General features: G+C 43.2%; 90 protein-coding genes and 8 pseudogenes (2 of these 98 only partly in view). 48 read left to right on the top strand and 50 right to left on the bottom strand.

The annotated features are described in order from the left end of the window. Window positions 1–2243, bottom strand: the 5' portion of a protein-coding gene (locus LEPTO7376_RS21190; protein WP_015136068.1) for an MASE1 domain-containing protein. The gene continues 115 nt to the left of window position 1, outside the view; the window shows 2243 of its 2358 coding nt (coding positions 1–2243); it begins with the start codon at window positions 2241–2243; its stop codon lies beyond the left edge, outside the window. 540 nt (window positions 2244–2783) lie between these two features. On the opposite strand from LEPTO7376_RS21190, the gene LEPTO7376_RS21185 reads away from it, so the two are divergent. From LEPTO7376_RS21185 to LEPTO7376_RS21175, 3 genes are all read left to right on the top strand, one after another. Next, on the top strand, window positions 2784–4547 hold the full coding sequence (locus LEPTO7376_RS21185) for a bifunctional diguanylate cyclase/phosphodiesterase (RefSeq protein ID WP_015136067.1): 1764 nt from the start codon (window positions 2784–2786) through the stop codon (window positions 4545–4547). A gap of 186 nt (window positions 4548–4733) precedes the next feature. After that, window positions 4734–7322 (top strand): PhnD/SsuA/transferrin family substrate-binding protein, encoded by a 2589-nt coding sequence (locus tag LEPTO7376_RS24020; protein ID WP_160148542.1) that lies wholly within the window; start codon window positions 4734–4736, stop codon window positions 7320–7322. Continuing rightward, entirely contained in the window at window positions 7319–8629 is a 1311-nt protein-coding gene (locus LEPTO7376_RS21175; protein WP_015136065.1) for a response regulator, read from the top strand. Before LEPTO7376_RS24020 ends, LEPTO7376_RS21175 begins: the two co-directional genes overlap by 4 nt. A 62-nt stretch (window positions 8630–8691) precedes the next feature. Here the strand turns inward: LEPTO7376_RS21175 and LEPTO7376_RS21170 are convergent, their stop codons facing one another. Continuing rightward, window positions 8692–9897, bottom strand: coding sequence for a diguanylate cyclase domain-containing protein (locus tag LEPTO7376_RS21170; RefSeq protein ID WP_015136064.1), 1206 nt, complete (start codon window positions 9895–9897; stop codon window positions 8692–8694). A gap of 172 nt (window positions 9898–10069) precedes the next feature. After that, window positions 10070–11380, bottom strand: coding sequence for a four-carbon acid sugar kinase family protein (locus LEPTO7376_RS21165; RefSeq protein WP_015136063.1), 1311 nt, complete (start codon window positions 11378–11380; stop codon window positions 10070–10072). 23 nt (window positions 11381–11403) lie between these two features. On the opposite strand from LEPTO7376_RS21165, the gene LEPTO7376_RS21160 reads away from it, so the two are divergent. Next, window positions 11404–14064, top strand: coding sequence for a filamentous hemagglutinin N-terminal domain-containing protein (locus LEPTO7376_RS21160; protein WP_160148541.1), 2661 nt, complete (start codon window positions 11404–11406; stop codon window positions 14062–14064). Here LEPTO7376_RS21160 and dusA read toward each other — a convergent pair. After that, the gene (dusA, locus tag LEPTO7376_RS21155; protein ID WP_015136061.1) at window positions 14061–15035 is read right to left on the bottom strand and encodes a tRNA dihydrouridine(20/20a) synthase DusA; all 975 of its coding nucleotides are present in this window, start codon (window positions 15033–15035) and stop codon (window positions 14061–14063) included. The genes LEPTO7376_RS21160 and dusA overlap by 4 nt on opposite strands. Before the next feature lie 249 nt (window positions 15036–15284). Between dusA and ebsA the strand changes: the two genes are divergently transcribed. The 3 genes from ebsA (at window position 15285) to ispG (ending at window position 18134) form a co-directional block, all read left to right on the top strand. Further along, window positions 15285–15665, top strand: a complete 381-nt coding sequence (gene ebsA / locus LEPTO7376_RS21150) for a type IV pilus biogenesis protein EbsA (RefSeq protein ID WP_015136060.1) — start codon at window positions 15285–15287, stop codon at window positions 15663–15665. Window positions 15666–15742: 77 nt separating this feature from the next. Further along, window positions 15743–16825 (top strand): phosphotransacetylase family protein, encoded by a 1083-nt coding sequence (locus LEPTO7376_RS21145; RefSeq protein ID WP_015136059.1) that lies wholly within the window; start codon window positions 15743–15745, stop codon window positions 16823–16825. An 85-nt stretch (window positions 16826–16910) separates the two neighbouring features. After that, a complete protein-coding gene (gene ispG / locus LEPTO7376_RS21140) occupies window positions 16911–18134 on the top strand; it encodes a (E)-4-hydroxy-3-methylbut-2-enyl-diphosphate synthase (protein WP_015136058.1) in 1224 nt (407 codons plus the stop codon). A gap of 120 nt (window positions 18135–18254) precedes the next feature. Here ispG and LEPTO7376_RS25325 read toward each other — a convergent pair. The 4 genes and pseudogenes from LEPTO7376_RS25325 to cysC all read right to left on the bottom strand — a co-directional run bounded on the left by LEPTO7376_RS25325 (window position 18255) and on the right by cysC (window position 22069). After that, window positions 18255–18846, bottom strand: a pseudogene (locus LEPTO7376_RS25325) (transposase). Between the two features lie 75 nt (window positions 18847–18921). Beyond that, window positions 18922–19802, bottom strand: a pseudogene (locus tag LEPTO7376_RS26070) (IS630 family transposase). 352 nt (window positions 19803–20154) lie between these two features. Continuing rightward, window positions 20155–21255, bottom strand: coding sequence for a TIGR03032 family protein (locus LEPTO7376_RS21115; RefSeq protein ID WP_160148540.1), 1101 nt, complete (start codon window positions 21253–21255; stop codon window positions 20155–20157). A 280-nt stretch (window positions 21256–21535) separates the two neighbouring features. After that, window positions 21536–22069 carry an adenylyl-sulfate kinase gene (gene cysC, locus LEPTO7376_RS21110; RefSeq protein WP_015136056.1) on the bottom strand — a complete coding sequence of 178 codons (534 nt, stop codon included), beginning with the start codon at window positions 22067–22069 and terminating at the stop codon, window positions 21536–21538. Window positions 22070–22426: 357 nt separating this feature from the next. Here cysC and LEPTO7376_RS24015 point away from each other — a divergent pair, with 357 nt between their 5' ends. Beyond that, a complete protein-coding gene (locus LEPTO7376_RS24015; protein WP_015136055.1) occupies window positions 22427–23440 on the top strand; it encodes a hypothetical protein in 1014 nt (337 codons plus the stop codon). A gap of 45 nt (window positions 23441–23485) precedes the next feature. Here LEPTO7376_RS24015 and LEPTO7376_RS21100 read toward each other — a convergent pair whose 3' ends face one another. From LEPTO7376_RS21100 to LEPTO7376_RS21090, 3 genes are read right to left on the bottom strand one after another with little or no spacing between them, the layout of a single operon-like run. Next, on the bottom strand, window positions 23486–24376 hold the full coding sequence (locus LEPTO7376_RS21100) for a tRNA (5-methylaminomethyl-2-thiouridine)(34)-methyltransferase MnmD (protein ID WP_015136054.1): 891 nt from the start codon (window positions 24374–24376) through the stop codon (window positions 23486–23488). 58 nt (window positions 24377–24434) lie between these two features. Further along, complete coding sequence (locus tag LEPTO7376_RS21095; protein WP_015136053.1) at window positions 24435–25214, bottom strand: HAD family hydrolase; 780 nt, start codon at window positions 25212–25214, stop codon at window positions 24435–24437. Next, window positions 25214–25531: a DUF1825 family protein gene (locus LEPTO7376_RS21090; RefSeq protein ID WP_015136052.1), complete on the bottom strand. Its 318-nt coding sequence runs from the start codon at window positions 25529–25531 to the stop codon at window positions 25214–25216. The genes LEPTO7376_RS21095 and LEPTO7376_RS21090 overlap by 1 nt, the downstream gene beginning before the upstream one ends. A gap of 144 nt (window positions 25532–25675) precedes the next feature. Between LEPTO7376_RS21090 and LEPTO7376_RS21085 the strand changes: the two genes are divergently transcribed. Then, the gene (locus LEPTO7376_RS21085) at window positions 25676–26065 is read left to right on the top strand and encodes an NINE protein (RefSeq protein ID WP_015136051.1); all 390 of its coding nucleotides are present in this window, start codon (window positions 25676–25678) and stop codon (window positions 26063–26065) included. Window positions 26066–26109: 44 nt separating this feature from the next. Here the strand turns inward: LEPTO7376_RS21085 and LEPTO7376_RS21080 are convergent, their stop codons facing one another. The 6 genes from LEPTO7376_RS21080 to LEPTO7376_RS21055 all read right to left on the bottom strand — a co-directional run bounded on the left by LEPTO7376_RS21080 (window position 26110) and on the right by LEPTO7376_RS21055 (window position 33611). Further along, the gene (locus tag LEPTO7376_RS21080) at window positions 26110–26571 is read right to left on the bottom strand and encodes an anti-sigma regulatory factor (protein ID WP_015136050.1); all 462 of its coding nucleotides are present in this window, start codon (window positions 26569–26571) and stop codon (window positions 26110–26112) included. Between the two features lie 183 nt (window positions 26572–26754). Then, window positions 26755–28104: a 23S rRNA (uracil(1939)-C(5))-methyltransferase RlmD gene (gene rlmD, locus LEPTO7376_RS21075; RefSeq protein ID WP_015136049.1), complete on the bottom strand. Its 1350-nt coding sequence runs from the start codon at window positions 28102–28104 to the stop codon at window positions 26755–26757. A 70-nt stretch (window positions 28105–28174) separates the two neighbouring features. Further along, window positions 28175–29467: a SpoIIE family protein phosphatase gene (locus LEPTO7376_RS21070; RefSeq protein WP_015136048.1), complete on the bottom strand. Its 1293-nt coding sequence runs from the start codon at window positions 29465–29467 to the stop codon at window positions 28175–28177. 194 nt (window positions 29468–29661) lie between these two features. Then, window positions 29662–30249, bottom strand: a complete 588-nt coding sequence (locus LEPTO7376_RS21065; RefSeq protein ID WP_015136047.1) for a peroxiredoxin — start codon at window positions 30247–30249, stop codon at window positions 29662–29664. 92 nt (window positions 30250–30341) lie between these two features. Next, the gene (locus LEPTO7376_RS21060; protein ID WP_015136046.1) at window positions 30342–32825 is read right to left on the bottom strand and encodes a phospholipid carrier-dependent glycosyltransferase; all 2484 of its coding nucleotides are present in this window, start codon (window positions 32823–32825) and stop codon (window positions 30342–30344) included. 105 nt (window positions 32826–32930) lie between these two features. After that, entirely contained in the window at window positions 32931–33611 is a 681-nt protein-coding gene (locus tag LEPTO7376_RS21055) for a PTPA-CTERM sorting domain-containing protein (protein WP_041764286.1), read from the bottom strand. A 251-nt stretch (window positions 33612–33862) separates the two neighbouring features. On the opposite strand from LEPTO7376_RS21055, the gene LEPTO7376_RS21050 reads away from it, so the two are divergent. Then, on the top strand, window positions 33863–34054 hold the full coding sequence (locus LEPTO7376_RS21050) for a hypothetical protein (RefSeq protein ID WP_041766223.1): 192 nt from the start codon (window positions 33863–33865) through the stop codon (window positions 34052–34054). Between the two features lie 17 nt (window positions 34055–34071). Here LEPTO7376_RS21050 and LEPTO7376_RS25320 read toward each other — a convergent pair. Further along, window positions 34072–34781, bottom strand: a protein-coding gene (locus LEPTO7376_RS25320; RefSeq protein ID WP_225901104.1) for an IS1 family transposase whose coding sequence is annotated in 2 segments (ribosomal slippage) — window positions 34072–34502 and window positions 34502–34781 — 711 coding nt in all. Because the reading frame shifts where the segments join, the coding sequence is not laid out codon by codon here. A 63-nt stretch (window positions 34782–34844) separates the two neighbouring features. On the opposite strand from LEPTO7376_RS25320, the pseudogene LEPTO7376_RS29330 reads away from it, so the two are divergent. Continuing rightward, window positions 34845–34967, top strand: a pseudogene (locus LEPTO7376_RS29330) (IS5/IS1182 family transposase); the annotation flags it as partial. A gap of 23 nt (window positions 34968–34990) precedes the next feature. Here LEPTO7376_RS29330 and LEPTO7376_RS25315 read toward each other — a convergent pair. Beyond that, window positions 34991–35700 (bottom strand): IS1 family transposase gene (locus tag LEPTO7376_RS25315; protein ID WP_225901104.1). Its coding sequence is split into 2 segments (ribosomal slippage): window positions 34991–35421 and window positions 35421–35700, totalling 711 coding nucleotides; the frame shifts between segments, so codons are not numbered across the junction. A gap of 43 nt (window positions 35701–35743) precedes the next feature. On the opposite strand from LEPTO7376_RS25315, the gene LEPTO7376_RS29325 reads away from it, so the two are divergent. From LEPTO7376_RS29325 to LEPTO7376_RS21020, 4 genes and pseudogenes are all read left to right on the top strand, one after another. Next, on the top strand, window positions 35744–35866 hold the full coding sequence (locus LEPTO7376_RS29325) for a transposase family protein (RefSeq protein ID WP_083891232.1): 123 nt from the start codon (window positions 35744–35746) through the stop codon (window positions 35864–35866). 48 nt (window positions 35867–35914) lie between these two features. Beyond that, a pseudogene (locus LEPTO7376_RS26065) lies at window positions 35915–36637 on the top strand (IS1 family transposase). A gap of 54 nt (window positions 36638–36691) precedes the next feature. After that, window positions 36692–36823: a hypothetical protein gene (locus LEPTO7376_RS28525; protein WP_264308929.1), complete on the top strand. Its 132-nt coding sequence runs from the start codon at window positions 36692–36694 to the stop codon at window positions 36821–36823. After that, window positions 36762–37184, top strand: coding sequence for a transposase family protein (locus LEPTO7376_RS21020; protein WP_225901143.1), 423 nt, complete (start codon window positions 36762–36764; stop codon window positions 37182–37184). The genes LEPTO7376_RS28525 and LEPTO7376_RS21020 overlap by 62 nt, the downstream gene beginning before the upstream one ends. Here LEPTO7376_RS21020 and LEPTO7376_RS21015 read toward each other — a convergent pair. After that, window positions 37176–37969 (bottom strand): IS5 family transposase gene (locus LEPTO7376_RS21015; protein ID WP_225901125.1). Its coding sequence is split into 2 segments (ribosomal slippage): window positions 37176–37664 and window positions 37667–37969, totalling 792 coding nucleotides; the frame shifts between segments, so codons are not numbered across the junction. The two genes, LEPTO7376_RS21020 and LEPTO7376_RS21015, sit on opposite strands and share 9 nt — an antisense overlap. 150 nt (window positions 37970–38119) lie before the next feature. On the opposite strand from LEPTO7376_RS21015, the gene LEPTO7376_RS21010 reads away from it, so the two are divergent. The 9 genes from LEPTO7376_RS21010 (at window position 38120) to murQ (ending at window position 49742) form a co-directional block, all read left to right on the top strand. Further along, a complete protein-coding gene (locus tag LEPTO7376_RS21010; protein WP_015136044.1) occupies window positions 38120–38611 on the top strand; it encodes an LOG family protein in 492 nt (163 codons plus the stop codon). Window positions 38612–38717: 106 nt separating this feature from the next. Further along, entirely contained in the window at window positions 38718–39356 is a 639-nt protein-coding gene (locus LEPTO7376_RS21005; RefSeq protein WP_015136043.1) for a microcompartments protein, read from the top strand. A gap of 37 nt (window positions 39357–39393) precedes the next feature. After that, window positions 39394–40311: a pentapeptide repeat-containing protein gene (locus LEPTO7376_RS21000; protein ID WP_015136042.1), complete on the top strand. Its 918-nt coding sequence runs from the start codon at window positions 39394–39396 to the stop codon at window positions 40309–40311. Between the two features lie 177 nt (window positions 40312–40488). After that, on the top strand, window positions 40489–40872 hold the full coding sequence (locus tag LEPTO7376_RS20995; protein WP_015136041.1) for a hypothetical protein: 384 nt from the start codon (window positions 40489–40491) through the stop codon (window positions 40870–40872). Window positions 40873–40968: 96 nt separating this feature from the next. Then, the gene (locus LEPTO7376_RS20990) at window positions 40969–42444 is read left to right on the top strand and encodes an LCP family protein (protein ID WP_015136040.1); all 1476 of its coding nucleotides are present in this window, start codon (window positions 40969–40971) and stop codon (window positions 42442–42444) included. 156 nt (window positions 42445–42600) lie between these two features. Beyond that, entirely contained in the window at window positions 42601–45183 is a 2583-nt protein-coding gene (locus LEPTO7376_RS20985; RefSeq protein WP_015136039.1) for a CHAT domain-containing protein, read from the top strand. Between the two features lie 89 nt (window positions 45184–45272). Further along, entirely contained in the window at window positions 45273–46415 is a 1143-nt protein-coding gene (locus tag LEPTO7376_RS24010; protein ID WP_015136038.1) for a DUF928 domain-containing protein, read from the top strand. A gap of 194 nt (window positions 46416–46609) precedes the next feature. After that, window positions 46610–48790, top strand: coding sequence for a CHASE2 domain-containing protein (locus LEPTO7376_RS24005; protein ID WP_216700266.1), 2181 nt, complete (start codon window positions 46610–46612; stop codon window positions 48788–48790). Between the two features lie 46 nt (window positions 48791–48836). Beyond that, on the top strand, window positions 48837–49742 hold the full coding sequence (murQ, locus tag LEPTO7376_RS20970) for an N-acetylmuramic acid 6-phosphate etherase (protein WP_015136036.1): 906 nt from the start codon (window positions 48837–48839) through the stop codon (window positions 49740–49742). Here murQ and LEPTO7376_RS20965 read toward each other — a convergent pair. Then, complete coding sequence (locus LEPTO7376_RS20965) at window positions 49739–50701, bottom strand: hypothetical protein (protein ID WP_041764283.1); 963 nt, start codon at window positions 50699–50701, stop codon at window positions 49739–49741. The two genes, murQ and LEPTO7376_RS20965, sit on opposite strands and share 4 nt — an antisense overlap. Window positions 50702–50851: 150 nt before the next feature. Between LEPTO7376_RS20965 and aroC the strand changes: the two genes are divergently transcribed. Together aroC and LEPTO7376_RS20955 are read left to right on the top strand one after the other, a co-directional pair. Continuing rightward, window positions 50852–51949, top strand: coding sequence for a chorismate synthase (aroC, locus tag LEPTO7376_RS20960; protein ID WP_015136034.1), 1098 nt, complete (start codon window positions 50852–50854; stop codon window positions 51947–51949). A 6-nt stretch (window positions 51950–51955) separates the two neighbouring features. Further along, on the top strand, window positions 51956–52816 hold the full coding sequence (locus tag LEPTO7376_RS20955) for an MBL fold metallo-hydrolase (RefSeq protein WP_015136033.1): 861 nt from the start codon (window positions 51956–51958) through the stop codon (window positions 52814–52816). A gap of 49 nt (window positions 52817–52865) precedes the next feature. Here LEPTO7376_RS20955 and LEPTO7376_RS20950 read toward each other — a convergent pair whose 3' ends face one another. Next, window positions 52866–53696 carry a DUF3598 family protein gene (locus tag LEPTO7376_RS20950; RefSeq protein WP_015136032.1) on the bottom strand — a complete coding sequence of 277 codons (831 nt, stop codon included), beginning with the start codon at window positions 53694–53696 and terminating at the stop codon, window positions 52866–52868. Between the two features lie 453 nt (window positions 53697–54149). Here LEPTO7376_RS20950 and LEPTO7376_RS20945 point away from each other — a divergent pair, with 453 nt between their 5' ends. After that, window positions 54150–55028, top strand: coding sequence for a phosphatidate cytidylyltransferase (locus tag LEPTO7376_RS20945; RefSeq protein WP_015136031.1), 879 nt, complete (start codon window positions 54150–54152; stop codon window positions 55026–55028). Between the two features lie 144 nt (window positions 55029–55172). On the opposite strand, the gene LEPTO7376_RS20940 is transcribed toward LEPTO7376_RS20945, so the two are convergent. Further along, on the bottom strand, window positions 55173–55535 hold the full coding sequence (locus tag LEPTO7376_RS20940; protein WP_015136030.1) for a DUF1815 family protein: 363 nt from the start codon (window positions 55533–55535) through the stop codon (window positions 55173–55175). Between the two features lie 151 nt (window positions 55536–55686). On the opposite strand from LEPTO7376_RS20940, the gene LEPTO7376_RS20935 reads away from it, so the two are divergent. Beyond that, the gene (locus tag LEPTO7376_RS20935; RefSeq protein ID WP_015136029.1) at window positions 55687–56133 is read left to right on the top strand and encodes an ABA4-like family protein; all 447 of its coding nucleotides are present in this window, start codon (window positions 55687–55689) and stop codon (window positions 56131–56133) included. Between the two features lie 69 nt (window positions 56134–56202). On the opposite strand, the gene argH is transcribed toward LEPTO7376_RS20935, so the two are convergent. The 4 genes from argH to LEPTO7376_RS20910 all read right to left on the bottom strand — a co-directional run bounded on the left by argH (window position 56203) and on the right by LEPTO7376_RS20910 (window position 65342). Then, the gene (gene argH, locus LEPTO7376_RS20930; RefSeq protein WP_015136028.1) at window positions 56203–57591 is read right to left on the bottom strand and encodes an argininosuccinate lyase; all 1389 of its coding nucleotides are present in this window, start codon (window positions 57589–57591) and stop codon (window positions 56203–56205) included. Window positions 57592–57762: 171 nt separating this feature from the next. Then, complete coding sequence (locus LEPTO7376_RS20925) at window positions 57763–58950, bottom strand: ABC transporter substrate-binding protein (RefSeq protein ID WP_015136027.1); 1188 nt, start codon at window positions 58948–58950, stop codon at window positions 57763–57765. A 97-nt stretch (window positions 58951–59047) separates the two neighbouring features. After that, complete coding sequence (locus tag LEPTO7376_RS20915; RefSeq protein WP_015136026.1) at window positions 59048–60919, bottom strand: SLC13 family permease; 1872 nt, start codon at window positions 60917–60919, stop codon at window positions 59048–59050. 31 nt (window positions 60920–60950) lie between these two features. Next, complete coding sequence (locus LEPTO7376_RS20910; RefSeq protein ID WP_015136025.1) at window positions 60951–65342, bottom strand: TIR domain-containing protein; 4392 nt, start codon at window positions 65340–65342, stop codon at window positions 60951–60953. 433 nt (window positions 65343–65775) lie between these two features. Between LEPTO7376_RS20910 and carB the strand changes: the two genes are divergently transcribed. The 6 genes from carB to LEPTO7376_RS20875 all read left to right on the top strand — a co-directional run bounded on the left by carB (window position 65776) and on the right by LEPTO7376_RS20875 (window position 75939). Beyond that, a complete protein-coding gene (carB, locus tag LEPTO7376_RS20900) occupies window positions 65776–69021 on the top strand; it encodes a carbamoyl-phosphate synthase large subunit (protein ID WP_015136024.1) in 3246 nt (1081 codons plus the stop codon). A gap of 176 nt (window positions 69022–69197) precedes the next feature. Beyond that, entirely contained in the window at window positions 69198–69770 is a 573-nt protein-coding gene (locus tag LEPTO7376_RS20895) for a Uma2 family endonuclease (protein ID WP_015136023.1), read from the top strand. A 131-nt stretch (window positions 69771–69901) separates the two neighbouring features. Next, the gene (locus LEPTO7376_RS20890; RefSeq protein ID WP_015136022.1) at window positions 69902–71239 is read left to right on the top strand and encodes an ATP-binding protein; all 1338 of its coding nucleotides are present in this window, start codon (window positions 69902–69904) and stop codon (window positions 71237–71239) included. Window positions 71240–71255: 16 nt separating this feature from the next. Then, window positions 71256–73724: a glycosyltransferase gene (locus LEPTO7376_RS26060; RefSeq protein WP_015136021.1), complete on the top strand. Its 2469-nt coding sequence runs from the start codon at window positions 71256–71258 to the stop codon at window positions 73722–73724. Between the two features lie 291 nt (window positions 73725–74015). Continuing rightward, window positions 74016–74582 (top strand): zf-TFIIB domain-containing protein, encoded by a 567-nt coding sequence (locus LEPTO7376_RS20880; protein ID WP_015136020.1) that lies wholly within the window; start codon window positions 74016–74018, stop codon window positions 74580–74582. A 55-nt stretch (window positions 74583–74637) separates the two neighbouring features. Then, entirely contained in the window at window positions 74638–75939 is a 1302-nt protein-coding gene (locus tag LEPTO7376_RS20875) for an O-antigen ligase (protein ID WP_015136019.1), read from the top strand. Here the strand turns inward: LEPTO7376_RS20875 and pgsA are convergent. Next, entirely contained in the window at window positions 75832–76374 is a 543-nt protein-coding gene (pgsA, locus tag LEPTO7376_RS20870) for a CDP-diacylglycerol--glycerol-3-phosphate 3-phosphatidyltransferase (RefSeq protein ID WP_015136018.1), read from the bottom strand. The genes LEPTO7376_RS20875 and pgsA overlap by 108 nt on opposite strands. A 141-nt stretch (window positions 76375–76515) precedes the next feature. Between pgsA and LEPTO7376_RS20865 the strand changes: the two genes are divergently transcribed. Beyond that, window positions 76516–77094 carry a nicotinate-nucleotide adenylyltransferase gene (locus LEPTO7376_RS20865; protein ID WP_015136017.1) on the top strand — a complete coding sequence of 193 codons (579 nt, stop codon included), beginning with the start codon at window positions 76516–76518 and terminating at the stop codon, window positions 77092–77094. Here LEPTO7376_RS20865 and LEPTO7376_RS20860 read toward each other — a convergent pair. The 3 genes from LEPTO7376_RS20860 to dapB all read right to left on the bottom strand — a co-directional run bounded on the left by LEPTO7376_RS20860 (window position 77091) and on the right by dapB (window position 79786). Then, a complete protein-coding gene (locus LEPTO7376_RS20860; RefSeq protein ID WP_015136016.1) occupies window positions 77091–77807 on the bottom strand; it encodes a hypothetical protein in 717 nt (238 codons plus the stop codon). The genes LEPTO7376_RS20865 and LEPTO7376_RS20860 overlap by 4 nt on opposite strands. 116 nt (window positions 77808–77923) lie before the next feature. Continuing rightward, window positions 77924–78820 (bottom strand): FkbM family methyltransferase, encoded by an 897-nt coding sequence (locus tag LEPTO7376_RS20855; protein ID WP_015136015.1) that lies wholly within the window; start codon window positions 78818–78820, stop codon window positions 77924–77926. A gap of 138 nt (window positions 78821–78958) precedes the next feature. Further along, the gene (dapB, locus tag LEPTO7376_RS20850) at window positions 78959–79786 is read right to left on the bottom strand and encodes a 4-hydroxy-tetrahydrodipicolinate reductase (RefSeq protein ID WP_015136014.1); all 828 of its coding nucleotides are present in this window, start codon (window positions 79784–79786) and stop codon (window positions 78959–78961) included. A 115-nt stretch (window positions 79787–79901) separates the two neighbouring features. Between dapB and LEPTO7376_RS20845 the strand changes: the two genes are divergently transcribed. The 3 genes and pseudogenes from LEPTO7376_RS20845 to LEPTO7376_RS20835 all read left to right on the top strand — a co-directional run bounded on the left by LEPTO7376_RS20845 (window position 79902) and on the right by LEPTO7376_RS20835 (window position 82687). After that, the gene (locus LEPTO7376_RS20845; RefSeq protein WP_015136013.1) at window positions 79902–81233 is read left to right on the top strand and encodes an adenylosuccinate synthase; all 1332 of its coding nucleotides are present in this window, start codon (window positions 79902–79904) and stop codon (window positions 81231–81233) included. A gap of 59 nt (window positions 81234–81292) precedes the next feature. Further along, window positions 81293–81580: pseudogene (gene rplY, locus LEPTO7376_RS20840) on the top strand (50S ribosomal protein L25); the annotation flags it as partial. A 108-nt stretch (window positions 81581–81688) separates the two neighbouring features. Further along, a complete protein-coding gene (locus tag LEPTO7376_RS20835; protein WP_015136011.1) occupies window positions 81689–82687 on the top strand; it encodes an aspartate carbamoyltransferase catalytic subunit in 999 nt (332 codons plus the stop codon). A 15-nt stretch (window positions 82688–82702) separates the two neighbouring features. Here LEPTO7376_RS20835 and LEPTO7376_RS20830 read toward each other — a convergent pair whose 3' ends face one another. From LEPTO7376_RS20830 to LEPTO7376_RS29320, 7 genes and pseudogenes are all read right to left on the bottom strand, one after another. Continuing rightward, entirely contained in the window at window positions 82703–83131 is a 429-nt protein-coding gene (locus LEPTO7376_RS20830) for a hypothetical protein (protein WP_015136010.1), read from the bottom strand. A 32-nt stretch (window positions 83132–83163) separates the two neighbouring features. Continuing rightward, window positions 83164–83727, bottom strand: coding sequence for a hypothetical protein (locus LEPTO7376_RS20825; RefSeq protein ID WP_041764270.1), 564 nt, complete (start codon window positions 83725–83727; stop codon window positions 83164–83166). A gap of 74 nt (window positions 83728–83801) precedes the next feature. After that, a complete protein-coding gene (locus tag LEPTO7376_RS20820; RefSeq protein WP_015136008.1) occupies window positions 83802–84185 on the bottom strand; it encodes a DUF1818 family protein in 384 nt (127 codons plus the stop codon). Continuing rightward, window positions 84170–85708 (bottom strand): 4-alpha-glucanotransferase, encoded by a 1539-nt coding sequence (gene malQ / locus LEPTO7376_RS20815; RefSeq protein ID WP_015136007.1) that lies wholly within the window; start codon window positions 85706–85708, stop codon window positions 84170–84172. The genes LEPTO7376_RS20820 and malQ overlap by 16 nt, the downstream gene beginning before the upstream one ends. Before the next feature lie 121 nt (window positions 85709–85829). Then, window positions 85830–86176, bottom strand: a pseudogene (locus LEPTO7376_RS28785) (DUF86 domain-containing protein). Then, entirely contained in the window at window positions 86166–86471 is a 306-nt protein-coding gene (locus LEPTO7376_RS20805) for a nucleotidyltransferase family protein (RefSeq protein WP_015136006.1), read from the bottom strand. The pseudogene LEPTO7376_RS28785 and the gene LEPTO7376_RS20805 overlap by 11 nt, the downstream one beginning before the upstream one ends. 40 nt (window positions 86472–86511) lie before the next feature. Next, a pseudogene (locus LEPTO7376_RS29320) lies at window positions 86512–87213 on the bottom strand (IS5 family transposase). Between the two features lie 72 nt (window positions 87214–87285). Between LEPTO7376_RS29320 and LEPTO7376_RS28515 the strand changes: the two are divergent. The 7 genes and pseudogenes from LEPTO7376_RS28515 to LEPTO7376_RS20765 all read left to right on the top strand — a co-directional run bounded on the left by LEPTO7376_RS28515 (window position 87286) and on the right by LEPTO7376_RS20765 (window position 93929). Further along, the gene (locus LEPTO7376_RS28515) at window positions 87286–87411 is read left to right on the top strand and encodes a hypothetical protein (protein ID WP_264308926.1); all 126 of its coding nucleotides are present in this window, start codon (window positions 87286–87288) and stop codon (window positions 87409–87411) included. Further along, on the top strand, window positions 87383–87718 hold the full coding sequence (locus LEPTO7376_RS20790) for an IS5/IS1182 family transposase (RefSeq protein ID WP_051188837.1): 336 nt from the start codon (window positions 87383–87385) through the stop codon (window positions 87716–87718). The genes LEPTO7376_RS28515 and LEPTO7376_RS20790 overlap by 29 nt, the downstream gene beginning before the upstream one ends. A gap of 54 nt (window positions 87719–87772) precedes the next feature. Then, window positions 87773–88644 (top strand): annotated as a pseudogene (locus tag LEPTO7376_RS29315) (IS630 family transposase). A 395-nt stretch (window positions 88645–89039) separates the two neighbouring features. Beyond that, entirely contained in the window at window positions 89040–89162 is a 123-nt protein-coding gene (locus LEPTO7376_RS28510) for a hypothetical protein (RefSeq protein WP_264308925.1), read from the top strand. Between the two features lie 75 nt (window positions 89163–89237). Continuing rightward, window positions 89238–91340 (top strand): glycosyltransferase family 2 protein, encoded by a 2103-nt coding sequence (locus LEPTO7376_RS20775; RefSeq protein WP_015136005.1) that lies wholly within the window; start codon window positions 89238–89240, stop codon window positions 91338–91340. Between the two features lie 135 nt (window positions 91341–91475). Next, window positions 91476–92327, top strand: coding sequence for a DUF547 domain-containing protein (locus LEPTO7376_RS20770; RefSeq protein ID WP_015136004.1), 852 nt, complete (start codon window positions 91476–91478; stop codon window positions 92325–92327). A gap of 123 nt (window positions 92328–92450) precedes the next feature. After that, the gene (locus LEPTO7376_RS20765; RefSeq protein ID WP_015136003.1) at window positions 92451–93929 is read left to right on the top strand and encodes a glycosyltransferase; all 1479 of its coding nucleotides are present in this window, start codon (window positions 92451–92453) and stop codon (window positions 93927–93929) included. A 360-nt stretch (window positions 93930–94289) separates the two neighbouring features. On the opposite strand, the gene LEPTO7376_RS20760 is transcribed toward LEPTO7376_RS20765, so the two are convergent. The 12 genes from LEPTO7376_RS20760 to LEPTO7376_RS20705 all read right to left on the bottom strand — a co-directional run bounded on the left by LEPTO7376_RS20760 (window position 94290) and on the right by LEPTO7376_RS20705 (window position 110155). Next, window positions 94290–95501 (bottom strand): beta-ketoacyl synthase, encoded by a 1212-nt coding sequence (locus LEPTO7376_RS20760; protein WP_015136002.1) that lies wholly within the window; start codon window positions 95499–95501, stop codon window positions 94290–94292. Between the two features lie 105 nt (window positions 95502–95606). Then, on the bottom strand, window positions 95607–96821 hold the full coding sequence (locus LEPTO7376_RS20755; protein WP_015136001.1) for a beta-ketoacyl synthase: 1215 nt from the start codon (window positions 96819–96821) through the stop codon (window positions 95607–95609). Further along, window positions 96821–97087 (bottom strand): acyl carrier protein, encoded by a 267-nt coding sequence (locus LEPTO7376_RS20750; RefSeq protein WP_015136000.1) that lies wholly within the window; start codon window positions 97085–97087, stop codon window positions 96821–96823. The genes LEPTO7376_RS20755 and LEPTO7376_RS20750 overlap by 1 nt, the downstream gene beginning before the upstream one ends. 97 nt (window positions 97088–97184) lie before the next feature. Further along, the gene (locus LEPTO7376_RS20745; RefSeq protein ID WP_015135999.1) at window positions 97185–98537 is read right to left on the bottom strand and encodes a glycosyltransferase; all 1353 of its coding nucleotides are present in this window, start codon (window positions 98535–98537) and stop codon (window positions 97185–97187) included. 44 nt (window positions 98538–98581) lie between these two features. Further along, window positions 98582–99586: an alpha/beta hydrolase gene (locus LEPTO7376_RS20740; protein ID WP_015135998.1), complete on the bottom strand. Its 1005-nt coding sequence runs from the start codon at window positions 99584–99586 to the stop codon at window positions 98582–98584. A gap of 116 nt (window positions 99587–99702) precedes the next feature. Further along, window positions 99703–102123, bottom strand: coding sequence for a GNAT family N-acetyltransferase (locus LEPTO7376_RS20735; protein WP_015135997.1), 2421 nt, complete (start codon window positions 102121–102123; stop codon window positions 99703–99705). A 62-nt stretch (window positions 102124–102185) separates the two neighbouring features. Beyond that, a complete protein-coding gene (locus tag LEPTO7376_RS20730) occupies window positions 102186–103403 on the bottom strand; it encodes an MFS transporter (RefSeq protein ID WP_015135996.1) in 1218 nt (405 codons plus the stop codon). Beyond that, the gene (locus LEPTO7376_RS20725; RefSeq protein ID WP_015135995.1) at window positions 103400–104707 is read right to left on the bottom strand and encodes a lysine N(6)-hydroxylase/L-ornithine N(5)-oxygenase family protein; all 1308 of its coding nucleotides are present in this window, start codon (window positions 104705–104707) and stop codon (window positions 103400–103402) included. The genes LEPTO7376_RS20730 and LEPTO7376_RS20725 overlap by 4 nt, the downstream gene beginning before the upstream one ends. Before the next feature lie 50 nt (window positions 104708–104757). Beyond that, on the bottom strand, window positions 104758–105357 hold the full coding sequence (locus LEPTO7376_RS20720; protein WP_015135994.1) for a GNAT family N-acetyltransferase: 600 nt from the start codon (window positions 105355–105357) through the stop codon (window positions 104758–104760). After that, the gene (locus LEPTO7376_RS20715; protein ID WP_015135993.1) at window positions 105350–107194 is read right to left on the bottom strand and encodes an IucA/IucC family siderophore biosynthesis protein; all 1845 of its coding nucleotides are present in this window, start codon (window positions 107192–107194) and stop codon (window positions 105350–105352) included. The genes LEPTO7376_RS20720 and LEPTO7376_RS20715 overlap by 8 nt, the downstream gene beginning before the upstream one ends. Beyond that, window positions 107191–108699, bottom strand: coding sequence for an aspartate aminotransferase family protein (locus LEPTO7376_RS20710; RefSeq protein WP_015135992.1), 1509 nt, complete (start codon window positions 108697–108699; stop codon window positions 107191–107193). Before LEPTO7376_RS20710 ends, LEPTO7376_RS20715 begins: the two co-directional genes overlap by 4 nt. Before the next feature lie 55 nt (window positions 108700–108754). Continuing rightward, entirely contained in the window at window positions 108755–110155 is a 1401-nt protein-coding gene (locus LEPTO7376_RS20705) for an aspartate aminotransferase family protein (RefSeq protein ID WP_015135991.1), read from the bottom strand. Window positions 110156–110995: 840 nt separating this feature from the next. Here LEPTO7376_RS20705 and LEPTO7376_RS20700 point away from each other — a divergent pair. The 3 genes from LEPTO7376_RS20700 to LEPTO7376_RS20690 form a co-directional block, all read left to right on the top strand. Beyond that, window positions 110996–113413: a TonB-dependent receptor gene (locus LEPTO7376_RS20700; protein WP_160148537.1), complete on the top strand. Its 2418-nt coding sequence runs from the start codon at window positions 110996–110998 to the stop codon at window positions 113411–113413. Between the two features lie 231 nt (window positions 113414–113644). Beyond that, window positions 113645–114640 carry an ABC transporter substrate-binding protein gene (locus LEPTO7376_RS20695; RefSeq protein WP_015135989.1) on the top strand — a complete coding sequence of 332 codons (996 nt, stop codon included), beginning with the start codon at window positions 113645–113647 and terminating at the stop codon, window positions 114638–114640. A 267-nt stretch (window positions 114641–114907) separates the two neighbouring features. Continuing rightward, window positions 114908–115343, top strand: the 5' portion of a protein-coding gene (locus LEPTO7376_RS20690) for a sucrase ferredoxin (protein WP_015135988.1). Its footprint extends 692 nt past the window's final position; the window shows 436 of its 1128 coding nt (coding positions 1–436); its start codon is at window positions 114908–114910; its stop codon lies beyond the right edge, outside the window.

The following is a 115343-nucleotide window of genomic DNA, read 5'->3' as shown; positions in this document are numbered from 1 at the left end:
CAAACAAGGCGATCGCTACTCATCGCATTAGCCGTTAGCGCAATAATATAAGGACGATATTCCGAATCTAAAAGATGTTTTGTTGCTTCAATACCATCCATTTCAGGCATTTGAATATCCATTAAAACGACATCGTACATCTGCTTACGAGTTATCTCTAAAACTTCTAAACCATTATTTACAATATCAATGCGATAACCCAATCTCTCTAATACCCTAGAAGCGACCTTTTGATTGACCATATTATCTTCAGCTAAAAGAATATTTAGCGGCAATTTTTTTGCTAAGCTCTGATCATTGACAGAACTAAGATTAGGCGATGTCATCTCTCGTTGAGATGCAATTTTTGTCGGTAAAACCTCTAGATTAACTGTGAATAAAAAACGGCTACCAACACCAATTTGACTATCCACTGTGATTTTACCGCCTATCATTTTGATGATTTTTTGACTAATTGCTAGTCCTAAACCTGTGCCTTTTACCTTGAATTTTGTCTCTCCAGTTTGTTCAAATGGCAAGAAAATGGATTCTAATTTTTCTGGACGAATGCCGACACCAGAATCTTCTATCTCAAAACGAATTGAGGCAAAAGAATTGCTTTTTTCTGTTCCGGTTTCTATGCGGTCTGTGTAAACCCGAAATATGACATGACCTTTTTTCGTGAATTTGACAGCATTGTTGAGTAGATTGATCAGAACTTGTTTTAATCTTTTTCTATCTGCACGTATATTCTTAGGCAAATCTTCTGAAAACTCACAGATAAGATCAAGCTTTTTATTGTTTGCTTGAACCTGAATTATCGCAATTATTTTTTTCAGGAATGTTTCTAGATGAATTTCTTGGAATTGAAGCTCCATTTTTCCCGATTCGATTTTAGAGATATCAAGAATATCTTCGATCAGATAAAGTAAATGTATGCCTGAATCATGGACAGTTTGAAGATCTGATCGTTCTAATGCATTGAGATTATTAGAACTTTTTAAAAGCTGAACTAAACCGAGAACTGCATTTAAAGGAGTCCTCAACTCGTGACTCATATTAGAAAGAAATTCTGTTTTCGCATTATTAGCCTGGTCAGCAATTTCTTTTGCTTCGAAAAGGTCGATATTTTGCTGTTCTAAAACTGAGGCAGCGGCATTAAGTTTAGCTTGGCTATGCTCAAGCTGGTTTGTTCTTTCGGTCAAGCTTATTTCTGACTGTTTTAACTTTCTAAATGCCTGTCGCTTTTCCGATAGTATGGCGAGTAAGCTTAAAGTTGTCACAACAATTACAACAATGAAAGATTGTAATTGGACTAATGAATTATTGAGGTTTTGACTAGCAAATGACCCAAGACCTCTTACTGTTCCTAGTGTCGCAATAGTTGTAATAATTACGATTAAATTGGTTGCACCAAATTGACCAAACCTGAGTACAGCCCACACTAGGCAAGGAATTAATATATATTCTAAATGCTGTTGTTGATAAAAAGAAACATAACCAATAAAAAGAACAATACTGAGTAGGCTACTGACTTCAAGTAATCTTTGTTTAAATGGTGCCAGTTTATTCCTAATGTTTGGAATGATATTGGAAAATGTGTTGAAGGTAAATAAAGAGGCGATTTCTTGGCGATATAGTTGATGAAAACTTAGTAATGCAGGCGTAAAGATACAGATACCTGAAACGTTTGAAATCCACCAAACAAACCAAACATCACTAAATGCTGTCCAAGGAACTTGACCGCCTAGGCATAAACTTGTGACTCCAGATGTTGCATTGATCATCGGTGCCACTGCGCTTGTGCAAATCAAAAATATATAGACGCCATCTAATCTTGTGAAAGGGTTGTCACTGCGGATAAATCGACGCAATAAGTAATTCCCAATTCCTGTTCCGACTGTTGTCCCTATTGCAATGCCTAAAACTTGTAAGACAGAGGCGATCGCCGTATACGGATTATCACCATTAAAAAAAGCCCAAATATTTGCGAGAAATGAGCCAATTAAAACCCCTGGTAAAACCTGATACCCAAAAATTAGAGTGGCGGCAGAGGCAAATCCATCGGGAGGCCAAACAGGAGTCACGTCTTGTGGTGTCGCTGCAATATGACGAGAGATTTCTGCGATGCCATAGTAAACCAATGCCAATATGACAATCGCACCAAAGCGTGGAAATAGCTTGAGTCGTTTCTGAGGAAAATAAGATATCCTTTCTATCTCTGACTTTTGATCACCATATTGTCCGAGATTTTTGGGTTGCATCGAGTCTACTGGATTGCGAATTGGAGACTGTAATAACCTAGTATTTTGTATAGGAATTTACCTTTAACGGATCGATGATACTCTTCATTTCCACACTATGGGTGTGATCCACATCCTATCGATGAAAATCGGGTAGCTCAACTTTACCCGCCCTGTATTAATTCGAGCCGCACATATTTTGATACTACGCAGGAAACAAAGCTTCAATCAAGCTTTTCTATGCAACAAAAGACAACAAACTATTCAACTGTTAATATTCCCTAAAAATAATTCTCTACTTTCTGCAAAAAGTGAACTAATTCATAGAAAATATACTGAGACGCTATACGAGAACTTTATATATTTCAGCTATTGCATGACAAATTTTCTTGTTAAAGAAAATGCACGGCATTGAAAATTGCAACTACTTATAGTAAGAGTTTTAATGCTTACAACGACAATTATGCAAAGTCATCTTAAATTTATTAATATTAGGACGATATTTTTTCTTGAAAATTTATACTTATTAAAAGCAGGCTTCATTGGGAACAGGGAATAGAGGTGGATCAAAAATTGCAAAGAGCTAGAATCCTAGTGGTGGATGATGAAGTTGACCTCAAACATTTGATCGCTCAGCGTTTCAGAGCTCAAATTAGAGCGAATGAACTTGAATTTTTGTATGCCCATAATGGTGAAGAGGCCTTAGAAATTTTAGAGGGCGATGCAGATATTGATCTTGTTCTGACGGATTTAAATATGCCGAAAATGGACGGTTTGACTTTGCTGAAGTATCTATCGAAGCGAGATGAAACCTTAAAATCCATTGTGATTTCTGCATATGGCGATATGCCAAATATCAGAACTGCAATGAATGAAGGAGCCTTTGACTTTATTACCAAACCTATCGATTTTCAGGATCTTGCCATTACGATCGATAAAACGATTGAATCCGTACAACGTTTGCGTGAACAAAAAGATCAACTCCAAGAAGCACTAAAAAAACTAGAAATCCAGGCTTTTTATGATGAATTAACTGGACTGCCTAATCAAAATCATTTGATCGGTAGAATTCGTCAATGTATGGAGTGGTGGAAACAGCGCCAAAGTCCTTTTGCCATTGTATATATTCATCTTGACGCTTTTAAATTAGTGAAATATGGTTTAGGACATCATTTTAGTGATCAGCTAGCTAAAGAAGTGACCAATCTTTTGCGAAATCTTGTAGGAGATAGTGATACGATCGCCCGAATTAATTTTGATGAATTTGCTATTCTACTGCATGATTTCGAAGAATTAGAAAAGGTCGAGCAAAAATCAATTGAAATCTACGATACTTTAAGCCAACCTATAATCATTAATGATTCTCAAATCAGCTCTAAAGTATATATAGGTGTTGTTAGTAACTCGACTTGTACTGGACAACCCACAGACTTTCTTCGCGCAGCTGATACAGCAATGCATGAAGCTAAAAGAGCAGATGATTTAATTGGCAATAAAGCAATCCAATTTTTCCACACAAGTATGCAAGCAGGGGTTACCCATCGCTTGGAGTTAGAAACAGAGCTACGTAAAGCTTTAGGCACAGAACAATTACAGCTGAATTATCAACCAATTGTTAATCTCACCACAGGAAAAGTATCAGGCTTTGAAGCACTAGTACGCTGGCAACATCCTGTAAAAGGCTGGATCTCGCCGATTGATTTTATCCCAATGTCAGAGGAGACGAAGCTGATTATTCCCCTTGGTAAATGGGTTCTTCAAGAAGCTTGTTGCCAATTTGCTCAATGGCAAAAAAGTTATACTGAGCTTGAGTTTATCAGTGTGAATCTTTCAGGCGTGCAGTTATGGAATGACGATATCACGAACTTGATCAAACAGACGTTAGCGCAAACTAAATTAGCACCAGGCGCCCTCAAACTAGAGATTACGGAAACCGTATTAATCCAAAGAGGGGCAAAAACTGGAGCTGAATATTTAGAGCAACTCAGAAATTTAGGGGTCTTGTTATCTATTGATGATTTCGGTATGGGTTACTCTTCTCTTGCTTACCTCAAGGCATTTCCCATCAACACTTTAAAAATAGATAAGTCTTTTGTGGATGAAATTGAAAAGCAAGATAAGGACTTTGAAATTGCTCAAACAATTGTTGCCCTTGCCCATGCTTTGAATTTAGATGTGATTGCTGAAGGTGTGGAATATGATGAGCAAGCACGCATTTTAAAGGCGTTAAATTGTGCTTATGCCCAAGGCTATTTATTTGCAAAACCATTAACTACTGAAGAAGTCAATCTATTACTTGAGAAGTCGCTGAGGCAATCTGAATAAAAGAATAGGTTTTGATTTTTACATTATTCTTGTAGTTGAAAAATAGAGATTAATAGGATTTTTGAGAATTAGTTTTAGGGATTATTGATGAATCCAAAGGTGATTATAAGTCGACTTTTTTTTATTTCCACTACTGTTGCTTGTAGTGCATATATCGGCATATTTGGCGTAGGCTGTATCGCCATAATGGCAGAGACAGAAAATGCTACAGAGCGACAGTCTGAAGCGCTAGTTCAGCAAGAATTAAAGTCGGTGAATGTTGGAGTGATGGCCATACGAGGAGTTGCGCAAACTCAAGCAAAATGGCAGCCAACTCTAGATTATTTGAATGAAGAAATTCCAGGTTATCAGTTTAGTTTGATTCCTTTGGCCTTTGATTCGATGGAAGAAACGGTGGCAACTGGGCAGGTCGATTTTGTTTTGCCCAATCCAGGGATGTATGTGGAATTGGAGTGGGTGTATGGTGCTCGTCGTATTGCGACTCTCAAAAATCTTAGGTTAGGTAAGCCTTATACCGAATTTGGTGCTGTAATTTTCCGGCGTCGCGATCGCCCAGATTTGCAGACTCTTGAAGACCTCAAAGGCAAACAATTTATCGCGGTCAGTGAGATTGCCTTTGGCGGCTGGCAGATGGCATGGTCAACTTTTAAAGAGGCACAGATAGATCCCTACACTCAGTTGAAGAGTTTAGAGTTTGCGGGCAGCCATGATGATGTAGTGTATGCGGTGCGAGATGGGAAAGTTGATGCTGGCACCGTACGCACAGATACCCTTGAGCGGATGACTGCTGAAGGCAAAATTGATCTGGATGATTTTGTGGTGCTCAATCAGCAAACGCAATATGCAGAGACCTTCCCGTTTGCCCTGAGTACTCAACTGTATCCGGAATGGCCGATGGCGGTGATGCCTGGTACTCCTGATGGTTTGGCCGAATTAGTGGCGATCGCCCTGATGAAAATTCCAGCCAACCATCCTGCGGCGATCGCCGGAAAATATGAAGGGTGGACTATCCCAGAAAATTATCAGTCTGTCCATGACACCTTGCGGGAATTAAGGGTACGTCCCTATGAAGATTGGGGCAAAGTGAGTCTTGCCCAAATCCTCTATAAATATCGGTACTGGCTCCTTCTCCTCAGCTTGATTTTTATCAGCATGGGCTGCGGAGCTGTGTATTTAGTTGGACGAAAGCGCGTTGAAAAAGCCCTCAGAATAGCCAATGAAGATTTAGAAGAACGAGTTGTTCAGCGGACCCAAGAATTAAGTTTAGCCAGAGATGCTGCGGAAGCGGCTAACCGTGCGAAAAGCGAATTTTTAGCCCATATGAGCCATGAGTTGCGTACCCCATTAAACGGCATCTTAGGATATGCCCAAATTCTGCAACGAGACATAACAACAAGCCCTAATCAACAGCATGGTATTAATATCATTCATCAATGTGGGACACATCTTTTAACGCTAATTAATGACATTTTAGATCTATCAAAAATCGAAGCTCAAAAATTAACGCTCTGTGTAGATGACTTTTTGTTGGCTCCTTTTTTACATGAAATTATTGAAGTTTTTCGAATTAAGGCAGAACAGAAAGAAATCTCTTTTAATTACATTGCCTCCTCAAATTTACCTCCTTCGATTCAAGCTGATGAAAAACGATTAAGACAAATATTACTCAATATTATTGGTAATGCTGTCAAATTCACTGATGCCGGTGGGGTAACGTTCCGCGTTGAAACATTGAGTGCCCCTCAACCTTTAGAGATAGAAATGGTAGAGGATGATCAATTCTCTGATGAAGTCTGTCGGAATTGGAAATGGACGCTGAAATTCACTATTGAAGACACTGGTATTGGTATTACCGAAGATGAAATCGATCAGATTTGTTTGCCTTTTGAACAGGCTGGGGATTATTCCAGAAATTTTGAAGGCACGGGTTTAGGGCTAGCCATTACAGTCAAAATTCTTAAGATGATGGGTTCTGAATTGAAAGTCCAAAGTACTTTCGGAAAAGGGAGTAGTTTTTCCTTTGAAGCTGAGTTTCTAGAGGCTCAGAGCTGGATTGGACAAGATATTCTACCGTCTAAGACCTCCCATATTGTGGGTTATGAAGGTAAAGTTCGTCATGTTCTGGTGGTAGATGATCGGTGGGAAAATCGTTCAGTTGTTCGTCATTTGTTAGAGCCTGTAGGTTTTGTCATTCATGAAGCGGAGAATGGAGCGATCGCCCTTGAGGAAATTAGTGAAAACGAGCCAGATATTATCATTACCGATTTAGTAATGCCTGTATTAGATGGATTTGAAATGACCCGGCAGATTCGTCAACATCAAGAGTGGCAACATTTGATGATTCTTGCTTCTTCTGCGAGCGTTTTTAGTATGGATCAAGAAGCAAGCCAAAAAGCTGGGTGTAATGATTTCTTGCCGAAGCCTATTAATGCCTCTTCATTATTCGACAAATTACAGCAGCTTCTCGATCTAAAGTGGCAGTATGGTGAGAATAACTCTGATAATGAAATGGTTCATCACCCTCTAGAAGCTAATAGTCAGCCATTACTATCCACAGCAATTAAACCGCCCCCTGAGTTTTTAGAGCAAATTATTGATTTAGTAAATAAGGGTGACTTAAATGGTGTCCGGGCGATCGCCGAGACCTTTGGCTCAGAACATCCCCAATACCTTCCCCTAACCCAGCTACTGATACAAAAAGCTGAAGAATTTGAAGACGAGAAGATTTTGAGCATTATTCAGCAATATCAAGCCCAATCTACTAGAGAGCTATGAGTAATTTAGACGCAGTGCCAGAGCAAGATTCTTCCTTGGATGACTCATCGACCACACAAGAAGTCATTTTTGTGGTCGATGACAATACCGTCAACCTCAGCATGATGTCGAAATTTCTCACCCGGGTTGGCTATAGCGTCCGAGTTGCGAAAGATGGTCAAAGTGCCCTGAAGAAAATTGCCTATGAACAGCCCGAATTAATCTTGCTCGATATTATGATGCCTGGCATGGACGGCTTTGAAACTTGCCAAGCTCTCAAAGCATTACCAGAAACAAAAGACATTCCCATCATTTTTATGACAGCTCTTGCTGAGACTGTAGATAAAGTTAAAGGATTATCCGTTGGTGCTGTGGACTACATCACAAAGCCTTTTCAACAAGATGAAGTTCTGGCCCGTCTCCGCATCCAGCTCAAATTACGCGCTCTCAATAAACAAATTGAATCCCAGAATGCCGTTTTACATAAAACAGTAGAGCAGCTACAACGTACCCAGACCCAAATGATTGCTCAAGAAAAATTAGCATCATTGGGAAATCTCACTGCTGGCATTGCCCATGAATTACGTAATCCATTGAACTTTGTGATCAACTTCGCCGAAAGTTCTCAAGAATTAATGGATGAGCTAAAAACAGAAATCAATAATAATGTTGACCAGCTTCCGGCTGATAGTGCCGCTAATATTAGCGAATTGATTGGATTTTTAAATGACAATGCAGCCGCAACATTAAAACATGGACAGCGGGCGTCTCAAATCATTTCGAGTATGATGCAACATGCCCGTTCTGATAATGGTATTGTTGAAGACGTTTTAATTAATGAACTGATTGCTGAAGCTATTGATTTTGCATACCATAGCCGTCGAGCAAAACATCATTTGTTTAATGCCAAAATTCATCAGAATTATGATTCTCAAATTCAAAAAGTTCAGGTTCTACCTGCTGCATTGAGTCGAGTAATTATTAATCTTCTTGAGAATGCCTTTGATGCGGTGCATAGGCACCATGAATTGCAGAATCAAGAATCTGAGAACTCGAACTATTCACCGCAAGTCTGGATTTCGACTAATGTTCTTGAAGGCAATAAATTAGAAATTCGTATTCGGGATAATGGTGTTGGTATTCCGCAAGAATTAAAAGAGAAAATTTTTGACCCTTTCGTAACAACAAAAACGCCGGGAGAAGGAACAGGTCTTGGCTTATCAATCAGTCATGATATTGTTGTGGGTCAGCATGGTGGGACATTGAAGCTCAATCTTGATTTAGAAGAAGGAACCGAATTTATTATTGTCTTACCTAAACATCAATAGAAGACGAGATTTATCAATCAGATTGTTTGAGATGAATTTCCTTAGAAAGAAAATACTTTGAGCTACAAATTGACTTGTTTTCTGGCGTGCTCAGATAAGTTTACTGGGTGAGGAGATTTGGGAGAAGAATTGATTTTTGTTGGTACAGGATGGGACGTTAAAGTTTTTGGGGCAGCTGTGAGGAGAGATTCGAAACGACTTTTGTGCCAATGATGTCGCGATCGCCCATTATTTTTTGCTTTGTATAAGGCATCATCCGCCTGTTTAATGAGCATTGCGATATTACAAGTCTGATTCGGTAATAGTGTCACACCACCAAAGCTCAATGTAATTCGATCTGCCACTTCTGAAGCATTATGTTGGAGATGTTTTTTATCAAGGATGCGTTGGATACATTCCACCACGGCGATCGCCGCCTCTTGATCAGTGTCCGGCAAAATTAATGCAAACTCTTCCCCACCATAACGGGCTACTAAATCATTCGGCAGGTTCGCCACGCTCGCTAAAATCTGGGCGACGGCATGTAAGCAGTCATCCCCCTGTTGATGGCCATAGTGGTCGTTATAGAACTTGAAATAATCGATATCGCACAGCACCAATGACAGAGGATGATGTTCACGCATACAGTGCTTAAATTCTCGCGATAAATATCTATCAAAATATCTTCGATTCGCGACATGGGTAAGGGGGTCCGTATTCGCTTGGCGTTTGAGACGAATATTTCGGAGACGGAGCAGTTCCCCCATATCTTTTTGCTGTTGGATCTCTTTGCGGAGCTTTGTCGTTTGCTGTAACAACAACGCCTCCATGCGACGATGCTGTTTAATCTTGACTTCAAGGATTTTATTTTTTGTGAGTAACTTTTTTCGTTGACGGGATAGATTTAAATGAAGCTCAACACGGGCGAGAATTTCAATGCTTTGATTAGGAGCTGTAATAAAATCTGATGCCCCCACTGAAAACGCTTTAAGTTTATCGACGCTTTGGGCTGTACCACCTAGGAAAATGATGGGAATATGTTTTGTTCTGATACGAGATTTTAGGATAGTGCAGAGTTGATAGGCACTTGAGCCCAACATGCTGAGTTCTAGCAGGATCAGATCAATCGAATTTTTTTCTAAATATTTCAGCGCATCAATTGCCTTTTTTACCACTGTCATAGCGTAATTGTGCTGAGCCAAAATCGCCGCGAGCAACTTAAGATTCGTGATGCTGTCATCAACGATTAGAATCTTGGCCTTTTCCTCACGGGCTGCAGGTGCGTTCATGGGTCTGGAGATGCGGTGCTTAGGGGGGAGGAGAGGGTCGGACCTAAGATGAATGATCTCTTGATAGATAACGTAGATTGACCCTATTTATTTTTTATCTATGCTTAAAGATATATTAACTTCTCATGGTGCCTTACTGAGTTTTTTTAAGCTGTCTCAGTCATATACTTCGTTAAAGTTTATGTAAACGTTTATAGGTTGTTATGAGCCCCTGGCGATCGCCCACATTCCCGGGGAAAAGCACAATAGGTAAATTGCTGAATTTTGGGTGGGAATCGGATGTTTTTACGAGACAACAACCAGGCAAAATTTGCCCTAGGAGCTGAACAGTTTTAAGGGCTAAGCCACGGCTCAAAAGTTGATTAGTGGTGTTACCACCTTTACTAATAATGAAGCCAAGATCTGGAGGTAATAGTAATAAAATCTCCTGAAAACATTGATTGATATTTTGACCAAAGATCATTTGTTCTGATGCGGTCTTTTGAGTTTGAAATGTTCGCTGGGTGAATAAAACTGGAGTGATATTTTTTGCAAAGAGAGTTTCTAGTTGTGTGGTGATCGCCGTGACTAGTTTTTTGCGCTGATCTGCATTCTGGCAAGCATAGATATCAATTTCAATCCCTCGTACATCATCTAGCTGCAAAAGTTCAGTGAGTTGATCTGTTGTCTTTTGAACATAGGAACCAACGAAAATGATTCCATTTTTTTTTGATTGACGATAAGTAGCCATCTTCTCTGCTGGAACAGGTTGCTTGCCAACATTTGCAAGGGAAGTGAGTAAGCTGGCCGCACTACGGAAGAGAAATTTCTTGCCTTTGTTTGTTGCTGCCTGTAAAGGGTTAACTAATTGATCAAAATCTTGCTGGGTCGTGGCTGACAAAACGACTTGTTTGTTGTTGGATAGTCCTAATAGATAATCGTCTACATTTTTTGAGGATTGTTGAGGTTCGAGAATATCAACATCTTTGGCGGCGATCGCCCCGTTTGTTTTCTCTGCTATGTAGTTGGGCAAAAAGCTATCTTTAAAACCAAATACCCGATCTTTCGCGAATTCTGTTTCGTGTACTGGCGTTAAACTGTCGGCGGTGGCGATGTAGTGGGTTCCGTCGCGAGTGATGCGTCCTCCTTCAAAAAAAGCTGGCGCATGGAAACAGGCATCAAACTCGCCAAAAATACTGGCGATCGCCTCTGTTTCTGCTGGAAAATGTCCCCGTAATGTCGAATCAGAACGACTGACCAGCCAATAATCCGTGATATTTTCTGCGGCAAGAGCAGCCTTTAGATTTCGGCAAATCTCTTTTGTTGTGGCGATCGCCTCACTTTCATTCATCGCGCGAGTATTTGCCAAAATGAAGAAAATAGGTGCGGGATCTTGCAATGCCTCCCTGAGTATTGCCACATCCCAACGTAAGAGTAATGAACAGCTATGAACTGTTTGAGAACCAGTGGGGTCATCGTCCAGCACTATAATCTTTGGGCGCATCGGCATTAGCTCAATTATTTGAGATGAAATTCGTTAAATACCATACAGCTCTTTTCAGTTTGGCGATCGCCTGCGACCTGATGACATGCCCAAAAATAAGTTTTGCTCAAAGCATTATCTCGACAGCTGAAGTCCAAGGGCAAACTGTGCGCATTATTCAAGGAGGATTGCAGCTAGAACGTACAATCCTGCATCAATTTCCAGAATTTAATATCGATCAAGACGAAGCTATTTATTTTTCGCCATCGCCATTAATCGAACAAATCATCACGCAAATTACTGGTAATCAAAGCTCGGCGATCGCCGGAAAACTTGGAGTAATTGGCAATGCTAATTTGTGGTTGATCAACCCAAATGGAGTAGTTTTTACTGAATCTGCACAGCTCGATATTGCAGGGTCATTCATCGTTACGACTAATCCTGAAGCTTTGCTCACATCTCAACGCCTATTCCTTGAGAAAACAGGCTATGCAGACTTGCTAAGTATTCAGCCGAATGCTTATTTTTCTCCGAAAATCGTCAATCAAGGCAATTTAACTATTGGCCAAGATTTGTTTTTTGTTGCAGCCAATATTGAATTACTCAATTCCTTGGCAACTGGTGGAGATATTCAATTAATTGCAAGTAACTCCTTAAACATTCTAGATACTTTAGACAAACCGCTGCAGCTCATTTCACAGAGGAATATAATATTTGAATCACCACAAATTCAGATTTCAACATTAAATCATTCAGATAGCTATTTTTTTGCAAAAGAAAATATTGAATTAATCTCAGAAAATCCAATTATTGCAGATACAAAATTTTATGCTGAGGGAAGTCTTTTTGCCGATAGTTTATTGAGTCCCAACGATCCGATATTAACCGTCCAAGGAAATGTCTCTTTCGACCAATATACTGGAGCCTCATTACATATTTTGGCTGGTGGTTCGATTACTGCCAATTCAATTATTGTGAATGGTGCTGACGGCATTGCTGGTATTGATCAAGATGTGATGTTATCCGATGGTCGTCCTCTCCAAATTCGTGGAAAATCTTCTCCTACAATTGATTTACGAGCAGGTACAACAGATTTTAGCTTTAGCCCAGAGCTTGGAGGTTCGTTCCCTACTTTGTCGGAAACTTCAGGCGATCGCGCTGATATTAATGTCAAAAATATAGAAGTCACTGCCAATGATGGTTTGATTTATCTCTCGAATCAATATCAATCTAATAATCTAATTGGCGATATTAATGTACAAAAAATCATCTCAAATCCAGTTATAGGAAATAGCGCCAGAATCATTTTAGATAGCCGCAATAACATTGATGTAAATCAAGGTCAAATTTCAACGATTGTGCAGAGTGGGCAGTCTGGAGATATTGATCTTATTGCGAATGGAGATATTGCAATTACTTCATCATTAGTTGATAGTAAAACTGCTAAAAATACAATGAATGTTACGGCTGGAAATATCAATATTTTTGCGGCTCAAAATATTCAGGTTGTTAGCAGTCAAATCGAAAGTGAGGTTGAAAATAATACGGTTAATAGTGCTGCTGGAGATATTCGTTTAGTGGGATTGGGAACTGTTGATATTCGTGGGAGCCAAGTTAAAAGTGACGTGGATCCATCCTCTTCTGGTCAAACGGGAAATATTTCGATTGAAGCAGACACTTTAATGGTTCAGCAAGGTAGCGAGATCTCGGCAAGTACTTTTGGGGTAGGGGATTCCGGCTTAATCAATATCTTGGCAACAGACGAGATCGTCATTGATGGTGCGAGAACATTAGTCGCGAGTCGTGTTGGTACAAATGCGACCGGAAAGTCCCTTGGTTTACGTATACAAGCACCGAATGTGACGGTTCAAAGTCAGGCTGAAGTGACGACAAGGACGGATGGGTTTGGGAAGGCTGGTGGGTTGAGGATTGACACACAAAATTTAGACATTGCTGGTAATGCTCGCATTACTTCGAGTAGTTCTTCCGATCAGCCTGCTGGCAATATTCTGCTGAATACTGAGACCACTAGAATTCAAGACGGTGGTGCAATCTCAGTGAGCGCGACAGGTCAGGCTAATGCTGGGACTTTCTCGCTGACGGGGCGAAGTCTTGAGATTCGGGATGGGGCGATCGCCGCGACGAGCACATCTGGGGAAGGCGGTAATCTTAGGTTTGATTTGAGTGAATATTTATTGTTGGGTGGCAACAGCGAAATTTCTACAACGGCGGGACAGCAAGGCACAGCAGGAAATGGCGGAAATATTCAACTACGCACACCTTTTCTCCTCGCTTTACCTAAAGGTTCTAATCGCATTACGGCCAATGCTTTTACTGGGAATGGCGGCAATGTTGAGATTGTCACCAAGGGCATTTTTAACCCCGATTTCGTCACAATTTCTGCATCTTCTCAATTTGGGCTGAGCGGCACTGTCAATATTAGTGATTTGGAAGTTGACGAAGTGCAGAGCCTTGAAGCATTACAAAGTGAGCTGCTGGATGCTTCTGATCAAATCTCAACAGCTTGCGATACACTTGACAAAAATAGATTTATTGCTGCTGGACGAGGTGGATTACCACCAACGCCATTTCATGGTGCGATAGATGATTCTGTTTGGAGCGATTGGCGCAAAGAACCTCTTCCCCAAGCGACAGAATGGCGGCGATCGCCCAGCGGAGAAATCACATTAACAGCTTGCCGTTAGAAATATTGGGGAACGAGAGCTAGGGCTTGTTCAATTACCTCACGACTCACTTCAAAGCCACGCCCTTCTTCCGTGATGTAGCGTTTCCAAGCCTTAGTGCCGGGTTTACCAAGAAATATCGACAACATATGGCGACTAATACTGTGCAGTTTCACCCCATTAGCATGGCTACGCTCGATATAAGGCAACATTGACTCCACAATTTCATGACGAGTTTTTGGCTCTGTCGCTTCACCATAAATATCGCGATCTACCGTGGCAAATAGATAAGGATTATCATAGGCAGCCCGTCCAATCATCACCGCATTAACCTGTTCGAGATGGTTTTTAATCTGCGCTAATTCAGTAATGCCACCATTAATTTCAATCCATAGATTTGGAAATTCTTGCTTTAGACGATAAACATCCTCGTAGCGCAAAGGAGGAACAGTGCGATTTTCTTTCGGGCTCAATCCTTGTAGCCAAGCCTTTCGCGCATGTACTGAAAAGCGATCACAACCCGTTTGGGACACAATCTCTACAAAGCGACAGAGATCCTCATAACTATCCTGCTCATCAACGCCAATACGATGTTTGACCGTCACAGGAATATTCACCGCATTTTGCATCGCTGCGATACAGTTAGCCACAACCTCAGGCTGAGTCATTAAGCAAGCGCCAAAATTTCCTTGCTGCACCCTGGGACTGGGACAACCAACATTGAGATTGATTTCGTCATAACCCCAGTCTTCTCCCACTTTTGCACAGGTCGCCAAATCAGCAGGATTATCTCCTCCTAATTGGAGCGAAATAGGATGTTCTTCTGGGTCAAAATCTAAAAGCTTTGGGCGATCGCCATGAATAATTGCACCAGTGGTCACCATTTCAGTGTGCAGTAAAGTCCGTCGCGTAATTTGGCGCATGAGATACCGGAAATGACGATCGGTGCGATCCATCATTGGGGCAACACTGAGCAGATGAGAGCATTCCATAGCGAGTCAAAGGAAACAGCATTACAAGCTGATTTAGGCGTATTTTAGGCAAATTCATGAACAAACATGAACTAAATATTTTTCGGCGATCGCCTAAAGGAATCGCCAAAAGTTGAACCATGACAGTCACAGGGGAACCTTAGAAGATATCGAGTCGTGCTTAAAGATATCCTCATAAAAATATCAGAGAGAACTCTGGAGTTTGAAGATACAATGCGACTGATAGGCAATTTCATTCCACTGTAGATTATGTCTGCCCTAGAAAGCATTAAACCAGCCAGCAAAGGTGAAGTAATGATTTACTTCCCTTACTACCCCAAAAGCAAGCAAAAATCCTTGCCCCATGCCATCGGTCTATACCAAATGGGTTCCATCGAAGGGGAGCGCACAATCGAGGGTGGCGATAGTATTCCTTTCGTTGCCAGTTGGTATGTGTCGAAGTTGCCCTCTGAGATGACAAATTGCCGACTCCAGTTCGATTCTCAAGCAGAGCTGAGCTATAGCGTTACTCTGCCGAACAACGAATTTGTAGACTACCTTATTGATCTCCTCGCGAATTTCCGGCGGACACGGAGCATCGATTTTCCGAAAGGCTTTTATCGTCAACTTCTGGGATTAGCAAAAGAATAATCTGAAGCTTTGATCCTCGTCAGAATTCCGTTATTGTTGATGAGTTGATAAATAAAATTTAAGCTTCTAGAGGAGTAATGGGTGTGACCCAACAAACCCAGAAAGTCATTGTTGCTTCTACCGAACCTTACAGCGGTAAATCGGCCGTCCTTCTCGGTCTGGTGCAACGACTTAAGCAGCAAAATCTTTCGGTTGCCTACAGCAAGCCTATCGGAACGGTTTGGCATGATGAACAGGGTGGTTCTTTTGCCAGAATCGAGGATGATCTGCGGTTTTTTGTGGAGTCTCTCAATCTCACTGAAGCGGAAGTGCGATCACCTGTTTTATTTCTCGATCCAGAGACATTAGCGAAGCGACTTAGTGGCGAAGATGATATTAATTACCCTCAGAAGCTGAAGGAAGATTTGCAGGATATTGAGAGCGATATCATGTTTGTCGAAGCGCCGAATAGCCTTTGGGAAGGCAGTATTTTCAACCTTTCGGCTGGCAAAATTGCAGATACGCTTGACGCTAAAATTTTACTTGTTATTCCCTTCCACGACAAACTCCTCGTTGATAGTTTGCTGACGATACAGCAGTTTTTAGGCGATCGCCTTATGGGTGTGGTTATTAATAAAATTCCACCTGATATGATTGGCACTGCCGAACAGCAAGTTAAACCTTTCCTCGAAAAACGAGGTATCGATGTTTTTGGAATGCTCCCTGCCGACCGGATTCTACGCAGCGTCAATGTGCGTGAGTTGGTGAGTCGATTGAATGCAGATGTCCTCTGCCGTGGTGATCGCCTTGATCTGATGGTGGAAAGCCTCACCATCGGTGCAATGAATGTGAACTCCGCACTCAAGTATTTCCGCCAACGTCAAAATATGGCAGTGGTAACGGGCGGCGATCGCACCGATCTACAATTGGCAGCCCTCGAAACATCGACCCAATGCCTGATTTTGACTGGACATGTTGCACCCCAAGAAATTATCCTTAACCGCGCCGAAGATTTAGAAATACCAATCCTTTCGGTTGATTACGATACCCTCACTACCGTTGAGATTATTGACCAAGCCTTTGACCATGTACGCTTGCAAGAACCCATCAAAGTAGAAGTGGCCCAGGAGTTATTCCAAAAGCATTTCGACTATGATCGCTTTATGCAACACTTATCGTAAATTGCGTGATAACCCGTATTTTTCGTCCTGAGAAATACTTTTTTTGTCTCATTTTTGAATTAGCGTTTTACCAACTTTTTTATCTATGCAAACCCTAGAACGTCAGAGCACAAATGCGGCAGATCTCGTGGATACAACGATCCACCGTCGAAAAACCCGCCCCGTTAAAATTGGGTCTGTGACCATTGGGAGTGATTTTCCCGTTGTTGTCCAGTCCATGATTAATGAAGACACTCTAGATATCGAAGGTTCCGTCGCAGGCATTCGTCGTCTCCACGAAATCGGGTGTGAAATTGTCCGCGTTACTGTGCCGAGTATGGCCCATGCGAAATCCCTCGCCAAAATCAAAGAAAAACTGGCAGCTACTTATCAAACAGTTCCCCTCGTTGCTGATGTTCACCACAACGGTATGAAAATTGCCCTTGAAGTGGCTAAGCATGTAGATAAAGTTCGCATTAATCCGGGTTTATATGTCTTTGAGAATTCGAGTGATGAGCGCATAGAATACTCTGATGATGAATTTAAGGCGATCGGCGAAAAAATCCGTGAAACCTTAGAGCCATTGGTGATTTCTCTGCGCGACCAAGGTAAAGCCATGCGTATCGGTGTAAACCATGGTTCCCTTGCGGAGCGGATGCTATTTACTTATGGTGACACTCCCGAAGGCATGGTGGAGTCCGCTCTAGAATTTATCCATATTTGCCAAGATCTCGATTTCCATAACCTGATCATTTCAATGAAAGCTTCCCGTGTTCCCGTCATGTTGGCAGCTTATCGTTTGATGGCTCGCCGCATGGACGAGTTGGGAATGGACTATCCCCTACACCTTGGCGTAACAGAAGCCGGTGATGGCGAATATGGTCGTATTAAATCTACCGCTGGTATCGGTACGCTTCTGGCAGAAGGCATTGGCGATACCATTCGTGTTTCTCTGACAGAAGCTCCTGAAAAGGAAATTCCAGTTTGCTATAGCATTTTGCAAGCGCTCGGCCTTCGTAAGACAATGGTGGAGTATGTAGCCTGTCCTTCCTGTGGCCGCACATTATTCAATCTTGAGGAAGTGCTTCACAAAGTTCGTGAGGCAACAAATCACCTAACTGGTTTAGATATTGCAGTGATGGGCTGTATCGTAAATGGCCCTGGTGAAATGGCAGATGCGGACTATGGTTATGTGGGTAAGACCCCAGGCTATATTTCTCTATATCGTGGACGCGAAGAGATTCGTAAGGTGCCTGAAGATCAAGGGGTGGAGGAACTCATTAACCTCATTAAATCTGATGATCGTTGGGTTGAGCCGCCGACTGAATAATTTATGAAATTTATCTGAATGAAAATCCTATCCAATCGGGCAGGATTTTTTATTGTTGGGCTGCTATAGCAGTGGCCAAAAGAGTTAAGAAACGTGAGTTCTGGATAAGGGATGATAGCTCTAATCAAGCTGTAAAGAAGGTTTTTTGGGTTGATGGCAGTAAGTAATCAGCCCACACAGCAAGTTCACACAAAAGTTTGTGGGACTGCGATGTCGGGAATGTTCAATCTGTGAGATGTTCTTCAGTTGGTCAATAACTGTCTCAATCAAAGCCCGCTTACGAGCAAAAAGTTTATCTTGATAAACCATCAAATGATGCTTCATATTTCGACGAGGTTTAGCCATTAGGGTCACCTCATGTTCCTCTTGAAGATGCTGGGCTAAAGATTGTGAGACATAGCCTTTATCGGCGCAGATATGTACAGAGAGGAATCAAGCTCGAAGGTATCCATGTCACAAAGCGTTGATAGCTCACAGCTAGAGGAAACTCTTATTGCCAATCGCATTTCACCTTGATGAGATAGAAATGCTTGAAATTTCGATAGTGAGATTGATGGAAAGCAATGAGAATAGTCATCACCTCACTCAGACTGAGGCTTCTCTGACGGCGACGGTATTTTTTGCCAGAGCTGAGTAACGCTTGATGCCATAAGGGTTCAAAGACTTGGCAGAAATCATCAACATGGCAAAACAGAGCCTCTAGACTGGACATGGGAGAAAGCCGTGGATTCGTTACAACTTCCACGATATGGGCTTTCTCCTTTTCTTTCCTTATCCAGAACTCACGTTAAGAAGTTGCTGTACACAGAGTCATATCCATGGCATCTCTGAGGGATGGACTATGTCTGAGTTGCTTCCAAATACGACTTTTTAGCCAAGATCAGCATTGTGCAATCTTGTTTAAGTCTTGGTGAATAGGGAGGCAGATACCACACCTCACATTTCGCCTTTGCCAGGATTTCTGCAACCCTTCCTCCCTTATGGAAAGTGGCATTATCCAAAATCAATATCTGATTGGGCTTTAATTCCGGTAGCAAACAGTTCTCTAACCACACCTCAAACACATGGGGGTTACAAGAGTCTTCCACAATAAAAGGTGCAAACAGTTTGCCTCGACTCCATGCGGCAATCCTTTTAACTCTTCCGCGACGGCTTCCTGACTTGAGGTCATAAACTCTTTCCTCTTCAGGGCCATAGCCATAGTCATACTGACCGTCTCTCTCATCCATTCCTGACTCATCACAGTAGATGATTTGTTCGGGTTTTAATCTTGCTAGTTCTTGCCTCAATGCTTCCCGCTTCTGTTCATCCCTTTCCTGATACCCATAGGCCTTTTTTGCGAGTAAAACCTATCTTCTTCAACATCCTCGATATAGTGCGACGACTCACATCATCCGACCACAACTCTGCCATTTCTGTCGGGGTTTTATCTGGATGCTGTTGCACAAAGCTTTTGAATGCTTCCCAGTCTGTGATTTTGTGACCATAGCCTTTCTGATACCCTGTTTTGGCTCTGTAAAACTTCCTGTTTGCTCTAGTCTGTTGTATCCAGAGATAAAGGCTATTAAGACCAATACTGAACATTTCACAGACATCTTTTTTCAGGATACCTAGTGCTATCGCAGCAAGAGCTTTCCGACGTAGGTCATCACTATCAGCAACTGGCATTTTTAATCTAGATATATACTTCTCTCCTTATTCCAAAGCTATCCATCCACTGCTATAGAAAGAACATTTGACTGGTTCTATTGGTGCAGGCGTTGGAGTCATGATTATGAGTGTTCAACAGAGAGTGCAGAAGCTTCGATTTACATTGCTTCTATACGTCTGCTATTGAGGCAATTAGCCTGAAACCAGACTTTTCAGAAATCCTCTTAAGCTAATGGACATGTCTCCATCACTCTACTCAATCTAAAACGTACTAAGATTTGAAAAATCCACTTCGGCGATCGTCCGACAGAAAATTCAAATCAGTCTTAGTGGAGTAAATTAATGACATATTTTCCTCACCCTACTGAATTTAAAATGTACTGAGTGTTGAAAAATCAACTTCGGCGATCGCCTCATCAGGCAAAATAAACGTCGAGCTGAGGAGCGTTTTATCCCAATTGATTAACTCTGGATAACGAACTCCTGACAAAATAGATACTGCAAAAATTTCTTGCACTGCATCCTCAAATCTCAAAAAGGCAATGATCTGTGCCGTTTCAATATTCACGACCCACACACCACAGTAACGAGAATCCATACTTTCAGTAATGGGTAAACCACTAAAAATAGCTGTTTCGCGGACTTGAGACAGCCCCACAAACGCCAATGGCCCCCAAAAACTCAAACCACGAGTAAAACCGGGTAACTGAACAATCGTTTCAAGTTTGCCGGTTTTGAAATTAAACGTGGAAAGACTGCCATAACCTGACTCTAAAACCCAGAGACGATCGCGATACCAGCGCGGTGAATGAGGCATTGATAATCCACGAGCCAAGGTTTCATTCGTTGTGATGTCCATTAAAATCCCGCCACTACGCTTATTACCACGCCAACCCTGAGGGGTATTTGTTTCACCGAGGGCTGTAATGTAACGAGGTTTTTGGTCACGTACACCCAAGCCATTCAAGTGGCAGCGATCGCCCAAATCATAGGCCGAAATAAATGGCGGTCGCCAACGGGGTACAAAACTATTTTTTCGGTCGAGTGTGCAGAGACAAGAAAACTGCGTATTCACAAACCACAACTCATCTTTGCAGTACGCCATCTCATGAATATCAATATCCCCAGTAATGTGGCGATCGCGAGGTAAATAACAAGCATCATGTTTCTGAGGTGGATCGAGTTTTTGCGCTACCGCAGGAACATTCCGTAATTCCCAAACCTCAAAAGCTGTACCGAGTGCCAACCTTTCATGATCCGCAGCAATCCCCATTGGCTGCTCAAACACTCGAAAATGCGTATTAAGTTCCTGCCGATCTGCTCGAACAACGACGACTTTGTCTGCTTGATAGGTCGAAATAACAAGAGAAATCCCACACTCAACTAAGATGTCGCGAAAATTTTGAGTATGGACACTCCGTAATGGCTCAGAAGCCTCAGAATCACCCACTTGTGTTTGACCTACATTCATAAAATTATCTGATACATCATTCCCAAAAAAAGAGAGGTTGTCCAAAATATACTGGCAACGCCAAACCATCAAAACTTTTCTAAATGGGCTTTTTATACACTTTCCCCAGTGTGGTTAGTCTTCAGTCATATCTCATATCCCTCATACATCGTCCCAGACTTCAAATCCAAACTTTTTTATAGATTGAAGTAAATTGCAACAAAAAATCCCCCAAACTTAGGAGGATTGTTGAATAGGCTACCAATTGAGCTTTTATTTGGGATTTTCGAGAAAAAGATAATTAAGCAGAAAGATAGCCTAACTCAGTGAGCTTAGCTAAAACTTTTTCAACACTTTCTTTTAGCTCTTCGAGGTCTGTACGACACTCAACTTCAGGACTTTCAGGAGCTTCATAAGGATCATCAATACCAGTAAAACCTTTAATTTCTCCTGCACGAGCACGCTTATATAAACCCTTAACATCACGCTTTTCGCATTCAGCCAAGGGAGCATTAGCAAATACTTCGACAAAATCGCCGACTCGCTCACGGACTTCCTGGCGAATTTCGCGATAGGGAGAGATCGCAGAAACAAGGACAATCACGCCATTACGGGTGAGAAGATGTGAAACAAAACCAATACGACGAATATTTTCATCTCGGTCTTCTTTGCTAAACCCTAAACCTTTAGTGAGATTTGTACGGACAATATCGCCATCTAAAACTTCAAGCTTACAGCCAGCTTTCTTAAGACGCTTGGCGATCTGCTGACTAATCGTTGTCTTGCCCGCACCGCTAAGACCTGTGAACCAAACTGTTACGCCACGATGCTCCATGGGACTATATTCCTTTAAAAACTTGATTTACAAAACATCAACAGTGTAAAGGGAGATGTGATTTTTTTAATAAAAACTATCCAAATCAATTGATTTTTGCTGTTCTCCATAGCGCCATTTCTTGAGAATTTCTAATATCTAAACGTCAACATCATGCAACCTAGTAACCAAAGTCGTCATAAAATCTCAAGTATTTAGGTTGCGTTCTGACAAAACAAGATTAGGATTGTAAAGAATGCCAGTAAACTCTTGGTATCGTGGCGATAAAGCATTAAAAATAATGTCTAATCCCCATTTCACAATTTGCTAATCTATAGCAAGTTAAAATGACAGCACTTTCAGATCTTTTTTGGTGATATGAACGAGTCCCGCGTCAGTTCCGTTAATCCTCCCACTGCTTCCTCATGGTCTGCCGAAGAAGATGCAGATCGCCTCATGGACGATGTCTTTTCTGACATTGATGATCTCCTGAGTGGGAAAAAGACAAGCGCGAAAATTCAAGCGGCTCCTCAAAGTGATTACACCTCTCTGCAATCCCTTGTTGTTCCCCAGATTGATTTAGAGGGGACTCCCTTTACAGAAGAGTCAGATGAGAATAAAGAATTCGTTATTAAACGGGGCTGGGGTTACTATTCCGAAAGACTTTTGTTTATGGGCTCTTGCGCATCTTTAATTGGTGTAGCCCTATGGATGGCTGTTAATGATCGGCTGCGCGTACCGCAATTTTTGATTCAGCCCACGCCCGTTGTTGAGGTTGCCACAGAAACAACCGCAGCGACAGCTACGGAGCCAATTTTTGCAGATTATGTAAGACGGGCTTTAGATAATATTGATCGCCAGCGATCACCCCAAGCAATTCCGGTAAATCCGGCACAACCTTCCCAAGGCGCAGTACCAAGCACCACGGATCAACAACCTTCCGCCCAAAGTCCCCAAGTGATTGAACGGATTTATGTTCCCGTTTATCCACCAGAGATTTCTGCTAATGCGCGGCAGCCTCTTCCCAACGCGACAGCACCAATCACTCCGGCACCTCAGGTGATCGCACCTCAAATTCAAGCGCCAGCACCTACGGCTCCTGAAGCGGTTCCCCCAGTTACTCCTGATATCCAAGCAGTTGTACCCACATTACCCGCACCACCTGCTGCTGCAAAAGAGGTTTACACTCTTGTTGGCGTTCTCGAATCCGGCGATCGCTCTGCAGCTTTATTCAACATCAATGGTGTAACCCAAAGATTTAGAGTTGGCGAAAATATTGGCGCGAGCAACTGGAAATTGTTATCCGTTCAAAACCAACAAATCCTGATGGGACAAGGCGGACAAAGCCGCTCTCTCTATGTTGGTCAAAACTTCGGGCTTGATCGCGAATAATTTTTTACCATCCCAAAAAGCTGATTAGAATTTTGACGACGTTTCCTAAGGGAGCGTCGTTTTTGTATCAGTCGCCAATTTTTTTAGCCAACGTTTTTTCCATTGACTCGTGGATTCAAGGTCAGTCTGATTTTGCTCTAAGATTCGTTGCTCTAAAATCGTTTGGCGATCGCCCATTAATGTTGGGTCGCGATAGGGAATAGCTGCCCGAGTTTGGAGATGCTCTGCTTCTTGCTGCGAGACAGGTTGCAGCTCTTTAGTGATAAAGCGCGCCAAAGTCCCTGGCGATCGCCGTCCAACACCAGGAGTCCCTCCAAATTTCAGGTTAGCGAGAGTCATAGCCTGTCGTATTGCCGCAGCACAGGAATAGGTCGCGACATAGCCTTGATCGTCTAAGCACTGAGCAATGAGCTGAAAAAATTCAATAGTCCAAAGTTGGGGACATTTCGGTGGAGAAAAAGGATCCAGAAAAATGGCATCTGCTTTAAATCCTTGGGCGATCGCCTGTTGTATTGTTTGGCGGGCATCCCCAATGAGTAATTGTGCTTTGAGCTGAGATGTTTGTAGCGAAAACGCTTGGCTGAGTTCTCCCAGAAGTTCTGCTACCACTGGAGACCAAGGACTCAGTAAATTATTTTGGCAAGCAGCAGAGGCGATCGCCGGGTCATTTTCTAAAGCAATTACTTCGACCTCACACTCTGGATTTACCCGCCAAATTTCCGTCAGAGAAGCTGCCGTATTATGTCCTAGTCCATAGCAAATATCGAGCAAACGTAATTTGGGTTTTGTTTGAGCCTGCACTGCAATCCGACAGGGAATCAGGAACTTCTCCTCAGCCTCCCGCTTTGCACCCGCAAACGAATGATAATGCTCCTGAAATTCCTCTGAAAAGTATGTGTAGGAGCCATCCTCTGTGATTTTTGGGTCGAAAGACATACCAGCCACAAATAAACCAGCTCAATAGTGCGTTAAATGTTACCCAGACTTTACCAGTTTAAGCTGCTAAAAATTGTGCAATTGCCATTGGCCAAGCCGCTAAATCTACCGCTGTAATATTTTTCGACACTAAATTCTCACAGTCAGTCGGTCGATTGTAGCCCCAAGTAGCGAGAAATAATTTCAAATATTTAAGCTCTGGATCTTGTTGTACTTTCTCCAAGGTTTTTAAACGATCTTCGATAAACCAAAAGGGAGATAAATCACCATTTGAAAGCTGTTTAAGAATTTGAGTTTTTGGCTGTTTTGTCTCTTTGCCAAAAATATTTCCCCTCGGAAAATGGATATCCTGGTGTCTCAATAATTGATGAGCAAAACGAGCTTCCTTCGTCGTAATGATATAAACCTTGGTCTTGTGGTCGGCAAGTAATTGGGCTATGCAAGCAGACATCCCATCATAAAAACGATGGAAGGATAACCAATTGTCTAGCTCCGTCGTAATTTGGCGATCGCGCACATCATCTAATGCCACCATGAATGCCTTCTTAGTGAGACCCCAATTGTTGAGAGCAGTCCTAAGAGTTTTCTGCCAATCTCGCCAAATAATCTGTGTTTCGCTACCTTCCAACAATATGCCAATAAGTGCAACCATTTCCCAACCTGTTTCGATAACTGGACGCAGCTCATAAAAGGCAGGACGGATTTGCTCTAATCTCTCTTGGGCTAAGCGAACTTGGAAAACCTCTTCACAGGCGATCGCCGACGAATGAAAATATTCCGCCAGACCATCACACAGCACGCCATCAAAATCAAAGGCAATGGTTTTAGTGACCACCATTAGTCAGGAATCTGAGCCTTCATGCGCTCAAGAGTCATATTCATTTGATCAAACATTTGTTGAGGCGTCATGCCAAACTGGCCAAGCTGAGTTTTCATCTGCTCCACAGCCATCTGCGCCATAAAATCATCAGAAAGTTCAAACCGCTTCATAAAAATCTTGTAGCGATCCATCACCCCTTCCATCTGCTGGATATACATCTTCTTCCCTTCGCGGTCAAACTTACCGAACTCGCTACCCAGCTGCACGAGGTTTTGATAATCCGTAAATAGACTTTGAGCTTCTTGTTGAACGATCTCTGAGTCAAAAAATCCCATTTTACTTATCTTTCCCTAAATTAAATAACGAGTGTGGTAGACACGAAGGAGAATTTAAAAAATCGTGATTTAAATACATTTGATACCATTAATTTTAATTCAGGTGTTTTACGCCGCAAAGTATGGTTTTCCACATCAAGACCCATGAAACAGGCGATCGCCAGACTCACATCCCAACCTAAAGACCGTAAAATTGCCGTTGGACTCGCCCTAGTCGGTTCAGTTACGCCTCTCGCTGGCGTCCACAAATTTTATGTTGGTCAACCTGTATGGGGCGTTGTTTACTTTCTGCTGTGGTCAACCCCCATCCCTCAAATTGCCTGTGCCATTGAAGCCGTTTGGTTCGTACTCCAAGATTTTGATACTTTTCAAGAAAAATTTGGCCTTGCCGCAGCTAAATCCAACAAAACCTTCGAAACAGCAAAACAAACTGAGGCGATCGCCTCAGCTCTCCGCGAACTCGAAAAACTCCGCACTGAAGGTTTGATCACCGAATACGAATTTGAGCAGAAGCGACGTGCCCTGCTCAAATAATGATTGATTAGATTAGATTTCTGGTGATGCTTAATGACTCAGCATTAAACGACTGTTTCCATTGAAACAGCCATTAAAGGTGTCTTGTGAAAATACTTGCTCAAACGCAATTGGTTCCCTTGATGGTTCCAGTGCACTTGGTCAAAAATATGAGATAGTAAGCAGACTCCGCGACCACATTCTTCCTCTTCAGGAGGAAGTAAATGATCGTCTAAATCGCAACAGCGTTCATGCTTATCAAAGCCAGCACCTTGATCAGAAATGATCCAAGAACACTGCTCTGCATTCATAAAGAAATGAACGACAACTTTCTTTGTGGGGTCAAGCTTATTGCCATGCTTCGCAGCATTCACTAAAGCTTCCTGTAGCCCCAGACGAATATCGTATTGCCATTCGTCAGGAATACGTTCAAGTAAGATTTCTAAAACCGGATAGAGATATAAGGTTGAGGCAAAACTTAGGGTGCTCCAATGGGACTTTGGGGGGGGCATAGAAATCGCGATCACAGTTAATGCTCCTTGCCAGACTAACGTTCTGAATATTTATGTCTTCCTGGTTCAGTTGTTATCCTGTTGAATTGCTTCTTCGTGATGCTAAGTGCATAGGTGCTCAGATAGCTCATTATTTGGCGTGAAGACCGTACGTTTAGTTACGGCTCTTACTGAACTATATTATACAAAAAAAAGGATTTACACCATTTTTAAGAGCACTGCGCATTCGACATGGGGTGTCTGAGGGAAAAAGTCTGCGGGCTGTATCCATTCAATGGTATAGGTTTCATCACTACACAGGATTTTTAGATCTCTAGCTAAGGTTGCGGGATTGCAGCTAATATACAGGATTTGTCTAGGTCGAGATTGCCGTAATGTTTCGATCACGCGGCGATCGCATCCCTTGCGTGGTGGATCAATCAAAATCAGATCTGCATCTTGATCCAATGTTGGCAAAACATCCTCGACCATCCCTGTCAAAAATTCAACGTTGGTGATGTCGTTAATGGTTGCATTAGCTTTTGCTTGTTTGATGGAGGTCGCTTGGGATTCGATACCGATGACCTGCTTTACATTTTTGGCAAGGGGCAGGGTAAAAGTTCCAACACCACAATAAGCATCAATAATTGTCTCATCGCCTTGGAGCTGTAGCTTTGCAAACATCCGTTGGTAAAGCTGTTCGGCAACGAGAGTATTCACCTGAAAGAATGTTTCGGGACGGAGTTGGAGATTCAGTCCAGCAAAAGTTTCATTGAGATAATCTCGCCCGGCGATCGCCACCGTTTTTTTACCCCAAATCAAATTCCCTTTACGGTCATTAATATTCAGACAAACACCAACCAGTTGAGGATATTCTTCTAGCCATGCAGCGGCTTGTTCTTCAAGATTTGGCAGATCTGCGGTTGTCGAAATTAGCGTCAATAATATTTCGCCTGTGTGGTGACCAATCCGAAAAGCAAGATGGCGCAATTTTCCCTGGTGTTTAGCCTCGTTATAAATAGACCAACTTTGAGCTGCGATATCTTCTTTCAGGTCTCGCAATAAAGGATTCAGCCGCTCATCTTGGATCGGACATTGATTGAGATTAACCAGCTGGTGGCTACCCTTGCGGTAATAGCCCGCCTGTAATTGACCTGTGCTAGATCGCCCAAATGGGTAGGTCGATTTATTGCGATACCCTAAACCTGCTTCACCATACAGAATTGGTTCGATTTCCAGTTCAGAGAAACCACCAATTCGCTGTAAAGCTTGGGCAACTTCTTTGGCTTTAATGTCATGCTGAAGAGCCTCGTTAACCTGCAACCATTGGCAGCCGCCACATTTGTCAGCAACAATACAGGGAGGGCGACGGCGATCGCCTGATGACTCAATAATGCGTTGGAGTTTACCGATGGCATACTGACGTTTGAGACGAGTAATCCGGACTTCGAGGCGATCGCCCGGCACAGTATTCGGCACAAACACAACCTGCTGGCCATGACGACCCACCCCAGCACCTTGAGTATTAAGGTCATGAATCGTCAGTTCAATCAAATCACCTTGTTGCATACCCAAAATCCCGCAAATCTACCCAGAACACTCTACCCTGTCTTTGCGCTCAGCAACACAACGGCTTCATCTAATCTCTTGTTGAAACTTCTGGCGGCTCCCCCTTATAGCGCAAGGTCATAATTGTGATGTCATCCGATTGCGGCATTTGCTCTGTAAAATTTTTCACTCGGTTGCCCAGAACACTGACGATATCAGTGGATGAAATAGTGGCGGGGAGCTGATCTAAGATACTTGTGACTCGCTCTTCCATAAAGAATTGCCCATCGCGATCACGCGCTTCTGTAACTCCATCGGTATACATCACAAGCAAATCACCTTTCCCCAACGTTAATTCCGCCAGTTTATATTCTGCCTCCGCAAAAATCCCCAACAACATTCCATCAGGAATCGGAATCATAGCAGAACCTTCGTTCACCCGTTTCAGAAAAGGACGATTATGGCCGCCATGCACATAAGTCAATTTGCCTGTGCGCACATCTAGAGTGCCGAGAAAAATTGTTACAAACAAACAATTCGGATTGCTCTCACATAATTGACGATTAACTGCCGAAAAAATAGAAGCGAGATTTTCATCTTGAATATTCAGCCGCGCAATACTTGCCCGCAAAATGGTGACCGCACGAATCATAAATAGAGCTGCCGGAATCCCTTTACCCGAGACATCACCAATTGCTAAGCCGACGGTATGTTCATCAATGGGAAAAGTATCGAAAAAGTCTCCACCAACTTCCCGTGCAGGTTCAATACTTGCTGCCACATCAACCTGATGATACTGAGCTAATAGGGGTTTTTCTTGGGGCAAAATATTGGATTGAATTTGCGCAGCAGCTTTGAGATCTCGTTCGATCTGCTCAAATCGCAGCCGCTCCTCAAGGGTTTTAATCGCCACTTTATCGAGACGGCGCATCCGACTAGACAAGCCTGTCAACATACTTTTGACCACCTCTGGCCAAGACATTAGTTCATCCCAAAATAAACTTTCGGGGATGCTTAACAAACGACATTCTGTTGCAGCAACAACATAGGCTGAAACAGGTTTATTTTCGATAATCGACATTTCGCCGATACATTCACCAACAGGAATTTGAAAGCCCATCTCTGGGTTTAAAACAGCATCTTCAGTCTCAGCGAGGTACACCATCAAATGGCCGCCAAGCAAAATATATAGGGTATGGTTCTCCTGTCCTGGCTCAGTGAGAGTGGATCCTGCGGGGAAAGATTGGATCGAACATCTCTGCAAGAGATCTTTCAGTAAGACGGGTTGGACACCTTGAAATAGTTCACAGCCAGCGATCGCCTCCCAGTCATCATGGGATTCGCCAAAACTGAGGACAGTATCATTAGGCAGGGAATCAGACATTAAGCAAAGAAATTGTTACCGGAAAAGACCTTTGGGCATTAGTGTAGATGATCTTGAGAACTTTTCCCGCTCAAAAAGCCTTAACGTCATGACGGCTATCCCAAATGCCTCACCATCTTGAGCCAATCAAATTCTCACCTCTATTTTGATGACAAGCTCACAACGAAAGCTAAGATCAAACACCAATAAATGGCTTAAAGTGTTGAGAAATAAGCTTTTGCAGCCTTGGGTTCAGGGATCATCGTTTGGTCGCCTTCCTGCCAATCGACGGGACAAACTTCATCACTATGAGTCTGAACATGCTGAATAGCCTTTAAAATTCGCAGGGTTTCATCGATACTCCGTCCAAATGAAAAATTGTTAACGGTGATATGTTGGACGACACCTTCGCTATCAATGATAAATAGACCTCTTAGGGCAATGCCTGCCTCTGTTTCGAGAACACCATACTCGGCACTAATAGTTTTGCTGAGATCGGACACTAGGGGAAAAGCTAAGTCGCCAACACCGCCATCTTTGCGAGGGGTTTGGATCCAAGCGAGGTGGGCAAATTCACTATCGACGGACACGCCTAAAATCTCTGCATTTAGGTCAGCAAATTCACTATGGCGATCGCTAAAGGCGGCAACTTCTGTAGGACAAACAAAGGTGAAATCAAGGGGATAGAAAAATATCACAACGTACTGGCCGCGATAGTCAGAGAGTTTAATTGTTTTAAATTCTTCCTCGAACACCGCTGTCGCAGTGAAATCAGGTGCGAGTTGTCCAACTTGTACCACCATGAATTTGTCCTTAAAAGACCAGAGTTTCATTCAAGTTATCACAATAGTCTGGGAGACATGCTTTTCTGAAGGCAGAAGCTGACTGTCTTCTTTTAAAGCAGAGGTTTTAGAATGGGCCATGCTTTAAAGAGATGACCTTGTAGTAAGGCTGAAATTCCGGCGATCGCCTGAAATTCAGGAATATCTGGCGATGCATTTAAAGCAGGTTGCACCGCGATTTCTGCTTGTTTCGGTTGAAACATATAAAGGTGAACAAAAGCAATATAGGCATGGATAAAAGGGTTATCAGGGTCTATATCTCGCAGTTGTTCGAGAGTGGCAAGGGTGCTGGGCGCATCCTCCTGAAGAGCATGGGCAAGGATTTTGGCGTAGTACCAATCTTTAATCTGGGGCGAATCTGTCACCTTTGCTTTGCTTAGCCGGAACTTTAAACTTTGCTCTACTTGGCGGAGATAGTCTTGTTCTGGATCGTATTGATTCAGGCGGGCAACATGGGCAAAAAGCGGATCTAAGCCTTCAATACCAACGCCTAGTTGAGGGGCGATCGCCCGCTCTTGAGAGAGCCAATCGAGCTCCACTAATTGCAATGGCGTGAGGGTTGTATCAGCAGGGGCAGCTTGGATCGTGACGGCTGTCGCTACCTGTCTCTGGTCGATGGGACGCGCTTGGCCAGTACTCGGATCGAGATAAAGCGCTTGCAATTGATAGGTTCCTGCCGGGAAATCTGCGGGTGCCAACATCGCTGTTGTTTCAATCACGCTAAAGCGATCATTGCGTTCTGCAGAAGCAAGTCGTCCATCGTAGAGCATCCCAAAACCAATGGCATGGTCATGGATCCAAAACTGTTGACCATCGCTCCAAGTCAAAAGCACAATGCCATTCTGTAGATCGCGCCAGTTCCCCGACCAACTATAGGTAATCGGAATCGGCTGTCCGGCGATCGCCTCCTCTGGCACCTGCACTCGATCCAATTGCAGCGGCTGGGTCACGCCATCAAAATGGGCGACATTCACAAGCGGTTGCTGCCGTTGGTAAAGTGTTAATTCTGTTTGGTCTGGTAAATCCCAACTATTCTGCACATAAAAATCTGGGTCTTGGGGCAGCTCTGCTGCTAAAGCCAATTGAGGTTCTTTTGCATTCGCATTGTCTCCCGTTTTCGTGAGGAGCCAATCAAAGCCAATTTTGTCCTGCGCCACATATTCCGGGCGATCGCCAAGCTCTCGACCATACACTTGAAACTTCCGTAAGGCACCAAAATGATTAATATTATTGTGATTCAACCAAAATGAACTCGGAATCACACCGATATTGCTGCGTAGATAGCGATTTTTCCGAATGACACTTTCAATCACCTCAGCATGGGGATAATTATTTGTATCCACTGCATATTGCGGCGGCATAACCTTGCCCAGTACTGGCAACGGAAATAGCCGACCCACTGCTAACACCACCGCCACGAGGAAGGTAAGCCATCGTATCGCATGCCAACGTCCTCGCCATTGAGTTAGACAATAGGCCAGAAAAATCGCAACAATCGGTAAATAGGGCATGATATAGCGCGGGTCTTTGTTGTAAAGCGCAGAAAACATCAGATAAGCGCCGCCAAAGTACACCCCAAGCCAGATAAAACTTTCCTTTTCCGGCAACTCATAAACATCTTTGCGCCGCGGAAAACGTTTGCCCCAATGCAGACATAACCCCACAATCGGCACAATCAGTAGCAACCAAGACACCGATCGCGGCAAATCCATCCAGTAATAAATCCACGCCTGAATCGTATTTAAAGCCGGGTCTCCTTCATTGGCGGCAGGGGTAAGGTTTGAAGCTTCGTAGGTGCCAAAGAGATAAATAAAATTGGTGCGATACCAGCCACCCCAAAATAAGAAAGAGATCAAGGCACTGGCAAGCAGTTGCAAAATACGTTCCCATTGCAACCGCCAAATGCTTGTGCCAGCTGACCATAACAGTGGCACAAATAAAAAGAACATGCAGGTTTGTTTCGTGAGGAGAGCCAGCCCGAGACAACACCCAAACCACACTATCCATAACCATTGTTCACGGCGCTTCTCTGAAAAGTACCAATGCGTGAGACAAGCAAAACACAACACTGTGATGCTGGTGAGGGCAATATCTAGGATGAAATGCAGGCGATAAAACACAAACCGAGGCATCAGTAGGGCGATCGCCGTAGCCCAGCGTCCCACCACAGGATTAAATAAACGTTTACCGATGCTATAGGTTGTCCAAATGATGACCGCGCTAAATAAGAAATTGACCATTAGTGCTTGGTCGCTTCCTTTACCGAAAATCAACTGAAACGGCACCGCAAGAAGATAGGTCAGTGGCGGAAATTTATTCGAAACCTGCCAGAAATTTTCCCAGCCCGAAAACTGAAAAATCTCTGCCAAATAATTTAAACTGCCCGTCAAATGGTTCGCTTGGTCCCATCCCGGCATCCCTTGATCTGCACTAAGCCAGAGGCGATCACCAAGATTGATGCCACACCACAGCAGAATCAGAAAAAAAGGCTCGAACCAAGTTGCTTGATTCTTCTTGGGATGTTCAGACTGTTGCAACTACCGTAGCTCCCACATGAAAACAGAACGCTAGATGCAATGTATCGGAAAAGATTCGCGATGGAAAGCGAGTTTTGGCGCAATACTTAGGTGAGAGATAGTTCGTTACGAGGATTGGGATTCTGTTTGGGAACGACGGCGACGAAGAACATTTAGGCCGATCAGCGACAAATTAGGGAGAAGCGCAGCAGGCGTTGGTACAGCCTGGGGGTCATCATCAGAAAAATCGACTTGGCCATAGCGGATATTATCGATGCTGCCGTATTGCAAAAAGCCGCCACCCTCAGTATCAGAGAATTGCACACTGTCAAAGCTTCCTTCAGTGGCAATGACCCCAAAAAAGCCCCCTTGTTTGGGTTGACCAAATTCAAATACTTGCCCATCAACAATCAGCTCTAAAACATCAACCGAATTGTCAGTATTTTTCCAGTCAAAACCCAAGGAATTGATGGTATTCGTAAAGTTTAGAGTTGCAGCGGTGTCAGGGTTACGGGATTGCAATCTGAAAAAAGCCGAGTCATCAATTGTTCCAGCAGTACTCCCTTCGACAATGCGGCTCCAAGTCATATTGGAACTAATCGAAAAATCTGAGAGGGTATGATTTTTGCTGTCACTCAATGTTGCGTCATTAAACGTTTCGAGGCTTAGTCCTGTGGCGATCGCCTCAAACTCAGCTTGGTCAGTGAATGTTGTCAACGTTAAGGCATGGGCAGGCATCAAGATGCCACAGCTAAGGGTGACTGCACCCAAACCGGAGAAGATAAGCTGTGTGCCGGAAAGTTTCATAAAACTCACAGATCGTGTCAAATATGTCCAGCTCATCGTACCGCGAAAAAAAGGGCAAAATTCCCCGATAGCGAATCTTCATCGAGACTTCATAAATCTGGCTGTCTGTAGAAAAACACAAAAATCTCGCTTATAAGCTTTTCACTAGAAGCAAAATATTAGGCGATAGCAACCCTCGAATCAATTGACCTCTTGCAAAAGGGGTGAGAGTAGGTAAAAAAGAGGAAAGTATCAGAGTCATAGCGATAAAAATGCCAACTTACGAACAGCTCCAACATTTATCTCCAGAACAATTCAGGAGAGCCTGTGGAGTTAAACTTCAGACCTTCAATCGTCTGGTAGAGGTCCTAGCAGAAGCTAAAGCAAAGCAAAAAACCGGTCGTCCCAGTGTTTTATCCCTGGAAAATCAGTTACTCCTCACCTTGGAATATCTGAGGGGGTAGTGATGCACAAGTAATGGTCATAACTGAAGAGAGAGATTATAGTGTCTGAGAAAATAGACCACTGCTCCAATGTGGTTTTCCCACTTCTTCGAGAAGGAAAGTGCCTGACGGACTAAGCGGGACGTTCTCTGACGTAGAGTGTTGTTGAATCTCTCAATATGATTTGTTTGTCCAGTCTCCTTGCCCACAACTCGATGACGTTTACTCGGTAAGACACAGCCATAGGCATCCCAATAATCGGTGTAGACCAGCGCACACTGACGATACACAGGAGGCAGAGAATCCCATAATTGTTTCGCAGTCTTTTGACTACGGTCTCCGATGGCATATCCCACCACCTCTCGGGTGTCTCGGTCAAGAGCCAGCCAAATCCATGCTTTCTCACCTTTACTACCGACAAAAGACCACAATTCATCCATTTCGATGGTCAGTTGCCCTCTTTTTTTTGAGTCACAGGTAACTCGTGAGGCACAGTCTCTAATTTGGCATTGACATAGTACTGTAGCCAGCGCAGAGAGACCCCTGTGGCACGAGTGATACCAGCGAGAGAGAGACGTTCTAATAGGAGACGGTCAATCAATTGACGAGTGTCAGTTGCAATGGGAGGGTGGGCAGGATGTTCCACAAACTGGCGACCACATTCATGGCAACGATAGCGCTGCTTTCCCGAATGGGTGTGACCATATTTAATGGTGCTGGGAGACTGACATTGAGGGCAAGTGAGCACGGTGAGACTTGACGTTTAATCTTGCCCCTATTCTTCCACAACCATTACTAGTGCACCACTACCAAACTTCAGACCTTCAATCGTCTGGTAGAGGTCCTAGCAGAAGCTAAAGCAAAGCAAAAAACCGGTCGTCCCAGTGTTTTATCCCTGGAAAATCAGTTACTCCTCACCTTGGAATATCTGAGGGGGTAGTGATGCACAAGTAATGGTCATAACTGAAGAGAGAGATTATAGTGTCTGAGAAAATAGACCACTGCTCCAATGTGGTTTTCCCACTTCTTCGAGAAGGAAAGTGCCTGACGGACTAAGCGGGACGTTCTCTGACGTAGAGTGTTGTTGAATCTCTCAATATGATTTGTTTGTCCAGTCTCCTTGCCCACAACTCGATGACGTTTACTCGGTAAGACACAGCCATAGGCATCCCAATAATCGGTGTAGACCAGCGCACACTGACGATACACAGGAGGCAGAGAATCCCATAATTGTTTCGCAGTCTTTTGACTACGGTCTCCGATGGCATATCCCACCACCTCTCGGGTGTCTCGGTCAAGAGCCAGCCAAATCCATGCTTTCTCACCTTTACTACCGACAAAAGACCACAATTCATCCATTTCGATGGTCAGTTGCCCTCTTTTTTTTGAGTCACAGGTAACTCGTGAGGCACAGTCTCTAATTTGGCATTGACATAGTACTGTAGCCAGCGCAGAGAGACCCCTGTGGCACGAGTGATACCAGCGAGAGAGAGACGTTCTAATAGGAGACGGTCAATCAATTGACGAGTGTCAGTTGCAATGGGAGGGTGGGCAGGATGTTCCACAAACTGGCGACCACATTCATGGCAACGATAGCGCTGCTTTCCCGAATGGGTGTGACCATATTTAATGGTGCTGGGAGACTGACATTGAGGGCAAGTGAGCACGGTGAGACTTGACGTTTAATCTTGCCCCTATTCTTCCACAACCATTACTAGTGCACCACTACCTCTGAGGGAATATCGCACTTATTTTCCTATCGCTCAATCATGGGGCATTCATGAATCAACAGTTTGTCGCATGGTGCAAAAAACAGAGGAGAGTTTCAAGTAAGTAATGCTATAGCAAAATGGAGTGAGTCGTTTCCTTGGAAGTCTCGCTATGACAATTCACTGTCCCCAATGTAATGCTCAAGACATCATCAAAAGTGGATTCGCTAAAATCGTCAACGATTTAAGTGTAATCAGTGCAATTATCAATTTACAAGCTTTTCTAAAGAGCGGGGCAAGCCTCTCTGGATGAAATTAGAAGCTGTATTGATGTATATGAGTGGTATGTCAATGAATGCGACAGCCAAGATTCTCGGTGTATCAGCTCAATCAGTGCTCAATTGGGTAAGAGATTCCGGTGAAGCCAATTATGAAAAGCCCACTCCTGAGTCTGCTGTCGTGGTGGAGCTAGATGAGCTATGGCATTTTATCCAAGAGAAAAAACAAACTTTGGGTCTGGAAAGCATATGACCGTAATACTGGGCGACTCATTGACTGGGAATTGGGAAGTCGTGATAGTCGAACTTTAGGTCATTTACTAGAGCGGTTCTCGCAATGGCAAATCACTGTCTATTGCACCGATAATTGGAAACCCTATCAACAGCTATTAGAGAATCACCCAGATGCTTTTCATGTCATTAGCAAGAAAGAGACAATAGCAATTGAGAGAAACAACTCAGACAATCGCCATTGGTTTGCTCGGTTTCATCGCAGGACGAAGGTCGTCTCTAAATCAAAACACATGGTGGACTTGAGCATGGCACTGTTTGCGAAATTTAGAGTGAATGGAAGTATTGAGCTACTGCGCAATTGGCGTTTAACATTACTCTCTTGAAACTCTCAAACAGAGAATAAACTCATCAAAGAAACCGATTGCCACTTACCCAGCATGAAACAGCTCCATGGTTCAGAAGAGTTATCTCTAACAGTAGTGGTGATGGATGCCACAGAACAGGCGATTGAAAAGCCCCAAAAAACAACGTCTTTACTACTCAGGGAAAAAGAAGCATCATTCCCTTAAAGCTCAAATAGTTATTGCTTGGCAGTGGGCACAGATTATCTGTTGTGACTGTGAGAAAGGTAGCACCCATGACTTCAAACTACTCAAAAAGAGTAGAGTGCATTTTCAGCAGGGACAACTCTGCCTTGCCGATGCCGGATATCAAGGTCTACACAAGCGGCATCAGCGGAGTCACACTCCTCACAAGAAGCCTAAAGGTGCGGAGCAGAAACAGGAGAATCAGCTCTTAGCAGCTCAAAGAATCATCATTGAGATGGTATTCAGAATGCTCAAAAGATTTCGTATATTATCCAGTCGATATCGTAACCGCCGTCGGAGATGGGGATTAAGAGGATGTTTGAAAAGTAGAAGTCTAGGCTAAACGTCGGAGAAGTAAGCGGATAGAAGCTATATAAATCCATGCCTCTGCACTCTCAGTGGAACATTCATAATCTCGACTCAAACGACGACACCAATAAAACCAGCTAAAGGTTCTCTCTACCACCCATCGTCTTGGTAAAGGAGTAAACCCTTTTTGTTCTTTAGAACGTAGGACTATCTCCAATATCCAACCAAAGCTATCCATGACCCATCGCACTAAATTAGAATCACGATAGCCGCCGTCAGCATAAAGCAGATAGAGACGCTCTAGATTTAAGTCCAAGTACTGCACTCGCTCCAATAGCAAACGTAATCCTTGGTTATCGGAAACATTGGCCGCTGTCACCACCGCAGCTATCGTAATACCTAGACTATCAACCATGACATGACGTTTACGACCTTTGACTCCTTTGTTGCCATCAATACCGACATCCTGATGCATCATTGTGGCGGTATCCACCGACTGAGAATCCACCACTCCATAGCTTGGGGATGAGGGCGGTCATGACCAGTAGTTCTCTCCCACTGATGTAATTTGTGATTAATCTGCTGCCATGTGCCATCATCACGCCATTGTCGAAAGTAGTGGTAGACCGTTTGCCATTTGGGAAAGTCATGGGGCAATAGTCTCCAAGCAATGCCACCCATAAGCACGTAAAGTATGGCATTGAGAACATCTCGTAGATTTGTAGAGCGAGGTCTTCCTCCAGACTTCGCCTCAGGCAATAGAGGTTCAATCAGATACCATTGGTCGTCACTCAGGTCTGTTAGATAGGATAGACACATCTTTTTGAGGTTAGAGATTCAGTACTTTTACAGACTAAATCTCTGACTTTTCTTCTGCGCCACCCTTTTCAGACATCCTCTAAGACTTAATCTCATTGCGGGTCTCTACAATTTTGAATTGCCATAACCTTTTGCAAGAGGTCAATCGAAATGTCACAGAAAAAAGTAGTTGGGGTAATGGGGGCGGGTGGTGGTGCGACACTAGAAAATCTGACTGATGCTTATGAACTGGGACAGGCGATCGCCACAAATGGCTGGGCGACATTAACCGGAGGGCGACCCGCAGGAGTAATGGAAGCAGCGAGTCGGGGTGCTAAAGGGGCAAATGGTTTAACGGTCGGAGTTTTGCCGGGAGGCGATCGCCGCCAAGCCTCAGAATTTGTCGATATCGTGATTTGTACCGATTTAGGCAATGCTCGAAATAATGTCAATGTGCTCAGTTCTAATGCTGTCGTTGCTGTGGGAATGGGCATGGGAACTGCCTCAGAGGTAGCCCTCGCTATTAAAAATTCTCGACCCGTTATTCTCCTCAAGCCTGATGCAGAGACCATTGCTTTTTTCTGTAAATTTGCCCCAGATCAAATCGAAATTGCGACCACAATTAAGCAGGCGATCGCCTTCCTTGAGCACCATTTGACATAAGCAAACCTAAGCAGTCTAGAAAGGGACGCTTATTAGCCCCAAGCATATTCCCAGAGCCGAATTGGGGTACACTTTTAACGCAGTAAAACCAGACCGGGAGAAAGCATTGGGCATAGAACTCCGTAGCTACGTCTACATCGACAGCCTGCAAGTCCAACACGCATCCTATATCGGAACCGTTGCCCTAGGTTTTTTACCCTTACCGGGAGATTCTTCACTCTGGATCGAGGTTTCCCCCGGCATCGAAATTAATCGCATCACCGACGTTGCCCTCAAATCAACTTCTGTTCGTCCAGGCGTTCAATTTGTTGAACGTTTATATGGCCTCCTCGAAATTCACTCACCTAGACAAGGGGAAACCAAAGCTGCTGGGCAAGCAATTCTAGCTGCCCTAGGTGTGACCCAGCGAGATTGTTTGAAGCCCAAAGTGGTATCGAGTCAGATTATTCGCAATATTGATGCTCACCAAGCACAGCTCGTTAACCGTAACCGCCGTGGACAAATGCTTCTGGCTGGACAGACCCTGTATGTCCTAGAAGTGCAACCTGCTGCCTATGCAGCGCTGGCGGCCAATGAAGCTGAAAAATATGCTCAAATCAATATTCTCCAAGTGACTGCCGTTGGTAGTTTTGGGCGTGTGTATCTTGGAGGAGAGGAACGTGATATTCTCGCAGGGTCGCGGGCGGCACTAGCGGCATTAGAGAATGTGCCAGGTCGTGTCGCTGTGAATTTGAAAAAAGAGTAATTAAAAGCGCAAGTAAGGAGAAGTGCAGATTAAAACAATGGGTCAAGATCATCGCGGCGCAGTACATATTCTCAAGCAAGGCACGCTCAAGTGGTGTCAATGGCGACGGGAAAATCCGGCGATCGCCCCTGACTTAAGTCATCAAGACTTGAGCTATATTAACCTGCGCGGAATTGATCTAACCCATTGCAATATGAGTCAATCCCGACTCAGCTATGCTCGTTTTATTGCCGGGAATCTCAAGGAAGCAAATCTGAGTATGATTCAGGGCGATCACTTGCAGCTTCAGGAGACAAACCTAAGACATATTAATCTCAGTAATGCGCTGCTGACTCAGAGCAATTTTAGTGGTGCAGATCTACAAGACGCCTATTGTATTGGCAGTGATTTGCGGCAATGTCTGCTTCGCAATGCCAATCTGCAAGAGGCAAACCTGATCGGCACAAATCTGCGTGAGAGTGATTTATTTGGCGCAAATCTGACGAAAGCTAATCTAAACCGCAGTAACCTCAGCGAAACTTGTTTGCTCGAAACGAGTTTAAATGAAGCAGATCTGAGCGGCGCGAATCTATTTGAAGCGGAGATGTCGAATGGATTTTTCTATAAAGCAAGTTTCGTTGGCGCAAATCTGACTCGCGCTCATCTCCACAAAGGCTATTTATTCGGCGCAAATTTACAGGCCGCAATTTTAAGACAGGCCGATCTTAGTTGGGTGATCGCCACCTATGGGAATTTTGCTGGAGCAGATTTAGCCGGCACTAATTTTCGGGGAGCTGATCTGCGCTATACCAATTTTGTCGGAGCAAATTTGCAGAGAGCGAATCTACGAGGTTGTCAGCTCAATTTTGCGAATTTAGAGCAATGTAATTTAATTGGTGCAAATCTCGACGAAACCCAGCTTGGTCAAGTGAATCTCCGTCGGGCCACGATGCCGAATGGTTTAGTACGTTGCTAGGGACTCTAGAGTATGGTTCAGAAATTTTGTAAGCAATTGAACCAAAATCATCCCCCTGGTATAACAAAAGTTGGTATTAAAGCAGTATTAACGCAGAAGACGATACCGCAATTTTCTCTTAAGATTGGAGTCATCCAGACCGACAAAACGTTTACCCAGTCCTAAACCGTCACCATTATGGCAACTCAACCGGATCCCTTCGGCAAAGACCGTATTAAACAGTTAAAGCTTTACCTTTATCTGTTGCCAGTCCTCGGTTTTTTCCCTGCCCTATGGCAGCTGTATCGTCGTCAAGGCGATCGCCGTGAACAACAGATTTGTCGCTTATCCGTTATGTTGATGCTCGGTTGGTTGTTGACCTATCTTGGGTTGGGCTGGGGCGCAGATCATCTCGCTGGAGCGACGGCTTTCCGGGTGATGTTTCTCAATGGTTTGTGGACATCCACCTACTTTTTAACTTGTTTATTTTTGATGGTACGTGTGTGGCAAAAAGCCGAAAAACCAACCATTGCTGGTATTGATCGCCTAGCCAATGATTTGGAACGCAAATACTTTTCCTAGCGTGAAATTTACCAAAAATGGAACCTCTGGTTTAGCATAACTATCAAAGTATTCAACTCTCCTAACTAATTTGGTCTTTCCGGTGTGAGGAAACCTGTGCCTGCAACAAACTCATCTCCCTCAAAACAAAAGAAGCGTAAACCGACGGCTATCAAAAATCAGCGCATTCAGCCAAAAGCGAGTCGCAAGGGTAAAAAGCGTAAGCCGAAGAAGAAGCCATTATTGCTTTGGCATTGGGTGCTGATTTGGTGTGGTTTGACGGGAGTTTCTATTGCTTCTGCAACGGCTGGTGCGCTGTTGGCAGTATCCCTTTCCTCTACACCTCTCCGCCAAACGCCGATTGCGCCAGAGGAATTAACGGTATTTTCCCAAGATGAGGCGATCGCCACCCAGAGTTTACGATTACCGGAACTCACTCGCCCCGTTAATATCATGTTGCTTGGGACAAAGGTTTTAACTTCTGATGTTGATGACACAGATTATCCTGATCTTGGTTACCATGCCCTCGTCAACTCCTTTGAAGGACTATCCGATACGATGTTGGTTTTGCGGTTTAACCCCGAAGATCAGCGGATGTCCGTCCTCTCCATCCCTCGGGATACCCAGGCCAATATTGAAGGCTATGGCGTCGGTAAAATTAACCATGCGAACTCCTATGGGGGAGCTGTCCTCGCCGCAAAAAGTATCAGTAATCTTCTCGGTGGTGTCGAGCTAGATCGCTATATTCGGGTGAATGTTCAAGGTATCGAAAAGCTGATTGATGCCCTTGGTGGCGTAACGGTTTATGTGCCGAAGGATATGAAGTATACCGACCATAGTCAGCACCTCTACATCGATCTCAAAGAAGGTGAGCAGGTTCTTGATGGTGAAAAAGCCATGCAGTTCCTACGATTCCGCTATGACGGCTATGGTGACATTGGCCGAGTTCAGCGCCAGCAAACCTTAATTCGAGCGGTTTTAGAACAAGCTTTAACCCCCGGCAATCTCGTTAAGTTGCCCAAAATTCTGTCCATTGTGCAATCTCACATCGATACCAACCTCAGTGTGCAGGAATTGATTGCTTTAGCTGGCTTTGCCTCTGGGGTAAATCGCAGCGACATGCAAATGGTGATGTTGCCCGGTGAATTTAGTGGCGATGGGAAAAATGGAAATACGAGTTTTTGGTTGCCGCACCACCGCCGTATTGGTGAAGTGATGGCGCAGCATTTTGAAATTGGTGAAATAAGTGATGATGCACTTACAACAGATCCAAATCGGGTCAGAATTGCGATTCAAGATAGTACTGGCGATGCAAATGCTGTCCGTTCGATGCTAGAATATCTCAACTCCATCGGCTATAACCGAGTCACAATCGCAGATGACTGGTCAGAGCCTTTGCAAAGTACGCGGATTATTGCTCAGGGCGGTGATGATTTAATTGCTGCAGAAATGCGCTCTACTCTGGGTTTTGGAGAAATACGCGTCGAAAGTACGGGTGTTCTTTCCACAGATATCACGATTCAGTTGGGTGAAGATTGGCTGATTATGTCGGATACCCTAGAGACCGTTCCGGACGAGACAAGTTTTAATTAAGGATTGATGACTACTTCCAGTGATTGCAGCGGGTACTAAGTCACGCTGTTAAATCGTATTGGGGTTTCAACTATTGTTGTCCTGAAAATAACGGTGTGCGCTGTAGAGTGATGGGTCGCCGATCATTGGCGTTGCAGTGTTGAGAACAATAGCGCGATGAGAAAAAAGCACTTTTATTTTTCTTTGTCAGCCTTGGCGATCGCCTTGAGTCTGAGCCTGAATTTTGCAACAGGAAGTATGGCTGCAGATCGTCAAACAGCCACAACCCAAACGCCACAACCAGAATCTATCCGCGCTCAAAATCTTAATCTTTTACAGCAGGGCACAACAGCTTATCAAAACGGCAATCTAAAACAGGCGATCGCCCTCTGGCAAGAAGCTCATCAATCAACTGACCCTTTACTAAAAATTCAAGCCGCCAATTATTTGGGTCTTGCTTATCCGGAGCAAGGACAATGGCAAGCTGCCCGAGATGTTTTGGAGCAAGGCATTACTGAGCTGACAAGCCTAAAACATTCCTCTAAACAATCTCTTACTGCCCAAAACCTCAATAATCAAGCGCGACTGGCCTTTCTTCAGGGACAAACAGAAACAGCCTTAGATCTGTGGCAACAGACAGCTAAAACTTACCGTGAGACAGATAATGCGGCGGGTTTAGTGGGCAGCAAAATGAACCAAGCCCAAGCACTCCAATCCCTCGGACAATATCGTCGCGCCAAAAATTTATTGGTAAGTTTGGTGGATGATCTCGACCAACAACCCGAAAGCCAGTTAACCGTGCAGGGATTGCGCAATCTCGGTAGTGCCTTTTACGTGATTGGCGATTTGGAGCAGGCAAAAGTTTTATTTGAAGCGAGTTGGGCTATGGGCGATCGCCTCGCATTGCCAGAAGAAACAGCCCTAACCTTGATACATATTGGTAATGTCGCGGAAACCCTTGATTTACCAGAAGTTGCCTTCGAATATTATCGTCAGTCCTATGCTGAAAGTCAGAACCCCACAACGCGTCTCAAGTCCCAACTGCAGCAGCTGCGTTTGCAGGTGGAATACGACGTTACCACTGATATTCAGCCTTTAATTGCTGATATCCAAACCAAAATTGCTGCGCTCCCTGGCGATCGCCACACAATCGATGCAGTGGTTCATTTTAGTGAGTCATTATTACTGGATGAAAAAGCTCAACAATTGATGCCGCCCCGCCAGTTGGCAACGCTTTTAGCAAAACATTTACAGACCGCGCGGACCTTACAAGATAGTCGTTCCGAAGCTTTTCTATTACAACAGCTCGGTAACCTATATCTCTCCCAATCACAATGGGCCAATGCTACCGCAGTAACCACCGACTCCCTCCGACTTGCTGAAGCGCTGAATGCTCCAGATCTGATTTCCCAGAGTGCCTGGCAACTCGGTCGTTTGCATAATCTTCAAGGCGATCGCCCTGCTGCCATTGCCGCTTACCAACAAGCTGTGGCGGCTCTTCAGAATTTGCGCAGTGACCTTGTGGCTATTAACACTGATGTGCAATTTAATTTCCGTGATCGCGTTGAACCTGTTTATCGAGAATTGGTTGGATTGTTATTGGCAGAAGACGAGCCGAGTCAAGCCAATTTAAAACTGGCTCGGGATGTCCTCGAAAATCTCCAACTCGCTGAACTCGATAACTTTTTCCGCAATGCTTGTCTCGATGCAACCCCAGTCAATGTGGATGAAATCGATACCCAAGCCGCTGTCCTCTACCCCATTATTTTGGAAGATACAGCCAATGGTTCTGGACAAGTTCAGTTGGACGTTATTTTGTCATTGCCAGACCAAAGTTTTCGTTATCTTTCTCACCGCTTAGATAAAAACACTCTCGACCAAACGCTCAAAAACTTTTATTCGTCACTCTATCCTGGCTACTCTGACCGTGAACGTTTAAAGCTTTCCCAAACCATTCATAACTGGCTAATTGGCCCTCTAAAAACAGAGCTAGATGCCCAAAAGATCGATACGCTTGTGTTTGTGCCCGATGGCTTTTTCCGGAATATTCCTCTCGCGGCTCTCTATGATGGCGATCGCTACCTAATAGAATCCTATAGCCTAGCCTTGAGTCCTGGTTTACAACTTTTTCCCCAGGGACTACGTCAAACAGAACTTGCCAGTTTAACCGTTGGTCTCACCGAGGCGCGCCAAAACTTTAACGAGTTACCTGGTGTAAAAACTGAGATCGATGAAATTGCCAAAGAAATCGATGCAACGGTATTGCTCGATAAAGATTTTACGAAAAATAGTTTTCAAGTTTCGATTGATAACCGCGATTTTCCAGTGGTTCACCTTGCAACCCACGGGCAATTTAGCTCCAATCCTGATGACACATTTTTGTTGACTTGGGATGGTCGGATTGGCATCGAAGATCTTGACCGATTATTTGAAAAACGTCGCCTAGGAAAACTGACTCCCATCGAGCTGCTTGTGCTAAGTGCCTGTCAAACTGCCGCTGGCGATGATCGCGCTACTTTGGGATTGGCCGGGCTGGCTCTTCGTTCAGGTGCCTTAAGTACATTGGCAAGTTTATGGTCTGTAAATGACGAATCGACGGCTGCTTTAATGGGCGAATTTTATCGAGCATTATCAAATACCGATGCCCAGTCTACTAAGGCTCAAGCCTTACGGGAAGCACAAATGACGCTGATCCAAAACCCAAAATATCAACATCCTTACTACTGGTCGGCGTTTGTGCTCGTGGGTAATTGGCTCTAACGATTTGTCAGTGGGACTCCGGATTTTTGCTGACAGTCTTGATCTAGTTATTAAGTGCGATTAATAATCACCGTTGGTTAGTCTCTGTTATGGTCCTCGTTCCTCTCCGTTTTTTCTCATTATCGATTGCGACAACGCTTATCGCCCTTGGTTTTAGTTCTGCTGCCCAAGCTCGCCAGCCCCAGGCGGACACAGACACAAAAACTGCGGCGATCGCCTCCAAGCAAATTAGCCTTTTATTTGTCACACCGACTGAGGATACATTGCCTGAGACCGTGGTGAGTAGTGGTGTACGGGGAAATTTGCAGTTTGTCCCAATTGTGAGTGATGCACCAGATAATCGTGTTGGTGGTGGATCTCGGGGATTGCTGGACTTTCAGACTAATGACCAGGATACTGCTCAGGAAACAGCTTCTGGTGGCTCACGAGGATTACTAGAATTTAGCCATCCAGATGGCGATCGCCCTGCTTCCTCTACTTCTTCTGGCGGTTCAAGAGGATTACTTGACTTTCATGAGCCTGATGATTCCGCCAGCCTCGACACAAGCGCTGGTGGCGTGCGGGGTTTACTTGACTTTGATAATCCCGATGAGACCTTACCTGATGACACTGCTTCTGGGGGCAGCAGCCGTGGTTTGTTAGATTTTTCCCAGCCTGATGATAACTCTTCCCTCGCAACTGCCGCAGGCGGTTCTAGAGGCAATGATTCTTTGCCATTAACCGCTGTTTTGCCTGCCCATCAAATTGGACGGACGATTGCTGCACGTCCTAACTTTTATATCTATGTCCCACCCACCGCGTCGACAAAAGCATTTTTTAGTGTGCGGACAGCTGGACAAGTTGAGCATTATCAAATGTCCGTCGATTTAGAAAAAACAGGGGGAGTCATGAAAATCACTCTGCCTGGTGATGCACCAGAACTCGTGAATGGCGAAGATTATCAATGGTTCTTTGCACTGATTGAGCCAGACGGTATTTTGCGACCCGATAATTACGGCGTCCACGGCTGGATTAAGCGAGTTGATACTTTAACAACAGTCAGCCATAACATTGAGCCTATTACCTTAGCCAGTGAATATGCCCAAGCGGGTATTTGGTACGACACTCTCGATATTATTGCAGCCAATTTTGAAGGGTCAATTAATCCAGAGACGAGTTGGCAAACGGAATGGCATGATTTATTAGAGCAGGTCGGTCTCGAAGCGATCGCCGCAGAACCATTATTGCGTTAGTGTGAATTTAGAATTTATTCCAAAATAAAACTTCAAAATAGGACTTTCGGCTGTCGTTCTGCTAAAACTGTTGGGCTAAGATAGCATTGTTCGTGATCGGACAGTGTCAGCATCAGTCTGGCTATTGTGTGCTGGTAGAAAATCAGCCAAGCAGAAATTTTTCGTTCGTTTATTGGGCTCAGCCCTGGTCGCTAGTGTTGTTCAAGCAAGTTTGGCAAAGTATTCGTGAGCAATGGCTAGGCACAATTTTTATTGTTCCGGGAGTGGCGATCGCCGTATCGACCTTGAGTGGGTTTGGCGTGTTGCAAGGGATGGAATGGCTGGCCATTGACCAAGTGATGCGGCTGCGCCCCCGTGAACCTGTTGATGAGCGCATTACGATTATTACGGTTGATGAGTCTGACATTCGATTTGCCCAGCAGTGGCCGATGTCTGACCAATTAATGGCGCAAATGATTTACAATCTCGCCGCCCACGAACCGCGCGTGATTGGCATTGATATTTACCGAGATATTTCGGTTGCGCCAGGCAGGGAAGCTTTAACCCGTGCATTTCGGGAAAACCCGAATGTCATTGGCATCGAGAAAGTGGCGGGAAATCCCATTCCACCAACCCCTGTGCTGGATGAGTTGGGACAGATTTCCGCGTCTGATATTTTGCTCGATCAGGATGGTAAGGTGCGTCGTGCATTTTTGATGATTAATGGTCACCAAGGGTTTGGGGCGCGTTTGGCGGATATATACCTCGAACAGGAAGAACCTGTCCCCGAAGTTGCTGTGTTGAATAAAGAACAGTCGATCTATCAGGTCGGTCGGGCAATTTTTCGTCCCTTGAAGAAAGGGCATCGTGGTTATATTGATGCCCGTACAGAATTTGGTGGCTATCAGATGTTGCTAAATTATCGAGGTGGGATGGAGTCGTTTAATAGCCTATCGTTTCAGGAAGTGATTGAAAACCAAATTCCTGCAGAGTTAGTACGCGATCGCATCATTATCGTGGGAGCAACGGCACCTAGTTTAAATGATGCTTTTGTTACGCCCTACAGTAGTCATTTTTTGCCTTCACTGATGCAGACACCAGGAGTGTCAATTCATAGCACTTTAGCGAGTCAAATTATTAGCGCAACATTGGATGGTCGTCCTCTCTTACGACCAGTCAATACCTGTGGCTTTTATCTTTTAATTGCAGCGTGGGCCAGTATCGGGGCGATCGCCACCAAACTTTTAGCGACAGTGATTCCCTCAGTATTTCGGTCATTACTCGTCACCTCATCCGGCACATTTTTATTGTTAGGCCTCAGTTTCGGAGGGAGCTTGCAAGGACTAGTCATCCCTGTATTTACCCCGTGGTTATCCCTGGTTGTCGCAACCGTTTTAACAACGAATTCTGAATCTCAAAAACAACTCAAAAATATTAACTGCAAACTGGCGATCGCCAACGAAAAATTGGCTGATTATTCCCGAAATCTGGAACAGGAAGTGGTTGATCGCACCCAAGAACTTTCAACAACTCTAAAAGATTTACAAACCACCCAAACGAGTCTTGTGCAAGCTGAAAAAATGGCAGCTCTTGGTCAAATGGTGGCGGGTATTGCCCACGAAATCAATAATCCCATCAACTATATTGCGGGCAATGTGAGACACGCGCGAGATTATGTCTATGAACTCCTCGGCATCATTGATTTATTTCGCACAACACATCCTGATCAAGAGATGGAAGTCTATCTCAAAGAGCTTGATTTAGAGTATCTGAGTAGCGATTTTTATAAGCTTTTAGACTCTATTGCGAAAGGCGCGGAAAGGGTTGAAGATATTGTCCAATCGTTGCGTACTTTTTCCCATTTGGATGAGGCTGAACTCAAACAAATTGATCTCACTAAAGATTTAGAAAGTGTTTTACTTGTTGTTGACCGTCGCATTAATAGCCGCCAAGACAAAATCAAAATTACTGTAGAACAAGACTTACAGGATTTACCGTTAGTTCAGTGTTATGCCGCAAAAATCAATCAAGTTCTCCTAAATTTATTTGATAATGCAATTGATGCGATTGAAGAAAAAATGCTTCTTGACCAGACATTAGAAGGCAAAATTTTGATCGAAACTCAGGCACTTAATGAACAAGAAATTGCGATTCGAATAATTGATAATGGGATTGGGATTTCTGAAGAATTAATCCCTAAAATCTTTGATCCTTTTTTCACCACCAAAACTGTTGGGAAAGGGACTGGTCTCGGTTTGGCGATCGCCCATAGCGTGATTGTAAAACAACACCACGGTTCCGTCAGTTGTCGGATGACAGACGATGGCAAAACTGAATTTTCGATTATTTTGCCAATCGTGCATCGGCTTTATCACGGACGGATGGTTTCGGTTTAGCAAATGTGAGACATTAGGCAATACGAAAAATATTGAGGCGCAAGCAGTGCAGACCAACCAAAGTCGTGGTCATTTGTTAACGGAACAGATTAACCCCAATAGCCAAAATCTTGATCAGCTGTCGGCTCTTGAGTTGGTCGATTTATTTAATGCGGAAGATAACAAAACAATCGAGGCGATCGCTGCAGCTCGGGAACCTATTGCTGAAGCGATTGAGATTACAAGCGCTGCCCTCGCAAATGGTGGAAAACTTTTTTATATTGGCGCGGGAACCAGTGGTCGTTTAGGAGTGCTTGACGCTGCGGAATGTCCGCCCACTTTTTGTACTCCTCCCGAATTAGTACAAGGAATTCTCGCGGGTGGAAAAGATGCCCTGGTAAAAAGTTCTGAGAGTTTAGAGGATCGTGCCGAAGACGGTGCCAAGGCGATCGCCGACTATGGCATTACTGCGAAAGATGTGTTGGTGGGCATTACCGCTGGCGGCACAACGCCCTATGTCCAGGGAGCCTTAGCCGAAGCAAATAATATTGGCGCTAAAACAGTATTTGTGAGTTGTGTCCCGGCTGATCAAGTTCCCTGTGATGTGGATGTGGATATTCGCTTATTAACTGGCCCTGAAATTTTGGCAGGTTCCACGCGTCTCAAAGCTGGTACTGTCACCAAAATGGTTTTAAATATTTTGTCTACCAGCGTGATGGTCAAACTCGGCAAAGTTTATGGCAACCGTATGATCGATGTGTCTGTCACCAACGATAAGCTCTATGATCGCGCCCTCCGCATTATTCAAGATTTGACTGATTTACCTCGCGAAGAAGCCAAAGTTTTACTCGATAAATCTCAGCGCAAAGTAAAAACGGCTTTGTTAATGCATTGGAATGATATTGACGCGACCCAAGCAGAAGATCTACTCACAAAAAATACAGGCGATCTACGTGCTTCTCTGAAGGTTTAAAGGGAACAATTATACGCCGCGAATTTTTCGTCAACTGTCTGTCGTAAATCGTCTGGCAAATCTGGCGGTAACTGAGGTTGGGCAGCGGCAGCAACAAGTTTAATGCCATTGTCTTCATTAAGTACAGGCAACAGCTCAACAGGATAAGTTTCAGACAAACCAAATTCGGTGTGGGCGATCGCCAATTCATCGGCTCGGAGTTCTGGACTACGCAATTGGGCAGAACCTACTTTTGCGAGAGAGACGGAGAAAATTTCGGCACTAATAACATCTTTGTAGCTATAATCCTGTGTCTCCTCATTCCAAAGCTCCAGGCTCCATTCTGGTTTGAATTCGACAACACAAACATGACTTGGGCGTGTAGAAGGAAAAATACTGATCTGATAACGATTAGTGCTGTAGTCACTATCATGCCAAAATCCCAAAAACGGAGCGATCGCCGGATCTTTCCTTTTCCAGCTCTGACGATAAGTCAACAGTTCTGCCGGAACTTCGGGGGGATGTTCAACCTTATTTAACCCCGCCAAACCAAACCAACTTTCTTTGCGTTCTTCTAAACCCACCACTAACTCAATGATTTCTGCATCGTTTAGAAAGGACGGATATGAATCCGTATTCATGTCATCCAGCGCTTTAGCTGCCGTGATTAACATAACCGCTTCGCTCAAACCACAATCAAGATCGCCATTACAAATTTCCGCGACAATATTGCCTGGTTCGTAGGTCAACTGCACCTTTTTCCCGACAATATCCTGCTCACAAATATCAAATCCTGCAAATTCGGTGGATGTTTCCCCTGTCTCATCTGTCACCGTTACATAACAAGCGCGATCGCCCACCGTGAGATCTTGCACAGTGCCAATCTGAGGAGACTCAGCTTTTGCTGATATCACCGCCATAAGAAATGAGCTAGAGATTAATGCCGAAAAACGATGTGGCCAAGGGGACAATACAGTCATAAAAATTGCAAAAAGCACTATTACAACGATTGTATTGCGTTTAAATTTGACCAAAGAAACAAGAATTAACGCTCAGGTGGGCGATCGCCATTTGCGCGCGTGTAAATTAGGCTACAATGCAAGACTGATTCGCTAACAGTAAACCGCATTATGGGCAACAGTTTCGGACATCTATTTCGCATTACAACCTATGGAGAATCCCATGGTGGCGGCGTTGGCGTCGTAATCGATGGCTGTCCCCCTCTCGTCGAAATTTCCGAAGAAGAAATTCAAGTTGAGTTAGACCGCCGTCGCCCCGGTCAAAGTAAAATCACAACCCCTCGTAACGAAGCTGATCGTTGTGAGATTATGTCAGGGGTTTTTGAAGGAAAAACCACTGGTACTCCCATCTCAATCTTGGTACGCAATAAAGACCAGCGTTCCAAAGACTATTCCGAGATGAAACAGAAATATCGTCCTTCCCATGCCGACTTTACCTACGACTCTAAATACGGCATCCGTAACTATGAAGGAGGTGGCCGTTCCTCTGCTCGCGAAACCATTGGTCGAGTTGCTGCCGGGGCGATCGCCAAAAAGATTTTGCAGCAATTTTCCGGTGTCGAAGTGATCGGCTATGTCAAACGCATCAAGGACTGTGAAGCCCCTAATATCGATCCCAGCACCGTCACCATCGAACAAGTAGAAAGCAATATTGTTCGTTGTCCTGATGCTGTCGCTGCTGAGCGTATGATTGATCTTATCGATGAAATTCGCCGTGATAAAAATTCCATTGGTGGTGTCGTCGAATGCGTCGCTCGAAATGTCCCGAAAGGCTTGGGAATGCCCGTTTTCGATAAACTAGAAGCGGACCTTGCAAAAGGCGCAATGTCACTTCCTGCTAGCAAAGGATTTGAAATTGGTTCCGGATTTGCCGGAACACTACTGACAGGCCATGAACATAATGATGAGTTCACTGTCGATAATCAGGGTGAAATTCGCACAAAAACAAATCGATCTGGTGGAATTCAAGGCGGAATTTCCAATGGAGAGAATATAATCCTAAGGGTAGCTTTTAAACCAACAGCTACTATTGGGAAAGAGCAACAAACTGCAACCCGTGAGGGTGAAGAAACCGTTCTTGCCGCAAAAGGTAGACACGACCCCTGTGTTTTGCCTCGTGCTGTACCAATGGTGGAAGCGATGGTTGCCCTTGTTCTATGCGATCATCTCCTGCGACATCAGGGACAATGTAAGACGCTCAGTATTTAGCACCGTATGACTAAACCTGCACTTGATGAATTCGTCGTCCAGTTTTGGGGCGTTCGAGGGAGTGTTCCCTCCCCCGGCTTTGAGACGATCCGCTATGGCGGTAATACCTCTTGCATTGAAATCCGCGCTGCTGGAAAACGGATTATTTTTGATGCCGGAACAGGTCTAAGGAATTTGGGTAAGGAGCTGGAAGGGCAAACGAACCTTGAGCTACACATGTGCTTTACTCATTACCACTGGGATCATATCCAAGGGTTGCCGTTTTTTGACCCGTTATTTCAGTCGGGTAACAGTTTGCATGTCTATGGGCAGGTACCAGAAGAAGTCCGTCCCATGACCCTTGAAGAGCATTTTTATCACCGGGTACTCCATAAAGACTCACCAATTCCTTTGGCGAATCTTGAGACGAATATCTTTTTCCATGAATTGACCTGTGGCGAAACCTTTAAGATTGGTGACGCAGAAATTGCGACCGCTCCCCTAAATCACCCGAATGGTGCAATGGGGTATCGTGTTTCTTGGCAAGATCGGGCGATCGTTTACTGTACAGATACAGAGCATTACCCAGATCATCTCGACGAAAATATCCTTAATCTTGCGAAAGACTCCGATATTTTGGTTTATGACGCGATGTATACGGATGAGGAATACCATGATCCCAAATCGCCAAAGGTTGGCTGGGGTCATTCGACCTGGCAGGAAGGCTTAAAACTTACGAAAGCAGCCAATATCCGTAAGTTGGCAGTGTTTCACCATGAGCCTAATCACACCGACGACATTCTAGACAGCATTGCGAAAGATTTAGCCGAGAAATCAGAGGAGTCTTTTCTCGCTAAAGAAAAGGCGATCGCCAGCGTTTTTGATTAACGCTTAATTTTCTAATTGAATTGTAATTAGCCGAATCTGCTAGCTTTGCCTAGCCGACGCGTTTTTCAGTAATAAAAACGGAACTTTCCCACTTGCCCTGCTCATCAAAGTTGCGCATAATCCGTTGCCGTATATTATCTGACACAAGCCAGCCGACCTCCACAAAAAAGGCTTTTTTTGAAGGGACTTGTAAGGGTACATTAATGGAGCCGCCATCCGGCAAGAGGGTGATTTGACGGGGCACATCTGAGTTGAATTTAAGCTGATTACCCTCGATTTGAGCTTGGATCGTAATGGTTCGATTGTCCAGCTCAATGGATTGGTGTAGAGTCTCACCTACAACATTTAATTTGAGACGACTTTGACTAATTTTTGGTGGTTCAAAATCTGGGCGATAGGTTTGGGATTCTGCTTCCCAAGTGCCCACGAGTTGATCCACTGTTAATTGCGGTCTTTCTTTCGCATTTGTCCCTTCGCGAAATTCTCGAATAAATACAAGCTTTTCAAAGTGATATTGTTCGTCGTAAATCTGCACCATCCGCAGACGGCGATCGCCTGCAATAAACCCAAACTCAGCAATAAAATCCATCATTGTCGAGAACCACATTACCCCCTTGGAAAATGATCCAGTTTCGGAAAAGATCATGTGTCGACCGAGAGAACGAAAATCTTGGGTCATATTACTCGACGCTTCACTGTCGTAGTCCCCAGATTCAAACCGTTGCAAATGAAGCCGCACACAATCGCGATCGCCGTCCACTAGCGCCAAAGTTAGGATCGAAGGAACATCACTAGAGATCTCGCCATTAAGTGACATTGTGCTGAATGAACCACGCCATGTTCCCAGATTTTTCAGGAAATTATCCCATTGACTGCTCATTAATAATCCATGAAATTTGAAGATCCATTATTCTATATTTTCGCAAAACTAAGCAGTCAAACGCAACGGCCTTATTTCCTATTCCTATTGTGATGCGGTGCAAATAGGACAGCTTTTCGGAGGATTTTTTACATCAAAACTTGCAATTTCCCCACCAAGGCTGGAAAAGATTTCTGTAACAAAGTACTGTACTTAAAGGTTCATTTAGCTAATAATTTGAGCCTTTAAGTTCAGCAAAATCTGAACACAAAAAATTATTCAGCACTCGATCGTTTGAGACTTATCGGTCTTCGTCACTAAGTTTTTCCCGCTATCAGGACGTGTTTTGGTGCATCCAGCTTTAAAGCTGGTGATCATCATAATTCTTGTTAACGTTTGATAAAATTTTCTTTAACAGTCTGATTAATTCGCTTTATCTTTTATCGGTGCTTTTAAAAACGAGCCGAAACTACTATGTCATTGTCGCGCATCATTAGTGGAGTAGTGGCGATCGCCATTGCCTTGAGCCTTATCATTTTGGGAGGCTGGTACTTTACTGCGGGTATGGCAATCCTTGTCTTCCTTGGACAACAAGAATACTTTCGGATGGTGCGTGCAAAAGGACTTGAGCCTGCCGCAAAGAGTACTCTCATTGTGTCGCAGCTACTGCTAATTATCTCCACCATCAACCCTAGTCTGACAGATGCACTCTTCCCACTAGCCGGAACCTTTATTTGCTTCTACCTACTGTTCCAGACAAAGATGGCAACTATTGCCGATATGTCCACCTCTATTTTGGGACTATTCTATGGTGGCTATATGCCGAGCTATTGGGTGAGGCTACGTATGGGTAGCATTGCCGAAACCGAAGCCGTTAGTAATCTTCCTCTCTATGGCTATCTCCCCGAATCCTGGACAGACTGGTTCCATCTCCCCTATGCTCTCAAACTGACTTTTATTGTGATGGTTTGTATTTGGGCCGCAGATATTGGTGCTTATGTTATGGGGAAATGGCTCGGTAAAACTAAGCTCTCTGCAATTAGCCCTAAAAAGACCGTGGAAGGTGCATTATTTGGTTCCATTGGTACGATTTCAGTGGCTGTGACTGGTGCATGGTATCTCGGTTGGGCTTGGTGGCCGATCACTGGGATGATTTTAGGCACTGTAATTAGCGTGACGACGCTTCTAGGCGATTTGACCGAATCGATCATGAAGCGTGATGCTGGCTTTAAAGATTCAGGACAACTCATTCCAGGGCATGGCGGCATCCTAGACCGTACTGATAGTTATGTTTTTACCGCACCGTTAGTTTATTTATTTGTCACAATTTGTTTGCCCATGTTTACCAACTAGTTCTTGGGCTAAGATAATCACCGATTTTAGCGAGGCCTCAGCTCCGAAAATATTTTCAGACAACAAGAAAACTCCCCAAAATAGATTGGGGAGTTTTCTTGTTTATATCTTTGTGAGCCTCAGCCTGAGTTCGTACTTTCTCGATTAAATCGCTGCGACGGAATCAGAAGCGGAACGCTTGTAGGAAAATTCCCTTGGCAACTCGCGCTGATATTTAATCATGTTGGCGAGCTCTTGGAGTTGGCTAATCGCTTCAGCGCCTTCCAATTTCATCAGTTCTCGTTCGTCGCGCATCTCTGTCCAAGAAATACCATAGTCAGAAACGAGGAAGCGAATAAGGTGGTTTTCACCAAGACTCACCATAAAGGAAGCACTGTTGAGCTCTGCACCACATGTATAGCAGGAAGCGAGATAACCTCTGTTCTCAAGGGCGATCGCCAGAGCCTGAAGACTCATAACGAGGTCTTGTACAAAATCACGATGTTGCTGGGCAAGTCGAATAAACACCTTACTGTCTCCTTAGTGACAAATCCATTCTAAACCTTTTAATACTTTTTTAATAATTAATTTTCACGCCCTATTTCTGGGGGATTGATATGTTGGCTTTATCATACCCAAAGGGCTTATATTGTCTGTCAAATTTAGGGATTTTGTCTTTATGACTTTAGAAAATGTATTCAATGTTGCAAATTATTTTGTATTACCTTTTTGGGCATTAATGATTGTGTTGCCCCGTTGGCAGTTCACTCAGAAAGTAATGGACTCAGTTCTACCTTTTGTAGCATTGGCATTAGTCTATGGCTGTCTTTTTGTCTTATCGATTGAACCAGATCAGGCTGAACTCTGGGGAAATCCAACGTTACCAAATCTTGCAGCGCTCTTTTCTATACCAAAAGTGATGGCAACAGGTTGGGTGCATTACCTTGTGATGGATCTGTTTGTCGGACGTTGGATTTATCAGCAGGGAGTCGAAAAGCAGCTGATCACAGCTCATTCTTTAGCACTTTGTTTATTTGCTGGCCCCCTTGGTCTTCTCTCCCATCTCTCAACAGTGGCGATCGCCGACTTTTGGCGACAAAAAAAAGCCGTAGCGGCAGAATCTTAACAAGATCCATCCAACGCGCTAACGGCAATAATTTGGCTAAAGCTTCTGATTTAGGATGACAAAAAGCGTCTAGGAATACATTAAATCTTTTGCTGTGGCGATCGCCTGACGGACTTGCTCGAAGCCTGTACCACCATAACTATTACGGGCGGCGACAACTTGCTTCGGGGCGATCACCTCATAGATATCTTCCTCAAATTTCGGGTGGAGCGCTTGCCATTCTTCCATTGTTAAATCTTTGAGCAGCTTGTCGGCAGCGATACTAGTTTTCACCACCTTACCCACGAGATTATAAGCCTCACGGAAAGGCACTCCTTTACCAGCAAGATAATCTGCTACATCCGTTGCATTGGAGAAATCTTCGTTTACCGCTTCTTCGAGACGTGATATCTGAAATTCAATCCCTTCCGAGAGCAAAATGGTCATTGCTTCTAAACAGCCTTGCACTGTGCGAACCGTATCGAAAAGCCCTTCCTTATCATCTTGTAAATCTTTGTTATAGGCCAAAGGTAATCCTTTCATCAGCACCAATAAGCCTTGCAAATGACCGAAAACACGCCCTGTTTTACCGCGTACCAACTCGGGAATATCAGGGTTTTTCTTTTGGGGCATAATACTAGACCCAGTAGCACAGCTATCTTTAAGCGTTATAAAGCTACATTCTTTTGATGCCCAGAAAATCATTTCCTCTGCCATGCGGCTTAAGTGAACCATCACCAGACTCGCTGCTGCTGAGAACTCAATGGCAAAGTCGCGATCGCTCACCCCATCAAGACTATTTTGATAGATGCGGTCGAATTCTAGTAAGTTTGCGCTGTAATGGCGATCAATTGGAAATGTTGTTCCTGCTAGTGCCCCGCAACCGAGAGGAGAAATATTGGTGCGTTTAAACACATCGTCAAGACGCTCCCAATCCCGTTGGGTCATCTGAAAATAGGCCATTAGATGATGTGCCAAGCTAATGGGTTGTGCCCGCTGAAGATGTGTATAGCCGGGAATTAAGGTTTCAACATGGGCTTCGGCATGGGTAAGGAGCGCTTGTTGGAAAGCTCGGATTTGGATTTGAATTGTGCGGATTTGCTCTCGGAGATATAACCGAATATCGGTACCAACTTGGTCATTCCGTGATCGCCCAGTGTGGAGTTTTTTACCAACGTCACCCACAATTTCGATTAAGCGTTTTTCTACCGCGAAGTGAACATCTTCATCTTCAACACCGGGGTGAAAATTATCTTCACGATATTCCTCGCGAATTTGCTCTAGCCCTTCTACTAAAGTGTCACCTTCTTCCGCCGAGATAATGCCTGTGTGGGCAAGCATTTGTGCATGGGCAACAGAACCAGTGAGATCGTATTCGATAAGCTCAATATCAAAACCAATGCTCGCATTAAACACGGCGATCGCCGGATGTAGAGACGTCTCAAAGCGATCGCTCCATGTCTTTTTTTCCTGGGTCATAATCTGCCACTCCTACACAAAATCTCAATCAGTTACTCTCGCTAAATCTTAGAGCATAACCGATCTGAAATTATCTATAGGCTCAGACAAAATTCTCTCAAGACATCACCAAAAAAAAGAACCAGGTAACTTTATTGTCCCCAGTCCTTACCCTGAAAAATATGACTCAAATCATTCGAAATAATGACTTGTTGCTCGGGCAAAAGCCTCATAAATTTTGGGCATCCTCAGATTGGGATTAAACTCCCGAAGCTTACTTTCCCGCATATAGACTAAATATTGATTACTCTCCTGGACGGGCATATCCTCAATTTTCTTAGTGCCATCCAATAGTGCCACAGCAATTTTTGCAGCTTCTTCACCCTGCTCATAAGGCGACGCACCCACGGCAATCATTCCGCCATCTTCAACATAGACACCTCTTGCACCAACTTTGAGAAGTGAAGAATTTTCTTCTGTCCACTCAAGCACTGTTTCGTAAGGAACAACTTTGCCGCCTTCGGTCTGGTCTTCAGTGCCTTGCAATGATTTATAGCCACCGATGAGTAGAATATCGGCAGAATTTTCCGCTCTGCTTACTGCTGATTTCCAATCATTGAATGTTTCATATTCCGACGCGCTGACCATTTCGTAGTCACCCCAATCGAAATTTTTCATGTTTTCCACAACGTATTTGGAGTGGGTGGTGCTGTGGGTCAGGAAATAGATTTTTCGGTAGTCAGAACCTAGGGATTGGTTAATTTGATCAAGGGTTTCTTTAATTGCTCCCGGTGGCACACCTTCAGTAATGCCTGTGACGTTATTGGCAGAAGTATAGCCATATTTTTTGAGATCGCCCTGCACACCCGTAAACACAATCTTGATGCGTGGATCATCTACAAAATGCTGTCCTGCCAAGATTTGGGCGTTATCGTCTGTGGCAATGATGACATTGGGTTTCCACTGTTTAATGATGGCACGCACTTCCCGTTCGGCGCGCTTCATGTAGTCTTTGTATGGTTTTTTCTTGGTGTCGAGAAAATGCTCGCGGATGATATAGGAATTTTTTCGTTCGAGAATTCGTTCAATGCCAACGATCTGCTCGGTTGTCCAGGTGTAGTCCGTCTCGTAGCTATGAAGTACGAGTAATCTTGGTTTATCGAGACTATGCATCACGATAAAAATGGATAAAATCACCAGAAACAAGGTGGCAAAAGTCCGCTCATGGCGAGCTATGCGTAGGAGCTTGTTGCCAATCTTCCTTGTGGGTGATGGGGCGATCGCCCCGACGAGAACGATGACAGGCAATATTGACAAGCTAGACAACATTGAGGATGGCGTAGATAGCACTTCAGATAAGGAGGGCAGGAAGTTAAGCATGGCTTGGTTTTCCGAATCCAGAACGAGAATTCACTAATTTAAAGAAATATTTGGTGAGTGAAAATCAGATGATTACCACTAGTTTGCCTCAAAAAACTTACAAAATCCCCAGCCATTTCCAGTAAGTAAAGGAGGCAAAGATTGCAAAAACCCTCACAATATTCATCAAAATATTACCTTGGGTTAGCAGGCGATCATTAAATAATCCTTGGGCATCCGTAATAGACGTGAAGAGGAGCTTCGGGGAGTATTGGTACGGGAAAAACCAACCGTCGCTGATGATCAAGATAATGAATGCGATGAGCCAAGGATTTACACCGCTGCCTTCTGCCAAGGGGATAAAGATGGTGCCAAATAACGGCACGATTAAAGCCATCGGCAATAGCAGCCTTGCTCCGAAAATAGCCGCAGAAAAGAGCAGTACAAACAGAGAAAAATTATTCCGCATTGATGAGCCCAACCAGCCGAGATACTCACTAATCCAATCATCGAAACCGATATAGGCAATGGAGCGAGATAAACCGATGAGGGAGGCTAGGAGAATGAGAAAAGGCCAGTCGATACTTTTGCGGATATCCTGTTTGAGTAGAACTTTCCCCAGCAACAAAAAACAAAAAACGAGTAATCCAACCCAAGGGATTGCAACGCCATGGATTGAGGCGGTTAAGACACCAGTGAGGAAGACCAAAATACTTCCCAGTGCCATCCACTCGGTGTTGTTCATTGGGCCAAGGATATTCAGTTGAGATTGAAGATTTTCTCGGGAGAGGGTTGTGGGTTCTTCGTTACGAAATAGGAGCGAAGAGACAATAATATAGCCAGCGATCGCCACCGCCCCCGCTGCTAACGCTGCCAATGTCCAATAGGGCAAACTAAACCTTTCCCGCACCTGAGAGGGCAATAAACCGACTAAAACAAAATTAATCGGTTTACTACTGAGGAAAAGAAAAGACATAAAGGTAGTGCCGCTAAAGGCCGCAAACCCTAAACGCGTTGCACCTTTGCCTGTTTTTTTGAGCTGGAGTGCATCCACCATATCGATCATTAAAGGCGTTACTAACTGTGTCCTACCATTCGCTGTCGGTAAAACAGGTGTTAACAATAACCCAATCATAAAAAGCGTCAAACTATAGGAAAACTGCGATTGCGGTACTGCCTTGAGAATGATTAAAACAAGGCGATAGGTCAGACCAGAATCCGACAGTACAGCTCCCAATGCAAAAATACTTAGGGCAAGGAAAAAGCTACTGGAAGAGAAACCTGACAGTACCAAACTAGATGGTGCGACATCTAAGACTAATAACGAAAAAATGATAATGATCGCTGGGATAAAAGCAGCCACCAGATCAAAAGTCCAGAGCACTAAAGCCGCCGAAAAAATTGTCAGAAATTGCTGGATACTGACAGAAATTTCAAAGCTAGGGTGAGACGTAATCAACGCCACAACAATTGGTAGGACGATCGCCATGACCCAACCTATTAATGCTCGCGTGGGAGCTTCCTCAGATACATTGCTAGTGCCAGCCGCATCTATTCCAGATTTTGTTTCATCTAGCAGCTCTTTATTAAAAATATAGTGACTCGCAAAGGATCGATATAAACCCCTTTCGAGGAAAGGATTGGTTGCTTTGATCTTATTAAGTGCGCTCTTTTCAATGGCAAGAACAACCGCATCTGTGGCAGCGGTACAGGTCAATGAATAGTTCTCCATATCTAAGGCTGCTTCTTCCCCGACAAACCCTGTCGAGACTTCATCGATGCACCGCTTGCCTGACAATAATTTGAAACTGCCATTGACAGGGACGAACAACATATCTGCTGTATCGTCTTCCTTAAATAAAATTTCGTTTTGTGTCAGCTGACGTTCCGCAATGAAAGGGATAAGACGAGATAAATCTTGTACTGAGCATTTGCGGAGGATTGGTGCATGTCGTAGATACTGAATGGTATCGATATTAGTCAGGGTCATAACTTAGAAGTGTTGCCGTAGATGCATGGTATTAAAAGTTGGTTTTGGATTTGTCTGGTAGGGTATGACCTCGACAGAGATCAGAAAAATTGCCAGCTCTGCTCGTTACGTCGTCACTGTACTGTAGATAGTCCTGTGACCAACTACACCCGTAATTAATGAGTGCATTTAGGTTGAGAGCGACTTCTAAATCCCACAGAATAATCGACTGATCCGCACTGGCAGAAATGAGCATCGTACCATCTGCATTAAAGTCAGCGGCATAGACTTCGGCACGATGGCCTTTCAGGATTGTGTTTTTTGGTTTTAGTTTTTTGCTGTCTATGTCATCTTTCTCATCTTTTTTTGCGCTGCCCCCCCAATACTCAAGGGATATATCGCTGTTATGGACTAAACGAGAGATATCTTCAGATGAGGGTAAATTTTCCCAAATAACAAGGGTGCTATCACGGCTGGCGGAAACGAGTTTTGTGTTGTCAGGGCTTAAGCTTAAGCCTTCAATTTCGCTCTCATGGCCCCGTAATGTGTAGAGGTGATGCCCATCTCGACCCCAGAATTTGACGGTGCTGTCTCGGCTCGCGGAAACGAGCATGCTGTTGTCATTCGTAATGGCGATCGCCTCGATATCATCTCGGTGGGCATTACAGTTTTGGTCGAGGATCTGACAACCACCAATCTTTTTACCGATACGGTAACTGCGACGTCCTCCCTGCTGTTTTTCGAGGGTTTGAATTGTATTGCCAATGGCCAGGGCAATTAATTCGCCATCATCACTGAACTGCAAATCATATACGCGACCTTCATTTAGATTGATAGTTTGGATGATATTGCCTTCGAGATCCCACAGTTTCATGGTTTGATCGGCGCTTAAGGAAGCTACTGTTTTGCCATTGGGGCTAAAGTCAACGCCATAGACTTCTTGAGTATGGTCTGTGAAGGTCGTAAGCAGCTCACCTTTGATTGTCCAAACTTTGACGGTGCCATCCCAACTCGCAGAAGCAAGGAGTTGACCATCAGGGCTAAACACAACTTTTTCGATTTCGGCAGTATGACCCGTTAAGGTACGTAATAGTTCACCTTCGCGACTCCAAAGTTTGATAGTGCGATCACGCCCTGCAGACGCCACCATTTGGTCATCAGGGCTAAAGGTGACAGCATAAACCCGACTGGTATGACCATAAAAAGGCGTCACAATGTCGTTATTGAGTCGCCACAGTTTGATACTTCTGTCTCGGCTACTGGTGGCGATCGCCGCCTCACCGGGTTTAAAGACCACATCATAAATTCGGCTACTATGCCCTGGAAACGTTTGGATTGCTGTTCCCTTGGTATTCCAAATACGAACGGTTTTATCGCGGCTGACAGAGGCAATCAGATTGAGCCCTTTCCCGTTGTCTATCGTATCGATTTCTACACTCTCAACTTCATCCGTATGGCCAATGAGAGTCTTTTCTAAAGTGCCATCTTTAACGCGCCAGATTTTGACTGTTTTATCATCGCTTGCTGTGACAAATTGCTCGCCATTTGGCGTAATGGCAACACCTTTGATTTCGTCTTGGTGCCCGTCGCAGATTTCAGTTTTACGGCAACCTTCAATGGTTTGGCGGAGCGTAAACTGATTACTGAGAAGATTTCGCTCCCAAAGTTTAATGCTGCGGTCATCACCCACAGAAATTAGGAGGCGACCATCAGCACTAAAGGCAATATCATTGACAGCTCGCTGATGTTGGTTATCTGGAGTTGATTCGCTAAGAGTGGTTATGTACTCACCTTCGCTACTCCAGAGTTTAATGGTTTTATCTTCACTGCCTGAAGCAAAAAATTCACCATCAGGGCTAAAGGCAATGGTATTTATACTTCCTTCATGCCCATTACAAAACTCTGCTTCGAAGACGCAGCCATAAAGTGTTTTTTGAAACAAGTATTCTTGTTCATTTTCCGTCCGTTGCCACAATTTAATGGAGCGATCGCCACTCGCTGAGGCAATAAGTTGATCATCTGGACTAAATTGCACAGCATAGACGCTAGCTGTATGGCCTTTACTAATAGGGCCAACTTCACCAAGGGTTTGAAGTAACTCACCATTGGCTGACCAAAGATTCAGCTGTCGATCCGCACTACCTGATACCAGCAACTCCCCAGATGAACTATAGTCCACGGCGTAAACAGCAGCTTCATGTTCACTGAGACGATTGGATTCATATAATTGATAGACGGATTGGCTTAAAACATTCGAAATATCTTTGTTGAGGTAGCGATCGCCGCGATTGAGGTTAATGTCCTTGGATTTTCGCCAAGCATGCATTGCCTCAACAAACGCATCTAACTCATTATTTGAGGAGAATAACGCTGCAGATGTATTCATAATCGCGCTCAGTTCGCTCACTGCGGCTTCATAGGATTTCCGAGTGGCAAAAATCCCCAAAATTGTAGAAATTACAAAGCCCACACTTACCGCTGTGAATAAAAATTTCTGGCGACGGATATTTTTTTGGCTTTCGGCAACACTGCTCTGAATAAATTCCCGTTGGAGCTTCGTCGGCTGGGGGCTCTTCTGTCCTTCATCCGATTCCTTGAGCCAATATTGGGCGATCGCCAACTCATTGCCCCGCAATAAAAGATCTCGAGTTTTCTTCTTTTGCTCCCACTCAATCGCTCGCCGAAACCATTTCGTATGGCTCTGGACATGAGCCTTATCCGTATCTAATAACCGCACCAGTTGGCTGAGACCCGCCTGAAAATCTAAACCATGGCGGCTAAAGTCAATGAGTTGGTCTTCTGCACAAATTCCCTGAAATGCCTCTAGCTCAGTTGTGCGGCAGAGAATACCGAGAATTCTTTTGCCGACCCCCTTTGCCCGTTGTAATTGGGCTAAACAATCATCTTTGGCGACCGAATCCGGCGAAATCACATAAATAAAATTAGCGGCATCAATTAACCCCTGCTGAATATCTGCATCAGATTCTGAATCATGATCTGCATGGAACGGTGCAAAAAAAGTAACTTTCCCTTGTTCCTCTAAGGTTTTATTGAGCTTTGTCGCAAAATCGATATCCTGTGGCGCATAGCTTAAAAACACATCGGTTTGGGTTTGGGTTGTGGCTTGGGCGAGGCTTGCGTCTAGAAAGCTGTTTTGGAGCTCAGTAAATTGGTGATATTTGCGTTGCTCTGCAATTTTCTGGAGATCTTCATATTGCTGTAATATGCAGCCTCGCAAGAGTAAGCTCGGAATTTCGCGCTGATCTTGCCAGGTCAGGGACTTAGCGAGGAGATATTTATGGCGGTTGTGATAGTAGAAGTCTTGGTCAAGGAATTTGAGAAGACTGTCTATGCTGGCTTGTTTTTTGCTTGGGTCATCACCAGAGACAAGGTCAATGATCTGAACATCATCTAAATTGCTGGGGTACAGTTCGCCAGGGGTTGGTTCGATGATGAGGAAAATAATGCGCTTGTGGCGATCGCCAGCGTATTTAAACTGCTGTTGACAGTAGTCATTTTGCAGAGATTCGGGCGTGACAAAATAAATGAAGTTATCGGCGAAATCAATTTTTTGACGACGGCGAGAATTGAAGTCTTTTTGAGCCTGTTCGTTCTCGATTTTGTTGTCTGCAACAGTAATTCCATATAACAGCAGCGATCGCCGAATTGACTGCACCAGCTCGTCCACTGGATCTTCAAGATTATGCACATAGCAGAGGCAAGTTTGAGTGTAGGAGAAGTTCGCCGCACGGATGCTTTCGCAGATAAATTCCCCATGAAGCTCTGTCGGAATGCAGGGGGGTTGCTCGTCTACAAATTGATATCTAAGCCATTCAGCTGCTTGGCGTTTGAGTTCTTCGGTGAGCAGATATTGATTTTTTCGTTGGTTGCGCGACCATTCCAGTGCGAGATCTAAATATTCTGTATGGCGTTGTACATAATCACCATGTTTATTCAGGGCGCTAATGAGACCCTCGAAACCAAGCTCAAAATCATCGAGCTTTTCTCGAAAATAAATCCAGTTAATTTTGCCAATAACAGGATGAATGTTCTGAAAACTGTTGTTGAGTCCAGCTTTGCAATAATTATCCCAATCGTCGTCAGTGCCTTCTGGATTGCGCTCTTTCCACAGATCTCGATCGATCTCCTCCACATGTAGCAACGGGATAATCCGTTTATTGAGGGCGATCGCCAACTCGATTTCCTTGAGACAATAAGGAGAATTTACCGAGTGAGGCGCAATAATAAACAGGAAATTGTGAGTTCTTTCGATGCCGTCATTAATCTGTTCCTGAAAATCAACGGCAAGGGGAATATTCTCCTGATCAAACCAAATATGGCAACCGGCCTCTTTCAAACGTTCATAGAGCTTTGTGGCAAAGACTTTACTGTCAGCTCGCCCGTAGGAAATGAACGCATCAAAGAACGGATTTGAAGGTGTCATTGCCTGTTTAGGTGCTCCTCAGAAAAATATGTAGCAATACTAAGCCCGTCGATAAATGTTTAAGGCACAGTCGATTTCATGTGAGATCTACAAAGATCAGAATGCTGCCGATTTTGTTTTTCTTCTCTCACTGACTGCGATTGTAGCGAAACTTTTTTGTTTTGTTCTACTTACGTGTAGTAGCTTAGCCTTGCATGAATTATCGCAAAAATGCAACAATTTTTTTCGCGCAAATTATCGATTCTTAAAATCATTAGGGGCGATCGCCAAAAAACTTTAGACCCCGAAAACTGAACACTTGCATCTGATCACAGCCTCGATTGTCAGCTAAATCTAACTTTAGCCACACTGCAACACCGATAACCGCAAAGAATTGACAGGCAAACCGATAGAATAATCAAGACAATTTTTAGTACGGAAGTCTAGAAGCCCTATGCCCCGCCGCGAAGATATCAAGAAAATCTTAATCCTTGGATCTGGCCCAATTGTCATTGGCCAAGCCTGCGAATTTGATTATTCTGGAACCCAGTCCTGTAAGGCTTTGCGGGAGGAAGGGTATGAAGTCGTCTTGGTGAATTCCAATCCGGCAACGATTATGACTGATCCAGAGACTGCGGATCGCACCTATGTCGAACCCATTACTCCAGAGATTGTCGAAAAAGTTATTGCCAAAGAGCGTCCCGATGCTCTGCTCCCCACAATGGGAGGACAAACTGCATTAAATACAGCCGTTTCCCTCGCAAAAAATGGCGCACTAGATAAATATAATGTCGAACTAATCGGTGCAAAATTAGAAGCGATTGAGATGGCAGAAGACCGTGATCTCTTTAAGCAGGCGATGGCTCGCATCGGTGTCCCTGTCTGTCCTTCCGGCATTGCCAGCACTATGGAGGAAGGCAAAGAAGTTGCAGCAGAAATTGGGAGCTATCCATTAATTATCCGTCCGGCATTCACGATGGGTGGTAGCGGTGGTGGTATTGCTTATAACCAAGAAGAATACGAGAAAATTTGTAAATCTGGTCTGGAAGCCTCTCCTGTTTCGCAGATTCTCGTTGAAAAATCCCTCCTCGGCTGGAAGGAATATGAGCTTGAGGTGATGCGAGATCTTGCCGACAACGTGGTGATTATTTGTTCCATCGAAAATATCGATCCGATGGGTATTCACACCGGAGATTCGATTACCGTTGCCCCAGCCCAAACTTTGACGGATAAGGAATATCAACGTCTGCGAGATTACTCTTTAAAAATTATTCGTGAAATTGGGGTTGAAACGGGGGGGTCTAATATCCAATTCTCTGTGAATCCCCTCAATGGTGATGTGATTGTGATTGAGATGAATCCGCGGGTATCTCGTTCCTCGGCACTGGCATCAAAGGCAACAGGTTTCCCGATCGCCAAATTTGCGGCGAAGTTGGCAGTTGGATATACTCTCGACGAAATTCCGAACGATATTACTAAGCAAACCCCTGCGTCTTTTGAGCCGACTATCGATTATGTCGTAACCAAGATTCCTCGGTTTGCGTTTGAGAAATTCCCTGGCTCTGAGCCGACTCTCACCACTCAAATGAAGTCTGTGGGTGAGGCGATGGCTATTGGCCGCACCTTCCAAGAATCCTTCCAAAAGGCATTACGTTCTCTAGAAACAGGTCGTTATGGTTTTGGCTGCGATCGCAAAGAAACCCTTCCTAACCTCAGTCAAATTTCGACGAGTCTCCGGACACCCAACCCTGAGAGAATTTTTACGGTGTATCAGGCACTAAAACTTGGTATGACCGTAGAGGAGATTCATGATTTGACGGCAATTGATATCTGGTTCCTCGACAAGATGGCGGAATTGTTGGTGACAGAGCGTTTCATGAAGCAAACGGCTTTAACCGATATTGCCGCCGAAGATATGCGGGTGATTAAACAACAGGGTTTTAGCGATCGCCAAATTGCTTTTGCCACGAAGACCGATGAAGATACTGTACGTGCCTACCGGAAGTTGATTGGGGTGACGCCTGTTTATAAATTAGTTGATACTTGTGCGGCTGAATTTGAAGCCTTTACACCCTATTATTACTCCACCTACGACGGTACTGAGTCTGAAGTTACGCCCTCTGATAAGCGCAAGGCGATGATTTTGGGTGGTGGCCCTAACCGCATTGGTCAAGGTATTGAGTTTGATTATTGTTGCTGTCATGCGGCATTCTCTCTCAGCGATGCGGGCTATGAAACCATCATGGTCAACTCCAACCCTGAAACGGTTTCCACGGACTATGACACCAGCGATCGCCTCTACTTTGAGCCTCTAACAAAAGAGGATGTGCTCAACATTATCGAAGCGGAAAATCCCGAAGGTGTGATTGTACAGTTCGGTGGTCAAACTCCTTTGAAATTAGCGGTTCCCCTCGACAATTACCTCAAGGCTGACAATTGCCCTGTCACCACAAAAATTTGGGGGACGCAGCCCGACGATATTGATACAGCCGAAGATCGTGAGCGGTTTGAGAAGATTCTCCATGAGCTCCAAATTCTTCAACCGGCTAACGGTATTGCTCGCGATTATTCTGAAGCTCAGGCGATCGCCAACCGTGTTGAATATCCTGTCGTAGTGCGTCCTTCGTATGTCCTTGGTGGTCGCGCAATGGAGATTGTTTACTCCGATGCCGAATTGGATTACTACATGAAGTACGCCGTTCAGGTGGAACCTGATCATCCGATTTTGGTGGACAAATTCCTCGAAAATGCGATCGAAGTCGATGTGGATGCCCTATGCGATAAAACGGGCAAAGTGGTGATTGGCGGCATTATGGAGCACATCGAGGAAGCGGGTATTCACTCCGGCGACTCCGCTTGTTCTATTCCTCACACTTCCCTCCCCGATGACGTGATGGATACGATTCGTGAGTGGACAACTAAGTTGGCGAAAGCTCTCAATGTCGTTGGCTTGATGAATATTCAGTATGCCGTCAAAGACAATCAGGTTTATATTCTCGAAGCGAACCCCCGTGCTTCCCGAACTGTGCCCTATGTCTCAAAAGCAACCGGGCGATCGCTGGCGAGAATTGCTTCTTTGGTGATGTCTGGCAAAACCCTTGAGGAACTAGGTGTTGATGGCGAAGTGACTCTTAAGCATGTCGCTGTTAAAGAAGCCGTCTTACCCTTTAATAAATTTGAAGGCACAGATACATTGCTTGGGCCTGAGATGCGCTCCACTGGTGAGGTGATGGGCATCGACACTGACTTTGGTAAGGCATTTGCAAAAGCTGAAATCGGTGCAGGCGTTAAACTTGCCACTGAAGGTACTGTCTTTGTTTCGATGAATGATCGCAATAAAGAAGCGGCTGTGCCAGTGGTGAAAGATTTGATTGAGCTCGGTTTCCGCATTGTCGCCACAGCTGGTACACGCCAAGTCTTGTTGGACAACGGTATTGAAGATGTGGAGCTCGTGCTTAAGCTCCATGAAGGTCGTCCTCACGTAGTGGATTGGATGAAGAATGGTTGGATTCAGTTCATTATCAATACGCCTTCTGGGGAAGATTCCCAAACTGATGGTCGGGTGATTCGTCGGACGGCACTGGATTACAAGTTGCCGATTATTACAACTCTCGCAGGGGCACGGGCAACTGTTGCAGCGATCCGATCGCTTCAGGCTGAGCCGTTAGATGTAAAACCTTTGCAGGAATACTTGGTCTAAATTTTGATTTGATAATAGCTGAAACCGTCTTTTCCGAATTTGGGAGAGGCGGTTTTTGTTTGGAAAGTGATGGGCGATCGCCGAGGAAAAGTTAGCTTCATCGTCCCTATAACCATTGAAATACTTGTGCTAGGTTTAGGGCAGAATGCAAGGATATTACGAAAGCCGAATAAGTTATGGCGACTCAAACTCTGGTTAAGACTATTTCTCCCGAAGAATATTTAGCACAGGAAGAGCAAGCAACAGAACGGCATGAATACATCAAAGGAGAAGTCCAACTCATGACAGGAGGCACACCGAATCATAACGAGTTGAGCGGTAATTTATATGTTTCTCTCAAACTCGCTCTCAAAAAATCTCCGTATCGTATTTTTGTCCTTGATCAACGTTTGTGTATTCCCTCACCACAAATCTATACTTATCCAGATGTGATGGTTGCAGCGAAACCAGTAGTTTTGCAAGAAGGCCGCAAAGATACACTTTTGAGTGCTTGTCTAATTGCAGAGGTGCTATCACCATCAACGAAAAATTATGATCGCAGTGAAAAGTTTGAATATTATCGTTCGATTCCAGATTTTCAGGACTATCTGCTCATTGCCCAAGACCGCGTTTATGTGGAGCATTTTGTGCGGGTTGAAGCGAAAAAGTGGAGTCTGACGGAATATACAGAGATTGATGATGTGATTCGATTGGATTCCGTGGGCTGTGAAATGGCATTGGCCGATATCTACGAAGGTGTTGAAGTTTAGAGACATTTCATGGGGTTAAAGATCCCCGACTTCTGAGGCAATGATTTCAGGTTTCTGGGCATCTAGCAAAAGAAGTCGGGGATCTGAAGTACTCGATATAATTAAGTGTAGTTGCTTAGTTTGGTCGGGATATGTCCGAAGAAGAATTACTGCTCAGAATCTACAATTCTTTTGATCCGTTTTATCCTCTCGATGCGATCAAGGATGCAGATATTTATGTGGATATGTCAGACTCGCGAGGTAGAGCAGATATTAAGCGAGATCTTGGACGAAAAATTATTCGTAGTCGAAATAGTCGTCCCACGGCACAACTGTACGCGGGACATCGTGGCACAGGAAAGTCAACAGAATTATTACGACTTAGAAAGTATCTAGAAGAACAAGACTGCTATGTCGTATATTTTGCCGCTGATGATGGAGATATTGATCCTGAAGATGCACAATATACAGATATCTTAATAGCTTGTGTGCGACAATTACTCAATACATTAGATGCCGATCAATCAAAGTTTCAAAAGTGGGTTGAGAGTCGGATACAGGAACTCAAAGATTTAGCTCTAGCAGAAGTAGAATTCAATAATGGGCAAGTGGATATTCCGCTAATGTTTACAACAATGTCAGTGGCTATTCGTAAGATCCCCAGTCAACGAGAAAAAATTCGCAAATTGATTGATCCGAATACAGTAACATTGCTAGATATCCTCAAAGAATTTATCCAAGATGCAACTAGCAACTTATCCCATGGTAAAAAGCAACTTGTAGTGATAGTTGATAATTTGGATCGGATCGTGCCAGTTCGGCGAGATGATGATGGGCGCACAAACCATGAAGAAATTTTCATTGATCGCTCGGAGCAGTTAAAAGATCTTGGTTGCGATGTAGTCTATACTGTGCCAATTTCGATTGCATATAATCGAGCAAATGACTTAGCGGAGAGGTATGATGGAGAACCTTCGATTTTGCCAATTACTGCAATTCAGACTTTAAATGGAGACGAAGATCAAGAAGGTTTACAACGGCTAAGAGAAATTATTAACAAACGAGTGCATCGCAAATTAAAAGCTCAAACGTTTGAATTAGTACCCAATGTGTTTGGAAATGAAGAGATTTTGACACGGCTATGTCAGATGAGTGGTGGTCATGTTAGAGATTTACTCAGATTGGTACGAACTTCGTTTGATTATGTTGATGAGCTACCAATTACAGAAAGAGCCGCCCAATTTGCAATTACTCAAACGCGAGACACCTATCGTCGATCAGTAACTTCTTCGGAAGAATGGTTGACTTTAGCAAAGGTGGCAAGAGACAAGCAGATTAAAGGGAATGATAATGAACGACGGCTGCTATTTAGTCGATGTATATTACAGTATGCTGCATTTGACAGTGAGGATGAAATTCAAGTCTGGTACGATGTGCATCCGTTAATTCTTAAAATTCAACAATTTAAACAGGCAAAAGCACAATTATAGAATAGAGAAGTAAATCATGAGTTCAAGTGCAAATAATTCTATTTGGGATAATGATATTAGACCTCAAGATCAAGATTCTTATGCCGCATTATTGCGATCTATTCGGCGAGCAAATGATTTCAACTTACAGTTTGTCAACTGTACATCAGAAACCGCAGAGGAATTGACTCGAAAACTAGAGAAAGATTTATTACAAAAACAAATATCTCAATTAACTATAAGTAAGGAGAGCAAGAATCTTTATGAAGCAATTGTTCAAAAATATGAGGAACAAAAATTCGACATTTTATTCATCAAAGGAATTGAAATTGCGATATCAGAATATGAACAAGAAAAGCATATAAATCTGCTTGGTTTAAGTCAAACAAAAGGTTATGCAGGAAAAAACTGGGAAAAAGTCCCATTAATTCTTGGAAACCTCAATTTAAGTCGTGAAAAAATTCGAGACCAATTTCCCATTACACTAATATTCTTTCTTCCAGATTTTGGCATCAACTATTTTGTTCGTCGTGCACCAGATTTTTTTGATTGGCGCTCTAATATTTTTCATTTTAATTCTACTCTAATGCAGATAAAACGTGAGTATAATTGTGCCAATTATGAAGAGAGTATTTTTGAGGAATATAAAGATTTAGAATCAGCAGAAAAGAAGATAGTGATAAAAGAAGTTGTTGATGAGATCAAAGCAGCTACAGATTCTGGTCAACAAGCTTATTTATGGCTGAAAAAAGGTCTTTTTCACAGTTTCGCGAAAGAGTATGAAGAAGCTCTCAACAGCTATGATAATGTTTTAAAACTCAAGCCAAATACGCATATTGCATGGAATAATCGAGGTGTTATATTGTCTTCTTTAGGCGAAGAAGAAGAGGCAATCGAAAATTATGATAAGGCAATCAAGGCTAATCCCAATGATTATGTTACTTGGAACAATAGAGGGGTGGCATTATCTACTTTAGGTAGAGAAAAAGAGATGATTGCAAGTTATAACCAAGCCATTAATGTTCAGGAACTCTCTTCTACTTTATTGCGGAATATTAGTAATGTCAAACAAAATCTAGTGAAAGGGAAAGACTTTATTTCTCCTGATTTTGGAAAAATCTCAGCTAGCTCCGCTGGTAGTATTACTCTAACTAACAATGTTGCTAATAATCTTGTGAATTCGCTTTTTAGGAATTCTGAGTATCATTCACGAGATGTGGTTACTGACAGTTCCACAAAACTCTCAGTTGTCACTCAATTTTTCCCCCCGGACTACGCGAAGACTGGCCAACTCATCGAAGAGTTAGTCAAGCACCTCGGTCGCAATGGTCTAAACATTGACGTCTTCACTGGTCAACCTGGTTATGCTAACCAAGACCAAGTCGCTCCTAAAGAAGAAGAATTACTAAACGGTGTGACAGTACGCCGTTCCAATATCACTAAGTTCAGCTCTAAGAGATTGAGAGGCGCTCTACTTGGTGGTTTGTTATTTGCTTTCAGAGCAATCCTCCACATTGCAGCTAACTACAGAAAATATAATCTTCTACTTGTTACAACTGCTCCTCCTTTTCTGCCAGTAATCGGCTATCTTCTCAACTTCTTTTTCAATACTCCTTATATCTGCTTGATTTACGATATTCACCCAGATATTTCTGTTGAACTTGGAATGATTAGTCGTGACAATCCAATCGTAAAAGCTTGGACTTGGATTAATAAGCAAGTATGGCGTAACTCTAAAGAAATTATTGTTCTAAGCAGCAATATGAAAGACAGAATTGTTGCTCACTGTCCTGAAGTTGAAGACAAAATCACAATTATTCATAGCTGGGCAGATCCTCAAAAGATTTACCCAATTGAGAAGGAAGAAAATTGGTTTGCTCAGAAGCATGATTTAGTTGAAAAATTCACTGTTCTCTATTCTGGTAATATGGGTCGCTGTCACGACATTGACACAATGTTCAAAGCCGCGCTGAAACTAAAAGACGAACCCATTCAATTTGTTTGTATCGGTAAAGGTGCAAAGCAAGAGAATTTGAAAGCAAAGATTAAAGAGCATGGTTTAAATAATTTTGTTTTCCTTCCTTACCAAGATAAAAAAGATTTAACTTATTCCTTGACTGCTTGTGATGTAACTCTCGTTAGTGTTAGTGAAGGAATGGAAGGTCTGGTTGCTCCTAGTAAAGTTTATGGTTACTTAGCAAGTGGTCGTCCCATCGCTGCGATTTGTCCAAAATCTACTTATCTCAACAATATGCTTGAGGAAGGTGATTGTGGTGCTGGCTTTGAAAATGGTGATTCACAAGGATTAGCGGATTATATTCTTGGATTAAGTCAGGACACTAAAGAAGCAAAACGTTTGGGTCAGTCTGCAAGAAAATATCTTGAAAACAATTTCTCTCCCGAGGCGATCGCCAGTCAATATAATGCTGTTTTACAGAAAAAAGAAGCGATCGATTTTGAGAGCTTTCCAATCGATTTTTTAGAAGATAGTGATTTTTGGCTATGATTACTTTAGTGGAGTTTTATTGCGCTTTTTTTTCTGTGGAACACCAAAATAGATTCTCAACAACTCTAATTATTTGTATAATAAATTCTCACCTAAAAACTTGAGATAAATAGTGATTCTTGAGCTGTTTATAATAACTATGATTTTCAATTCTAAACTCATAATTTTTTATTTATTAAAGTCATATTGATGAGCAATCTAAAGTTCGATGTATAAAGTTGTTTTTTGAGGAGATCGCCTTGAGATAGGATATGACGAGGATGACGAGCGTAAACTGAGGGAAAGAGCAGCGTGCAATGTCCGAAGTGTCGAGAAATTGAATTGAGTGATTTAGAGTTGGGCGATGACCTCACCAGTTATCACTGCGAAAAATGCGAGGGAGACTGGCTATCGGGAGAACGATATCAGGCGTGGCAAAGTTCCCAAGACAAACCTTCCATCGTCAATACAAGCCTCAAACTCGACTCTAATTTTACGCCCAGCGAAACCGACAATCGAGCTGCCCTTTGTCCAGAATGTCGCCGTTATCTCTCCCGCGTCAAAATTCCGGTTGGTACACCATTTTATTTAGAACGCTGTCCCGACTGCAATGGCTTTTGGTGCGATCGCCAGGAATGGGAGATTTTACGGCAACTCGCTCTCCACACCAGCCTCGAATATGTATTTACCAGCGATTGGCAACATAAGGTGCGAGACCAACAGCATTCCGTCAGTGAACGGCAGGCGTTGATCCAGAAATTAGGGAAAGAACTAGCCGAAGAAGTATTTGTGCTGGGGGATAAGCTCGCCGAATCGGATAATGGTGATTTTGCGGTGGCCTACCTTGCCCGCCAAGTGACCGACATCCCAGAATCCTAAATGTGAGACGCGAACAAGCTAGGATTTGTAGGCGATCGCCCCTAGTTGCTACACCATGAAAAACCTGAATTTATTCCCCGATAGTCGCTTACCGGTGCTTGCCGAGCTGGGAATTTTTTTATTTCCACTAGCACCGGGCTGGGGCGCGATTTTTGTGGGGATTCAGCTCATTCGCTCCACGAAACATTTTTACAAACAGATTTTGCAAGAGCGGGTGGCATGGCTGCTAGGGGGCATTAGCCTGTGGCTATTTTTTGTGACCGCAATTTCCCCATATCCCCTCGATTCGTTTTTGGGGATGGCGAATTTTTTGCCCTTTTTCCTCTTTTTTCTCACCTTTAGCTACCTCCTCGATCGCGTTGACCGATTGGAGCGCATGGCATGGCTATTTGTTGTGCCCTCTAGTGTCGTGGCACTTTTAGGATTGGCGGATATTTGGCTGGGCTGGAAAACCCCAGATTTTATTTGGTCACTCTTCGGTTGGGCATTAACAGGAGTTGGTAATCCTGCCGGGCGAGTCGCTTCTACATTTATGTATGCGAATATCTGCGCCGCCTATTTATTGATGTGTTTTTTGTTGGGATTGGGGTTATGGCTAAAGGATTTTCGATGGCAAAAATTCACCCAATCTAAGCTATTTTTGTACCTCACCTTTACGCTGGTCATAGATTTTGTTGCCCTAATTTTGACGAACTCCCGCAATGTTTGGGCGATCGCCTTTCTCGGAATTTTGATCTATGCCATCTATATCGGATGGTGGTGGATTTGTGCTTTTGCGGGGGGATTTTTTGCTGCAGTATTGGGCGCATCTTTTGGCCAACCGCCTTGGCGAGATGGCCTCAGACGAGTGATTCCCTTTTATTTTTGGGGCAGACTTTCCGACCAAATGTTTGCTGGCGATCGCCCAGTGGCAGATTTACGCAGTACCCAATGGCAATTTTTGGGCGATATGATTCAGCGACGACCGATCACAGGCTTTGGTTTACGTAGCTTTACCCCAGCCTATGAAACGGCAATGGAGACCTGGCTCGGCCATCCCCACAACCTTTATTTAATGCTGACTTCTGAAATGGGGATTCCGGCGGCGGGACTATTAATTGGCCTCATCGGTTGGGTGTTGGCGCAAGGTGTTTTCACATGGCAAAGTCTTACCGAGAAACCCGAAAAGCTGATTATGTTTAGTTATCTCATGGCCTTTGGCGGCTATACCCTCTTCAATCTACTCGATGTCACCGTCCTTGATTTGCGGCTAAACACTTTCGCTTGGTTGCTCTTGGCTGGCATCTGGGGTTTGGGGAAGCAAGTAAATCAGCCCCGAAATGAGAGTCAAGGCCACAGCCACCCAGAACAAACCTAGAGCAATCAGTTCTCCTGTTGCATTAATCGGATAAATCAGCAGGGCGATCGCCGCAATTTGAGTCACCGTTTTTGCCTTACCCCAAATATTTGCCCCTTGAATTTTTTTCGTGCCTGTCACTCGCCAACCTGCAACAGTCAATTCCCGCGCAATAATCAAAAACACGCCCCACGCCGGAATCTCTTGTAAATGGATTAAGGCCAGCAAGGGAGCAGTTACCAATAGCTTATCTACCAATGGATCGAGGAATTTCCCTAGATCAGTTACCTGGTCTAATTTCCGCGCCAAATAGCCATCCAGCCAATCCGTTAACGCCACAGCCAAAAAGATGGCGATCGCCCACAATCGTTGCTGATTAGTTGGATTCTCTAACAAAACAAGCAAAAAAGGTACACCCGCCAAGCGAGAAACCGTGATCCAAGTGGGTAAATTCATATACACTCATCTGAACATCCTCAGCACACATCATGTCATATCCTTGATGACGAGCTGCGATAGAACACTTTCAAACCCCTGAATTTCTTTCCCCTCGACCCGACAATTACGCCGACGCCCTACCCTTTTTTCTAGACCGAAATGACCCAAATTGCCCTATTCGGAACCAGCGCTGATCCCCCAACTGTTGGACACCAATCTATTCTGCGTTGGCTAAGTGAACGCTACGATAAAGTGACTGTTTGGGCAGCCGATAATCCTTTTAAAGACCATGGTGCATCCCTTGAGCAACGCAATGCCATGCTCCAAATGCTCATCGATGATCTCGCTTGCGACAATGTCTCCCTCGATGGGAGATTAGGCGATCGCCACAGTTTAAATACCGTTAAGATTGCCAAAGAAATTTGGGGAGAAGATGCCGAATATTTACTCGTGATTGGCGCTGACCTTGCGAGTCAAATTCATCGTTGGTACCGCGCCAAAGATTTGCTCCAACAGGTTACGTTACTGATTTTTCCGCGGAAAGGTTATCCTATCCAGCCCGAAGCCCTAAAAAAGCTCTCTTCCCTAAAAAGCCATTGGCAGGAAGCAGACTATACCCCCCCCCCAGTCTCATCGACCCAATACCGCATTGAAGGTCGAGCCGCTGTGGTGATTGAGGCGATCGCCCACTACATTGCCGCAGAAAAGCTCTATGCGGTAATTGAACCGAAAACCTAAAAGCGTAGAGGACGGCGCGAGCGAGACCCTGGTCTAGGGCGAGGCGGTGGATTATTTTTACTTTTGCCATATCGATAACGGAGCTGTTCTCGCACATCCCAAAACACATCGCGGCGTAAATAAGGGTATAACCCTAGCCATAGATTAAAACGCGGAATATAAGCATCTGTTACTTGGATATTGCGATCTAAATTGCGATTGCTAGAAAGCACTAAAAGCTCAACCGCTTGACCAGGTTTAAGAGAACGATGAGATGGTTCAACCGGAGCCTGGATCTTTGCGAGATATCCCAGCTTATCTCCCACATCAATATTGATGCGACGTTCCCGATTTTCAACCTTTAAAAGTCGTCCTAACTTATCAACCTCTTCTTGAGTTCTAACAATTTCTTCTGTGAGATAAACATCTAAAATTTTGCCGCGCCAAAAACAGCAATAGGGTAAACGCCGATAACGAGCATTTTGCACACTTGCTGAATAAATAGGAGACCAAAACCAATACAATCCCCCAACAATCTGAGAAATCAACCGAATTGGCTCTGCCCCTTTTCCTAGAATTGAACCGACAATAAAAATTAGTACAACTAGCACAAAAGAAATCAAGGCTCGTCGTAAGAAATCTTCGGTTTTTCCCCAGTAATATTGATACTGTTCCGCACTCGCAATGAGTGGAATTAATTCATCAAATTTCTCGCGGGTAATGGGGATGAGCATTTGTATTTTTCTTGGAAATATATAATTTTAGTTTGATGGTTTTCCTTCTCTCTCTCAAAGAGAAATGAAATTCAAATTAATTCCCTAGTGAAAAAAAGATTGAAATACTTTGCTGCCTAAAAATAACAATGGCCACTAAAAGGTCTTATTTTGAATTTTGAAAGATGTTTCTTTTCTGCACTGTCACTAAAAAAAACAACTAAATCTTGGTATAATTCGCCCATAGACAACATGTACTCAAATACTTGTTTTAGTGAATCCAGATCAAGATACTCAAGGATCATCCTTTCACTATTGTAAAGTTTTTTATTTCCCTTTTCGTCTGTTCCAAACATGATCCCATTTGGAACAGGCAAATAGAACCTAGCATCTAATTCTTGGATAGTGGAATAAAATGCTTCATCACTAACACCACTATTGAGTAATATTCCAGGACAAAATTCCATTAAACAGCTCAAATGAGACCGATTATTTTGAATTGTTTTTTTCATGCCACTCAATATATTAAATTCAGAGCCTTGAGTATCAAGTTTAATGAAATCAACATGTGTTTCTGAATAATCACTATCTAAACAAATCGTTTCAACTTCATAACTATCTCTACCAGGTGTAGTAAAAAGACGATGATCTCCGAGATTATCAGATGCAATAAAAAGTTGTGCGACTCCGTTCTCTTTACTAACTGCTTTATTGAAACAATATAAATTATCACAATTGTTGAGAATACTACTAGCTTTCAAAAATCTGTAATTGTCGCGATCTGGCTCAAAAGCAAAAACTTTACCAGATCTTCCAACTGCTTGTGATAGAAGTATGGAAAAATAGCCAATATTTGCACCGATATCAAAAACAATATTGTTTTCTTCTATTAATTGAAGAGTTACTAATGTTTCCGGAGCTTCCCAGAAGCCTTCCTTCCCAATTACTGGTGCAACAAACCGGTCATTTTGAGTATTTCCTACTAAGTAAAAAGGTGAAATATCTCTAATTTGAATTGTTTTAATTATTTCCATATGAGCATGAGATGATTTTGATCTTTTTCTTGAAGCCGAGAAGTACAATGCTATCTCTTAATATCCTAAAATACTTAATTGAACCACTATTTCCCAATCTACTACTCAACCATGCTTTAAGTGTATTGAATAGTAGATTTAAAGAATATTTTCAAGTCCATAAACAAGAGTTTGTAGCTCGGTGACTTTACGGATAGATAGTAATACACCGGGCATATAACACGAGCGATCACTTGTGTCATGGCGAAGGGTGTAGATTTGTCCAGGGGCACCGAAAATCATTTCTTGGTGGGCAATTAATCCAGGAAGACGCACACTATGAATCCGAATATTGTCATCAGTAACAGCGCCTTTCGCACCAGCCATTTCTTCTTTTTCTTCCACTTGAGCCGGATTAAATTGTTTGCCCAATTCTGCCATCATCTGTGCCGTTTTAATGGCAGTTCCACTGGGAGCATCTGCTTTTTGATTGTGATGAAGCTCGATGATTTCCACATGGTCAAAATATTGAGCCGCTTTGAGTGATGCCTGTTGGAGCAGGACAACACCAATAGAAAAATTTGGGATAACTAAAGCACCTGTGCTTGCTTTATCAGCAAATTCCTTAAGGTCTTCGATTTGCTCTTCGCTTAAACCTGTGGTTCCAACGACAGGACGTACTCCGTAGGCGATCGCCGCGCGGGTATTTGCATAGACGCCACTAGGGTGAGTGAAATCAACCATTACCCCTTGAATTGGAGATTGGGTTGCCATCACAAGCGATGCTTCGAGATCATTAACAATGGGAACTTCCAATGGGCCACAGCCTGCCACTTCCCCAACATCCTGACCCATTACCGCAGGATTTTTATCCACGGCTGAAATGATCTGCATGTCCTCAGCACCGGCGATCGCTTTGACAACCTCGCGACCCATTTTGCCTGCCGCACCATTAATAACTACGGGAATTTGATTGGCGTTGTCCATGATTAAATCCGAAATTCTGATAAAAAAAGAGCTTAAAACTTTCTAAAGAGCTTGACACAATATCATTACAGTCACAATAATTGTAGTTTGTGTGAATTAGTAGAGAAACCAACCCTTGGCTAACGTAGTTGTCATTGGTGCCCAATGGGGTGACGAAGGAAAAGGAAAAATCACGGATTTACTTAGTAAGTCTGCCGATGTTGTCGTACGCTCTCAGGGGGGCGTTAATGCAGGACACACTGTCGTTGTGCAGGGACAAACTTTTAAGCTTCATTTAATCCCTTCCGGCATTTTATACCCAGATACAGAATGTGTCATTGGCTCCGGAACAGTCATTGACCCGAAAGTGCTTTTAGAAGAAATTGCCCAGCTTCATAAGCTTGGCGTTTCGACCGATAATTTATTTATCTCCCAAACCGCCCACGTTACGATGCCCTATCACCGTCTGATTGATAAGGCCTCTGAAGAAATGCGGGGCGATCGCAAAATCGGGACGACTGGACGAGGCATCGGGCCGACCTATGCCGATAAATCTGAGCGTACAGGTATTCGAATCCTTGATTTGATGAACCTTGCCGAAGATGACGAAAAATTCCGTTGGACGATCGAATACAAGAACATCATCCTCGAAAAACTCTACGAAGTAGAACCCCTCGATGCTGATGAAGTAATCGCAGAATATCGCGAGTATGCCGAGAAACTTCGCCCCCATATCGTTGATAGCTCCCTCAAAGTTTCTAGAGGCGTAAAAGCCAAAAAGAATGTTTTGTTTGAAGGTGCTCAAGGCACATTACTCGATATTGACCACGGCACATATCCCTATGTGACCTCCTCTAACCCAATCGCTGGTGGCGCTTGCGTTGGTGCAGGCGTTGGCCCCACAATTATCGACCGTGTTATTGGTGTCGCGAAAGCCTATACCACCCGAGTTGGTGAAGGGCCATTCCCCACTGAGCTAGACGATGAAATTGGTCAGCTACTGGGTGATATCGGTGCAGAATTTGGCACAACCACAGGTCGCCGCCGCCGTTGCGGTTGGTTTGATGCTGTGATTGGTCGCTATGCCGCTCGCATTAATGGCCTAGACTGTGTGGCAGTAACTAAGCTCGATGTACTAGACACCCTCGATGAAATCAAAGTCTGTGTGGCTTACGATATTGACGGTGAAACTTGTAAACACTTCCCGAGTAATGCTACTCTGTTTGCTCGTTGCAAGCCGATCTATAAGACGATGCCTGGCTGGAACAAGCCAACTTCTGACTGTCGTTCTCTAGAAGAATTACCGAAGGAAGCATTAGCTTATCTGAAATTTTTGGCAGAGCTTATGGATGTTCCGATCGCCATTGTTTCCTTAGGTGCTGGGCGCGAACAGACGATTATCGTCGAGGATCCAATCCATGGGCCAAAGCGGGCTCTGCTGGATCGTAATGGTGAGCCTGTCGCTTAGACTACGGGTTTCACAAGATTAATTTTTTATTTTTAACCTCTATTTTTCTGGTCATTTCTATGTCTCTAACTATCGAATGTAAGCCTCGTCCTGAAGGCGTTAACCCCCGTGCACTCCGTCGTGATGGTCTTCTTCCCATTAACCTCTATGGTCATAAGGGTGCTGAGTCTGATTCTTTTGTTGTGAACTACAAAGAAGCATTAAATTTGCTCAAGGCTGCGACACCCAATGAGACTCTCGTGGAAGTAAAAACTCCCGGATGGTCTGGTTCTGCTGTAATTCGCGAAATCCAGTCCCACCCTTGGAAGCGTAGTTTGTATCACCTCAGCTTTTTTCACACTGATGCAGCGTAATTCACAGAATTTGAATGAAGTAGCAATATTTCAATTTAGGTAAGATATTGAGGGCAAATTTTCTGCCCTCTTTTTTTGTGGTGATGGTGAAGGGGAATGAGTATGACGACAACAACTCAGGTTTGGACGAGACGACATATTTTGTCGTTGATGGATTTCTCTGTCGCTGAGCTAGATATGATTTTGCAGACGGCGGTGAGTTTTCGAGATGTGCTCTCGCGACGGATGAAAAAGGTGCCAGCGTTACAGGGCCAAGTTGTCACGAATATGTTTTTTGAGCCTTCGACACGGACTCGCAGTAGTTTTGAGTTGGCGGCAAAGCGATTGTCAGCCGATGTGATGAATTTTTCGCCGAGTTCTTCATCGCTGAGTAAGGGAGAAACAATTCTCGATACGGCTAAGACTTATCTGGCGATGGGTGCTGACATTATGGTGATTCGCCATAAGCAGTCTGGTGTACCTCAGGCGATCGCCCAAGAAATGGACAGAATCAAATCTGGTGTAAGTGTTCTGAATGCAGGAGATGGTCGCCATGCTCACCCATCCCAAGCCTTGTTGGATCTGTTTACGATTTGCCGGGTGATTGACCCCGATAATCCTTCTTGTGCGCTTCTGAAAGACAAAAAAATTGCAATTGTTGGCGATATTGTTCATTCGCGGGTCGCACGGTCTAATATTTGGAGTTTAATGGCGGCTGGTGCGGAAGTTCATTTAGCGGCTCCTCCGACGCTTTTACCAGAATTCTTTCGGGATTTTGCCCAGGGTTCTGATGGAAAATTATTTGTGCATTGGGAAATTGATGAGGCGATCACCGATGCTGATTTTGTGATGACCTTGCGGCTACAACATGAGCGAATGACGGCCCATTTATTGCCCAGTTTGCGAGAATATCACCAAGGCTTTGGTATTACGGCCAAACGACTAAAATCCTGTAAGCCAGACGTAAAAGTGCTCCATCCTGGCCCTGTTAATCGCGGCGTAGAGTTGGCGTCTGACATCATGGATCATCCTGCCCTTAGTTTGATTTCTGAACAGGTGACTAATGGTGTCGCCGTTCGGATGGCGCTTTTGTATTTAATCGGTAGCAGCAAAAAAACTTAGGTAATTGTTTAGGTGCTAACTATTGGGAATTTTAGAAACGCTATTCAATAAAATGTCGACAAGTAGATCGACTTTTTCCTCTAAGTTTTTCAGGCGTTCTTCTGTTGTAGAGGAAATGCTATCAGGAATGCTCAAATTCTGAATTAGAGGCAATAAATTTTTCCAACCCTTGCGGCATTTAATTCCGTGGGTTTGTTGGTAAGCTTGGTACGCTTTGTCATAATTCCCGAACGTTTCTATCAAGAACTCTTTCGTGATTTTTTGTGATGGTAGAACCGCTACTCTTGGTTGTTCTTGGGAGTTAGAAAGTTGATGCAATCGCTCATATAAATGGGCTGTGATCGCAAAAATCTGAGAGGTATTTTTTACATCTTGCTGATAATTTTCTCGGTCTTGTTCGTTCAGTTCTTCTAATTGATCAATGATTTTGCTAAATCTTGACATCACAACTCTCCTAACTATCAACAATGTTCTAATTATCGATCTAATAAATCTCTCTGAATATCGCTGATCCCTGAACCAAGTTGCGGTTTCTCTGGATCTGCCTCAAAAGAATTATCAATGACACCATAATCTTGCGGATCATCAGAGAAGAATGTTGATTGAAAGAATGACCACATAATTGAAAATTTTCCAAACAAACTTTTAGTGGATTGAACTTTTTTCGCTGTGACATTCACTTCAATTTCAATTTGTCGCAACTCCTGGGTGAGGAATTCTTTTTGTTGGATTGCCTTGCGCCTGTCCTGAAGAATGCGCTTTTTTTCGAGAGTCATTGCCCGCATCTCGTCACTGAGTTGGTTTAACTCTCGTTGTAGTGAACGGTTTAAATCTTCTTGGGCTTGAATATCTTCATGGAGACATTCGATACCCTCTCTATATCTCTGGTTCCAAGCCTGTAAGCTACCGCGCGATCGCCGCATTGTTTTAATGACATCGACGGCTAACTGCAAAGACTCATCATCACATCGCTCTTTTGCAAGTTGATAAAGTTCTTTTACTTGCCTTTCGAGCTTTTGTTCGGTGGAATTTTGAGCCATAGTTGCATTCAGCAAAGTGAAGGATTCGTTGCCCAATACTCTAAATGGATTTCTCAGAGACATCTGTGATCTCGTCACAGTGGGAGTTCCTGAGTTTTATGAAAAATTTGAGCAAGGCTAACGAGAGCCGGGACATTAGACGCTGACCAATTACCTTCGGCATTGCGATTTTGTAAGATCAGCATCCGCAAACTGTAGCTGTTTGCAAAGCCTTCGATTTCCAGCCAAATTAAATCACTCTCAGCCTCAATCGCAATTTTTTCTTCTTCCATCAGTTCGGGGGCGATCGCGTCCACAGTTTCTGCAAGTTGAGTGAGTAGCCGACAAAAATCAGAAAATTCGGCAGCAGTCAATTCCACTGCCCAATCATCAGTGCCCACGAGCCCTTGAAAAGGACAAGTTGGATCCGGATTCCATCCCAGTCGCCAACCTGCCCCTTTTTTTAGGATTCGGCCCATTCTTCCTGCGGTTCTTCATAGCCGGAATCACGACCATACATATAAGTCACAGATCGGAATTTCCAAATTAAATCATCCGAGAGAGAAGCCGCATCATACCGCCATTCCCAGTTGCCAGCGGCGATGCCAGGGGTATTCATTTTGGCGTCTGTCCCTAGCCCGAATAAATCTTGTAAAGGGAAAATGGCGATATTTGCTACAGAGCCCATTGCTAAGCGGATTAAGGCCCAGTGAATACCTTCTTCACCAACGCAACCGAGGTAATCTGTGACCCGAGATTTTTCTTCCTCGGTACGTTTGTCAAACCAACCCACAGTAGTGTCATTATCGTGAGTGCCAGTGTAAACGAGGCAATTGCGGTTGACGTAGTTAAAGGGTAGGAAAGGGTTGGCGCGATCGCTATCAAAGGCAAATTGCAGAATTTTCATGCCGGGAAGTTTGTACTTATCTCGTAATGCTTCTACTTCCGGTGTGATCACACCGAGATCCTCAGCCACAATCGGCAAGTCACCGAGAGTATCTTTCAGAATTTGGAAAAATTCATCGCCTTTGGCACCGACCCAACGACCATTCATCGCGGTTTTTTCGCCTCTGGGCACAGCCCAAAATCCCTCAAAGCCCCGGAAGTGATCAACACGAATAATATCGACAAAAGCCAACATTGTTTTCACTCGTTCAATCCACCAGGCATAGTTGGTGCGGGCGAGGTTGCGCCAGTTGTAAACGGGATTTCCCCAGAGTTGTCCGGTTTCACTAAAGTAGTCGGGTGGTACACCAGCCATCCATTTCGCTGCACCTGTTTTGTAATCGAGGCGGAAAATTTTTGGATGTCCCCACACATCAGCGCTGTCATGGGCGACATAAATGGGCAGATCGCCAAAGATTTGAATTCCTTTGCCATTGGCGTACTCTTTCAAGCTAGACCATTGTCGGAAAAATTCGGATTGAATATATTTATGGAAGAAAATGGCTTCTTTTAATTCTTCTCGTTTCAGGGCGATCGCCTCAGTTTCGCGCCATGCTAATTTCGGCTCCCACTGAAACCAAGATTTACCGTCATTAGCTTCTTTAATTGCCATAAATAGCGCATAGTCATCGAGCCAATAGGTTTGATCTTCACAAAATTCGATAAAGGCTTCTTTACGGTCCGCTGTCGCTGATGTGCGAAACTTTTCACTGGCTTTTTTGAGGAGGGGCATTTTAAAGGCGATCGCCTTACTATAGTCAAGTCCAGTTTCCGAAAATTCTGGTGCATTATCCAGATCGCTTTGATCTAATAAACCCTCAGATGCCAACCACTCAAGGTTAATGAGCATCGGGTTACCCGCAAACGCCGAATAACAAAGATAGGGAGAATTTCCGAAACCTGTCGGGCCTAGGGGTAAAACTTGCCAAATCTGCTGACCACCCTTCGCTAAAAAATCAATAAAACGATAGGCTTCCGCCCCTAAATCTCCAATCCCAAAACGTCCAGGAAGGGAGGTCGGATGCAGCAATACACCACTGACACGACGATCAAACATATAACAATCAACACGGTGAAATTTTATCTATCCGCAATGTTAACAGTCGCGATTCTGGCAGATCTGCCTTGTGACGATTGTTCACAGGATTGGTTATGGTTTGCAAATATCAAGCGTCAGCTCAAAGAAGTGTTTCGTCATTTAGCATCTGTTCAATACAAGCTTTGAGAGGAGACAGCTTAGTTTGTATTATGCTCCAAATAATTTTTGTATTCACCTTGAAATAAGTGTGAGCAATAATATCCCTTAAGCTGGCAATTCTTTTCCACTCAACTTGATGATATTTTCTCTGAGTTCGTTAGGGCTTTGTTTGGCTGTCTCACCGATAATTTGTAGATTATGGATAATCGCATCTAAGGTGCATTCATCTTCACATAGCTCTTCATAATTCAAGTCGCCAGCATAGATTTCAATCTTGCTAATGCTGCTTAAAATATCTGCAAGATATAGGCGAAGACTACGTGACATAGATAGCTTGTGCGAGAACAGTTTCTTTAATTTGTGGTTTCAAATCTTCTTTGATGACGAGATCCACATTTTTCTCAAAAAGATCTTCAAGAAGAAATTTTAAATCCATATAAAGATCAAAAGTTAGTTCAACATCAAATCCCACTAAAAAATCTAAATCACTGCCACTATTTGCTTCGCCACGAGCTGTAGAACCAAATAGTGCAAGGGATTTAACACCAAGCCGTTCGATCTGATCCTGGTGATCTCCTAAGGTCGAAAGAACAATGTGTTGATTTAAAGGTGATGATTTCATTTTCGCCACGGTTATTAGAGGATGTCTGAAAAGTCTGGTTTCAGGCTAATCGTCTTAATAGTAGAAGCATAGAGGCAATGTAAATCCAAGCTTCTGCACTTTCGGTTGAACATTCATAATCACGACTCAAACGCCTGCACCAATAAAACCAGCCAAAGGTTCTTTCTACAACCCATCGCCTTGGTAGAGGAGTAAAACTCTTTTGTTCTTTTGGACGTAACACAACCTCCAATATCCAACCGAAGCTATTCATCACCCAGCGCACGAGATTCGCGCCATGATAGCCTCCATCGACATAGAGCAAATAGAGGCGCTCTAAATTTAAATCTAGATGTTGAACTCACTCTAGTAGGAATCGCAATCCTTTGATATCAGAGATATGAGCTGCGGTGACTACCACTGCTAGAGGGATGCCCAAGCTATCAACCATCACATGGCGTTTACGACCTTTGATGCGTTTGTTGCCATCCACACCGACATCTTGGTGAATCATTGTTGCGGTATCCACCGATTGAGAATCCACCACCCCATAGCTTGGAGAAGAGGTACGATATTCCCTCAGATATTCCAAGGTGAGGAGTAACTGATTTTTCAGGGATAAAACACTGGGACGACCGGGTTTTTGCTTTGCTTTAGCTTCTGCTAGGACTTCTACCAGACGATTGAAGGTCTGAAGTTTAACTCCACAGGCTCTCCTGAATTGTTCTGGAGATAAATGTTGGAGCTGTTCGTAAGTTGGCATTTTTATCGCTATGGCTCTGTTACTTTCCTCTTTTTTACCTACTCTCACCCCTTTTGCAAGAGGTCAAGTGAGTTGGCAGATTTACTCCTCCAGGAAGACCGGATTCTCGAAGCCCAAAGAGTCTTAGATTTACTGAAGGTTCAAGAGTTAAATGACTTGTTCAGTGACAATGTCCGCTCTGCCGAAGCCGAACAATAAACTACTCAAAAAGAGTAGAGTGCATTTTCAGCAGGGACAACTCTGCCTTGCCGACGCTGGATATCCAGGTCTACACAAGCGGCATCAGCGGAGTCACACTCCTCAAAAAAAGCCTAGAGGAGGAGAGTTGACTGCGGAGCAGAAACAAGAGAATCAGCTCTTAGCAGCTCAAAGAATCATCATTGAGATGGTATTCAGAATGCTCAAAAGATTTCGTATATTATCCAGTCGATATCGTAACCGCCGTCGGAGATGGGGATTAAGACTTAATCTCATTGCTGGTCTCTACAATTTTGAATTGCTATAGCAGGCAAGGAGTGGGTTAAGACAGAATAGGATAGAAGTAATAAACATAGATGCCATGCCTGCTCCCCATAGTCTTGATTTACGCCTAAAAGCTGTTGCCGCCTTCGATAAAGGTGAACGAAAAAGTGATATCTGTCGCTTCTTTGGTATTAGCCGAAATACGCTAGACCTGTGGCTGAAACGACGAGAGAAAATCGGTTCAGTCGCTCCGAAGACAGATTACCGTCGAGGCCCTCAACCGAAGATTAATGATCTAGATGCTTTTCGTGCTTTTGCAGAGGAATATGGGCATCTAACCCAGAAGGAAATGGCGGAGAAATGGCCAGAGTCTATTAGTGATGCATCCAGACGTGAAGCTCTACGGAAAATTGAATTTACTCGAAAAAAAAGACCTATCGATATCAAGAGAGAGATAAAGAATTAGAAAAAGCATTTGTGGCACAACTGAAGCAGTATGGCCAAGAACGACTCGTATATATCGATGAAAGTGGATTTGATAATACCTTAGATTATGGGTATGGCTACTGCCATAAGTCAGAGAGGTTTATCGCAGAGAAGTTAGGTCATCGTACAGAACGAGTTAGCGTGATTGGAGGATGGCGAGAGGGAGAGCAGATAGCACCGATGGTATTTGAGGGCTATGCCAACAGCGCCTTAGTTTGCCAATGGGTAGAGGATTGCTTAGTGCCAGAGTTGATTCCGGGTCAAATTATTATTCTGGATAATGCCAGTGTTCATCCAAAGGAAAGAATACAAACATTGGTGGCGAAGGCAGGATGTGAAGTGATATTTTTGCCACCCTACTCACCACACCTGAACAAGATAGAGAAGTTTTGGGGGAGGTTAAAGAAGGAGGTAAGTAAGCTCATCAAGAAGACTGAGGATTTGTTCGATGCCATCAGAATAGCCTTCTGTTCTATGTCCTAACCTTCTCCTTCGCTGCTATATAACCTTTTGCAAGAGGTCAATTGTTGTCTCATAATCTCAATGGCTCAATCATGGCCTAATTTGCTGGCAGAAAAAATCCAGAAAAAGTCATATTTAGTCATGTTTTTCCGCTATCAGATATTGAGTTGTACAAAACGCTTGAGAATATTGAAGCCCTAGTTTTGCTGTTTTTACGTCAAGATCAGAAAATTAAGCAGGGCCTTCGCCTATAAAAAATGAATGGATGATTCGATGATCGCCGCAGTTTTTATCTAGTCTGCAAATGAAAAGTTATCCGTATAAGATCTGTTTTTGTTCATCTTTTTTTAGTTCATCCGCAAGTTGGTAGCGGTAGCAGAAAATCTCGAAGACCTTAATGAAATGCTAGTAAGTGTGTGGATTTGTCATCAAAGATAGATGCTGAAACTGCCACTCAACAAATGGTGGCGATCGCCGTCCCCTCCAAGATGAGCCCAGACCCAACTCGTTTTAGACAAGGTTTATTCTGTAGTCGGTAAAAGCGTCAACCCAAGAAATATTTTTTAAGTGCTAGGCTGAGCAATAAGTTTTTTCCTTTTTGTCAGTTTTTTATTTTGAAAAATATTGTTGCCGTTATTCCTGTCCTCAATGAGGAAGCAACAATCGAGACTATTATTCATCAGCTTAGGTTGCAAGGCATAGAGACGATTTGTGTTGTTGATAATGGCAGCAGCGATCGCACGCCGTTTTTGGCAGCCCAAGCTGGAGCTACTGTTCTTCATGAATCTCGTCGAGGATATGGCCAGGCGTGTTTGCGAGGCATACGATCGCCTCAGGTAGCTCAAGCTGAATGGATTTTATTTTGTGATGGCGATGGCAGTGATGATCTTTCTGATCTGCCGAAATTGCTATCGTTGCGATCGCAATATGACTTTATTTTAGGTAATCGACGGAGCACTGCATCTGGGCGATCGCAACTCACTCCAATACAAAATTTTGGCAATTGGTTAGCAACCCGTTTGATTCATTTGGGTTGGGGATATGCCTATGAAGATTTAGGGCCGCTCCGCTTAATTCGAAGACAAACTCTTGAACAGTTTGCAATGACTAATCGTGACTTTGGTTGGACAGTTGAGATGCAGGCCAAAGCCGCAGAACATTGGCAGCAAAACAGTCTGAGAATTTGTGAGCAGCCAGTCAACTACTTGCCTCGTCAGGGCGGACAGTCAAAGATATCCGGTACAGTGCGAGGTAGCGTCAAAGCGGGTCAAGTGATTCTAGCGACCCTTGCCAAACTATATTGGCAAAAAACAGGTCAAGTATTCTGGCAACGATGGCAGGCTTTTGTGAGACAAAAGTCTATGCAGCAAATATTACTCGGTGCGATCGCCCTCTTGATGTTAGTCGGGAGTATCTGGGCAGTTCCCAATGGGGACTTTCTCAATGACCCTAATGCTGTTCCTCATTTCTGGGTAGCGATGGGATTAATGAGTATTGGTTTCCTTGCCAGTCATAGTTTATCTAAAGTCAATCGTTACTGGTTTTGGGGGTTGGCGATCGCCCCGCGTTTACTTTTACTAGCGATGTATCCCGGTGACGATATTTGGCGTTATCTGTGGGAAGGCCATTTGCAAAATCACGGTTTCAATCCTTATCTGCTAGCGCCAGATGCTGATGTGCTTAATCACTTGCGCTTTGATTGGTGGTCTAAAATTAATCATCCTGACCATGCCGCGATTTACCCACCAGTAACACAACTAGGGTTTCGGGTGTTAGCTGCGTTGAGTCCTTCTGTCTTGTTATTTAAGTCAGCTTTTGTGGTCGCTGACTTAGGAATTTGTCGGTTACTTAGTTGCCGTTTTGGTTATAAGGCCAGCTTGATCTACGCCTGGAATCCACTGGTGATTTATAGCTTTGCTGGTGGTGGGCATTACGATAGCTGGTTTTTATTGGCTTTGGTCGCTGCTTGGTTGAACTGGGATTCTCCCCATTCGGAAACTGAAGGAAAAAGGCGATCGCCACCGAATAAATTAACATTGGCTAAATTCAAAAGTGTATTATGGCTAGGCCTGAGCATTGCAACCAAATGGATGTCCTTACCTGTTTTAGGATTTCTGGCTTGGCGGCAAGTCCACTCAGCAGATATTTCGAGTACAGACGAACAAACATCGCATTGGCGTTTTAAGAATTGGGGCAAGGCGATCGCCCTACTTTTGTTAGGAATTCTGCCCTTTTTAATTGCAGCACTTCCCTTTTGCCAAGGTTGGAGCTGCCCGGTTGTTCCAATCACCTCGCCGTTTGTCAGCTATGGACGCAGTGCGTCTTTGATTCCCCAATGGGTGACTTATTTATGGCCGGCCTCTGTCAAGCTCAACTGGATTTATGCAGTGCCATTGTTCATTAGCCTTTTGTGGGGGTTACGCAAATTCAAGTCAGTTGGGCGATTTACAGAACACTATTTGATCACATTGATGCTGCTGTCACCGATTATTCATGCTTGGTACTTTACTTGGCTTGTACCGTTTGCCGTATCAAGCCGCAACTGGGGCATACAACTCATTAGCATCTCTGCGTTTATCTACTTTGCACTGCCGTATCAGTTAGCGCTGGGAATGGAAAGTTGGTCACTCAGTTATTGGCAGCAAAGTATCCTCTGGGGGCCATTTCTCCTTGGGCTATTTCTCTTCGGCATACAGCGCCAAAAAAACCATAACTAAGAAGTTGTTGTGGACTTCTACAGTGACAAAACATCAAGAACTTATCTCCTTATCAGGATGCTTTCAGTTGTGTAACAGGTGAGGAATTTATGCTCAGTAAAGGTTAGCCAGTTCTTTTAAAATTGCTTATTAATCATGAGAAAACAATATTTGTTGACGCTGTTGATTCCCGCCTTTATTGGTGTGAACGGATGTTTCGCCTCGCCTTCATCACAGACCTCTAGTCCGGCGATCGCCCAAGAAACACCAGCGAATAGCACCACAGAAAATGCGGATACAGAGACCTTTGCGGAGGTTCTTTCAACTTATGTTGATGCAGAAGGCTTAGTGGACTACAAAACCCTACAAAAAAATCGTCAACAATTAGACGCTTATAACGCGTCATTACAACAGCTCGATCCAGCCACCTACGAAACCTGGAGTGAAGAAGCAAAAATTGCCTTGCTAATCAACGCTTACAACTCGCTCACTCTCAAAGCAATTATTGATGAGTCTCCCATTAAAGAAAGCATTAGGGATATTTCCGGTGTATGGCGTTTCAATCGTCATGGCATCTTGCAAGATGAGAAAACGCTCAACAATATTGAACACGATATTCTTCGCGTCGATTTCAACGAACCTCGTATCCATGCAGCCCTCGTTTGTGCAGCAGTAAGTTGCCCTTATCTACGCCAAGAACCTTACACTGCCGAAAATCTAGACGCTCAGCTAGATGACCAAGTACGAATTTTCCTAAGCAGAAAAGAAGTTTTCGAGATTGACCGCGAAAAAGGAGAAGTACGTATTTCCGCAATTTTTGATTGGTTTAAAGAAGACTGGATTGCAAGCTTCGGCACCGATGAAGGCTTTGCTGGGAATGAAGGTGAACGAGCAGTTCTAAACTTCATCACCGAGTACATTAGCGCTGAAGAGAGTGATTACCTAAGAGCCGGAGACTACAAAGTCAAATACTCTAATTACGATTGGTCGCTCAATGAGCAGTCATAACCCTACATTTAATTGGCCTCATTAATTGCCTAAAGGCCTCCGCTATTTGGGGCTATCTCTAAGCGCTTGTATTTAGACAGAGAAGCCTCGTTCATCATCATTTCAAACTAGTTGCTCGCGAATATGAATGCATTGTTATCTAAAGTGCTTCTAGACCTTACACCTGTTCTTTATCTCAGCATTCTTTTAGTGATTTCAATTTATGGTTTTCATAAATTGGTCATGCTGTGGCGATTTTATAAATACAGAACGGTTGGCTATGCAGCGACCAATATGTTTGATGAAGCTGATTTGCCGAAGGTGACAGTCCAGTTGCCAATTTTTAATGAGCTATATGTGGTGGAGCGACTACTTGAGGCGATCGCCGAGCTTCACTACCCCCCCGACAAACTGGAAATCCAGGTATTAGACGATTCCACCGACGAAACCCAGTGGCTCTGTCAAAATAAAGTCGAACAGCTCCAAGAACGGATCAACATTCACTATATTCGGCGGCCCCATCGTCAAGGCTTTAAGGCTGGGGCTTTAGACTATGGACTCAAGCAAGCCACAGGTGAGCTGATCACAATTTTCGATGCAGACTTTGTGCCTCAGCCCGAGACGCTCTTACAAATGGTGAACTATTTCACTGACCCTTCTGTAGGAATGGTTCAAGCAAGATGGGCACATCTCAACCGCAAATATTCTTTGCTGACAGAAGTCCAAGCCTTGATGCTAGACGGCCACTTTGTCATCGAACAAACAGCACGCAATCGAGCAGGCTGTTTTTTTAATTTCAACGGAACGGCAGGAATTTGGCGAGCATCAGCAATTGTTGATGCTGGTGGTTGGCAACATACCACCGTCACAGAAGATCTCGATCTCTCCTATCGGGTTCAGCTTAAAGACTGGAACTGTATCTATTTGCCACATATTGTGGTGCCCGCCGAGCTGCCCATGGAGATGAATTCCTTTAAATCGCAGCAGTTTCGTTGGGCCAAAGGGGCGAGCCAAGTTGCAAAAAAAATTCTGGGGTCGGTGTTGCGAGCCAAGATCCCGCTACACGTGAAATTTGAAGCGTTTCTACATCTCACAAACAATTTCAACTATCTTCTGTTGATGGTGTTGTTGCTTTTGTCTTTGCCCTATCAAATATATATCTCCCAACATCAATGGGAATATGGCTTGTACATTTACCTACCTATTTTTGTAATCACCACACTCAATCTATTTGGTTTTTACTGGGTATCTCAGCGCGCTCAAAATAATGATTTAGAGTCTCCATGGCGGTTTGGATATCACATTTTCTTTCTACTTAGTTTAGGTATTGGCATGAGCCTCAATCAATCTTTAGCTGTTTGTGACGGTCTTCTGCGTTTCGGCACCGAATTTGTTCGGACGCCTAAGCATGGTCTCGTGAATCGATTTGAATCCTGGAAAACTAAAAAATATCGAGGTGCGAAAACTTGGGTTGTTGGGTTAGAGCTACTAATGCTGACGTATTTAGCAATAACGATTGGTTTTGCTTTATATCATGGCCATTTTCTCTCCCTACCGTTTTTAGTAATGTTTTTTGTTGGTTATGCCTACGTGTTGAAATTGGGTTTGTTTCAGTATCGCTAAAGGGTAGAGGACTAAAGCCAATGAATATTTCGATCTCTACTAATTGAGATTCCTTTCTCCTTATTGGTAATGGATTATCATACTTAGTGACCTATAGAGCAAAAAGTCATTTTATTCTCGTTTTTCAGCTCGTCGAATAGACTTTCGATGGCATTTAAACAGTAATTTTCACAGGCTGACCTGGGGACAATCTGAGAATAAATTGGTATTCAAATCTATCGAGAGACGATGAGTTAGCGCTTGAGCCACTGGTATTAGATCACATAGCTATCGTTGTTCCCTTAGAAGTGATATTAAAGCGATTGACAGGATTTAATACCTCGCTCTAAAACCAGTGAGCGTGGGCTAAGTTGACAATGTCTACATTTTATATCGACCAAAAACAAGGGCGACATTTAAGCCTCCAAAAGCAAACGAGTTACTCATTGCATAATCAATGCCAAGAGAACGGGCTGTATTGGGAACATAATCTAAATCACATTTAGGATCTAAACCCAGATAGCCAACAGTCGGTGGTGCAAAATTATGTTGAATGGATAAGGTCGTTGCCACGGCTTCTAATGCTCCAGAAGCACCCAATGTATGGCCTAACATCGATTTTGTTGAGGACACTGCAAGATGATCGGCATGAGAGCCAAAAACTTGGTGGATGGCTTGAGTTTCAGTGGGATCATTCTGTGGAGTGCCTGTACCATGGGCATTCACATATTGCAGCTGATCGGGTTGAAGTTGTGCCTGTTCTAAAGCTGCTTTCATGGCACGTGTGGCTCCATTCACATCTGGTTTCAGCAGGCTTCCTGCATCCGCACACATTCCCCAGCCTAGATATTCAGAACGTATTGGGGCATTTCGAGCTTGAGCATGGCTAAGGGTTTCAAGCATTAAAGTGCCTGCTCCCTCGCCAATCACCATCCCTCCGCGATCTTTAGAAAAAGGCCGACAGACATCCCGAGAAATAACTCGCATCGCTTCCCAAGCTCTTACACAGCCTGGGGTAATCGGTGCTTCTGCACCACCGACTAAAGCAACATCCACTTGGCCCGATTGCAAAAACATCATTCCTAGGGCGATCGCATGACTTGCAGAAGCACAGGCACTAACTGGACCAAATACAGGCCCTTGAATACCTAGATCCATACTGATTTGAGAAGCTGATGCTGAAGGCATTAACTTTGGCACAGTAAAGGGGTGTAGTTTATGATTTCCTTTACCATAGAAACGATAATAAGAAGAATCTTGGGTGACTTGACCACCCACTCCCGTTCCATGAATAACAGCAATACGGGTTGCATTGTCTGGTGTAATTATGAGTTGACCATCCTGAATCGCTTCACGGGCAGAGATGATTGCGAATTGAGCAAAGCGATCTAGAGTTGAAAGCTGTTTACTATCAAAATAATCAGAAGGTTGATAGTTTTTTACTTCACCAGAGGTTTTAGCGCGAAAGTGTTTTACATCAAATGATGTTGTCTCGTTAATACCACAATGACCTTCCTGCAAGCTTTGCAAGAATGCTTTTCTATTATTACCAGTGGCACAAATAGTCCCTAAACCCGTAACGACAATACGCATTATCTCAATTCCTACTCTTTAATAAATTCGTTTTTAATATTGGTAAAATGCGCTGATTTTTCTGGGCAATGCTTACAATCGTCAAAATTTATAATTAACCTTTATTTAGGCATGGTGTTTTCCAAAAACAAGAGCAACGTTTAAGCCACCAAAACCAAAAGAGTTGCTAAGGGCATAGTCAATTGTTAGGGGGCGAGCTTTGTTTGGTACATAGTCAAGATCACATAGTGGGTCTGGTGCAATAAAACCAATAGTGGGTGGTGCAAAACCATTTTTAATTGCTTGAATGGTGGCGATCGCCTCCACAGCACCAGCAGCACCGAGAGTATGACCAAGCATTGATTTTGTCGAAGAAACCGCAACATTATCTGCTGCTGCTCCAAAAACTTGTCGAATAGCTTTTGTTTCAGTGGGATCGTTCTGGGCAGTGCCTGTGCCGTGGGCATTAATGTACTGGATTTGCTCAGGCTGAAGTTTTGCTTGTTCGAGAGCCATCTGCATTGATCTCATTGCACCATCTACATCCGGTTGTAGGATACTCGTAGCATCTGCACTCATCCCAAAACCTAAGCACTCAGCATGAATTGGGGCATTACGAGCTTCAGCATGTTCCATCGTTTCGAGAACCAGAGTACCAGCCCCTTCCCCGATAACCACTCCGCCTCGCTTCTGTGAAAAAGGTCGACAGAAATCTCGAGAGACAACTCTCATTGCTTCCCAGCATCGTAAAAATCCTGGCGTAATTGTTGCCTCAGCTCCACCGACGATCGCTACATCTGCTAGTCCCGATTGCAATAGCAACATACCCATGGCGATCGCATGGGCCGAAGAAGCACAAGCACTAGCAGTACCAAAAACAGGACCTTTAGCACCAAGATCCATACTGATCTGGGAGGCGGAGGCAGAAGGCATAATTTTGGCTACAGTCATCGGATGTACCCTTGGGATCCCTTCCCCATAAAAGCGCTGGTAATTATGCTCCTGAGTTGTCTGTCCTCCTACTGTTCCAGTGCTATGAATGACAGCAATATGAGTAGCATTCTCTGGAGTGATAGTGAGCTTTGCATCTTGTACTGCTTCTCGTGCAGAAATTATCGCAAATTGAGCAAAACGATCAAGAGAGACTAACTGCTTATTTGTGAAATAGTCTTGGGGATTATAATCCTTAACTTCTGCAGCAGTTTTAGCCCGAAAATCCTGAGCATTAAATAAAGACGTTTCTGCAATGCCACAATAACCTTCTTTTAAACTTTTTAAAAAAGTTTCTTGGTTCTTGCCAATAGAAGAAATTGTCCCCAAACCTGTGATGGCAATACGCATTAACCTCCCTCCTTTTCTGCAATTAAAGTATTGACAATCGTGAGAAGATCGTTGACTGTTTTCAATCCATCAAAGCGTTTAGTAATATCCTCTTGATCCGGAAATTCAACAAGAAATTCTTCCTCAATTTCGAACATAACTTCAGTTACATCTATTGAACTTAGACCCAAAGCTGTCAAGTCAATCTCAGAAGATACTTTGCCAACATCAGTCTCAGCAACAGTTGCTAAAATTTCAAAGAGCTTGGCTTGATTTGTATCGGACATATTTGTCTCCATTTTTTATTAGATTAAATTAGATTTGATCAAAAGAATTACTCGTAAAAATTGCAAGTAAAAAAAAGATGATAGCTAAGGAATATGGCTATTGTGAAGTAAGATATGCATTGTTTTTAGAGAGATTTTCTCTAGGTTTTTGATCACTTGTAAAACTAGAAGCGCTTAAAGTTTCAGCAAGAACAGGTTGACCTGTAGAAATTGCGTTCTCGATGATGTTAGCCGCAAGGCTTAAGCCACCTGATTGCTCAATCGCTTTTTGTAGTCTTAAAGCATTTTCTTTGTAAACACTTTTCGTTAAAACTTGCTTGATTGCTTGGCCTAGTCGTTTTACATTTACCTGTTTGATAGAGATCGCTTCACCTACTTTTGTCCAAGCAATCCGTGCTGCTACACCAGGCTGATCATTAGAGATCGGAATCGCAACTATGGGGACACCATTACTGAGAGATTCCAAGGTTGTATTTAACCCAGCATGAGTAATTGTCAAACTCGCTCTTTGCAAGAGTTCTAATTGTGGTGCACGGCTTACCACAATAGGGTCTCCAGCTAATTTCATCTGTTCTGGACTAGTGTTGCCTCCTAAAGCAATGACTAATTGTGCATCTAGATCCACACAAGCTTGGGCAATCATTTCGAAAACCCAAAAAAGGTGACTTTGTAAATTCCCCACATAAACATAAATCAGAGGCTGATCTGTCAGCTTGTCATAAGGGAAATCTACAAATTCTCTAATAGCAGCATTAAAATATGTTCCTGTGAAGTGAAAATGGGGAGGAAGTTCTTTTTTGGGAAAATCAAATTCGGCGACTAGATGGGTGATTTGAGCCAACTTTGAATAGCTTTGATCAAAGTTTTGATAAATAGGTAAATTCCACTTACGTCGCCACTCATTCACTAATTTTAGTAAGCTCTTTCCGAAGCGATTCACAAAAGCATAACCGATTTTATTTCTCAGAATCCCGATCCACGAAGGATCATATTTCCAAAAGAGACTATTGGGAGGAATGCTGTCTTCTTGGTTGAACATTAAGGCATTACATACTGTGATAAAAGGAATACCTAAATGTTCGGCAATTGTTCCTCCAGCGGGTGTGGCTTGATCCACTAATAATGCTTCGATACCAGCTGTCTGAATCGCCTTTGGGATTTCTCGGAAGCATAATTCAGCTCCTTTCGAGATCCGCAACAGTGTGTACTTCACTGCGTTAAACCCTTTTAAACTACGGATTTTGTCAGATACTACTTGCATATATCCTTCCGGAAAATCAGATTCACCAATTAAGTGAAAATCTAAATTGGCAGCTAAGACAAGAGATTCTGCATCTGCAATTCCTAATACCGTTACCCGATGACCTCGCTGTTTTAATTCAGAACCAATAGCAGCCATACAGTTTAAATGACTAGTTGTTGCTGGACAAATAATGCCAAAATGAGTCATGAAATTAAATTAATTTGAAATAAATAAGAGAAGTTTCAATGTGGTTAAATACTTTTGGAAAACTCAGTTTGATAGCACAAGCTTTTGAGATTCTCAGCTATTTCATGGAACGCAACTTTTGCTGTTTTCACTTTATGAGTGAGGCGAATAAATCCGTGAATAAGAGAAGGATACTGTAGTATTTTTACAGAGTTTCCAGAGACTTTTAAACGCTCTGCATACATTAAACCCTCATCACATAACGGATCATGTTCGGCTACAACCATCACTGTGGGAGGGAGATTGCTCGCATCTCTGACCTTCAATGGAGACACCTCCCATTTTTCTACTTGAGTGGAACTCTCTAAATAGTTATGCCAAAACCAATGCATTGCTTCCGGTGATAGTCCACAACGGTGGCCTGATTTATAGGATGGTGTTTCAAAGCCGTATTGCGTAACAGGTGTAATGAGGAGTTGACCAGCCAACGGAATTTTTCCTTCATCTCGCAGTTTGATGGAGGCGACAGCAGCCAAATTACCACCTGCACTTTCGCCGCCCAAAACGATACGATTATGATCCCCCCCCAGATTAACTGCATTTTTATAGACCCATTTCGTCGCATCAATAGCGTCAATAATGGGGAGGGGATATTTATGTTCTGGGGCATGACGATAATCGACAGAAATAACAATACATTCTGTATATTTTGCAAGGAAGGAACATGTATCATCGGCACTATCTAGAGTCCCGAATACCCAACCTCCTCCTTGTAAGTAGACGAGGATTGGTAAGGAAGTTACTGTATCTTGATCTGAATTTTGTTGAGCTTTAGTTGTGTGATAAATACGGATGTTGAGAGGAGGAGAATTCAGGCGTTCTATCTGTCGATCTTCAAAATCAACGCCAGCTTCTAAATGCAGATCGTAAAGTTTATTTCCCTCATGGAAAAAATAACGTGCTTCAACAGCGTCCAAATTGTCTAGTTCACTGAGAGGAGGATGTTTTAATTCCATCATTCTCTGTTTGATTTTCTGTGAAATTGCTAAAGCTTCAGGATCAATTGCCATAATTACTGATTTTGAATTTGAAATGATTTTTTCTTTAGGTGAAATGATATTTTTAGCTAATCATCTTAAAGCCTTTAAGATAATTGGCTATTGCGATTAATTTTGACTATTTCTCCTTACTTTTTTTGAGATTTTTCTAAGTACTTATAGAAGCGATCTCGATCTAAAGTTGTGAGAGAGGCACGTTTGTGATGAAGTCGAATCATGCCACGATTTTCATACCCAATGGATTCTAGAGCAGGAATTAAAATCGCATTTTTAATATCTGATTCACCAACAAGTCTCTTCGTCTCATAGGTCTCGAAAACAAACTGGGCACAGGCTCGCAAGCCAGGAATCAAAAACTCTGGTTCAAGAAATTCTCTACGACCAACGGCAATATGTGCACCAAGGTCAGATTTATCGTAGTCATAGTAATGACGTAATGGGTCGCTTGCCATCTGGTAAATAATGCCAAAGCCCATCGGTTCATCGCCAGAATAAGCCATCACCATATCTCTGGATTCATTAGTAAGGCATTTCTTGAGATACCATTTAAATTCAGCTAAAGAAACATTGAGTTTCCAAAATAAACTGAGATGTTTTTCTTGCATCCATTGATGCATAATGCCTAAGTCTTCATAGGTCAGTCGACGAAAAGAGATCTCACGATTATATTGTTTGTCAGTGACAGTAAATGGCTGTTCTGTTGCTTTTGAAAACTGAGCTTTTCTAGTTTGCCAAAGTTCATATGCTTCGTCTTTTAAAGTGGTATACAAAGCATTTCTAACTTTTCCATAAGCTACCGCATGAGGGCGATCGCTGTCATCGTTGTAGCCATAGGTGATCAAGCGATTTCGATTTAAGCAGAGCTTAGTGAATTTCGGAGCAAGCAGATTAAACAACTCAAAGCGGTCTTGGAGTTGTGGGAATTTCGCCTGATAGTTGAGGATGGCTTGTCGTACCTGCCGCCAGAACTTTACCTCGGGATAGCAAATATGTTGATCAAGCAAATCTGAGAGATAGCGATGATGACAAACAAATAAACCTGCAAAAATGAATTGACATAGACCTTCTGGCGGTTCTGTCAGTAACACTTTTTTGAGATCTTCAGAGAGGTTAAGTAGTTCTGGTAACGGCTGGTTACTAATATTTACATCGTCAACAAAATCCTTCATGGCGAGGCGATGAGGGATATTCTCTTTGAGAACGAGAATTGTATTTTCACCGTGAGGAGAGAAGACAGTACCGTACTGGTAGAGGTAGTGCAATAGTGGCGGTAAAACCGTGTTGAAAAGGCTATCTAACCAAGCTTCCAAGGAGAGACCAGAGGCATCTACCAGTTTGAGAATGAAGGGATAACCATCGGCATCCAAATGAACTAGGGAAGCTAAAGTAATGGGTTTTTCGTCTGGATCTGTGTAACTGAGAACGCTTTCCCGCCAGAGACAACCCAGCATTTCTTTGTACTGATAAGGCGCGCTGGAGAGCTGCTTGTAGTAATCGTGATTGTAGTTGAGACTAGCTACTTCACCAGGAAGAATCATCCGACATTCTTTGCTGAGGAATGAATCATTGGCATGAATGGCTTTGATGTACTCGGTGACCTTTGGTGCGATTTGAGTACGCTCGTTTGGTAAGCCACGATAAACCAAAGTATTAAGAATACTGAGGGGCAATTTTACGTGACGTTTTTTGCTATGGGTGGTGTTTACGAATGTGCGGATGGACTGTTGTGGCAGGTATAAATCTTCGCTCTTGCCAAGGTACACAATCGACTGTAATGCAACGGCTTCGCCGAAAATCGGCACAACGATATTCTTCCACTGCCAATCATGCACAGGCATGAAGTAATACTTTTCTTGTTCTAGGCCGCGCTCTTGCAAAAGGACATTAAATCTTGCGATAGTTTCAGCGGATAATTCTTCTCCGATTAAACGCTCATAATCGAGATCTGTGATGCCGTTATAACTAGACTGTTCACGGGCGATCGCCAACCAAGTCATTTGGATAGGCTGCTTACTTTCGGGTGCATGCTGAAGATAATCATCATAACCAAACCCAATGCGACCTTTGTTGAAAGTAATCCAAGGGTGACCTTCCATTTCGCCTTCTAGCTCGGCATAACTCAGATTGAGGAGATCAACCTCTTTACTATGTTTGCGTTGATGAATGTGAGCATCAGCAATCAAGGTATTTGTGAGTTCCTTCAACAAATGAGCTGTTGTTTCACCTGTCATCCCAACAGTTTCATGAATATCCAGTGCAAACTGAAAAGGATTTGTTGCTGGTGTCCATTCATCATTTTCTCCACGATAAATCGACTTTGGGTCAACACGATAGCTATCAAATATACGTAGCTTGGCTGTAAAGCGATATCCCAGCCCATCAGGCAGATTCAGCTGATAAGTGACAATATCTTCTTTGTCATCAATAACATCTGGTTGGATAATCTCCTCATACATAAATTCGGAAAGCATCTTTGTCAGAAGTTTGAGACTAACAGCTTCCCAAATTTCAGGGTTTAAAGCGGCATTTAAGGCTTGAATATTACTCATAGTTAACAGGGTTAAATCACTAGATAAATAGGGTAATTAATAAAAGAAAAAATAAACGTTTTTTAAGCGCTACGTTGATATCGAGTCACAGTTTTTGCAAGCACTGGGTTTAATGCTAGCGACCAGGTATATGCTAATGTGAAGACCGACAAAACAGCTGCCACTATTAGAGGAGATGCAAAACTGTATTCCTCGACAAGATGAGAAGCTGTTAAAGGTGATAGAACTAATCCCACATTGGCAAAGGCGAACATTAAAGTGTAATTAAGAGGGATTTTTTCTGGATCGCTATTGTTGAATAAATAGAGTTCTAAAGCTGCCTGAGTCACAGCAAGGAAGAAGCCATAAATCACTCTCGAAAAAACAAAAAGTGATAAAGAATTCGTTGAGCCTTGAACAAGTAAGGTCACCGCTAGTAGTAATGACCCGATGGTGTACAACATAGGGATACGGTGAGGTTTCGCGTAACTACGTATGAAAGGTAATGCGGCGATCGCCATTACGCTGGGAATTGCAAAAAGAATACCTCCTGTTGTTAAAGTTGTCCCAAAATAATCTGCTTCAGTTACATAGCTAACAAAGTAGGGACGCACAAGATTATGAATGAACTGAAACAGTAAACCAATAACTCCAATTGCTGGAATTAATGCCCAGTTACTCTGGAGAATATCTGTCGTTTTTGTCTCAGATTTACTATCATTCGCTATGACTTCTTTCTTGGGTAGATCCTCTAAAAAGAACCAACATAAAGCAAACTGTAATATATCTAGTAAAGCAACAACAAAAAAGGCATTGAGAGGATTTTCGAGCTGAATAATCCAGATGCCAGCAATACTAGAAATAACAATGCCACTATGGAAAACAGCTTGGTAGGTTCCGGCAATAGTCTCCCGTCTTTGCTCACCACCCAATTGAATAATCAGGGGATAAAGAATCACAAAACTACTCCGAAATAGCAACAAAATAACAGTGGCAATTGTAAATTGCGTTACGTTCTGAGTGAAAGTCATAAAAACGCAGACTAGGGCAGAACAGATTTGACCACAGTAGAGTAGAGTTTTGATATTTAATTTGTTGGAGAAAAAACCCCAAAATGGTGCCGTCACCACCACAGTCATGCGGCAGATAAAAATATAAAATCCTGTGTAGGTTAAATCCTCTACACCAAATACTTTCTCAAAGAAAACTGGATAAAAAGGAGCAAGTAATACCTCTGAAAAAATGTAAGTAAAGGTACAGACGAACAAGACTGAAATAGAACGATTCAAAGAATTATTCATATGGATTTAACACCAAATTCTTGGAATACGTTTTTCTTTGCTGTTGGATAGACCTCACGTTCAAGGAACGTATTAATAATGACTGAGCTGCGATGTGCTCCCAATCCTAAATCTGGTGCACCGATACCATGGGTATGAAGCTCTCCATTCTGTACAAAAATTGAGTTGGGAATAGATTTTGTGAGGGTGACACGATAGTCCAAGTTAACGCAATAACGATCTTTGTAATCCCACTTAATCAAATCGCGAATCGGTTCAATAAATTCTGGAACCACATGGTCATAACCAGTGGCTAGAACAACGCAATCTGTGTCGTGTTCAAAGTAGTGATCCTGCTGTACTTGACGGTAACTGAGACGATAGCCACTCTCCGTGATTTCGGCTTCTTTTACTTCTAGAGAGGAGCATAACTTCACGTCTAATTCAGTACCGCCGATGGTTAATTCGTAGAACCGATTGTAAATTTCAGCGATTAATCCTTCGTCCATGCCTTTATACAAAAGGTTTTGGTTGGAGCGAATTTCATCACGCTTTTCAATGGACAAATCATAGAAATATTCGATGTAATCGGGGGAAAAATATTCCAGACCCAATTTTGAATATTCCATCGGGAAGAAACCAGCGGAGCGAGTATGCCATTCGAGATGGTAGCCACAGTCTGCTTGGGCATTGAGGAGTTCGTAGAATGTTTCCCCTGCGCTCTGACCAGAACCAATCACCGTCACAGATTTAGCGTTTTGCCATTGCTCTTTGTGGTGGAGAAATTGTCCTGAATGGAAAATATTGTCCTGTTTGCCCAGTTTCCGCAGACATTCGGGGATACCAGCTTTACTACCGACCCCCAAGGCTAAATGTTTCGCGTTGTAGGTAACTGTTTCACCAGTGCCATGGTCGCGAGCCATAACAGTGAAGTAACCAGAATCATTCCAGGCGATCGCCTCAACATTTTGACCGAACTGACAGGTCTCGCCTAATTGCTCAGAAACCCACTGACAGTAGTGGTTATATTCCCGGCGATAAATCTTAAATTCCTCTAGAAAATAAAAATGATAAAGACGAGAATGTTCACGGAGATAATTCAGAAAAGTGAAGCGACTCCGAGGATCTGCCATGGTGACTAGATCCGCCAAAAATGGTACTTGAATAGTTGCAGCTTCTAGAAGTAAGCCAGAATGCCAATTAAATTGGGACTTCTGCTCGAGAAACACCGCATTAACGTCAGCAATTGGCTCCAGCAAAGCCGCTAAGCTTAAATTAAATGGGCCGATACCAACCCCGAGTAGATCGTAAACTTGGTTATTCATTGCTACACTGACTGATTTTCATTAGAACGAATACATTAGGTAGAAATTATTTATTGATAGAGTTCAGCCGGAGACCATAAGCTTTCAAATCTCTGGCGATCACAGAACATTAGAGATCCTGTTTTATCTGGAAGATCAATATTCTTTTGAAACTCAAAACCACACTTTTTAAAAATGTGAATCATCTTGGCATTACGAGCATCAGGTTCCGTTACTGTTTTCGTGGTCGAAGTATGCTGAAACTGAAACATTGTGATTGCTCGTAAGAAAGGTAAAGCCAAACCTTTTCCAAGAAAATAAGGCTCTCCGATTAATAAATGAATGCCTTGGTCAGCACTTTCTGCTGTATAGAATTTCCCAAGAATATCATCAACTACCCAGTATGATTCCCAATAGCTCATTGGTTCATCATCTAATAAGCCAATATAAGCAGTTTGATGTTGGTCGGCTAATACTTTAATGAGATAAGATTTTATCTTTTCAATTGGAAAATTCATCTGCCAAAATGGAATGACATGAGGTTTATTCATCCAGCTATGAATGCGCTCTAAATCTAATTCTAGAGATATTGGTCGAAAAGATATTTTTCCCGGAATTGTTCGATCATAGACCTCATAAACTGGCTGAATTTGAGTCTCTAAATCAGGCATAAGCTTCCTCCTTAGCCATTGTTTTGACTGTATGCAAAGGATTTTGAATATTGACGTAAACTGATTGCGTTGCAACAGATCCGACCAACTCATCCATATTGTTAAAGCGAGTTAAAAGATTAGCTTTAGTACGGAAGGTTTCACTCTGTAAATTATCAAGGAGTTTGGAGCCTGCCAAATTAAAATCGGCAAATTCAGCAAGTAATATATTTAGTTCTCTTAATAGGAGATTTTCATCAACTAGCTCAGCTACGCCAAGGGCATTAATAATCCCAAAGACATTATTGATAAAGACGTAGTAAACAAGGCATTCATCAATGACTTCATCAGGACAAAATGTTTCACTCTTCTGGCTAATTCCTTCGAGAATACCGTTTAACTTGTCAGAAAAAGACTCTCTGTAGTAATAGCCTTGATTATCGCGATAATGAAAACATTTCGGATATCCATCTTTGAGTTCAAGAACACTATTTTGTTGGTGCGCTTCTAGGGCAATACCGTAAGTGAAGTACATCCATAACATTGGTTTAACTGATAGAGATAAATACTGTTTAAACCAATCAATACTGACCTTTTCTGTAGAACGGTTTTCTTGTGTAGCTAGGGTACGAATAATATTAGCCAGACGAGAACCACTGCCATCCAGAGCATCTTGGCAAAGGCCGATTAAACAACTGGCATCACTTTCTGAATCGGTATTTAGGTTGTCAATTTGCTTAGCTTTAGTTTGGAAAGGATTAGCTCGCAAAATTGTGGCGAAACCTGACTCTTTGCCATCAAGAGGAATGGTGATATATGCCGGATCACGAATTACTTCAAAGTTTGGGAAATGGAAACGTAAATCCTTGCCGATAGTACTGGAAAAGATTTGATTCACCTCCAAACCCCGTTCTAATTCTTTAAAGAGATTGGCTCGAACTGAATTAGTGATTTTAATATTTAGTGAAAGCTTCACCATAAACCGAGCATCTGCGTTATATACCGTTCGTACAGAGGAAGTCGGTTTAAATTTGCGTCCTTGTTGGCCTAAATCTTCGAGGAGTTCTTTGCCAATTAGGTTTTGAACTTTTTCGGAATGTAGTAACCAACGGCCTTGCCATGGATGTACTGGCACTAATGCGTAGTCATCATTACCGCAATAAGTAGCTTTAAAGGCTTCTGAAACAGCGTCGTCATTGCGCAATTCTGTTTTGATAAGCTCAGTGGCACTTTCTTCGAGGGTAGAACCTTCGATGATGATTGATTTATGGGCGCGGAAATAATGGAGTGAAAATTCTCCTTCTGTTTCTGGAGAGTAATCTGTCATCTCCTGAGATAAAAAGCCTTGTCTACTTTTTGGTGTGGGATGCAAATGATGGCCGAGGACGAGGGATTGTTCTGTCTCGCCAAAATTGCGTTTAAATTCGTATAGTTCCGACGCCTTGGGTTGTCTTGCTTCGACAAATTGCTGAATGTTGTTGCAGCTTTGGATCACTCTTTCGATTAACTCATCGTAGGGCTCTGTTGATCCCATGCTGAGACTCAATTCTTTGAGGAGTAGGGTACTCAGGGTTAAGTAGTCTAGTTCGAGAAGTTGGTCGCGAGCTGCACATTTATAGAAGAGCGGAAATGTAAATATGTGGCGATCACTGAGAGACCAGTACTTCACACCAACAAGAATCTCGATATTTTGCTGAGCGAGAGGGCAAATAATCGCTGACTTTGCGTTGGTACGCTCTTTTAGTTGGAGGGTAAGGGGATCATCCGCTGCGAGGGATTTGAAATTTCCAGTTTCACGTAAATAACAATTCAAAAAGCTCTGAATCGTTGCTGCTTCGGCAATTTGTCTACTATTCATTGTTTTGGGTAATCTCGCTCTAGTTTTTGGCCTAGTACTTTTATTTCTGCCAGTAGGGACTGGAGATGCTCAAGCTGAGTGAGGGGATTGAGGAGGGTAAATTTTAAATGGGTTTTTTTATTGACTTGGGTTTGGGCAATCACAGCTTTTTTCATCAGCATCAGTTGCTTCGGAATTTGCTGATTAATTTGTTCTAAGTCCACTGCCTCTGGGCGATCGCCGAAATAACGAAACACCACTGCATTAATGGCTGGATTTTTATTGGCTAGCTCGAAGTGGCGATCGCCATCAATCAGTTGTGCGGCAGACTGGGCGAGATCGATGGTGGTATTGACCATCTCATCAAAAGCCTCTACACCAAGAACTTGCAGAGATAGCCATAATTTCAACGCATCAAACCGTCTAGTCGTTTGAATCGACTTCGTAACAAGGTCTGGAATACCTTGCTCTTCATTAATTTCAGGGTTGAGGTAATCAGCATTAAGACGAATCAAGCCGAAATTTGCCCGATTCTTCAGCAAAAAAGCACCACAGCTAATAGGTTGGTAAAAGAGCTTATGGAAATCAACAGTGATTGAATCCGCCTGCTCAATCCCAGACAACTTAGTGGAGTGCTTATTACTGAGTTGCAAAGCACCGCCGTATGCCGCGTCAACATGAAACCAAATGTCATGTTTCTGAGCAATTTGAGCGATCTCTGTAAGAGGATCGATACTGCCAAAATCCGTGGTTCCAGCTGTCCCGACAATAGCAATCGGCAACAGATTTTGATTCTGAAGCTCTATTAATCGAGCCTCTAGATCAGCAGCCCTCATACAAAAGTTGTCATCGGCAGGCACTGTGACAACGGCGTTTTCACCCAAACCCAAGAGAGCAGCTCCTTGACGCACCGTAAAATGCGCCACTTCTGAACATAAAATCCGGAACCGAGTCGCTTCTGGGGGCAACCCTTCTTTCTGAACCTGCCAATTCAGGTGAACCTTTGCATAGTTATCTCTTGCCAAGAGCAAACCCATCAAATTTGATTGGGTTCCACCACTTGTAAATGTGCCATCAGCATTACAGCCATACCCAAAAGTAGAACAGAGCCAGTCCGTTAACTTTTGCTCAAGGACTGTGGCACAGGGACTTTGATCCCAGGAGTCCATAGATTGATTGGTTGCACCAATGATAAGTTCGGCGGCGATCGCCGGGATCAATGGTGGGCAATGTAAATGAGCGATACAAGTGGGATCGTGAACAACAACAGAATTAGACACGATATGTGCCAATTGCCCTTGTATCTGAGACCATTCCTGCGCCTCGAAATTGAAGTAGTACGGACTCGCCAATTCTTCAATTAATTCATTAGGAGTAGCTCCTGAATAAGATTTATCTTTTTGCAATAAATTTCTAATAAGGGTTTCTTGGGAGATGGCGATCGCGTCACGATAATGCTCAAGACTCACAGGATGAGCCGACAAAAAATACCGTTCAAAGCGATGCGCCACTTGGAGAAGTGACATAAGTAATGAAGGCTAAAAAATAGATCAGAAGAAGAGCGGGCATGATAGCGACAACTTAAGCAAGCTTCTGCTCTGCCGCCGCAACTGATTCCGCAAAAATCTCACTAACAGCATCAATCTGTTCTGCTGTGATAATGAGTGGTGGCAAGAAGCGAACCACAGTGCCAAATCTGCCGCCCAACTCAAGAATCAGACCGCGTTGTAGACATTCTGCCTGAATCTGTTTGGCGAGTTCGGGATGAGCAGTGATGCCCATTCTGGGATTAATAATTTCTGCGCCAAGCATCAAACCACGACCACGGACATCGCCCAGACAAGGATGATCCTTCTGAATTTCCCGCAAATGGCTCAATAGGCGATCGCCTAGAACTTGAGCTTGATGAGCCAAGTTATTCTCTATAATGAATTTCAGCGTGGCGGCGCCAGCGGCCATTGCTAACTGATTACCCCGGAACGTGCCAGCATGAGCTCCCGGTTTCCATAAATCGAGATTCTTGTTGTATAACACCACTGACAAAGGCAGAGAACCACCAATGGCCTTTGACAGTAGCACGACATCCGGGGTAATTCCCGCATGTTCAAATGCATAGAGTTTTCCAGTCCGTCCTATACCAGCTTGAATCTCATCCAGAATTAATGGAATACCTCGCTCACTGGTAATTCGAGCCATTTCTCTCAACCAGTGATCAGGAGCAGGAATAACCCCACCTTCTCCCTGAACCGCCTCAAGAATCATCCCCGCTGGTTTGACAATGCCACTTTCAGGATCATCCAGAAGATGCTCAATGTACTTTGCACTAACTTTTTGGCTATCATCACCACCAAGTCCGAATGGACAACGGTAATTGTAGGGATAAGGCAAAAAATGTACATCCGGCATTAATCCTGATATTTCTTGCTTCGGCGCTAAACTTCCAGTCAAACTCAAAGACCCATTGGTCATACCATGGTAACCGCCAGAAAAAGAGAGGATGCTCCGACGTCCGGTTGCTGTTTTGACCAATTTGAGTGCTGCTTCTACTGCATCTGCCCCAGTGGGGCCACAGAACTGAATTTTTGCAACCTTGGCAAATTTCGGCGGCAAACTTGCAAACAGTTGCTCAACAAATTGATCTTTGATGGGTGTCGTCAAATCCAGAGTATGGAGTGGATAACTACCATCCAAAGTCTGTTGCATCGCTTCGAGTACAACCGGATGATTGTGTCCTAGGGCAAGGGTTCCAGCACCAGACAAACAGTCAAAATAGGTGTGGCCATCAACATCTTTGATAAAAATCCCTTTCGCTTCTTTGATTGCTAACGTGATTCGGCGAGGATAGCTACGAGCATTAGACTCTCTAGCTTCTTGACGCTTTAAATACTCTTGAGATCTCGGTCCAGGTAGCGATCGCCATTGACCAGAGTCAGCAGGCTTTGCTGCTCTAATCTCTCGATTATTTTGATAAAGCTGTTGCATGGCAAACACCCCCTCTTTAGTAGTGAAAGAGCCAAATCGTAACGATAAATATTTTCAGGCTACAGATTGTGAACAATCTAGCTTTTTTGAAAAAAAATGTCAACAAAAAGATTATAGGCTATTCAGCACTCAAAAATTCTGTAGCAGCAGGGCTCATGATATCTAGTAAATATTGTCTATGTTATGAGATCAAAATATTTAATTTAATCAAATCAAGAAATAATTTGCTTTTTAGGAAAATTGATCTGAGATCTATATTTCATCAAAAATAAGCATTTAATCATTCAAATCAATGTGTTTTTTATCTAAAAAAATCTATTTTTTTTCTTATCAATGATTTATTTCCTATGTGAATTAAGCCCATGAAATCTTTCTTTTATTTTTTTATTGTATTTTTTGTGTGTGATATAAGAATGGAATAAAAATTCATTTTTCAAGTCTACAAGCTCATTATTAATGCCAATATATTTTTGTATAAGATAATTGACTGAATTGGCTAGTCAATAGAAAAAATACTTATATGGTCAAAAGTTTGATGGCATATTGGCTTCTGGATTTTTTGGGATAAGAGTCAGGCAGTAAGCCTTTAAACCATTGATATATAAGGGAAAAATCTGATTGGCGACCCTGTCTAATGCACTAGGTTTTTATACAAAAAATATTCGCTATACATGCCATTGTCAGTGGAGATGATTTCTATTACCGCTATAAAACTCATTTAGCTTTCCATGCATCTTGACAATTTCTATATTGTTATCTTAACCTTCATATCTAATGCATATCAATTGCAATAAATAGTGTGTGGAGAGTTCGTTGAAAAATCTTATTTGCGGTCTAGGTATGGCAAGTAGTGTTGTCGTGGCTCTTGCGCCAGCGGTCAATGCCCAAAAGCCCATCACCGATATTCAGCTTTTAGAAACAGAAGCTGGATTGAAAATTCAGCTAATCAGTCCTGTGGCGATCGCCGATGTAACAGAAACAGTAGAAGGCAACCAACTCATTATTGAGATTCTGAATGCCCAGCTTGATGGAATACTCGAACAATCCTTGTTGTCCGAGCCAAATCGTGGCATAGCAAGTGTTTCCTTTAGCCAACAGCCAAACAACATTTTGCGTCTCATAATCGAAGGCTCACGTTTCGCACCTTTCGTCGATGTCATTACCGATGGAACTGGACTTGTCGTTCAAATTCTGCCCGATGATCTAGAAGATGAAGACTTGGAGCTCATCGTCACAGCAACTCGAACAGAAGAAGAGCCAGACAAGGTACCACGCTCAGTCACTGTCATTTCAAGCGAAGAAATCGAGAGTCAAACTGCACTGAACTCAAACCTCTCCACTATCCTCGGTAAACTTGTTCCAGGCTTGTCAACAGGGACAGAAACAAGCAGTAATTTTGGCCAAACACTACGTGGCCGTAATATCTCCGTGCTCATTGATGGCGTTCCTCAAAGCACAAACCGCAATGCCCAGCGAGATCTACGTACTATTGATCCAAGCGCAATTGAAAGAGTTGAAATCATTAGGGGTCCGAGTGCGCTTTATGGAGATGGTGCGACGGGCGGTATTATCAATATCATTACCAAAAGTGGGGCAGGTCAGCCATTTGTCTCGCGTACGGAGATTGGCACGAAGTTCTCTCTGACCGAACTTGATAATAGTTTTGGGTATACATTATCCCAGTCAATCTCTGGTTCAGAAGATAAATTGAGTTATGCTGCGAGTGGATCTTTAACGACCAGTAATAATCTCTACGACTCTAATGGAGATCTGATTCCTCCGACACCAACCCTTCAAGGTGGCCTAGGTGATGTTGAGACACTCAATCTTGCCGCTAAAATCGGGTATGACATTAGTGAAACCCAGAATATTCAGTTTAATTTCAACTATTACAATGACAGTCAAGATTCTGATCTTGGTCTAACTTTCCAGAATTTCTTCCCCACATTAGAACGAGCGACTGCTATTCCTGGTTTGGAGTTACCGGATCAACCAGATACAGAAAATATTGTTCTTAACTTCGCTTATACAAACAAAGATATTTTGGGTAGCCGACTTGATGGTCAACTCTATTACCGTGACTATTCCACTCGCTTCTATCCATTTGCTCAACCTGTAAATAGTCCTCCTTTTAATTTCTTGCCAATTCAATCAGAGGTTGAATCTGAAAAGATTGGAGGTCGCCTAGATATTGAAACCCCTCTCTCCAAAGATGAGAGTTTAGAGGTGCTTTGGGGTGTTGATTATGATTATGAAGACACATCACAACCAGTTGATATTTTTGATCCAGCAGCGGTTTTCTTTAGCAATGGATTAGTCTTTAATCCTGTTGGCATAAGTATTTTATCGCCGCCATTACAGCAGAGTGAGCTTGGTTTATTTGCTCAGCTAAATTGGGATGTGAGTGATTCCTTCAATATTAGTGGTGGTATTCGTCAAGAATTTATCGGCATTGAACTTGATGATTTCACAACTATCCTTGGAGCTGATGTTGGTGGCGGTGCCTTAGACTATGACGCGACATTATTCAATGTTGGTGCAGTGTATGCTTTCAATGATGAAGTGAGTCTCTTTGGTAATTTTTCCCAAGGTTTCTCGGTTGCTGATGTTGCTCGAGTTCTTCGTACTGCTGCGCCAGGTTTTAATGTGGAAGATCTGCGTCCAGAAGCTCAAAAAGTTGATAGTTATGAACTTGGTATCCGTGGCAATTGGGACAAATTTCAGGCTTCTTTGACTGGTTTCTATTCTTTTTCTAATTTAGGATCAACTTTTGGTACAACAAGTCTTTTAGATATTGTTCGTGATCCGCTGCGAGTCTATGGTCTCGAGGCCGATTTACGTGCTCAAGTGAGTAATCAGGTCGCGCTTGGTGGCACACTGACCCTCACTCAAGGTGAGCGTGATACTGATTTTGATGGTGATTTTGATACAGATAGTTCAAGCTTTGTCATTCCACCACTTAAGTTAACTGGCTTTGTAGAGTTTAGTCCTACTGATAAGTGGCAAAATCGTTTTCAAGTGAATATCGTTGGCGATCGCGATGCAGAAGCAAATGGGGTTATTTTCCAATCTGTAGATGGCTATGTAACTGCCGATCTTATTAGTCAATATGAAACAGATTTTGGAACATTCCAGCTCGGTATTGAAAATATTTTCAATACTGATTATTTCCCAATTACAGCCCAAGCATTTGGTGGCTTTAATCAATATGCGGGTCAAGGAACAACTGTCAGTTTAAAGTACGGTTTTGATTGGTAAATTAATGTTTTTTACTATTTCAAGATAATTGAAAATCAAAAAGAGAAAAGAATATTTCAGAAATACTTCTCGAGCTCTTTTTGATTTTGTTTTTCTACATTTATTTACATTAATAGAGATATCACAAAACTTCCATAATCTATTGAATAGAGTTTGAAAAATAAGTTGATTGAATAAAAAAATATTTATTTTGCGTCAAAGTAGTCCGTAATTATTAATTGGAGCTGCATAATGAAAAAAAAATCTATATTTTCTGCTTTTCGCTTTATCTCATTAGCTCTGGGAGTCATTTTATTTCTGTTAGTTTATGTCAGCAGCTGTGCGCCACAGCCTAGGAATGGAATAGAGAATCAACAGTCTTTTGAGGAAGTCCAATCAGGCAGATCAGTAAAACATGCAATGGGTGAAACTATTGTTCCAGAGCAACCACAACGAGTGGTGATTCTCACTAATGAAGGGACAGATATGCTATTAGCATTAGGAGTCATGCCAATTGGAGCAGTGCAATCATGGCAAGGTGACCCTTATTATGACTATTTAGGTGATCAGTTAGATGATGTTCCTACAGTAGGTGATGAGTTAAAGCCCAATATCGAAAGTATTGTTGCTTTACAGCCAGATTTGATCATTGGCTCGAAAATTCGACAAAAAGGTATTTATAAAAAATTAAAGGCGATCGCCCCAACAATATTCTCTGAAACGATTGGTTCAACGTGGAAAGAAAATTTAAAACTTTATGCTGAAGCTGTTAACCGTGAGGACGAAGCAACCTCATTAATGTTGGCATGGGATAAACGAATTGAAGAATTCAAGCAAAAGTTAGGAAATAATCCACCAACCGTGTCGCTCGTCAGATTTTTACCTGGAACAACTAGAGTCTATTTCAGCCAATCTTTTCCAGGAAAACTTGTTAAAGAAGCTGGATTAGATCGTCCCAATGCTCAAGAGGTACAAGATTTTGCGAAGGAAATTAATATAGAAAGCATTAATATATTAGATGCAGACTATCTTTTCTATTTTACCTTTGATAATGAAGAAAATAATGGTGATGAAATGAAAAATCAATGGCTTAAACATCCTTTATGGCAAAAATTAAGAGTCGTACAAAAAGGAAATGCCTACGCTGTAAGTGATTCTGAATGGACAAGCTCAGGTGGCATTATGTCTGCCAATTTAGTCTTAGATGATTTGTCAAAATATATTTTATCTAAAGAAAGTTTAGATTGAATATCATACATCAAACAAGAAAAAAATCACTCTTTCTTGATTAGAATTATATAAATTAATTTTTGGCTTTTGATAGCTCGCCAATATATTCGTTTAATTATTGTATTCAAAACCAACATTCCTGATTACTGATTTTTCAAACTTGTAATTCTATCAAAATCAGCTTTTTGAATCTCAGAAAAGTTCACTTCTATTAGCTTTGTGAGCTCGCAAATACTCAATACTGGTATCGATAGCCTATATTTATTGTTCCTGGGAAAAAATACTATGCAAGTCCAAGAAAATCCTGCTATTGAAACTTTCAAAGATTGCAAATTTTGTTCTGTTGTTTCTAAAGTTGCTGACGAAGATCCGATCGGAACTGCAAGTACTGTAGATCACTGGTTAATTATTGAATTACCTCAGCCTTGGACAGCCCAAGTATTTACAGAAGATCCTAAAATTGCACCACTACTCAAACTTATTAGAACACTCATTCTGAAACAAGGTATTAAACTCCGACCTGTACTAATTTCCCCAGATAAAACTTACTCTTCTCCTGATGAAGTACGAGTAATATACTATCGTCGTCCCAAAATTCTATTTGCAAACTTCGAGAAATATGAATATATTCTGCCCGAATCAGAAAGTTCCTCATTGACACAAGAGATTTTGCGAAAAATTGGAGGGAAATCTCATAACCTCAATCAATATCAACAATATT

It is taken from the genome of [Leptolyngbya] sp. PCC 7376, assembly GCF_000316605.1.
Taxonomy (GTDB): Bacteria; Cyanobacteriota; Cyanobacteriia; order Cyanobacteriales; family MRBY01; genus MRBY01.
The sequence above is the reverse complement of the archived record's forward strand: the minus strand, read 5'-3'. Positions and strand labels throughout refer to the sequence as shown.

What these genes read in the sequence shown, in the direction of transcription:
- LEPTO7376_RS21065 (WP_015136047.1), bottom strand. Translation starts at nt 30,249, where the DNA reads ATGGTGGTACAAGTTGGACAACTCGCACCTGATTTCACTGCGACAGCG.
- LEPTO7376_RS20895 (WP_015136023.1), top strand. Translation starts at nt 69,198, where the DNA reads ATGGCGACTCAAACTCTGGTTAAGACTATTTCTCCCGAAGAATATTTA.
- LEPTO7376_RS20755 (WP_015136001.1), bottom strand. Translation starts at nt 96,821, where the DNA reads ATGCGTATTGCCATCACAGGTTTGGGGACAATTTCTTCTATTGGCAAG.
- LEPTO7376_RS20735 (WP_015135997.1), bottom strand. Translation starts at nt 102,123, where the DNA reads ATGAGTAATATTCAAGCCTTAAATGCCGCTTTAAACCCTGAAATTTGG.
- LEPTO7376_RS20915 (WP_015136026.1), bottom strand. Translation starts at nt 60,919, where the DNA reads ATGACCCTGACTAATATCGATACCATTCAGTATCTACGACATGCACCA.
- LEPTO7376_RS20955 (WP_015136033.1), top strand. Translation starts at nt 51,956, where the DNA reads ATGACTAAACCTGCACTTGATGAATTCGTCGTCCAGTTTTGGGGCGTT.
- LEPTO7376_RS21085 (WP_015136051.1), top strand. Translation starts at nt 25,676, where the DNA reads ATGAAACAGGCGATCGCCAGACTCACATCCCAACCTAAAGACCGTAAA.
- LEPTO7376_RS21090 (WP_015136052.1), bottom strand. Translation starts at nt 25,531, where the DNA reads ATGGGATTTTTTGACTCAGAGATCGTTCAACAAGAAGCTCAAAGTCTA.
- LEPTO7376_RS20750 (WP_015136000.1), bottom strand. Translation starts at nt 97,087, where the DNA reads ATGTCCGATACAAATCAAGCCAAGCTCTTTGAAATTTTAGCAACTGTT.
- cysC (WP_015136056.1), bottom strand. Translation starts at nt 22,069, where the DNA reads ATGGAGCATCGTGGCGTAACAGTTTGGTTCACAGGTCTTAGCGGTGCG.
- LEPTO7376_RS21160 (WP_160148541.1), top strand. Translation starts at nt 11,404, where the DNA reads ATGAAATTCGTTAAATACCATACAGCTCTTTTCAGTTTGGCGATCGCC.
- LEPTO7376_RS26060 (WP_015136021.1), top strand. Translation starts at nt 71,256, where the DNA reads ATGAGTTCAAGTGCAAATAATTCTATTTGGGATAATGATATTAGACCT.
- argH (WP_015136028.1), bottom strand. Translation starts at nt 57,591, where the DNA reads ATGACCCAGGAAAAAAAGACATGGAGCGATCGCTTTGAGACGTCTCTA.
- LEPTO7376_RS21095 (WP_015136053.1), bottom strand. Translation starts at nt 25,214, where the DNA reads ATGGTGGTCACTAAAACCATTGCCTTTGATTTTGATGGCGTGCTGTGT.
- LEPTO7376_RS21145 (WP_015136059.1), top strand. Translation starts at nt 15,743, where the DNA reads ATGGGTGTGACCCAACAAACCCAGAAAGTCATTGTTGCTTCTACCGAA.
- LEPTO7376_RS20855 (WP_015136015.1), bottom strand. Translation starts at nt 78,820, where the DNA reads ATGGAAATAATTAAAACAATTCAAATTAGAGATATTTCACCTTTTTAC.
- LEPTO7376_RS20790 (WP_051188837.1), top strand. Translation starts at nt 87,383, where the DNA reads ATGTCCGCTCTGCCGAAGCCGAACAATAAACTACTCAAAAAGAGTAGA.
- rlmD (WP_015136049.1), bottom strand. Translation starts at nt 28,104, where the DNA reads ATGCAACAAGGTGATTTGATTGAACTGACGATTCATGACCTTAATACT.
- LEPTO7376_RS21115 (WP_160148540.1), bottom strand. Translation starts at nt 21,255, where the DNA reads ATGAATGTAGGTCAAACACAAGTGGGTGATTCTGAGGCTTCTGAGCCA.
- LEPTO7376_RS21070 (WP_015136048.1), bottom strand. Translation starts at nt 29,467, where the DNA reads ATGTCTGATTCCCTGCCTAATGATACTGTCCTCAGTTTTGGCGAATCC.
- LEPTO7376_RS20710 (WP_015135992.1), bottom strand. Translation starts at nt 108,699, where the DNA reads ATGTCACTTCTCCAAGTGGCGCATCGCTTTGAACGGTATTTTTTGTCG.
- LEPTO7376_RS20910 (WP_015136025.1), bottom strand. Translation starts at nt 65,342, where the DNA reads ATGACACCTTCAAATCCGTTCTTTGATGCGTTCATTTCCTACGGGCGA.
- LEPTO7376_RS28525 (WP_264308929.1), top strand. Translation starts at nt 36,692, where the DNA reads ATGAAACAGCTCCATGGTTCAGAAGAGTTATCTCTAACAGTAGTGGTG.
- LEPTO7376_RS21170 (WP_015136064.1), bottom strand. Translation starts at nt 9,897, where the DNA reads ATGAACGCACCTGCAGCCCGTGAGGAAAAGGCCAAGATTCTAATCGTT.
- LEPTO7376_RS20875 (WP_015136019.1), top strand. Translation starts at nt 74,638, where the DNA reads ATGAAAAACCTGAATTTATTCCCCGATAGTCGCTTACCGGTGCTTGCC.
- LEPTO7376_RS20715 (WP_015135993.1), bottom strand. Translation starts at nt 107,194, where the DNA reads ATGAATAGTAGACAAATTGCCGAAGCAGCAACGATTCAGAGCTTTTTG.
- LEPTO7376_RS20825 (WP_041764270.1), bottom strand. Translation starts at nt 83,727, where the DNA reads ATGGCTCAAAATTCCACCGAACAAAAGCTCGAAAGGCAAGTAAAAGAA.
- aroC (WP_015136034.1), top strand. Translation starts at nt 50,852, where the DNA reads ATGGGCAACAGTTTCGGACATCTATTTCGCATTACAACCTATGGAGAA.
- LEPTO7376_RS20705 (WP_015135991.1), bottom strand. Translation starts at nt 110,155, where the DNA reads ATGCAACAGCTTTATCAAAATAATCGAGAGATTAGAGCAGCAAAGCCT.
- LEPTO7376_RS20745 (WP_015135999.1), bottom strand. Translation starts at nt 98,537, where the DNA reads ATGACTCATTTTGGCATTATTTGTCCAGCAACAACTAGTCATTTAAAC.
- LEPTO7376_RS20890 (WP_015136022.1), top strand. Translation starts at nt 69,902, where the DNA reads ATGTCCGAAGAAGAATTACTGCTCAGAATCTACAATTCTTTTGATCCG.
- LEPTO7376_RS20945 (WP_015136031.1), top strand. Translation starts at nt 54,150, where the DNA reads ATGTCATTGTCGCGCATCATTAGTGGAGTAGTGGCGATCGCCATTGCC.
- dapB (WP_015136014.1), bottom strand. Translation starts at nt 79,786, where the DNA reads ATGGACAACGCCAATCAAATTCCCGTAGTTATTAATGGTGCGGCAGGC.
- LEPTO7376_RS20995 (WP_015136041.1), top strand. Translation starts at nt 40,489, where the DNA reads ATGGCAACTCAACCGGATCCCTTCGGCAAAGACCGTATTAAACAGTTA.
- dusA (WP_015136061.1), bottom strand. Translation starts at nt 15,035, where the DNA reads ATGGAATGCTCTCATCTGCTCAGTGTTGCCCCAATGATGGATCGCACC.
- malQ (WP_015136007.1), bottom strand. Translation starts at nt 85,708, where the DNA reads ATGTTTGATCGTCGTGTCAGTGGTGTATTGCTGCATCCGACCTCCCTT.
- LEPTO7376_RS20730 (WP_015135996.1), bottom strand. Translation starts at nt 103,403, where the DNA reads ATGAATAATTCTTTGAATCGTTCTATTTCAGTCTTGTTCGTCTGTACC.
- LEPTO7376_RS20985 (WP_015136039.1), top strand. Translation starts at nt 42,601, where the DNA reads ATGAGAAAAAAGCACTTTTATTTTTCTTTGTCAGCCTTGGCGATCGCC.
- LEPTO7376_RS24010 (WP_015136038.1), top strand. Translation starts at nt 45,273, where the DNA reads ATGGTCCTCGTTCCTCTCCGTTTTTTCTCATTATCGATTGCGACAACG.
- LEPTO7376_RS20830 (WP_015136010.1), bottom strand. Translation starts at nt 83,131, where the DNA reads ATGTCAAGATTTAGCAAAATCATTGATCAATTAGAAGAACTGAACGAA.
- LEPTO7376_RS20860 (WP_015136016.1), bottom strand. Translation starts at nt 77,807, where the DNA reads ATGCTCATCCCCATTACCCGCGAGAAATTTGATGAATTAATTCCACTC.
- LEPTO7376_RS20770 (WP_015136004.1), top strand. Translation starts at nt 91,476, where the DNA reads ATGAGAAAACAATATTTGTTGACGCTGTTGATTCCCGCCTTTATTGGT.
- LEPTO7376_RS21000 (WP_015136042.1), top strand. Translation starts at nt 39,394, where the DNA reads ATGGGTCAAGATCATCGCGGCGCAGTACATATTCTCAAGCAAGGCACG.
- LEPTO7376_RS21165 (WP_015136063.1), bottom strand. Translation starts at nt 11,380, where the DNA reads ATGCGCCCAAAGATTATAGTGCTGGACGATGACCCCACTGGTTCTCAA.
- LEPTO7376_RS20760 (WP_015136002.1), bottom strand. Translation starts at nt 95,501, where the DNA reads ATGCGTATTGTCGTTACGGGTTTAGGGACTATTTGTGCCACTGGTAAT.
- LEPTO7376_RS20740 (WP_015135998.1), bottom strand. Translation starts at nt 99,586, where the DNA reads ATGGCAATTGATCCTGAAGCTTTAGCAATTTCACAGAAAATCAAACAG.
- LEPTO7376_RS20835 (WP_015136011.1), top strand. Translation starts at nt 81,689, where the DNA reads ATGACGACAACAACTCAGGTTTGGACGAGACGACATATTTTGTCGTTG.
- LEPTO7376_RS20805 (WP_015136006.1), bottom strand. Translation starts at nt 86,471, where the DNA reads ATGAAATCATCACCTTTAAATCAACACATTGTTCTTTCGACCTTAGGA.
- pgsA (WP_015136018.1), bottom strand. Translation starts at nt 76,374, where the DNA reads ATGAATTTACCCACTTGGATCACGGTTTCTCGCTTGGCGGGTGTACCT.
- LEPTO7376_RS20725 (WP_015135995.1), bottom strand. Translation starts at nt 104,707, where the DNA reads ATGAATAACCAAGTTTACGATCTACTCGGGGTTGGTATCGGCCCATTT.
- LEPTO7376_RS20695 (WP_015135989.1), top strand. Translation starts at nt 113,645, where the DNA reads ATGAAAAAAAAATCTATATTTTCTGCTTTTCGCTTTATCTCATTAGCT.
- LEPTO7376_RS20765 (WP_015136003.1), top strand. Translation starts at nt 92,451, where the DNA reads ATGAATGCATTGTTATCTAAAGTGCTTCTAGACCTTACACCTGTTCTT.
- LEPTO7376_RS20720 (WP_015135994.1), bottom strand. Translation starts at nt 105,357, where the DNA reads ATGCCTGATTTAGAGACTCAAATTCAGCCAGTTTATGAGGTCTATGAT.
- carB (WP_015136024.1), top strand. Translation starts at nt 65,776, where the DNA reads ATGCCCCGCCGCGAAGATATCAAGAAAATCTTAATCCTTGGATCTGGC.
- LEPTO7376_RS21175 (WP_015136065.1), top strand. Translation starts at nt 7,319, where the DNA reads ATGAGTAATTTAGACGCAGTGCCAGAGCAAGATTCTTCCTTGGATGAC.
- LEPTO7376_RS20820 (WP_015136008.1), bottom strand. Translation starts at nt 84,185, where the DNA reads ATGGGCCGAATCCTAAAAAAAGGGGCAGGTTGGCGACTGGGATGGAAT.
- LEPTO7376_RS20935 (WP_015136029.1), top strand. Translation starts at nt 55,687, where the DNA reads ATGACTTTAGAAAATGTATTCAATGTTGCAAATTATTTTGTATTACCT.
- ebsA (WP_015136060.1), top strand. Translation starts at nt 15,285, where the DNA reads ATGTCTGCCCTAGAAAGCATTAAACCAGCCAGCAAAGGTGAAGTAATG.
- LEPTO7376_RS20950 (WP_015136032.1), bottom strand. Translation starts at nt 53,696, where the DNA reads ATGAGCAGTCAATGGGATAATTTCCTGAAAAATCTGGGAACATGGCGT.
- LEPTO7376_RS21100 (WP_015136054.1), bottom strand. Translation starts at nt 24,376, where the DNA reads ATGTCTTTCGACCCAAAAATCACAGAGGATGGCTCCTACACATACTTT.
- LEPTO7376_RS24015 (WP_015136055.1), top strand. Translation starts at nt 22,427, where the DNA reads ATGAACGAGTCCCGCGTCAGTTCCGTTAATCCTCCCACTGCTTCCTCA.
- ispG (WP_015136058.1), top strand. Translation starts at nt 16,911, where the DNA reads ATGCAAACCCTAGAACGTCAGAGCACAAATGCGGCAGATCTCGTGGAT.
- LEPTO7376_RS20965 (WP_041764283.1), bottom strand. Translation starts at nt 50,701, where the DNA reads ATGACTGTATTGTCCCCTTGGCCACATCGTTTTTCGGCATTAATCTCT.
- LEPTO7376_RS21055 (WP_041764286.1), bottom strand. Translation starts at nt 33,611, where the DNA reads ATGAAACTTTCCGGCACACAGCTTATCTTCTCCGGTTTGGGTGCAGTC.
- LEPTO7376_RS24020 (WP_160148542.1), top strand. Translation starts at nt 4,734, where the DNA reads ATGGCAGAGACAGAAAATGCTACAGAGCGACAGTCTGAAGCGCTAGTT.
- LEPTO7376_RS20865 (WP_015136017.1), top strand. Translation starts at nt 76,516, where the DNA reads ATGACCCAAATTGCCCTATTCGGAACCAGCGCTGATCCCCCAACTGTT.
- LEPTO7376_RS20925 (WP_015136027.1), bottom strand. Translation starts at nt 58,950, where the DNA reads ATGCTTAACTTCCTGCCCTCCTTATCTGAAGTGCTATCTACGCCATCC.
- LEPTO7376_RS21010 (WP_015136044.1), top strand. Translation starts at nt 38,120, where the DNA reads ATGTCACAGAAAAAAGTAGTTGGGGTAATGGGGGCGGGTGGTGGTGCG.
- LEPTO7376_RS21050 (WP_041766223.1), top strand. Translation starts at nt 33,863, where the DNA reads ATGCCAACTTACGAACAGCTCCAACATTTATCTCCAGAACAATTCAGG.
- LEPTO7376_RS20700 (WP_160148537.1), top strand. Translation starts at nt 110,996, where the DNA reads ATGGCAAGTAGTGTTGTCGTGGCTCTTGCGCCAGCGGTCAATGCCCAA.